This window comes from Pseudomonas sp. J380 (genome assembly GCF_009827115.1).
Lineage (GTDB): Bacteria > Pseudomonadota > Gammaproteobacteria > Pseudomonadales > Pseudomonadaceae > Aquipseudomonas > Aquipseudomonas paracarnis.
The window spans coordinates 4965651-5079246 of sequence record NZ_CP043060.1; the positions used below are offsets into that span (position 1 = coordinate 4965651).

Consider the following 113596-nt stretch of genomic DNA (forward strand, 5'->3'; position numbering starts at 1 on the left):
CGCATCGTCACCCTTGAAGTGCACGGCAAGCCCTGGAGCACCGAGCAACTGGCGGTGGAACTGGATCGCTGGCGCCTGGATTCGCGCACGGTCAATTTCATGGTCGGCGGCCCGGAAGGGCTGGCGCCGGAAGTCTGTGCGCGGGCCGATCAGCGTTGGTCGCTGTCGGCGCTGACATTGCCACACCCGTTGGTAAGGATTCTGATCGGTGAACAGCTGTATCGCGCCTGGACAGTCCTGTCCGGGCACCCTTACCACAAATAGTCTGCGCCGCCCCCGATGACCCAGCCGATCCGCATCAAGGACCACGAGAAAGACGCACGTCTGGTACGCGCGCGGGTGGTGTTCGGTGCTGTCTTGGTGGTGGTGCTGATGTGCGTGCTGATTGCGCGGCTGTATTTCCTCCAGGTGATCCAGTACGACTATCACTCCACGCTGTCGGAAAACAACCGGGTGCATGTGCAGCCGATTCCCCCGACCCGTGGGCTGATTTTCGACCGCAATGGCGTAGTGGTTGCCGATAACCGGCCCAGCTTCAGCCTGAGCATGACCCGTGAACGCTCCGGCGACTGGAAGCAGGTCCTGGATGTCATCGTCGAGGTGCTGCAACTGACGCCGGAAGACCGGGCCGTCTTCGAGAAGCGCATGCGGCAGGGGCGCCGGCCGTTCGAGCCGGTGCCGATCCTGTTCGAGCTGACCGAAGAGCAGATCGCCCGTATTGCGGTGAACCAGTTCCGCCTGCCGGGTGTGGAAGTGGTGGCGCAGTTGGTGCGGCATTACCCGCAAGGGCCGCACTTTGCCCACTCCGTTGGCTACATGGGGCGGATCAACGAGAAAGAGCTGAAAACCCTCGACCCGATCAACTACAGCGGCACCCATCACATCGGCAAAACCGGTATCGAGCGCTTCTACGAGGCCGAGTTGCATGGCCAGGTAGGTAACGAGGAAGTCGAGACCAATGCGCGTGGTCGCGTATTGCGCGTGCTCAAGCGCACCGATCCGGTGCCGGGCAAGGACATTGTCCTGAGCCTGGACATTAAGTTGCAGGAAGCTGCCGAGATGGCTCTGGGCGGTCGGCGGGGTGCCGTAGTGGCGCTGGACCCGAAGACTGGCGAAGTGCTGGCGATGGTCAGCCAGCCCAGCTTCGACCCCAACCCCTTTGTGACTGGCATCAGCTTCAAGGCCTACGCAGAGCTGCGTGATTCCATCGACCGGCCACTGTTCAACCGTGTGTTGCGCGGCCTGTACCCACCGGGCTCGACCATCAAGCCGGCGGTGGCGATTGCCGGCCTGGATGCTGGCGTGGTCACGGCCTCAAGCCGGGTGTACGACCCTGGCTACTACATGCTGCCCAACTACGATCACAAGTACCGTAACTGGAACCGCTCCGGTGACGGCTATGTCGACCTAGACACCGCGATCATGCGCTCCAACGACACCTATTTTTACGACCTGGCCCATAAACTGGGAATTGATCGGCTGTCTGCCTACATGGGCAAGTTCGGCCTCGGTCAGAAAGTCTCCCTGGACATGTTCGAAGAATCCCCCGGCCTGATGCCGTCGCGGGAGTGGAAGCGTGCGACCCGCCGCCAGGCGTGGTTCCCCGGCGAAACCCTGATCCTGGGTATCGGCCAGGGCTATATGCAGGCCACTCCGCTGCAACTGGCCCAGGCCACGGCGCTGGTGGCGAACAAAGGCGTGTGGAACCGACCGCATCTGGCCAGGACCATCGAAGGCGAAAAGCCGGTGGACGACAATCCGATTCCTGACATTGTCCTGCGTGACCCGTCCGATTGGGCCAAGGTCAACCACGGCATGCAGCAGGTGATGCACGGCGCTCGCGGCACTGCGCGCAAAGCGGCAATTGGCGCTCAATACCGCATTGCCGGCAAAAGTGGTACCGCCCAAGTGGTCGCGATCAAACAAGGCGAAAAGTATGACCGCTCCAAGGTCCAGGAACGCCACCGCGACCACGCCTTGTTTGTCGGCTTTGCCCCGGCGGAAGACCCAAAAATCGTGGTGGCAGTGATGGTCGAGAACGGCGAGTCCGGCTCCGGCGTCGCGGCCCCAGTGGTACGCCAGGTGATGGACGCCTGGCTGCTGGCCGACGATGGCCGGCTCAAGCCCGAGTATGGCGGCCCCCCTTCAAGTCCCGAGGTTACGGCCCGTGAAGAGTAATTTTGACCGCATCCTCTCCAGCGAAGATGTGATGCGTCGCCGTGCGACGTTGCTGCAACGCATGCACATTGATGGCCCCCTTCTGATCCTGCTGCTGACCCTGGCGGCCGGCAGCCTTTTTGTACTGTATTCGGCCAGCGGCAAGAACTGGGACCTGCTGATCAAGCAGGCGTCCTCGTTTGGCCTGGGCCTGCTGTCGATGGTGGTGATCGCCCAGTTGGAGCCGCGTTTCATGGCGCGCTGGGTGCCCTTGGGGTATGTCGCCGGCGTGTTGTTGCTGGTGGTGGTGGACGTCATGGGCCACAACGCCATGGGCGCCACACGCTGGATCAACATCCCCGGGGTGATTCGCTTCCAGCCGTCGGAATTCATGAAGATCCTGATGCCCGCCACCATTGCCTGGTACCTGTCCAAGCGCACCTTGCCGCCGCAGCTCAAGCACGTGGCGATCAGCCTGATCCTGATCGGTGTGCCCTTTGTGTTGATCGTGCGCCAGCCGGACCTTGGCACCTCGTTATTGATCCTCGCCGGTGGCGCGTTCGTATTGTTCATGGGCGGCCTGCGCTGGCGCTGGATCCTCAGCGTGCTGGCAGCCGCCGTGCCCGTGGCCGTGGCCATGTGGTTCTTCTTCATGCACGACTACCAGAAGCAACGGATCCTGACGTTCCTCGACCCGGAGAGCGACCCGCTGGGTACTGGCTGGAACATCATCCAATCCAAGGCGGCCATCGGTTCCGGCGGGGTATTTGGCAAGGGATGGTTGCTGGGCACCCAGTCTCACCTGGACTTCTTGCCCGAGAGCCACACCGACTTCATCATCGCGGTGATGGGCGAAGAGTTCGGCCTGGTGGGCATTTGCGCGTTGTTGCTGATTTATCTGCTGTTGATTGGTCGCGGCCTGGTGATCACTGCCCAGGCGCAGACGCTGTTCGGCAAATTGCTCGCCGGCAGCCTGACCATGACTTTTTTTGTTTATGTTTTCGTCAACATCGGTATGGTCAGTGGCCTGCTGCCGGTGGTTGGGGTGCCGTTGCCATTCATTAGCTACGGCGGAACTTCGCTGGTGACATTGCTGTCAGCGTTTGGGGTTTTGATGTCGATTCATACGCATCGCAAGTGGATCGCACAGGTTTGAATAAGGTGAAGATGTCAATGCAAGTAATGCGCGGCTGGGCGACTCGGCATGCGACCTGGATGGGCCTGATCGGGCTGCTGGGTGCAACGCAAGAGGCGCAGGCCGGTGACTACGATGGCTCTCCCCAGGTTGCCGAATTTGTCGGTGAGCTGACCCGCGACTACGGTTTTGCCGGTGAGCAACTGATGGGCGTGTTTCGCGAAGCCCAGAAAAAGCAGGCGATCCTCGACGCCATCTCCCGGCCCGCCGAACGCGTCAAGCAGTGGAAGGACTATCGCCCGATGTTCCTCACTGATGCGCGCATCGCCCGCGGCGTGGATTTCTGGCGCCAGCACGAGGCGGTACTGGCCCGCGCCGAGCAGGAGTACGGCGTGCCGGCGCAGGTGATCGTCTCGATCATCGGCATCGAAACCTTCTACGGGCGCAACACCGGCAGCTACCGGGTGATCGATGCCTTGTCGACACTGGGCTTCGATTACCCGCCCCGCGCCGAGTTCTTCCGCAAGGAACTGCGCGAATTCCTGTTGCTGGCCCGCGAAGAGCAGGTCGACCCGCTGAGCCTCAAGGGCTCCTACGCCGGGGCGATGGGCTTGCCGCAGTTCATGCCGAGCAGCTTTCGCGCCTATGCGGTGGATTTCGACGGTGACGGGCACATCAATATCTGGAGCAACCCCGACGATGCCATCGGCAGCGTGGCCAGCTACTTCAAGCGCCACGGCTGGGTCGCCGGCGAGCCGGTGGTTATCCGCGCCGATGTCACGGGCGAGCGCGCCGACGAGGGCCTGACCCAAGGTATCGAACCGGTCAAGACCGTCGGGGAGTTGCGAGCGCTGGGCTGGTCGAGTCAGAATGCGCCACGCGACGACATGCCGGTGACGGCATTCCGCCTGGAAGGCGCAAATGGCCCTGAATACTGGATGGGCCTGAAGAATTTCTACGCAATCACGCGTTATAACCGCAGTGTGATGTACGCCATGGCCGTGCATCAGCTGTCAGATGAGCTGGTTCAAGCACGGGGCAACAAGTAATGCGGGTATCGCCGTTCAAAAAACCGCTCAAGCTGGTGGCGTTCGCCGCGTTGTCCTTGTTGGTAGCCAGTTGCTCCACCACCCCTAACCGTGCGCCGGCCAAGAAGGCGGGCGGTGCGGTGGTACGTGCCCAGCCGGGCTTGGACATCAACCGCGCGCACAAAGACGGCGCGCCGTGGTGGGATGTGGATGTGTCGAAAATCCCGGACGCCACGCCGACCCTGCACACCGGCCCGTACAAGGCCAACCCCTATACCGTGCTGGGCAAGAATTACTTCCCGCTGCAGGAATCCAAGACTTACGTGCAGTCGGGCACCGCGTCCTGGTACGGCACCAAGTTCCATGGCCAGAACACCGCCAACGGCGAAGTGTATGACCTGTATGGCATGAGCGCGGCCCACAAGACCCTGCCGCTGCCTAGCTATGTGCGCGTGACCAACCTGGACAACAATCGCACCGTGATCCTGCGGGTCAATGATCGTGGGCCGTTCTATTCGGACCGGATCATCGACTTGTCCTACGCGGCCGCCAAGAAACTCGGTTATGCCGAAACCGGCACCGCACGGGTCAAGGTCGAAGGCATCGATCCGGCGCAGTATTGGGCCCAGCGTGGCAAACCCGCGCCATTGATGCTCAACGAACCGCCAACCCCGCAACCGCAAGTGACGGCCTCCACCGGCAAGATCGAGCAATGGACCCCGCCACCTGCGCAGCATGCGCCTGATACCGTGGTGGTACCTCACGCGGCAGCGGGCGCCTCCATGGCCGGTGGGCAATACCTGCAGGTCGGCGCTTTCGCCAACCCGGATGCGGCAGAACTGTTAAGGTCCAAGCTCAGCGGCATGGTCAGCGCGCCGGTCTTCATCAGTTCCATCGTGCGTAACCAGCAAACCTTGCACCGTGTACGCATGGGCCCTATCGGCTCGCCGAGCGAAGTGGCACAAGTGCAGAACAGCGTGCGTCTGGCCAATCTGGGGCAACCCAGCGTGGTCACCGCAGAATAAGCAGTAACGGATTGATGGCTCAGACGCGCATGCGCGCTTGAACCCTGGTTGTTGGCTCGTTGAACAATAAAAACCCAGGGGCAAGGGGTGAGCGGGCAACCGAACACGTGACAGTCTGGAAGCGGGCTGTCTGAATAGTTTTGCCCGCGAGGGCAAGTTTCCATAAGCAATTTCGAGAGACGGATGAACATCACCACCTTAGCCAAACGTACGTGCCTGCTTATCTCGCTGATCATCACCCCGGCCGCCTGGGCGGTTGAAATGGTGCCGGCCTCCCCGCAACTGGCCGCCAAGTCGTGGGTCCTCATGGACGCCGCCAGTGGCAACGTGCTGGTCGAAAACGGCGGTGATGTACGCCTGCCGCCTGCCAGCCTGACCAAGCTGATGACTGCCTACATCGCGACCCTGGAAATCCGTCGCGGCCAGATCGGCGAAAACGACCCGGTTACCGTCAGCGAAAACGCCTGGCGTACCGGTGGTTCGCGGATGTTCATCAAGGTGGGTTCGCAAGTCACCGTGAGCGACCTGCTGCACGGCATCATCATCCAGTCCGGTAACGACGCCAGCGTCGCCCTGGCCGAGCACATCGCCGGCAGCGAAGACGCCTTCGCCGACATGATGAACAAAACCGCCGGTGAGTTGGGCATGACCAACAGCCACTTCATGAACCCGACCGGCCTGCCGAACCCAGAGCACTATTCGTCGGCTCATGACATGGCGATCCTGGCGCGCGCCATCATCCGCGTTGACCCGGTGCACTATGCGATCTACTCCCAGAAGGAATTTTTCTGGAACAACATCAAGCAGCCTAACCGCAACCTGTTGCTGTGGCGCGACAAGACCGTCGATGGCCTGAAGACCGGCCACACCGACGAAGCCGGCTACTGCATGGTGTCGTCCGCCGTACGTGATGGCCAGCGCCTGATCGCCGTGGTATTCGGCACCAACAGCGAGCAGGCCCGTGCGGCCGAGACGCAAAAACTGCTGACTTACGGCTTCCGCTTCTTCGAAACCCAGACCTTCTACCAGAAGGGTGCTGAGCTGGCGACCGCGCCGGTGTGGAAGGGCGCGACGTCGCAAGTCAAGGCCGGCCTGGCCGACGACCTGACCCTGACCATGCCTAAAGGCCAGCTGAAAAAGCTCGCCGCCAGCATGACCCTGAACCCGCAATTGGTTGCGCCAATCGCCAAGGGTGATGTGATCGGCAAGGTCGAAGTGAAGCTGGACGACAAGGTGGTGCACAGCGCCGACCTGATCGCGCTGGACGCTGTCGAGGAAGGTGGTATCTTCCGCCGCGTATGGGATAGCATCCGTCTATTCTTCTACGGCTTGTTCAACTGATTGTGTGCACCTGCAAAGCCCCGCGTTGATCCAACGCGGGGCTTTGCCCGTCGCCACGGCTTAGCGCTTACGAGGCTGTTCTGCCATGACCGATAAAGACGTAGAAGTAAAGGCGCCAAAGATCGAATTTCCTGTGACGGATTATCCCGTCAAGGTGATCAGCGATACCGGTGTCGGCCGCAAGGACAAGATTCTCGAGATCGTCAGGAAGCACGCGACGATCAACGACAACCGCGTGGACGAGCGCCAAAGCTCCACCGGCAAGTACACCACGATCCAGTTGCACATCGTTGCGACCGATCAAGACCAGCTCTACAACATCAACAGCGAACTGCGAGCCACCGGCTTCGTGCATATGGTGCTGTGATGTCGCAAGTCCTGGGCTTTCGCGAGCTCGGCCGGATGGCATACGAGCCGGTCTGGCATGCCATGCAGCGCTTTACCAATGAGCGCGGCACTTCGGCCCCGGATGAAATCTGGCTGGTAGAACACCCGCCGGTATTCACCCAGGGCCAGGCCGGCAAGGCCGAACACTTGCTGCTGCCGGGTGATATTCCGGTGGTGCAGGTCGACCGAGGGGGTCAAGTGACTTACCATGGGCCCGGTCAACTGGTGGCTTACCTGCTGCTGGACGTGCGCAAGCTGGGGTTTGGCGTGCGCGACCTAGTCAGCCGCATGGAGACGTGCCTGATCGAGCTGTTGGCCAGTTACGGCGTGACCGCCGTGGCCAAGCCCGATGCACCGGGTGTATACGTGGATGGCGCGAAAATCGCCTCCCTGGGGCTGCGCATTCGCCACGGTTGTTCCTTTCATGGCCTGGCCTTGAATGTGGACATGGACCTGGCGCCGTTCCGACGGATCAACCCGTGCGGTTACGCCGGGCTTGCGATGACCCAGTTGAGTGACCATGCAACATCCATAGAATTTGCCGAGGTAAGTGCCCGGCTGCGCGCGCAGCTCGTCAAACACCTCGACTATGCAGAGCAGACGACCCTGACGGGCGGAATCGATTGATATGACTACTGATGTTGTGCAAACCATGATCCCGACGCTGGACATCACTGAGCGTCCAGCCCCGGCCCCGCGTGCCAAGGTGGAAGCCGGCGTCAAGCTGCGCGGCGCCGAGAAGGTTGCACGCATCCCGGTCAAGATCATCCCGACCACCGAACTGCCGAAGAAACCTGACTGGATTCGCGTGCGCATCCCGGTTTCGCCGGAAGTCGACCGTATCAAGTCGCTGCTGCGCAAACACAAGTTGCACAGCGTATGCGAAGAAGCCTCCTGCCCGAACCTGGGCGAGTGCTTCTCTGGCGGCACCGCCACGTTCATGATCATGGGTGACATCTGCACCCGTCGCTGCCCGTTCTGCGACGTCGGCCACGGCCGTCCGAAGCCGTTGGACGTCAACGAGCCAGAAAGCCTGGCCATCGCCATCGCCGACCTGAAGCTCAAGTATGTAGTGATCACCTCCGTGGACCGCGACGACCTGCGTGACGGTGGTGCCCAGCACTTTGCCGACTGCATCCGCGAGATCCGCAAGCTGTCGCCGAACGTGATGCTCGAAACCCTGGTGCCGGACTACCGGGGCCGTATGGACGTCGCCCTGGACATCACCGCTGCCGAGCCGCCGGATGTGTTCAACCACAACCTGGAAACCGTGCCGCGCCTGTACAAGGCGGCGCGCCCGGGTTCGGACTACCAGTGGTCGCTGACCCTGCTGCAGAAATTCAAGCAGATGATGCCGCACATCCCGACCAAGTCCGGCTTGATGCTGGGCCTGGGTGAAACCGACGAAGAAGTCATCGAAGTCATGAAGCGCATGCGCGAACACGACATCGACATGCTGACCCTGGGCCAGTACCTGCAACCGTCCCGCAGCCACTTGCCGGTGCAGCGCTTCGTGCACCCGGACACCTTCGCCTGGTTCGCCGAGGAAGGCTACAAGATGGGCTTCAAGAACGTGGCCTCGGGCCCGTTGGTGCGGTCTTCGTACCACGCCGATGAGCAGGCCAAGCTGGTCAAGGCGAGCCTGGTTTCGTAAGCCGCTCCAGGATCAATGTGAAATGCGGGCTTGTGTGGGAGCTGGCTTGCCTGCGATAGCATCACCTCGGTGTCACTGATACACCGAGGCGCTTGCATCGCAGGCAAGCCAGCTCCCACATTTCGTTCTGCGTCATATAGGGAGAACCATGGATGACCGCCGCCGTACCTGCACTGCGCCCCGAAGGCACCCTCGGCCTGATCGCCCCCGCCGGCCCCGCCGCGCTGGATGTTGAAAAAGCCCGGCAATGGATGCGTGCCCGTGGCTACGACCTGCACATTTTCCCTGGTGTGCACGAGCGCGACGGCTACCTGGCCGGTAGCGATGAAGTGCGCCTGCGCGATTTGCATGCCGCCTTCGCCAACCCCGACATCGATGCCATCCTCTGCCTGCGTGGCGGCTATGGCACGCCCCGTTTGCTCGATGCGCTGGACTTTGACCTGCTGCGCGCCAACCCCAAGCCGTTTGTGGGCTACAGCGATATCACCGCCTTGCACCTGGCCATCAACCGCTATGCGGGCTTTGTGACGTTCCATGGCCCGATGCTCAATGCCGACCTGCTCGGTGGCAAACAGCCGCCCACCGAATCCTCTTTGTTCAGCCTGCTGCGTGGCCAACGGGGCGCCGGCAGTGTGCTGCCGCACCCGATGGCCTACCCGTTGATCACAATCGAGCCCGGTGTGGCTTGTGGGCGCTTGCTGGGCGGTAACTTGTCGATGATCGCCGCAGTCATGGGCACGCCGTACGAAATAGACGCTGACGGCATCATCCTGTTTATCGAAGACGTCAACGAACCGCTCTATCGCATCGACCGATTGCTGACTCACCTGCGATTGGCTGGCAAGCTGGCCCAGGTCGCCGGTGTGCTGGTAGGGGATGTGGCCGGTGTGGATAGCGCGGCGTTGGCGCATCTGCTGAAGCAGACCTTTGAGCCGCTGTGCATTCCAGTGCTGGCAGGCTGGCGCAGTGGGCATTGCGACCCGAACCTGACATTGCCGATGGGCGCCTTGGTGCGCCTGGATGCGGGGGAGCAGCGGGTGGTGTTGGAGCAGGATGTAGTGTTCAAGGCCTGATCGTTCCCACGCTCTGCGTGGGAATTCCTCCAGTGACGCTCTGCGTCACCCTCTTCAGCCGCGGACGCGGAGCGTCCAAGGCAGCACTCCCACGCAGAGCGTGGGAGCGATCACTTCAGCGGTTCTGCAGCGATTCCAGCAATTTCACCGTCGGATACCCATCCGCCGGCCAGCCCAGCGCCTGCTGTGCAGCCCGAATCGCCTTGCGCGTGTTGGCGCCAATAATCCCGTCGGCATTACCCGCGTCATAGCCTTTGGCGCTGAGCGCCGTCTGCAGGTCAATGCGTTGCGAACGGCTCAGTGGCAGCTCATCTTTTGGCCAGCTGCCCCGAATCACACCGCCGCCGCCAAATCGCTCCGACAGCAAGCCAACCGCCAATGCATAGGACGACGAATTGTTGTACTTGAGGATCGCGCGGAAGTTATCCAGCACCAGGAACGCCGGGCCACGGTAGCCGGCCGGCAGCAGCAGGGCGGCGGACAGCTGGTCGACATTGGCCGGCAGGCTCACGCCAGGCGGCAATTGGATGCCCAGTTGCAGCCATTGCGCCACGGTCTTGCGCACGCCGCCATCGGCCAGGCTGTAGTCGAAGCCCGACGGCAGCGGCTGTACTTCAACGCCCCACGGCTGGCCTTTCTGCCACCCCGAGCTTTGCAGGTAATGCGCCGTGGAGGCGAGGGCGTCGGACGGGCTGTTCCAGATATCGCGGCGACCGTCACCGTCAAAGTCCACGGCATGGGTGTTGTAGGTGGTCGGGATGAACTGGGTCTGGCCCATCGCCCCGGCCCAGGAACCTTTCATCTGGTCGGCCTGAATATCGCCATGCTGGATGATCTGCAGCGCTGCCAGCAACTGCGCTTGCGCAAAGGCCGGCCGACGTCCTTCATAGGCCAGGGTGGCCAGGGAGCGGATCACCGAGTTATTGCCCTGGAAAGCGCCGAAGTTGCTCTCCATGCCCCACACCGAGACCAGCGCCTGGCGGTCGACGCCATAGCGTTGCTCGATGCTTTGCAGAATATCGGCGTACTTGACCAGCAGTGCCTGGCCATTGCGCACGCGCACCGGCGACAGTGCACCGTCGAGGTATTCCCACACCGGGCGAGAAAATTCCGGTTGGCTGCGGTCGGCGCGAATCACCGCCATATCAGGGGTGACGCCGGCAAAAGCGTTATCGAACACGGCCGCAGTGATCCCGGCTTGCAGCGCTTGAGCACGGAAGCCAGCTTGCCATTCGGCAAAGGTCTGGGTCGGCTGGATATCGAGATTGTCCACCGCCAACGGGGCCACCACGGCAGGCGCGATAGCCGGGGCCGTCTGGAGCTTGGGCAGGGGTTGAGCGTCCGCAGCGGTAGGTTTTTCGGCGCAGGCGACGAGCAGAATGAGGCTGGAGGCAGCGATCAATTGGCGTAGGTGCCAATGACGAGAAAGACGAGAGGGCATGCACAGGTCCAGGGGGTTACAAATCAGGTACAGACCTTATCATGCCAGAGGGGCGCTTGCCTTCAGGCAGCCAGAAAGTAAGAAGCCTCCCAGCTATTAGACTGGAAGGCTTCGCGGCGGTAGCTGCCTTTGCCCTTGCCGGCGCGTTCCTGACGGCTGCGGAACAGTGGCTGGGCGATGATGGATTTGGCTTTGTTGGGGCCATGCTTGGATGGCTTTTTGCTCATGATGGATTCTCTCGCTTGGGGGTGGAATGCAGCGGTGCAAATCATCTGCCGAAGTGGGCCGGCTGTAAAGCCCGTCGATAGGTGGGAAATGTTGCAAATAGGCAGTGGGCAGAGTCAATGTGGGAGCTGGCAAGCCAGCTCCCACAGGGTTTTGTGCCGTTGTACAGAGGGGGTTATTCGGCAGGCAACGCCAGGCGCTGGCCGGCCATCAACAGCGACAGACGGCTCAGGCTCATCCATGGCGAGCCGGCCGCCTGGCCCTTGATCTGTGCATCGATGCGCTGCGCTTCCAGCAACAGTTGCGCCCAGCGTTGCGCCGAGTGCCGTTGCAGGGCTTTGCTCATCAGGGGTTTGCGCTTGTCCCACACCGGTGGCCGGGCCTGGCTGAAGCATTTGTCCAGCGGTGTGCCCTGGCTGTATTGCAGCGCAATGTTCGCCAACACGCGCAGCTCACGGGCCAGGGCCCAGAGAATCACCGGGGGTTCCACCCCTTCGCCGCGCAGGCCTTCAAGCATGCGCAGGGCGTGGGCGGGCTCGCCGTTGAGGATGGCGTCCACCAGGCCGAACACATCAAAGCGCGCGCTATCGGCCACTGCGCCTTGCACGGTTTCGACGGTGATCTGCCCGTCTTCGGCCATCAGCTTGAGCTTTTCGATCTCCTGGGCGGCGGCAAGCAGGTTGCCCTCGACCCGAGCGGCGATCAGCTCCACGGCATCCTGTGTCGCAGCGAGACCTGATTGAGACAGGCGCTGACGAATCCACTGCGGCAACTGGTTGCTGTCCACCGGCCAGATCTGGATGAACTGAGTCTGTGGACCTTCAACCAGAGCCTTGCCCCACTTGGTTTTCTGCGCGCTGCCGTCGAGCTTGGGCAGGCTGACCAGCAACACGGTGTCTTCGGCGGGGCGCGAGCAGTATTCCATCAACGCCGCCGCGCCTTTATCGCCCGGCTTGCCCGAGGGCAGGCGCAGTTCCAGCAGGCGTTTCTCGGCAAACAGCGACATGCTCGCGCCAGCTTGCAGCAGGGTGCCCCAGTCGAAACTGGCGTCGGCGCTGAACACCTGGCGTTCATCGAAGCCTTGCTGGCGTGCGGCGGTGCGGATAGCGTCAGCTGCTTCCTGGCACAGCAGCGGGTCGTCGCCGCTGACGATGTACACAGGCGCAAGGCCACCTTGCAGGTGCTTGGCGAGTTGGGCGGGGGCAAGTTTCATAGGCGGGGCGAACGGGGCGCCAGGGGCGCCCCGTCTGGCTTACTCGACAGGGACTTCAACAGGCGACTGTTTCGGTGTGTTGTCTTCATATTCCTGCGCGGCTTTCAGGGCGTCGGCGTCAGCCTTGGCCTTGTTGTCGGCCACTTGCTGCAGCTCAGCCAGTTTTTCCGGGGTGAGCATTTGCAGGCGAGTCATCATGCGCTGGATCAGCTCACGACGCATTTCCTTGCGCACCTGGATGGTCTCGGAGTCCGAACCCACCAGGTTGTTGCCATCGTGGCTCACCACTTTCTGCACCTGGATCTTGTCACCCATCAACGGCAACTGATCACGGCCTTGTATTTCGAACATCAGCGCCGTGTTCAACTCGACGTCGGACGCACGGCCAGCACTGGCGTAGCTGATATTGCGCTGGGTTTCTCGCTCATCCGTCAGGATCAGTTTGTAGGTTGCGCCGTTGTACACGTGCACACCGCTGTTTTCCAGGGTCTGGCGCAGCTGGGTGACGGTTTCGCCGTAGGCGTTGCGGGCGCTGACGTCGAGTTCCTTGAGCGACAGCTCATTGGTGCCGGTGCCGCGCAGCTGGAAGCCGCAAGCGCTCAACAGCACGGCAAGGCCCATAACCAGCAGATTGCGTTTGATCATTTTGTTGCTCCCCTTGAAACCAGGTGGGCCTTATCGGGCCCTAAAGGTTTAGTTCGGCGCGGGGCCAAGCCCCGCGCCCGATCCGATTTAGCTGGCGACGATATTGACCAGTTTGCCGGGTACCACGATCACCTTGCGGATGGTCAGGCCTTCGGTAAAGCGCAGCACGTTCTCATTGATACGTGCAGCTGCTTCAACCTCTTCACGGCTGGCGCTGGCCGGCATGTCGATCTGGCCACGCAGTTTACCGTTAACCTGGATGACCAGTTGCAGCGTGTCCTGTACCAGGGCGCTGTCATCCTGCACCGGCCAGGCGGCATCGATGACGGCACCGCTGTGGCCCAGACGGCTCCACAGTTCATGGCTGATGTGCGGCGTGATCGGCGCGAGCAACAGGGTAACTGTTTCCAGGCCTTCCTGGATCAGCGCACGGTCTTGTTCGGTCGCCTGCGAGGCTTTTTCCAGCACGTTCATCAGCGTCATCACCTGGGCGATGGCGGTGTTGAATTTGTGGTTCTGGCCAACGTCCTGGCTGGCCTGGCGGATAGCCAGGTGGATGCTGCGGCGAACGGCTTTCTGCTCGTCGTTCAACGCGCCGATATCCAGCTTGCCCGGCAGGCCCTGGCTGACATGAGCGTGGGCCAGGCGCCAGACACGCTTGAGGAAACGGTGCGAGCCTTCGACGCCCGAGTCGGACCATTCGGCGCTCATGTCAGGCGGCGAGGCGAACATCATGAACAGGCGGCAGGTGTCGGCGCCGAACTGATCGATCATCGACTGTGGGTCGACGCCGTTGTTCTTGGACTTGGCCATCTTCTCGGTGCCACCGATTTCCACCGGCAGGCCGTCGGCTTTCAGCTTCGCGCTGATGACCTTGGCCTTGCTGTCACGCTCAAGCTCGACATCCGCCGGGTTGAACCAGGTGTAGGCGCCATTGGCTTCGCGGCGATAGTAAGTGTCGGCGATCACCATGCCCTGGGTCAGCAGGTTCTTGAATGGCTCATCGGAGCTCACCAGGCCTTCGTCACGCATCAGCTTGTGGAAGAAGCGCGCGTACAGCAGGTGGAGGATGGCGTGTTCGATGCCACCGATGTACTGATCCACTGGCAACCAATGGTCGGCTGCGGATTTCTCCACCAGGCCGCCTTCATAGTGCGGCGAGGCATAACGAGCGTAATACCACGAGGACTCGACGAAGGTGTCCATGGTGTCGGTTTCACGCTTGGCCGGCGCGCCGCATTTAGGGCAGCTGCACTCGTAGAACTCGGGCATGCGCGCCAACGGCGAGCCAGCACCATCCGGCACCACGTCTTCTGGCAGCACGACCGGCAGTTGGTCTTCCGGTACCGGCACGTCACCGCAGGCTTGGCAGTGGATGATCGGGATCGGGCAACCCCAGTAGCGCTGGCGGCTGATGCCCCAGTCACGCAGACGGAACTGGGTGCGCGAGGCACCGAGGTTTTTCTTGATCAGGGCTACTTCCATGGCGTCGAACGCGCCCTGGAAGTCCAGGCCGTCGAATTCGCCGGAGTTGATCAGCGTGCCGTGCTCGCCGTAGGCGTCTTGCCACGGAGCGGGGTTGGTATCACCCGAGCTAGTGCGCACGACCGGCTTGATAGGCAGGCTGTACTTGGTGGCGAATTCGAAATCGCGCTCGTCGTGGGCCGGCACGGCCATGACGGCGCCATCGCCGTAGTGCATCAATACGTAGTTGGCGACCCAAACCGGCAGTTTCTCGCCGGTCAACGGGTGCTCGACGAACAGGCCGGTCGGCAGGCCTTTTTTCTCCTGGGTGGCGACATCGGCTTCGGCCACGCTGCCGCCTTTGCATTCAGCGATGAACGCCTGCAGCTCAGGGTTGTTCTGTGCGGCCTGGGTGGCCAGCGGGTGTTCGGCGGCCACGGCGACGTAGGTCGCGCCCATCAGGGTGTCGGGGCGGGTGGTGAACACCTTGAGTGCGCCGGCTTCGCCGATGGAGTCGACGTTGTACGGGAACTGCACTTCCATGCCCTTGGATTTGCCGATCCAGTTGCGCTGCATGGTCTTGACCTGTTCAGGCCAGCCCGGCAGATCGTCAAGGCTCGACAACAGTTCATCCGCGTAGGCGGTGATCTTGAAGTAGTACATCGGGATTTCGCGCTTTTCGATCAGCGCGCCGGAACGCCAGCCGCGACCGTCGATGACCTGTTCGTTGGCCAGTACGGTCTGGTCGATCGGGTCCCAGTTCACGGTGCCGCTTTTTTTGTAGATCACACCTTTTTCGAACAGGCGCGTGAACAGCCATTGTTCCCAACGGTAGTAATCCGGCTTGCAGGTGGTGACCTCGCGGGACCAGTCCACCGCCAGGCCCAGGCTGCGCAGCTGGGTCTTCATGTAGGCGATGTTTTCGTAGGTCCACTTGGCGGGCGCCACGTTGTTTTTCATCGCGGCGTTTTCTGCCGGCATGCCGAAGGCGTCCCAACCCATGGGTTGCAGCACGTTCTTGCCGAGCATGCGCTGGTAGCGCGAAATCACGTCGCCGATGGTGTAGTTGCGCACGTGCCCCATGTGTAGCTTGCCGCTGGGGTAAGGGAACATCGATAGGCAGTAGTAAGTCTCCTTGCCTGGCTGTTCACTGACTTCAAAGGACTTTTGCTCGTCCCAGAAGGCTTGGGCGGCATTTTCTATTTCACGGGGCTGATATTGTTCGTGCATGGCTACTTTTGAACTGGATAGGGGTGGCCTAATCCTCTTCGGTGCACTGTCCGGGTTGTTCGACACCAAGAAGCGGCGCGTCCGTGCCCAAACCCTGCGGGAAGTGGAGTTACAGGAAGCGCCGTAGCATACATGACCCCACTCTATCGAGGGAAACCCTGATTGCGCGCCAAGGGCCGTCTGTCGCGGCACCGGGCAGGCGCAGCAACGGGGGCTACGCTGTTTAGTGGGGAGCAAGTATTTCTTCAATGAGGTGAGGGGATGGTTGAATCGCAGCGAACTTTAACGAAACCGCAGTTGTATGAAGGATTGATCGACCGTTTGGGTCGGGCATTGGACGCCGCAAGAACCGCAGGCCGATTGCGTGATGAACGGCCTCTGGAGCTGGAGTTGCGAGGCTTGAGCCTGGCGGAGCTTGAATTGATCAAGAACTATCTGGCGTTGAATCACGACCGCGCCTCCCATGGGCAGGCTTCCCCGCCTGCTCATTCGGCCAAGGTCATCTGGCTCAAAGACCTGGCGACCGGCCGCGGGCCAGAGAACTTCCGCTCCGTGCGGTGCAAGTGAGCCCCGCGTTATCCGTTAGCGTTATCAAAATGTTGTCGGTAAGGATTGTTGCAAAACCCCGATGCATCTAGGCTTCGGGCATCTTTGGAGATGCCCGATGCCTTTTCGTTATTTCATTAAACAACTGTTGTTGCCGCCCGGTATTTTTCTGCTGTTGTTGGCGTGTGCCTGGTGGTTTCGCCGCAGCCGTCCGCGCCTGGCGGGCTTGTGCTTTGCCCTGGGGCTGGGCGGAATGTGGTTGATCAGCCTGCCAGTGATGGTGCAATGGGGCGCCCGTGCCCTGGAGACAGAGCCGCCTTTGGCCCGGGAAGACTGGGCCACCCTGGCCCAGCGTGCCGATGCGATTGTGGTGCTGGGCTCGGGGCGCGAGCGTGGAGATATTGCGTGGGGCAGCGACCAACCCACCGGTATTGGCCTGGAACGTGAGCGTTTTGCCGCGCGGCTGGCGAAGGCATCCGGTTTGCCAGTGCTGACCAGCGGCGGCTTGCACTACGGCACGCCGCCCAGTGAGGCCGAGCTGATGGCCGTGTCGATGCAGGATGACTTCGGTGTCACCGTGCGCTGGAAAGAAGAGCGCAGCCGCACTACCTGGGAAAACGCCCAGATGAGCGCCGAGATTTTGTTGCCGCAAGGCATCAAGCGTGTAGTGGTAGTGACCCAGGCCTGGCACATGCCGCGTTCGGTGTGGAGTTTTGAAAAGGCCGGCTTCACCGTGGTGCCGGGGCCGGTGGGCTTTTTGGGTGTCGACCATGGCCGACCGCTGGGTGGCTGGATGCCGGAGGTCAAGGCGGTGTGGCAAAGCGGGCAGTTGATCAATGAAGCGGTGGGGCAGGTGGGGTATCGGTTGTTCTACCGATAGGTGCAACACAGGAGATCAAATGTAGGAGCTGGCTTGCCTGCGATGGCGGTGGGTCAGTGAGCACTCAGGGCACTGATACACCGCCATCGCAGGCAAGCCAGCTCCCACAGGTCAGACCGTTTTGGCCATCCGAGCCGCCAACAGCGCCCAGCCAAAGAGCAGCACACACACAATGATCAACGGCCACGAACGCCATTGCAGGTACGGCGTGAGGTTATGCATCGGCACCACCTCCCCATAGAGAATGCCACGCTCGAACTGCGGGATCTGCGCGGTGATCTGCCCAAACGGGTTGATCAGCCCGGTCACGCCGTTGTTGGTGGCGCGGATCATCCAGCGGCCAGCCTCCAGCGCACGCATTTGCGCCATTTGCAGGTGCTGTAGCGGGCCGATGGAGCGGCCGAACCAGGTGTCGTTGCTGATAGTCAGCAGCAGGTCGCTCTGGGCCGACAGGCCGGCGGCGAATTCGGGGTACACCACTTCATAGCAAATGAACGGCGCAATCTGATAACCCTTGGCCTGCAGCATGGCCTGGTCAGAAGGGCCGCGGGCGAAGTCCGACATGGGCAGGTCGAAGAAGGCAATCAGCCCGCGCAGCATGTCCTGCAGCGGAACGTACTCGCCAAACGGCACCAGTTTTTGCTTGAGGTAGGTGCCGTCGCCTTCGCCGACCACGGTGATGCCGTTGAAGTAGCGCTTCTGGTGGTGCACTTCCTGGCGAATCGGTACCCCAGTGATCAACGCGCTGTCCCGGTCGGCGGCAAACTTGCCCATCATGCCCAGGTAGCCCTCCACGGACTCCTTGAGCACCGGCACGGCAGTTTCCGGCCAGACCAGCAGGTCGACGCGCTTGGAACTCAGGCTCATGTCGCGGTACAGCGCCAACTGTGCATTGAGCTGGTCGGGGTCCCACTTCATGCTTTGCTCGACGTTGCCCTGAATCGCGGCCACGCTCAGGGGCGCGCCAGACGGCGACGTCCAGGCGTGATGCTTGAGCGCCAGGCCAATGGCCCAAGGTGCAACCAGCAATAACAGGCCCGCGCCGATGAAGGCATTGCGCTTGCTGGCCAGCAGGCGCGGCAGGTTGCACAGCAATGCGGCAGTGAGTGCGAGGGCGAAGGAAATCAGCCACATCCCACCCAATGGCGCGAGGCCGGTCAACGGCCCATCGAGTTGACTGTAACCGGAGTACAACCACGGGAAACCGGTAAGGAACCAGCCACGAAAGGCTTCCTGGCCGACCCACAACGCGGCGAACGTCAATGCATCCGCCAGTGGTGCTTCGTTACGGCGCAACCAGCGCGCCCATAGCCAGGCGGGCAGGGCAAAGAACCAGGCGATGGCGGCGGTGAACAGCAGCATCAGGAACCCCGCCAGCAGCACCGAAGCGCCGCCGAAGTGGTGGATGCTGTAGTAGATCCAACTGGTGCCGGCACCAAACAGGCCGAAGCCGAAACACCAGCCACGGCCCAGGGCCTGGCGGGGTGTCAGCTCCCGCAGGCCGATATAGAACAGGCCGACCGCTACCGGCGCCAACGGCCAGATATCGAACGGCGCCAGCGCCAGGGTTGTGATGGCGCCGGCCACCACGGCCAGCAAATTACCGGGCCAGCCGGGTGAGGTGAGACGGCGCATGTCAGTCCTTAGCGGGCGATGGGTGTCAGGCGGATCAGATGGATACGACGGCTATCAGCATTCAGGATGCGGAAGCGATAGGCGCCGATCTCGGTGGTTTCATTACGCTTGGGCAGGTGCCCGAACGCACTCATCACCAGGCCGCCGACGGTGTCGAACTCATCGTCCGAAAACTCGCTGTCGAAGAACTCGTTGAAGTTTTCGATGGGCGTCAGTGCCTTGATCAGGAAGTCACCGCTGGGCAGCGGCTTGATGTAGCTGTCTTCTTCGACGTCGTGCTCGTCTTCGATGTCACCGACGATCTGCTCCAGCACGTCCTCGATGGTGACCAGGCCGGCCACGCCGCCGTATTCGTCAATCACAATGGCCATGTGATTGTGGTTGGCGCGGAACTCGCGCAGCAGCACATTCAGGCGCTTGGACTCCGGCACGAAGGTGGCCGGGCGCAGCAGGTCCTTGATGTTGAAGCTGTCGCCATTTTCCTTGAGGATCAACGGCAGCAGGTCCTTGGCCAGCAGGACACCCATGACGTCGTCATGGCTTTCACCGATCACCGGGTAGCGCGAATGCGCCGAGTCGATCACGGCCGGGAGGAATTCCCGTGGGGTCTGGGTCGCCTTGATGCTGATCATCTGCGAGCGCGGGACCATGATGTCACGTACTTGCAGGTCAGCCACCTGAATGGCGCCCTCGACGATGGCCAGCGCTTCGCTGTCCAGCAACTTGTTCTGGTGTGCGTCGCGCAGCAGCTCCAAGAGCTCCTGGCGGTTTTTCGGCTCGTGGGCAAAAGCCTGGGTCAGTTTACCCAGCCATGACTTCTGCCCGTTGCTCGATCGGTCTTCGCTCATAGCGATTACTCTAAATCCTTTGATATGACAGTTGAGTGTTGATCAGCTTTCGTCGTCTGCATATGGGTCGCGGTGACCCAGTTCTGCAAGCAACGTTCGTTCCAGTGCTTCCATTTCCTCGGCTTCGTCATCGTCTATATGGTCGTAACCCAAGAGATGCAAGCAGCCGTGGATGACTAGATGGGCCCAATGGGCCTCAAGTTCCTTGCCTTGTTCCGCCGCTTCTCGCTCGACCACCGCGACGCAGATCACCAGGTCGCCCAACAGCGGGATATCCAGCAATTCGTCGGGCACGTCGGCGGGGAAGGACAGCACGTTGGTCGCGTAGTCTTTCTGGCGCCAGGTGTGGTTCAGCTCACGGCCTTCGGCCTCGTCCACCAGACGAATGGTCAGCTCCGAGTCAGCGGTGCGCTGGCGCAAAGCCAGTTCACACCATTGGCGGAACTGGGCTTCGCTGGGGGCGGGCGCGTCGGTGGCCAGTTGCAGATCTAGCTCAAGCATCGTGGCGAGCGTCCTTGGCGGGCGCGTCGTCGCGGTGTTCGAAACGCTCATAAGCTTCGACAATGCGCTGCACCAGCGGGTGGCGCACCACGTCCTTGGGCATGAAGTGCGTGAAGCTGATACCCGGCACGTCCTTGAGCACCTCGATCACCTGGCCCAGGCCCGACTTGGTGCCCTTGGGCAGGTCGACCTGGGTGATGTCGCCCGTGATCACGGCAGTGGAGCCGAAACCGATACGGGTGAGGAACATCTTCATCTGCTCGACGGTGGTGTTCTGGCTTTCGTCGAGAATGATGAAGCTGTTGTTGAGCGTACGGCCACGCATGTAGGCCAGCGGGGCGATCTCGATCACCTGGCGCTCGATCAGCTTGGCCACGTATTCAAAACCGAGCATCTCGTACAGCGCATCGTAGAGCGGGCGCAGGTACGGGTCGATCTTCTGGGCCAGGTCGCCGGGCAGGAAACCGAGCTTTTCGCCGGCCTCGACCGCTGGGCGCACCAGCAGGATGCGCCGCACTTGCTCGCGCTCCAGGGCGTCGACGGCGCAGGCCACCGCGAGGTAGGTCTTGCCGGTACCGGCCGGGCCGATGCCGAAGTTGATGTCGTTGCCCAGGATTTCCTTGACGTACTTCTGCTGATTCAAGCCGCGTGGGCGAATCATGCCTTTTTTGGTACGCAAGGCTACGCTGGCTTCGGCCACCGGGTTATTGGCCAGGTCTTCCACAGCCGACTCCTGCAGGTACAGGTGCACGGTCTCCGGCGACAGCTCGCTACCCTTGGTTTCGCGGTAGAGACGGCGCAGCAGGTTTTCTGCAGACGTGGTGTGTTGGGGTTCACCAATGAGCTCGAACTGATTGCCGCGGTTGCGGATCTCGATGCTCAGGCGTTGTTCGATCAGGCGCAGGTGCTCGTCGAACTGTCCGCACAGGTTGGCGAAACGGCGAGCCTCAAAAGGCTCGAGGATAAAACGATGGGGTTCTGCTATGGGTGCGTTCAAGGTTGCTTTTAGCCGCCCTTTGGCTGATGAGGTGAGAGAGAGAATAACGCCAGGCGCTGGTGTGCGAAAGCACTTAAATAGCCTGGCCCCACTCTCGATAACCCTGAAGAACCCCTGTGGGAGCTGGCTTGCCTGCGATAGCGGTGGGTCAGTTGGCACATTGGGCACTGATACATCGCTATCGCAGGCAAGCCAGCTCCCACATTTTGATCTTCATCCGGTCAGCGAGATCAGTTGATCAACGAGCCGCGCAACGAGTGTGGCTGCGCCGCATCAATGTGCACATCGGCAAACTGGCCGATCAGCGTGGGATTGTCGCAGCGGAAGTTGACGATTCGGTTGTTCTCGGTACGACCCTGCAATTCACCCGGGTCTTTCTTCGAATAATCGGTCACCAGAATGCGCTGGATCGAACCGACCATTTGTCGGCTGATTTCGAAGCCCTGCTGATTGAGGCGATGTTGCAGCGCGTTCAAACGCTCTTTTTTCAACGCCTCCGGGGTTTCATCCAGCAGGTCGGCAGCCGGGGTGCCAGGGCGCTGGCTGTAGACGAACGAGTAGGAGAAGTCGAAACCGACGTCTTCAATCAGCTTCATGGTCTGCTGGAAATCTTTCTCGGTTTCGCCCGGGAAGCCGACGATAAAGTCCGAGCTGATGCAAATGCCTGGCACGGCGGCGCGCAGCTTGCGCAGTTTGGATTTGTATTCCAGTGCGGTGTGGTTGCGCTTCATCGCCGAGAGAATGCGGTCCGAACCCGATTGCACCGGCAAGTGCAGGTGCTTGACTAGCTCTGGTACTTCGGCGTGGGCCTGGATCAGGCTGTCGGAGAACTCCAGCGGGTGCGAGGTGGTGTAGCGGATGCGCTCGATGCCATCGACGGCGGCGACCACGCGGATCAATTCCGCCAGGTCGGCCAGGCGGCCGTCATCGGTCTGGCCACGGTAGCCGTTGACGTTCTGGCCCAGCAGGGTGACTTCGCGCACGCCGTTTTCAGCCAGGTGGATGATTTCCGACAGCACATCGTCAAACGGCCGGCTGACTTCTTCGCCACGGGTGTAAGGCACTACGCAGAAGGTGCAGTACTTGCTGCAGCCCTCCATCACCGACACATAGGCGCTCGGCCCATCGATGCGCGGTTCGGGCAGATGGTCGAATTTTTCGATTTCGGGGAACGACACGTCGACTTGCGGCAGCTTGGTGATGCGTGCGGCGTCGATCATCTCTGGCAGACGGTGCAGGGTTTGCGGGCCGAATACCACATCGACATAGGGCGCACGGTCGCGGATCGCGGCGCCTTCCTGGCTGGCCACGCAACCGCCGACGGCGATCACCATGTCCGGGTTGGCCAGTTTCAATTCGCGCCAGCGGCCCAGCTGCGAATACACACGGTCCTGGGCCCGCTCGCGGATCGAGCAGGTATTGAGCAGGATCACGTCGGCATCTTCGGCGCGGGCAGTGACTTCCAGGGCCTGGTGTTCGCCCAGCAAGTCGACCATGCGCGAGCTGTCGTACTCGTTCATCTGGCAACCGTGGGTTTCGATGTAAAGCTTCTTGGCCATGGGAATCGTCAACTGGTGGTAAAGAACCGCGCATTATAGGGGGCATGCCCATTGGTTCCTAGCGCTGTGCATCGGGTGCCATGCTATAGTTCGCGCCCTCTTTTATATCCCCATGTGTTGTTCGCCCACCATGACCAAACGTGAAGCTCCAATCTATAAGGTGATTTTCCTCAACCAGGGCCAGGTGTTCGAAATGTACGCCAAGCAGATCTATCAAAGTGATCTGTGGGGCTTCCTGGAGGTGGAAGAGTTCGTCTTTGGCGAGCGCACCCAGTTGGTGGTCGATCCGGGCGAAGAAAAGCTCAAGGCCCAGTTCGAAGGTGTGGTGCGCAGCTTTGTGCCCATGCATTCGATTGTGCGCATCGATGAAGTCGAGCGCTTGGGGACGCCGAAGATCAGTGAAGCTCGGGGCATGAGCAATGTGATGCCGTTTCCGATGCCGATGCCTGAGAAGTAGGGCTTTAGACCGAGGGGGGGTCTATCGCAGGCAAGCCAGCTCCCACACTCGACCGCGTTTCAATGCTGGAATGCAGTCACTGTGGGAGCTGGCTTGCCTGCGATAGCGATGTAAGGTCTACAAAAAATCAGGGAAGGGGTGAGAACGGCGAACGCCCATCAGCACTCTGCAATTCCTGCAGGTAGTTGCGGAAAATCTGCCCTAGCACCTGGGTCGCCACTTCCAGTTCATCGCGCTGCATGTGCTCGGCGACTTCGTCGGCGGTGTCCAGTGCGTCTTCGGCGCCATTGACCGCGGCCATTTTCAGCACGATGTACGCCTGAACGTTGTTGGCCGGCACGCCTTCGCCTTTGAAGAACATGTTGCCCAACTGGTATTGCGCCTGGGCGTGGCCCTGCAACGAGGCTTTCTCGAAGTAGCTCAACGCTTTGTTGAGGTCAACGGCCGGGTTCTTGCTGTCGTGGTAGTACTCGCCCAACTCGTATTGTGCTTGCGCATCCCCTTCCTCGGCCTGTTTCTGGCACGCGCTCAGGGCTTCGGCCTGGCTCTCTGGCTGGGTATTGAGGGTGCAACGACCCATCGCTGGGATTAACAACGAGTTGCCGCCGGCCTGGGCATGTGCCAGTAGCGGTTGAAGGAGCAACAGGCAGCCCAGAACCAGGGTGCGGCCGGTGCGTTTCATGGGAATCGACTTACCTCTGACGGGGCGCGCGGACCCTCGAGGGAGTCCAATAAGAGCGCATTATGAAATAAGCAGGCCTCTGCTTACAAAGTCTTTACTCGTTTTTCTGCTGCTTGGGCAAGTTATCTGCCGGATTGCAGGGCAATTCTCGAAAAAACCAGGAATTCTCTGTAAGCAAAGTAGCAAATCTGACGCTGCCAGGGGCAACGTCAGAGGTTGCCGTCACTTATTTCAGGGCCGCGAACGCGCGCTCGGCAGCATCCAGCGTCAATTTCAGTTCGGCTTCGCCATGGGCGATCGAAGTGAAGCCGGCTTCAAAGGCGCTCGGTGCCAGGTATACGCCGCCTTCGAGCATCAGGTGGAAGAAGCGCTTGAACAGCTCGGCATCGCTGCCCATCACGTCATCGAAGGTGACGATATCGTCGGCGCCGCTGAAGTACAGGCCGAACATGCCACCGGCCTGGGTGGTCACAAACGGGATGCCGGCGGCGTCGGCGCGTTGTTGCAGACCGTCGAGCAGGCGCGTGGTGTAGTCGGTCAGCTCGGCGTGGAAGCCCGGGCGGCTGATCAGGCGCAGGGTGGTCAGGCCGGCGGCCATGGCCAGCGGGTTACCCGACAAGGTGCCTGCCTGGTATACCGGGCCGAGCGGGGCGATGTGTTGCATGATCTCGCGCTTGCCGCCGAAGCAGCCTACCGGCATGCCGCCGCCGATGATCTTGCCGAAGGTGCTCAGATCTGGCGTAACGCCGTAGTAAGCCTGGGCGCCACCGAGGGCGACCCGGAAACCGGTCATCACTTCGTCAAAAATCAGCACCACGCCATGCTTGTCGCACTGCTCGCGCAGGCCCTCAAGGAAACCCGGGGCCGGTGGAACGCAGTTCATGTTGCCGGCGACTGGCTCAACGATGATGCAGGCAACGTCCTGGCCGACTTCGCTGAGCATCTGCTCGACGGCCGCGATGTCGTTGAACGGCAAGGTCAGGGTGTGCTTGGCGAACGCCGCAGGTACGCCAGCGGAATTGGGTACGCCTTGGGTCAGCGCGCCGGAGCCGGCTTTTACCAGCAGGCTGTCGGAGTGCCCGTGGTAGCAACCTTCGAACTTGATGATGTTGTCGCGGCCGGTGAAACCACGGGCCAGGCGGATCGCGCTCATGGTGGCTTCGGTGCCGGAGCTGACCATGCGCACCATTTCCATCGACGGCACGATCGAGCAGACCAGGTCGGCCATCTCGGTTTCCATCGCGGTCGGGGCGCCGTAGGACAAGCCGTGCTGCAGTTGCTGGCGCACCGCGTCCAGCACGTCCGGATGGCTGTGGCCGAGGATCATCGGGCCCCAGGAGCCGACATAGTCGACATAGCGCTTGTCGTCTTCATCGGTGACGTAGGCGCCTTCGGCATGCTTGAAGAACAACGGCGTGCCGCCCACGCTCTTGAACGCACGCACGGGGGAGTTCACACCGCCGGGGATGTGTTTCTGGGCGTTGGCAAACAGGGTTTCGGAACGGGACATGATCGGGCTCTCTAAACTGAAGATTTAAGAAGGTCGTTGAATGCACGGGCGCGGCGGGTGACTTCCTGGGTGCTGTCGGCACCGAACAGGCCATGGACCACGGCGAGCAGGTCAGCCCCGTGGGCCACCAGCGGCTCGGCGTTTTCCAGGGTGACGCCGCCGATTACGCAGATCGGCAGGTGCAGGCGCTTGCGGGCCTGGGCCAGCATGTCAACGGTGGCGGCGGGTGCGCCGGGTTTGGTCGTGGAATTGAAGAAGCGGCCGAAGGCGACGTAGCTGGCGCCTTCTTTGGCGGCCTGTTCGGCCAGTTCGATCTGGCTGTGACAGGTGGCGCCGATGATCGCCTTGGCGCCGAGCAGTGCCCGGGCCGAGGTAAGCGGGCCGTCGGTCTGGCCCAGATGTACGCCGACGCCCAGGCGCGCGGCCAGTTCGGCATCGTCGTTGATGATCAATTGAGTCTTGTAGCGCGAGCACAGTTCATAGAGCTTTTCGGCTTCACGCAGGCGCCGTGCCTCGTCGCTGCTTTTGTCGCGGTACTGCAACAGGGTGACGCCACCGTCCAGCGCCGCCTCGACGTAGGCGAGGAATTTGCCGGCCAACAGTTGGCTGTCGGTAATGGCGTAAAGGCCGCGTAGTTTCATCGGGCAAACCCCTTGCTGACGAGCGATAAGTTACGAGCAGAAATCCAGCGGCAATCGACGCGGCACGAACTGGCCCTGGCCGAGTTGTTCGGCATCACGCAGGGTACGCCACGTGTAGTTGAGAGCCGTTTGCACGGCGCTGGCCAAACCTTCGCCTTGGGCAATGCGCCCGGCCAGCGCACTGGCCAAGGTGCAACCCGAGCCGTGATAACTGCCGGGCAAGCGCTGGCAGGTAAAGGTCTGGCGCGTGCCGTCGCGGCTGTACAGGCGGTTGTGCACTTCGTGCTCGTCGCCATGGCCGCCGGTGATCAGCAGGTGCTTGATGTACGGCAACAGCTTCTCGGCGCAGTCGTCGGCGCTGCCGTCGGGCAGTTCCGCGAGGATGCGCGCTTCGGGCAGGTTGGGGGTGGCGATCAATGACAAGGGCAGCAGCCGCTCGCGCATTGCATAACCGACCTCGTCCTTGCCCAGGCTACCGCCGCCGCCGGCGCGCAGCACCGGGTCGCAGACCACCGGCAAATGCGGGTGCGCCTGCAGCAGTTCGACCACGGTGTCGACCATCGCAGTGGAGCCGAGCATGCCCAGCTTGACCGACGCGACTTCAGAGTCGCCGAGCACGGCATTGGCCTGGGCCAGTACCCACTCACGGTCAAGCACGCGGAAGTCACTGACATTGACGGTGTTCTGCACGGTCAGCGCGGTGACGGCCGGGGCCGCGTGGCAACCCTGGGCGAGCAGGGCTTCGATATCTGCCTGCAGGCCGGCGCCACCACTGGGGTCGTGGCCGGAGAGACAGAGGACAACGGGGCGAGAACTGTAGATATTCATGGTGCGCGAGCTTACCACCAAACGCTTTTTGCGTGGCTGCCTGGCGATGGCAGAAGTTTGCTGTTGCAGCGTCGCTTTGCGTGGCCGAACGCTGCAACGCAGCGGTCTGAAAGCATTGCGCTAGAGCTGTTCTAAAAAAAGTTCCTGCAGTGGCTAATGGCTTTTACTGGCTATGCTAAAGTGCATCCCAATAACTTACTGTATCGCCGGTGTACGTCTTCTCAAAAGGAATGGGGGGCTTTTGACACAACCGGACCAGGCTACGCTGGGGCTCTATGCGCTATTTGCTGATGTTTATATTGTGCGGGCTACCGATGCTCGCCGGCGCTGTCGAGTTCAACCAGGACACGCGCAGCCTCCCGTTGGGCCGGGTCATGCAAGTGCTCGAAGACCCAACCGATGCCCTCACCATCGCCGATGTCAGTTCCCCCGCCTATGCCGCCCAATTCAAGACCCACGACAAAGACACGCTCAATGCCGGCTATTCACGCTCGGTGTTCTGGCTGAAGGTCAACCTGCACTACACCGCCAAAGATCCCCGCGCACCGCGCACCTGGTTTCTGGAGCTGGCCTACCCGCCGCTCAATCGCCTGGACCTCTACCAGAACGACGGCACCGGCCACTACCGCCTCACCGCCCGCACCGGCAGCGCATTGCCGTTTTCCAGCCGTGAGGTGAGCCAGAGCAACTACCTGTTCAAGCTCAGCTTCTTGCCCGACCAGCAACAAACCGTCTACCTGCGCTTGCAAAGCCAAGGCTCGATCCAGGCACCGCTGACGTTGTGGGCGGGCACCGCCTACATGGAAGAGCAACCGTTGCGTTTGTACGTGCTCGGCGCCATCTACGGTGTGTTGCTGGGCATGTTGATCTACAACCTGTTCATCTACCTGAGCGTGCGCGACACCAGCTACCTCTATTACATCTTCTATATCGCTTCGTTCGGCTTGTATCAGCTGTCGGTCAATGGCGTTGCGGTGGAGTACTTCTGGCCGAACAACCCCTGGTGGGCGAATGCGGCGGTTCCCTTCCTGATCGGCTCGGCGGCTTTGTTCGGCAGCCTGTTCGCGCGCAGTTTCCTGCACACCGCGCAGCACAGCCGCTGGCTCAACCGCATCCTGCTGGCGCTGGCGGCCTGTGGCGGGTTGGTGATGGCACTGGCGCTGTTGACCAGTTACGCCGTGGCCCTGCGCCTGGCCACTGCGCTGGCGCTGGTGTTTACCGTGACCATCTTCGTGGCGGCCATCAAGGCCTGGTATTGCGGGCAGCGCATGGCGCGTTATTTCATCATCGCCTGGTCGGCCTTCCTGCTCGGCGGGGTGATCAATACCCTGATGGTGCTGGGTTATCTGCCTAACGTGTTCCTGACCATGTATGCCAGCCAGCTCGGCTCAGCCATTGAAGTGGCGCTGTTGTCCCTGGCCCTGGCCGACCGCATCAACGGCATGCGCGAACAGCAGGCGCAGATTCTCCTCGATGCCAGCCAGAAGCTGGAAGCGCTCAACCAGCAACTGGCCCGCAGCAATCGCCTCAAAGACGAATTTCTCGCCACCCTGACCCACGAATTGCGCACGCCGATGAACGGTGTGATCGGCTCTTTGGAACTGATGCAAACCGTGCCTTTGGACGATGACCTGACGCAGTACCAGCAAACCGCCGCCGGCTCGGCGCGGGACATGATGCGCATGGTCAACGGCATCCTCACCCTCACCGAGTTGCAGGCCGGTCGCCTGGTGGCCCAGCCGCAAGTGTTCAGCCTGCGTGGCGAGCTCGATACCTTGCGCCAGCAGTTCACCGGCAGCGCCCAGGCCAAGGGCCTGGCGTTCTCCATTGACGTCGCGGATGAGCTGCCAGACCGGCTCATCGGCGATGCCCAAAAGTTGCGTCAGTGCCTGGATTGCCTGCTCGACAATGCGTTCAAATTCACCCACGTCGGCGCGGTTCGTTTGCGTGTGGTGGGGGTGCCGCAAGGGGATGGGGCCTTGCACTTGAGCTTTATCGTCACCGACACCGGTATCGGCTTTGCCTTTCTCGATGAGGCCACGTTGTATCAGCGTTTCTTTCAGTTGGACGGCTCGATGACGCGTGAATACGGCGGCCTGGGCATTGGCCTGGCGATTTGCCGGCAGTTGATCGAACTGCTGGGCGGGCGCCTGACCCATCATTCGGAGCCCCGTAAAGGCAGCCGCTTCCAGTTGGAAATGGACGTCAGCGCGGTGCCGCAGCAGGTGACGCCCGCCACGCAAACGCTGCCTGCACAGCGTGCGCCTCAGGAGTGCACGGTGCTGTTGGTGGACGACAACAGCGTGGGCCAACTGGCGGTGCGTGGCATGTTGCTCAAGCTCGGTTACCGGGTCAAAACCGTAGACAGCGGCCCGGCGGCGCTCGCTGCATTGCAGGGGCACAGCTTCGACGCCGTGCTGCTGGATGTGCCAGAGGGTGGCTTTTCGTTGTGCTGCCAGATTCGCGCATTGCCCGGCTGCGGTGAATTGCCGGTGATCGCCCTGAGCGCTTCGCCCAATGGGCCGGAGCGTGAGCGCTGCCATGGTATTGGCATGACGGACCGACTGGCCAAACCGGTGCGTTTCGACGCCTTGCAGGCGGCGCTTGAGCGCAGCGTGCTGTGTGCGGATGAGGGTGAAAGCGCCGAGCATTCGGCACGTATGCCACTTTTTTAAGCGCGGTGGCGATGCTTAACTGAGAAAACCGGCTTCAATCGATCCGTGTTTTTTGTAGAAGCGAGCTTGCTCGCGAAGAACGTCAACGATAACGCGCCCCGCCTGGGTTAGCGCGTTGCTCTCAGGTTCTTCGCGAGCAAGCTCGCTCCTACAGGCAGCCTTAGATCGATGCGGCCTTTTTCCAGGAGGCCCGTCATGAACCTGCATCAGTTTGCCGAAACCCACGACGTCATCAACCAGCCACCGTCCCTGGACGGCACTAACCTGTATCGCATCGACTTGCCTTTGCAGGAATGGTCACGCCGCTTCGGCGCCGGTTGGGCCCAAGCGCGCATTGATGCATACGGTGCGCTGGCCGGTGGGCCGTTGATGGCAGCCGGGTTCCTGGCCAACCAGAATAAACCGGTGTTCAGCAGCCATGACCGTTACGGCCATCGCATCGACTTGGTGGAGTTTCACCCGGCTTATCACGAGCTGATGCGCACCGCCGTCGAGCATGGCCTGCCGTCGCTGCCCTGGGCCCATCCGCAGCCTGGCGCCCATGTGGCGCGTGCGGCGATGACCTACCTGCACAGCCAGGCCGAAGCCGGCAGCGGCTGCCCGCTGACCATGACCTTCGCCTGCGTCCCGGCCCTGCGCCTGCAACCGGAGCTGGCGGACCTCTGGCTGCCTAAAGTACTCAATACCCACTACGACCCACGAAATGTCGGCATCGCCCACAAGGCCGGCGTTACTATCGGCATGGCCATGACCGAGAAGCAGGGCGGCACCGACGTACGCGCCAACACCACTCGCGCTTACCCCGTAGGCGCGGGTGGCCCCGGCCAAGCCTACGAACTGGTAGGGCATAAGTGGTTCTGCTCGGCACCGATGTGCGATGGCTTCCTGACCCTGGCCCAGACCGACAAGGGCCTGACCTGTTTTTTGCTGCCCCGGCACCGACCGGACGACACGCGCAACGAGTTCTATATCCAGCGCTTGAAGAACAAACTCGGCAACTGCTCCAACGCGTCCAGCGAAGTGGAGTTTCGCGGCGCCCTGGCCTGGATGGTCGGTGAAGAAGGCCGCGGCGTTCCAACCATTATCGAAATGGTTGCCATGACACGCTTCGATTGCATGGTCGGCTCCAGCGCCTTGATGCGCCAGGCGCTGACCCAGGCCAGCCATCACTGCGCCCATCGCCAGGTGGGTGGCCGCGTGCTCAGCGAGCAGCCGCTGATGCAGAACGTGCTGGCCGACCTGGCCCTGGAAAGCGAAGCGGCCCTGGCCTTGAGCCTGCGCATGGGGCGCGCCCTGGATCATCTTGATGATACACATGAAGCCAAGTTCGCCCGGCTGGTCACGGCGGTGGGCAAGTATTGGATCTGCAAGCGAGCGCCGGCGATGATCAACGAAGCCGCCGAATGCATGGGCGGCGCCGGGTACGTGGAAGACAGCATCCTGCCGCGTCTTTACCGTGAGGCACCGGTTAACTCCACGTGGGAAGGCTCTGGCAATGTGCAATGCCTGGACGTGCTGCGTACGTTGTCCAAAGAGCCGGGTGTGCTGGAGGTGCTGTTTGTGGAGCTGGGGGATGGCCATGGCGACAAACAGCTGGCGCGGCATATCGAGCAGTTGAAGGCGGCGTTCATGGACACCCAGGATATCCAGTATCGGGCACGGCAACTGACCGAGGACATTGCCCTGGCGTTGCAGGCCAAGTTGCTGTTGGAGGCGGGTAATGCGGCGGTCAGCGATGGGTTTATTGCCAGCCGGCTGGGTGAATCGTCGGGGCGGGTATATGGCACCTTGCCGCGTGGGGTGGATGTGCAAGCTATTGTCGCCCGCTCAACCCCACAATCCCTCTGAATAAACACAGTCAAATGTGGGAGCTGGCTTGCCTGCGATAGCGGTGGTCCAGCCAGCAATTATGTGGCTGATAGACCGCTATCGCAGGCAAGCCAGCTCCCACCTATCAAAGCATTCCACTTCCGGTGTTTCGGTGAGGCCTGGATACAGGCAAGATAAAGGCCTGCAAGTCAGAACACAGGATGCTTACCGTGACCGAAGCTTTTGTTGTCGTTAAAACCGCCGAAGAAGCCGTGGACCGGCTGGCGGCGCTGCATGAGCGTGCGACTGGCGCGCTCAACCAAGCGCTCAAGCAATACCTCAAGGACCGCGTCGAACCCGACGCCGCTCAACGCGCACTGTTTCGCTACCCGGAACTGCGCCTGACCTACCACTGCCACGGCGAAGTCCCACAGACCACTCGGGCGTATGCCAAGGTGCAACTGCCGGGTACCTACAGCGTCACCGTGACCCACCCGGCCGCGTTCCGTAAGTACCTGCTGGAGCAACTGGTGCCGCTGATGCACGACTTCACCGTGACCGTGGAAGTGGGCGTCAGCCAGCAGAACATCCCGTACCCCTATGTGGTGGAGCAGGGTGATGAACTGGCCGGCTCCGGCGTCACCGCCGCGACCCTGGCTCGTGTATTCCCCAGTACCGACCTGTCCGCCGCCACCGACGGCATTGCCGATGGCCTGTACGACTGGGAAAACACCGACCCGCTGCCCCTGGCCCTGTTTGATGCCGCCCGCGTGGACTTTTCCCTGCGTCGCCTTGTGCATTACACCGGCAGCGACTGGCGCCATGTGCAGCCGTGGATCTTGCTGACCAACTACCACCGCTACGTGGACCAGTTCATCCTGCATGGCCTGGAGCAACTGCGCAGCGACCCGCGGTTTATCCGTATGGTGCTGCCCGGCAACGTGGTGATCGACAAGAGCATGGACCACGGCGAAGCCTCGGCCATTGCCGCCGGCGTGGTCTGGCACCGCTACCAGATGCCGGCGTATCACCTGCAGGCCACTGACGGCCACGGCGTGACCTTGGTGAACATCGGCGTAGGCCCGTCCAACGCCAAGAACATCACCGACCACCTGGCCGTACTACGCCCGCATTGCTGGCTGATGATCGGCCACTGCGGCGGCCTGCGCCAATCCCAGACCATCGGCGACTACGTACTGGCCCACGCCTATATGCGCCGCGACGGGATTCTCGACCGCGTGGTACCGCCGAACATCCCCATCCCGGCCCTGGCCGAAGTGCAGCTGGCGCTTCAGCAAGCTGCGGCGAAAGTCACTGGCGAAAAAGGCGAAGAGCTGAAAAAACGCCTGCGCACCGGTACCGTGCTGACCTATGACGACCGGAACTGGGAACTGCGCTGGGCCCAGGAGCGGCCGCTGATCAACCTGTCCCGCGCCGTGGCGGTGGACATGGAAAGCGGCACCATCGCCGCCCAGGGTTACCGTTTGCGCGTGCCTTACGGCACCTTGTTGTGCGTATCGGACAAACCCTTGCACAGCGAGATCAAGCTGCCGGGTTCGGCCAACGCGTTCTATGAGCGTGCGGTCAGCCAGCACTTGAAGATCGGCATCGAGGCGGTCGACCTGTTGCGCACCGAACTCAACTCCCTGCACTCGCGCAAACTGCGCAGCTTCGACGAGCCGCCGTTCCGCTAAGCGGTTAGGATGGTCATTTAGCGGTCAGGCCACTAGCATTGTCGGTCCTGACCGTTAGATGTTCCTTTGCCATGTCCCGTCCCACTCGTCCCGATTCGCGCCGCCCTGGCGTGAAACCACCGTACTCTGCCGCTCGCCGCGTTGCCAAGGCGCCACCGGCCGAGCCCAAGTTGATCCTGTTCAATAAACCCTTCGATGTGCTGACCCAGTTCAGCGACGAAGGTGGGCGCGCGACCCTCAAGGATTTTATTGATATCCCCGGCATTTACCCGGCAGGGCGCCTGGACCGTGACAGCGAGGGCCTGCTGCTGTTGACCAACGACGGTCAGCTCCAGGCGCGCATCGCTGACCCCAAACACAAGCTGGCGAAAACTTATTGGGTGCAGGTGGAAGGCGAGCCGACTGAAGAGCAGCTGCAACGCCTGCGTGAAGGCGTGGAACTCAACGACGGCATGACCTTGCCGGCCGAGGCGCGGCAACTGGATGAGCCGGCATTATGGCCGCGCAACCCGCCGGTACGCTTTCGCAAAAGCGTGCCGACGTATTGGCTGGAGTTGGTGATTCGTGAAGGGCGCAACCGTCAGGTACGGCGCATGACCGCAGCAGTGGGCTTGCCGACGCTGCGCCTGGTGCGCGTGCGTATTGGTGAGTGGTCGATCGATGGCCTGGATCAAGGCCAGTGGAAGGCAGTGCCGGCGCGCTTATAAGGCGCCGGATTCAATCAGGCCGATCACCACGCTCTTGATGATGAACGCCGCCACGCCCAGGCCCAGCACGAAAAACAGGATGAACGAACCAAAGCGCCCGGCCTTGGATTTCTTCGCCAGGTCCCAGACGATGAAGCCCATGAAAATGATGAGGATAGTGACCAGGCCGGTCATCATCCATTCTTCAAACAGGGCGGGGTCGATGTTGTTCATGGGGCTCTTCCGACAAGACAAGCGAGCAGTATACGGCAGCGTCACAGACGCAACATTGACCTGAGTCCTGCACGGTCAAACTGTGGGGGGCCTGATGTCATTGTAGGAGCGAGCTTGCTCGCGAAAAACTCACAGACGCCGCGTTCATTCAGGAGGCACGGGTTATCGTTAACGTTTTTTGCGAGCAAGCTCGCTCCTACAGTTGAGCATCGTTGTTCTCAGGTGCGCAGGTGGGTCAGGGGCAGTTCGGTGCTGTTCAATACCTGGTTGAGCACAAAGCTGGACCGCACGCTGGTCACCCCTTCGATTCGGGTCAGATGCCCCAGAAGCAATTTCTGATAGTGATCCATGTCCGGCACTACCACCTTCAACTGGTAGTCCGCATCCATGCCGGTCACCAAACTGCACTCCAGCACTTGCGGCAGGGTGCGGATGGCGGCTTCGAAATTCTCGAAGCGTTCCGGCGTGTGACGGTCCATGCCGATCAGTACGTAGGCCGTAAGGCTCAGGCCCAGCATCTTGCGGTCGAGCAGGGCGACCTGGCGGGCGATGTAGCCGTCGTCCTCCAATTGCTTGACCCGGCGCGAGCAGGGCGAAGGCGACAGGCCGATGCGTTCGGCCAGCTCCTGGTTGGAGATCCTCGCGTCGCGCTGCAATTCCGCCAGAATACTCAGGTCGTATCGGTCAAGCTTGCTCATTGGGTTGGCCTTTGTCGTAACTATTGCGTTTAATTATCCATGAAGGGTTAAAAATTGCGCAAGCACTGTTTATTGACGCAATCTTCGCAATCCTCTGCCCGCCTGGCACGCCTATGATTACCAACAGAATCACCGCCTGGACAACAGTCCACAGCAGCGCGCCCAATCAGGCCCGTTGCGGCCGCCGCCCCAGCAGGGTTGAGCCGGCCTCCAGGCTGCACACTGTCCACAAGACGGCGTGAGGTGAGCCAACGTCAAAAGCGTTGAGCACGGACGAAATTCTCAAGGGGTGGCCGACGGGTCACCCCTTTTTCTTTGTGCGCGTTTTGCCTTCAGAAAATAGTTCTCGTGACTGATAACCTGTCTCAGAACCGGGCGAGGCTTTTCCAGTCTCATGATCAAGCCCCAATCCGCAGTGAGGAAAAGCATGAAGCGCATCTGGCGTATGGCAGGTGTTGGTTTGCTGGTGGTCAGCGTCGGCTCCCAGGCGATGGCCGACGAACGCGATAACTCACCGGGCCAGGGGCAACGGCCTGAGCACAATCAGCCACGCCCACAAAACCCGCAGGGTGATCGTGGCGGCGAGCACGAGGGTGGCCAATGGCAAGGTCGGCCTCAAGGTCATGAGCCGGGGCGACCAGCACCGCAACCGCAACCCTCCAATAACCTGCCGATCCAGGGCCGGCCCGATACCGTGCGCCAGACCCAGGAGCCGCGCCAGGGTTATTACCGTGATATTCCCAGACGCCCCGATGACAACCGGCATTGGGAGGCCGGCGGCCCCGGTTCGCGTCCGAGTAACGATCGCCCCGGTGATAACCGCTGGCCAGGCCGCCCCGACGGGCATGGCAATGGCTGGGGTCCAGGCCCGCAGCATCGCCCTGGATATGTCATCGACCGTTTCCCCGATCGCAATTACCGCGTGCCTTACCGTGGCCAGGACTACTTTTTCTCCGGCGGCTACTGGTATCGCCCCCAAGGCCCACGCTACGTAGTGGTGACGCCGCCCTATGGCATTCGCGTGCATTACCTGCCGGACTACGCACGTGAAGTGTGGGTAGGCGGCTCGCTGTTGTTCCTCGCCGCAGGCGCCTATTACGCCTACGAGCAAAGCACCCAGCAATACGTGGTGGTACAACCACCGACGCAGGTGCCATCACCTCCGCCGACGCCTCAAGGCAACGGCTATGACGTGGTGGCTTACCCGGCCAACGGCCAATCGCCAGCCCAGGTACAGCAGGACGGCTACGACTGTTATCGCTGGGCGGTGCAACAAAGTGGCTTCGACCCGCGCACCGTTACCTATGCCCCGGACCCTGCGGTGGTACAAACTTACCGCCAGGCCCAGGGCAACTGCCTGGGCAGTCGTGGATATCAGGTGCAGTACTAGGTTTTGTTGCCGGTGACCACTTCCCGCGGGTCGGCATGCACCAGCACTTCGGCCTTCGGATATTCCCGGTGGATGGCATCGGCGGCCTGGTCGCTGATGCCGTGGGCCACCGACAGCGTTAACTCGCCCGGCAACTCCAGGTGCAACTGCACAAACCAGTGGTTGCCGGAAACCCGCGTACGCAAGTCGTGGGCACCCAGCACGCCGGGTACGCCCCGGGCCAGTTCCAGCATGTGCTGGCTGACGTCTGGCGGTAACTCTTCATCCATCAGCACCGCAAAGCTTTCCCGGGCGATCTGGATCGCGCTCCACAGAATGTAGGCGGCGATCCCCAGGCCAAACCAGGCGTCGACCTGATGAAAGCCAAAACCTGCCAACACCAGCGCAATCAGGATGCTGCCATTGAGCAGCAAGTCCGAGCGGTAATGCAGCGAGTCGGCGCGCACCGCATTGGAGCCGGTCTCGCGCACCACGCGGTGTTGCAGCACCAGCAGGGCCACGGTCAGCGCCAGGGACAAGATAATCACGCCGATACTCAACCACGGTGCGCCAACCGGCTCTGGGTGCTTGAGCCGTTCATAGGCCTGGAGCGCAATCAGCACCGCACTGCCGGCGATAAACAAGGCCTGCGCCATCCCCGCCAGCGACTCCGCCTTGCCATGCCCATAACGGTGATCGTCATCGGCCGGGCGCAGGGCGTAATGCACTGCCAGCAAATTCAACAGCGAAGTGACGCCGTCGAGCAGTGAGTCGGTCAGCCCGGCGAGCATGCTCACCGAGCCGCTGAGCCACCAGGCGATGGCCTTGGTCACAATCAACACACAGGCCACGCCCACCGAGGCGCGGGTGGCCAGGCGCAAGAGCCTTGCGTGTTCGGGGCTGCTGGTCATGAGCTGTCCTTACGCGGCAGGCTGCAGGCCCAGGGCCGCCAGTTGCTGCACGCTGCCCTTGAACTGGATCAGGCGTGGGTCGTCCAGCGGCAAGGTGCGGCCGGTTTCTTTCTGGATGATGCTCTGCAGCTTGGCGTTATCGACCTTGCCGTCAGCGCCGATGGCTTCGTGCAGTTTCTCGGGGGCGACCTGGGCGGTCTTGCCCGGTTCGAAGTAAATGGCGCCCGTGGCGAAGTCGACACCGAAGGCGATCAGGCCGGGGATCACATAAAACAACAGGCCGAGGGCATCGAGTACCGCGATGGTCGGGTCGATCTTGCCATCGATCTGGCCACGACGGTCGGGGTAGAAAATCGACCCGCAGGCGGTAAGTTGGCTCAGCAGGGTAACGGCGAGGACACCGCCGATGACACGGGAAGCGATACGCATGAAAAAGTCTCCTGAACATATTTAAGGGTGACTATAAGCCAGATCGGCCAGGCGCCGATGAACCAATGTGGGAGCTGGCTTGCCTGCGATTGCGACGGTTCAGGAAATACAGCGGCAACTGTCACACCGCTATCGCAGGCAAGCCAGCTCCCACCTTCGACTGCATTCACAGCCCAAAGCGTGGGTGCTTTTAAGACCCGCATCGGCATCTGGCAGTTCGCCGTTATACTCGCCGCTCTGCTTTGGAGCCAGTATGAATTCGTTGCCGATCGATGATGTTTTACCCGCCCTGCGTGACGCCTTGGCGCATCGCCATGAAGCCGTGCTGGAAGCGCCCCCCGGCGCCGGTAAAACCACCCGCGTGCCCTTGGCCTTGTTGCATGAGCCGTGGCTCGCCGGGCAAACCATCCTGATGCTCGAACCCCGGCGCCTGGCTGCTCGTGCTGCTGCCGAGCGGTTGGCCAGTGAACTGGGTGAAAAGGTCGGTGAGACCGTGGGCTACCGCATTCGCCTGGACAGCAAAGTCGGCCCCAATACGCGTATCGAGGTGGTCACCGAAGGCATCCTCACCCGCCGCCTGCAGGACGACCCGGCGCTGGACGGCGTGGGCTTGTTGATCTTCGACGAATTCCACGAGCGCAGCCTCGACGCCGACCTGGCGCTGGCCTTGAGCCTCAACGGACGCGAGCTGTTTCGCGACGAGCAGCCGCTGAAGATCCTGCTGATGTCCGCCACCCTCGAAGGCGAGCGCCTGGCCGGTCTGCTGGATGGCGCGCCGATCCTGCGCAGTGAAGGGCGCATGTACCCGGTGCAGATGCGCTGGGGGCGCCCTTACCAGGCCGGGGAGTTTATCGAGCCGCGCGTGGTGCAAACCATCCTCGAAGCCCTGCATGACGAGCCCGGCAGTGTGCTGGTATTTCTGCCGGGGCAGGCGGAGATTCGCCGGGTCAACCAGCAACTGGCCGAGGCCCTGGGTGATCGCCCTGACGTGCTGTTATGCCCTCTACATGGCGAGCTGGACCTCAATGCACAGCGCGCCGCCATCGACCCGGCGCCGGCCGGCAAGCGCAAAGTGGTGTTGGCTACCAACATCGCCGAGACCAGCCTGACCATCAACGGCGTACGCGTGGTGATCGACGCCGGGTTGGCTCGGGTGCCGCGTTTCGACCCCGGCAGCGGCATGACCCGCCTCGACACCCAGCGCATCTCCCGCGCCAGCGCCACCCAGCGCGCCGGTCGGGCAGGTCGGTTGGAGCCGGGGGTGTGTTATCGGTTGTGGTCCGAAGACCAGCACGACGGTCTAGCCGCTTATGGCAGCGCGGAAATCCTCGCCGCCGACCTGGCGGGGCTGGCCTTGCAACTGGCCCGTTGGGGCGTGACGCCCAGCCAGTTGGTGTGGCTGGATGCGCCACCCACAGCCGCGTATGCCCAGGCCCAGGATCTGTTGCAACGCCTCGGTGCATTGAACGACGAAAACCTCACCGCCCATGGCCAGAAGATGGCCGAGTTGCCCGCCCACCCGCGTATTGCCCACCTGTTATTGCGTGGCCAAGACCTGGGGCTCGCCGCCACCGCCTGTGACGTGGCGGCGCTGTTGGGCGAGCGCGATATCCTGCGCGGCGGCGGTGCCGATTTGCACAGCCGCCTGGCGCTGATGTCCGGCGAGGAGCGTGCGCGAGGTACCCAGGGTGGCGTGCAGCGCGCCAAGCAACTGGCCCGGCAATACCGTGGCTACCTGCGCGGCAAGGCGACCCAGCCGGTGGACAACCCCGACCACCCGCGCTGGCTCGGCGCCTTGCTGGCACTGGCCTACCCGGACCGCGTCGCCCAGCAACGTCGCCCCGGTGGCGCTGAATACCGCCTGGCCAATGGCCGCGCAGCGCTGTTTGCCGAAGCCGACAGCCTGATGAAACAACCCTGGCTGGTGATCGCCGACCTGGGCAGCCGCCAGGGCCAGCGCGAAGAACGCATCTACCTGGCGGCGGATTTTGATCCGGCACTGTTCGACACGGTGCTGACCGAGCAAGTGCGCAACGTCGACCAACTCGACTGGGACGAGCGCGAAGGCGTCTTGCGTGCCGAGCGCCAACGCAAAGTCGGTGAACTGGTGCTCAGCCGCGAACCCCTGACCGGCCTCGACGAATCCGCCCGCAGCCAGGCGCTGGTCCACCTGGTGCGCCGCAAAGGCCTGGAACTGCTGCCCTGGACCCCGGAACTGCGTCAGTGGCAAGCCCGTGTGATGCTGCTGCGCCAACTGGATGCCGGCAACACCAGCGAGTGGCCCGACCTCAGCGACAAGGCCCTGCTCGCCAGCCTCGAACACTGGCTGATGCCTTACCTGGGCAAGGTCTCGCGCCTCAGCCATTTCGCCAACCTGGATATCTCCAGCTACCTGCACAACCTGCTGCCCTGGCCCTTGCCCCAACGCCTGGAAGAGCTGGCGCCGCAGCATGTGAAAGTGCCGTCGGGGTCATCGGTACGCCTGGACTACAGCGAGCAGCCGCCGATCCTGGCGGTGCGCTTGCAGGAATTGTTCGGGCTGGCAGACACCCCGCGCATTGCCGGCGGGCGCCTGGCCGTGAAGTTGCACTTGCTGTCCCCGGCGCGCCGGCCGGTGCAGGTCACGCAGGACCTGGCGAACTTCTGGCGCAGTACCTATGCCGAGGTGAAGAAGGATCTCAAGGGGCGATACCCCAAGCATTATTGGCCGGATGACCCGTTGGTGGCCGAAGCGACGGCCAGGATCAAGCCCAGAAAGCCCTGAGTGTTCAAGTCATTCCCAGTCTTTACGCAGGCTGGGCTCATTACCTGAAGGCTTGGAATCAGGGATTCGGCCGCCAACGACACCCAAGGCTGATGATTTCGTTTTTTCCCAGGATGGATATGTACCCAATGCTCAAGTTCAATGCTCACCTCGGTTTCCAATTCAACGAGTTGCCTTTTCTGCAACGCATCGAAGCCGCCGCCGCTGCCGGTTTCAGGGCAGTGGAGTTCCCGTCACCCTATGAATTCGACGCCAGCCTGCTCGCTGACCATCTGGCCCAATACAACCTGCCGTTGATTCAGTTCGCAGCGCCAGCGGGCGTGACCAAAGGCATCGCTGCCTTGCAGGGCAAGGAACAGGAATTTCGCGAGGGGCTGCGCGAGGCGGCCCGCTATGCGAAGGCGCTGAACTGCTCGGATGTGCACATCATGTCGGGCGTGACCACGCCTCAGGATGAGAGCGCGCTTGCCTACACCAATAACCTGGAATACGCGATCAAGTACCTTGAAGATCAGGGTTTGCGAACGTTGATAGAAGTCATCAGCCCGCAGGCGATGCCTGGCTATTACCTGTCTGACTTCAGCAAGGCCCAGCAGGTGCTGGAAACCTTTACGAGTGTCGGGCTGATTCTGGACCTTTACCATGCCCAGTTGTTGACCTGCGACCCAGCCGGGGTGCTGGCGCAGTTTTACGAGAGGACCGTCCATGTACAAATCGCCGACAACCCGGGGCGTCATGAGCCGGGCACCGGGACCATGGACTTCGCTGGCTTGTTCGCGGCGCTGGAGCAGCGTGGCTACCGAGGATGGATCGGCTGTGAATACCGCCCATCCGGCACCACGGTTGCCAGCCTTGAGTGGCTTAAGCCGCTCCTGAAACCCTAGGGGTTATTGCGCGGCAGGCAACAGGAATCGGGCGATCACCGGCAGGTGATTGGAAATACGCAACGTATCTTCCTGGCGCACCTTGGCTTCCACGCGTTTGACGCGCGAGCTGTAGAACAGGTAATCCAGCGTGCGATCCGGGCCATCAAGGCCTGGGTCGTTGGGGAAGTGCGTCAGCCATTTCTCGCGGTCGATGCCACTGGATTGGCTGTTGCTGGGGATCATCGGGTACTTGTCCCACAGCAGATGCAACTCACTGTCCGGCGAATACTGGCCACGCTTTTCTGCGTCCAGGCGCAGGAACTGGCCCAGTGGCAGCAGGTTGAAATCCCCGCCAATCAACCAGGGTGTGCCGCGACCTTCGAGTTTATCCAGCAGTCTTACCGTACTCGTCACTTGCTCCCGCAGGGCACTGCGCCCTGGCGCACCGGCGTCCAGGCGGGTGTTGAGCACCGCCAGTTGGCCTCCGTCGCTCAAGGGCAGATACGTCAGCAGCAGGGCCGGCTTGGGTTGGAACTGACGGCTGACGAAGTTGGCGTCGGCGGTTGGCAATTGCAGGCGTTCGGCGTGTTCGATCTGGTAGCGGCTGAGCGTAGCGAGCTTGCGCCCGACGCTGCCGAAGATATGCAGGCTGGGCACAAAGTCGGCTTTCCAGTCGAAGGCCTGGGCGCTGCACGGGTAGAGGTCGACCAGACGCTCCTGCAACAGCGCAAGCTGGTCCTGATAATGGGAAGGCTTGGCGCCTTCGTCGACTTCCTGCAACAGCAGGATGTCGGGCTGTTCGTCGCGAATCACCCGCGCCACTTCGTCGAGGCTAAAGGCCATGTCTTCGACGGTGGGGCGATCGTCCGGGCCGCTGCCGTCCGGGGTGTCGTACCAGAACACGTAGTTCTTGCCGGCCAGGTATTGCACATTCCAGGTCATGACCTTGAGCGCCTGCCCCGGCAGCAGTGTCGGGGCACGGGGTGCCACGCAGCTGACGGGCAGGGTCTCTTTGTCGGCAGGGCGCCAGGTCAGGCTGTAGATCAGCGCGGCCAGCAGGCCGGCGATGATCAACAGGCTCAACAGGGTTATGCGCAATAAACGGGTCATCGGCTCGGCTTATATGCGTGTCAGAAGAGCCACGGAGCATATCACCGCACGTCGGCGTCGCCACCGATCAGCATGAATAAACGGAACAGCACCACGCTGGTGAACAGTTGCAGGAAGCTGTGGGCGCTGTCCATCAGCAAACCCAGCAACGGCGCGGGTTCAGGGTACGCCGCCACGCTGGCGCCCTTGAGCAGCCACAACGGCGTCATCACGCACAGCAGGCACACCAGGATGCGCCAGAAATGCCCGCGGGTCAGGCGAAAGCTTTCCTTCATCGCCTCCAGGGCGGGCATGCCGCGCAGCACCAGCAGGTATTCGGCAAACGCCAGCACCACCATCAGCCACAAGCCCGGCAGGAAATACAGCGACAGCCCCAACAGAATCAGCAACGTGCTCATGGCTGTCAGCAGGGCAAAACGCGGCCACAGGCTCAAGGCCATGGCCCACACGTCCTTGGTGCGCGGCGACTCGCCTCGGGTGCGGGCGTCGAGAAACAGGATCAGGGCGCCGGTGTACAGCGGGTACACCAACAAACCTACGACCACGCTGTAGCCGGGAAACGCATCCGGGCCCAGCGTGTGGTCCAGCACCTGTTGCAGCAAGGCTTCGAGGATCACCAATGGCAGGCACAGCTGGACGATGGCGCCCAGGTTGCGCTGGGTAAAGCGGAAGGAGTCGCGCAAAACGTCTAACGGATTCATCAGGGTCATCACAGGCCTGGAAGCAGAGGGCCACACTTTAACCGATCAGGGTCCAAGGGGCGCAAACGTAAACCTTGAGTAAAGACCATTGAAACAACTCGTAACATCCCCATAACTGGAAAGCCCCCAGCCTGATCACAGGCGGGACCGGAATTTTTTATCGGCAATCTAACGAGGTCGCCATGAATAGCGAAGAGCAAACCCTGATCGATGGACTGTTTTCACGGTTGCAGCAAGCCGAAACGGACTCAGCCCCCCGCGACGCCCAGGCCGAAGCGCGGATCAAGGAGCATATGGCTCGCCAACCTGCAGTCGGCTACTACATGACCCAGTCGATTCTGGTACAGGAACATGCGCTGCAGAGTCTTGACGCGCAGAACAAGCAACAGGCCCAGCAGATTCAGCAATTGCAGGACGAGCTGCAACGGGCCAAGGCCACGCAACCTGCGCCGGCCAGCGGTGGTGGGTTCCTGTCGAGCATCTTTGGCGGCGGCTCCCGTGAGCCACAGCCTGCGCCGAGCAACTCAGGTGGCGGCTGGCGTGAACCGGCGCGGCCATCGTTCAACCAGCCAGCGCCCCAGCAGAACTATCAGCCGGCGCAAGCACCGGCAGCCGCGCCAGCCGGCAGTGGCTTCCTCGGTGGTGCCATGAAGACCGCCGCCGGCGTGGCCGGTGGGGTGTTGCTGGCCGAAGGGATCAGCAGCCTGTTCCATCACAACCAGCAACCGCAGGTGGTGGAGGAGATCATCGAACAACCGGCACCGGCCAGTGATTCAGGTAACTGGGGCAACGATGACCAGACGTTTGCCGGCAACGACAGCTGGGGCAGCAATAACGCCGATAGCTTCGCCGACAGCGATTATTCCGACGATTCCTCTTCCTTTGGCGACGACGATTCCTTCGTCTGACACACCAGGCCCGGGGCGCTGCTGCGCTCCGGTCTGATTTTTTCCCGGAAACGCTCCCTTGGCTGGCATACTGGCGCCCTTTCCGGGCGCTGGCGCCTGGCTGTCCATGAGGAAGTGCGGTGAAAAAAATTGCAGTGTTCGCCGATGTGCAAAACCTCTACTACACCGTGCGCCAGGCCTATGGTTGCCACTTCAACTACGCCGCCCTGTGGGCTGACATCAGCGCGCGCGGGCAGATTGTCGAGGCGTACGCCTATGCCATTGACCGCGGCGACAGCAAGCAGCAGCAGTTCCAGCAGATCCTGCGCAACCTGGGCTTCACGGTAAAACTCAAGCCGTATATCCAGCGCAGCGACGGCTCCGCCAAGGGCGACTGGGACGTGGGCATCACGCTGGACATCATGGACGCCGCCGACCATGTCGACGAAGTCGTATTGGCCTCTGGTGACGGTGATTTCGACATGTTGCTCGAACGCATCATCCACAAGCATGGCGTGCGGGCCGTGGCCTACGGCGTGCCGGGGCTGACGGCCAACTCATTGATACGCGCCGCCAGCCACTACGTGCCGATCGAAGGCGCGTTGTTGCTCAAATAGATCGTAGAACGGAGTTGGAACAGGTTTGGAACGTATAGCGGTCATCGACTTTGAAACCACTGGCATCACCCCCAGCAGCCACTGCCGGGCCACGGAGATTGGCGTGGTCATCCTCGAGCGTGGGCAGATCGTGGACCGCTACCAGAGCCTGATGAACGCCGGCGTGCGCGTACCGGCGTTTATCGAACAGCTCACCGGCATCAGCAACGCCATGCTGCGCAGCGCGCCACCGGCTGAACGGGTGATGAACGAAGTCAATGAGTTCGTCGGCACCACGCCCTTGATGGCGCACAACGCCGCGTTCGACCAGAAGTTCTGGGACTTTGAGCTGGGCCTGATCCGCCGCACCCGCCTGCAAAAGTTCGCCTGCTCCCTGCTGCTGGCCCGCCGCCTGATGCCGGCGGCGCCCAACCACAAGCTCGGCACCCTCAACGCCTACGCCAAACTGCCCCACACCGGCCAGGCTCACCGGGCGCTGGCGGATGCGGAAATGGCCGCCAACCTCACAGCGCACCTGGCCCAGGAACTGCGCCAGACTCATGGCTTGCGGGAGCTGTCCCATGACTTGCTGTGCACCTTGCAGAAAGTGCCGGCCGCGAAGATCAATGAGCACCTGAAGAAACATCGCGGGTTTTAAGGCCTGGCGCTGATCGTCCCCACGCTCCGCGTGGGCATGCATCTGGAGACGCTCCGCGTCACGACTTTAAGAGTGGACGCAGAGCGCCCAGGGCGGCATTCCCACGCAGAGCGTGGGAACGATCAGCAAACAGCGTGGGTTCTGATCCGGCTACTGCCTCAAGAACACTGGAGTTCCCATGTGGGCGCTGGCTTGCCTGCGATAGCGGCGTATCAGCCAGCCATTTATTGCTTGACCCTCCGCTATCGCGGGCAAGCCCGGCTCCCACAGGGGTTATGCGTCGTTTGATCGTCCCCACGCTCCGCGTGGGCATGCATCTGGTGACGCTCCGCGTCACGACTTTAAGAGCGGACGCAGAGCGCCCAGGGCGGCATTCCCACGCAGAGCGTGGGAACGATCAGCAAACAGCGCGGGTTCTGATCCGGCTACTGCCTCAAGAACACTGGAGTTCCCATGTGGGCGCTGGCTTGCCTGCGATAGCGGTGTATCAGCCAGCCATTTGTTGCCTGACCCTCCGCTATCGCGGGCAAGCCCGGCTCACACTTGGGTTATGCGTCGTTTATCGAGGCTGTGGGCACTCCAACGCCTGGCCCACCATCCCCTTCGCCATCTCCACCCAACGCATCTCATCACTCCGTCCGATGCGTGGGCCTGGGCGTCGGACTTGCACGTCCGGTCACCAAGCATTCGATGACAGGGCGAGACTGGCTACCGAATCCGACGCAAACAAGGCACCTGAGCGCTGAATGGTCGGTAGGTCAAATCCGGCTATGAGTTAGGACCTTTCTGGTTTTCTTCTTTACTCATCCATCACGTTTTACTGCGACCTACCATTCTGTGTGTCATTCACGCACAGGGACAAAGAACATGCAGGAAAGCGACCTTCATACAGCGATCATGCGAAGCAAGTTGGAACTTGAATCAAATGGCATTGATCTGGGTTCCAGTTCAAGCATGGCGTTTCATGTGGGCAACACGATGACAAGCTGCCCGGCAGTCATGGTGTTGCCGAGTTTGCCAGGTTGGAGTCATGGCCCTCATTACCAGTTACTCAAGCCGATTCACGCTGACCCCGTTGCGCCCGATACGACGTTTGATGAACTCTGGAAATGTACACAGCAACACTACGGCCTCACGGCAGCCACAGTGATCACTGACGCGGCGGGCATACCCATAAGCAAAATTGTGGTGGGTGCTTGGGTTCACGTCGGCTCCAGCAAAACCACGAACCTGGCTAGCCTGATCGGAATGCGCTTTTTCCCTCGTACGTTGATCAGGCAACCCACCATGGACAGAATGGCAAAGGCAACGTCTGGCACGGTGCGGGTATTTGGCATCATCGGGCGGGGCATGCCCTTCGTCGCTGCCGGGCTTGCAGTCTTTGACCTGGTCAGTATTGGTAAGTGTGCCTATGAGGCGAGAAATGGAAGGTAGCCTGGCCAGAGCCGACATCAGCGAAAAAGTGATCCAGCTGTTCGTGGATATCATCGGTTTTATCGACCGAAGCGAAGTGACGGAGCACACCGATTTCATCCATGACTTCGACATCATTGATGACGACGTGACCTGCTTTGTCATGCAGATCAAGTGGCAGTTCAAGCTGCAAGCGACGCAGGAGGATTGGGATCACATCACGACCCTCGAGCAGATAGTCGATTTGATCGTCCAGCATTCGACTCTTCGGTGAGGCCACTGACGCCATCGCAGGCAAGCCAGCTCCACAGTTGACCGCGTCGCTCGGGCAGTACGCGATCCCTGTGGGAACGATCGCTCAGCCAGCATTTTTCCCATTGGCTTCCAATTGCCCCAACGGCACCCGCCGCTCTATGGCGCTGGACAAAATAATAGAGGTCTTGCTGAAGCCGAACTTCGCTACCCGATTAATCAGGCTCTCCAACTCGGGCATCGAGCCCACCGCCGCTTGCATGATCACGCAGGGGTCGCCCGTGACCCGGTGGCATTCGGTGAGTTCGGGTATCTCCGCCAGGGCGTCGTACACCTTTTGGCTGCCATGGTTGGTCAGCCGCAACTCAATCACGCATTGAATCGGCAAGCCCACTTTGGATAAATCCACCTTGGCCTGGTAGCCGGTGATCACGCCGCTGGCCTCAAGCTTGGCCACGCGTTCGGCCACGGCGGGGGCGGAGAGGTTTACGGTGCGCGCCAGTTGCGCGTAGGAAGCACGGCCATCTTCAAGCAGGGCGCTAAGGAGCATGCGGTCGTATTTGTCCATGATAAGGCTCCGGTTGCGCGTGGCTTTCGAAAGCACGGTTTATAGCCTTGATAACCATGGTTTGAGAAGTGTATTGGCGTTTTAAACAGGTTTTGTAACTTAAGTTTATCCACCTTCGTTTCTAGAATAAGTCTCCCATTTCCTGCCATAGAGCCGCCCAATGCCTGGCCCACGTCGCTTTCCCTTACCGTTGATCGCCGCCTTTTTTGCGTTGTATGTGATCTGGGGTTCCACCTACCTGGTGATCCGTATCGGCGTGGAGTACTGGCCGCCGCTGTTGCTGGCGGGGATTCGGTTTTGCACGGCGGGGGTATTGATGTATGGCTTCCTCAGATGGCGCGGGGTGCCGGCGCCGACCTGGCCGCAGTGGAAGGCTGCCGGGATGATCGGCATTTTGTTGCTCACCGTGGGCAATGGTGGCGTCAGCGTGGCGGAACATATGGGCGTGTCGTCCGGCGTGGCGGCGCTGGCGGTGGCGACGGTGCCGCTGTTTACCTTGCTGTGTGGTTTTTTCTGGGGCGCGCGTAATACGCGGTTGGAATGGGCAGGCGTGCTGCTGGGGATCATCGGCATCGCCATGCTCAACATGGGCAGTACCTTGCAGTCGAGCCCACTGGGCGCGGTGTTGCTGTTGATGGCGGCGGCGTCCTGGGCCTTCGGCTCGGTGTGGAGCCGCCATTTGCCGCTGCCCCAAGGCGCCATGGCCAGCGCCGCGGAAATGCTCGTGGCTGGCGTGGCGCTGCTGATCGTCAGCGCATTGTCTGGCGAGCACCTGCAGGCCATGCCGCCGTTGGAGGGCTGGCTGGCCCTGGCGTACCTCACGGTGTTCGGCTCGATCATCGCCTTCAACGCTTATATGTACCTGCTCAAGCACGTACGCCCGGCGGCGGCGACCAGCTACGCCTATGTGAACCCGGCCGTCGCCGTGTTGCTGGGGATTGTGTTCGTGGGTGAGAGCATCGGCCTGGAAGAAGCCCTGGCAATGCTGGTGATCATCAGCGCGGTGTTGCTGATCAGCCTGCCCCAATGGCGCAAGCCCAAACCCGAAATAAGGTAAACTGCCGCGCATTACGCCCTTGCGCTGAATTTTTCCTACGGTAACTACATGACTTTCGCCACCCTTGGCCTGATCGAACCCTTGCTGCGCGCCCTTGAGACGCTTGGCTACCAGACCCCGACGCCGGTGCAGGCGCAAGCCATTCCGGCAGTGCTGGCCGGTCGCGACCTGATGGCCGCGGCCCAGACCGGCACCGGCAAGACCGCAGGTTTCGCCTTGCCGCTGCTGCAACTGCTGACCATGGAAGGGCCGAAAGTCGCCGCCAACTCGGCGCGTGCGCTGATCCTGTGCCCCACCCGTGAACTGGCCGAGCAGGTTCATGCCAGCGTTGCCGAGTACGCCCAACACCTGCCGCTGACCACTTACGCGGTGTACGGCGGCGTGAGCATCAACCCGCAGATGATGAAGCTGCGCAAAGGCGTCGACATTCTGGTCGCCACCCCTGGCCGCCTGATCGACCTGTTCCGCCAGAACGCGCTGAAGCTCAACCAGTTGCAAACCCTGGTGCTGGATGAAGCCGACCGCATGCTCGACCTGGGCTTCTCCGAAGAGCTTGCCAACATTTATCGCATGCTGCCGAAAAAGCGCCAGACCCTGCTCTTTTCCGCGACCTTCTCCGATGACATTCGCCTGCTCGCCGGGCAGATGCTCAACGACCCGCTGAGCATCGAAGTCAGCCCGCGCAACGTTGCCGCCAACACCGTCAAGCAGTGGGTGGTGCCGGTGGACAAGAAGCGCAAGCCGGAGCTGTTTGTGCACCTGATGCGCAAGGGCCGTTGGAAGCAAGTGCTGGTGTTCGCCAAGACCCGCAACGGCGTGGATGCGCTGGTGGACAAGTTGCAGGGCCTGGGGATCAACGCCGACGGCATCCATGGCGACAAACCCCAAGCCACCCGCCAACGCGCACTGGACCGCTTCAAGGCCAGCGACGTGCAGATCCTGGTGGCCACCGACGTAGCGGCCCGTGGCCTGGATATCGAAGACCTGCCGCTGGTGGTCAACTTCGACCTGCCGATCGTGGCCGAGGACTACATCCACCGTATCGGCCGTACCGGGCGTGCGGGCAACACCGGTGAGGCGATTTCCCTGGTGTGTGCCGATGAGGTGAACATGCTCTCGGCCATCGAGATGCTGACCCGCCAGACCCTCACCCGCAAAATGGAACCGGATTTCGAGCCGGAGCACCGCGTGCCGGACACCGATGCCAGCGGGCAGGTGGTGAAGAAACCGAAAAAGCCGAAGAAGCCGAAGGCGTCCGGCGGTGGCGGCAAGCGCAACCTGGGCAAGTGGGTGGACAGTGGGGAAGTAGCCCCGGCTGAGCCGTCGATCAAGCCGGTGCGCAAGGTGCCGGTGTTTAATACTGGGCCGCGTAAGAAGAAGTGATTGATCATTCCCACGCGCGTGGGAACGCATCCTGTGACGCTCTGCGTCACGAACCTAAAGTGGGACGCAGAGCGTCCCTGGCGGCATCCCCACGCAGAGCGTGGGAACGATCAGCGGTGGAGCCACTCCAACATCCCCAGCCCAGCCGCCCGGCCACTGGCAAAACACCCCAGGCAATGGCTTGAGCATCAACCGCTCATCCAGCGCTTCAAACGGGACACCACCCGCCGTGCTGATCGCCTCATCCATCGGCCGCATTTGATCGTTCCCACGCTCCGCGTGGGAACGCATCCTGTGACGCTCTGCGTCACGAACCTAAAGCGGGACGCAGAGCGTCCCTGGCGGCATCCCCACGCAGAGCGTGGGAACGATCAGCGTTGGAGCCATTCCAACATCCCCAGCCCAGCCGCCCGGCCACTGGCAAAACACCCGGTCAGCAAATACCCACCGGTCGGCGCTTCCCAATCGAGCATTTCCCCCGCACAAAACACCCCAGGCAATGGCTTGAGCATCAACCGCTCATCCAGCGCTTCAAACGGCACACCACCCGCCGTGCTGATCGCCTCATCCATCGGCCGCGTCCTCACCAGCGTCAGCGGCAACGCCTTGATATCCACCGCCAATTGCGCCGGGTCGGTGAAGTGTTCAGCAGGCGTCAGCTCGCGCAACAACGCCGCTTTCACGCCATCCAACCCCAGCTGACTGTGCAAATGCTTACTCATCGACCGCGAGCCACGGGGCTTGGCCAATGCGGCCTGCACCTTGTCCAGCGGCTTGCTGGGCAGCAAATCGATATGCACCGTGGCCGCACCGTCGCGGTTGATCGCTTCGCGAATCGGCGCCGATAAGGCGTAAATCAAGCTGCCTTCGATACCGGTGGCGGTGATCACGCATTCGCCCAGCCGAGGCTTGTCATCCCCCAGGCCAATGGCGACGTTTTTCAACGGCGCGCCAGCGAATTTGCTGACCATCAACTCGCTCCATGCCGACACTTCAAACCCGCAGTTGCTCGGTTGCAGCCTCACATAGGGCAGGCCTTTGCCTTCAAACAGGTTGAGCCATGCGCCGTCGGAGCCCAATCGCGACCAGCTGCCGCCGCCCAGGGCCAGCAGCACAGCGTCGCTGTGGACAACTTTTTCGCCGTCCGGGCTGTGGATAAGTAAATCGCCCTCGTCATTCCAACCCGTCCAACGATGACGGGTGTGGATAACCACACCTTGCTCCCGCAGACGCTTGAGCCAGGCGCGCAGCAGTGGCGCGGCTTTCATATCGGTAGGAAATACGCGGCCGGAGGTGCCGACAAAGGTCTGGATACCCAGGCCATGGATCCATTCGCACAACGCCTCGGCGCCAAAGCTGCGCAGCAGCGGCGCCATGTGCGGCGCGCGTTCGGCGTAGCGCGACAGGAACGCCGGGTACGCCTCGGAGTGGGTGATGTTCATGCCGCCCACGCCTGCCAGCAGGAACTTGCGCCCCACCGACGGCATGCCGTCGTACAGGTCCACGCGCACGCCACCCTGGCTCAAGACTTCGGCGGCCATCAGCCCGGCGGGGCCGCCGCCGATAATGGAGACGTGGTGGGCAGAAGTCTGAGGCATGGGCAGGGCTACGGTGATGTGAATAGGTCGAGCATTCTACCCGACCACGACGCCGCTGCCTGATCAAAAAACGTACACTTTCCTACAGGCCATGCGGTCAAACGCTTGTAGCCGCTTACGCTCAAGTTATCCACAGGCCGTTCCACAGGCATTGTGGGTAACGCTCACACTTCAATGACAGCCTGATGACGTCCATACCCGCTGCGCGCTGTGGTGCAGGATGCCGTGGCGGCGGGCGAGGGCAGGGCGGTCCTTGCTATAGCCGCCACCGATCACGCCCATCACCGGTATGTCGCGGCCCAGGCAGTGGCGCATCACGCTTTCATCACGGGCGGCGACGCCTTCGTCTGTCAGCTTGAGGTAACCAAGGGCGTCGTCCTTGTGCACATCCACGCCGGCGTCGTACAGCACCAGGTCCGGCTGGTAGAGCGGCAGCAGGTAGTTGAGCGCGTCATCCAGCACCTTGAGGTAGTCGGCATCGCCCATGCCCATGGGCAGCGGGATGTCCCAGTCGCTCTGGGCCTTGCGTGCCGGGAAGTTCTTTTCGCAGTGCAGCGACACGGTGATGGCGTCTGGCGTGTTGTGCAGGATGCGTGCGGTGCCGTCGCCCTGATGCACGTCGCAATCGAAGATCAGCACGCGATTGACCCGGCCGCTGGCCAGCAGGTAATGGCTGATCACCGCCAGGTCATTAAAAATACAAAAGCCCGCCGGATAGTCGTAGTGGGCGTGATGGGTGCCACCGGCCAAATGGCAGGCCAGGCCATGTTCAAGGGCCTGTTCGGCCGCCAGTATCGAGCCGCCCACCGCACGCACCGTGCGCCGGGCCAGGGCTTCGCTCCACGGCAGGCCGAGGCGGCGTTGGTCCTCGCGGGACAGTTCGCCGCTCATGTAGCGTTCGATATACCCCGGTTCATGGGCCAGAGCCAAAATGTCTGCCGGGCACAGCGGCGGGCGCAGCAATTGGCTGTCTTCGGTGAGGCCGCTGTCCACCAGGTGGTCACGCAACAGGCGAAACTTGTCCATGGGGAACCGGTGGTCCGCCGGGAACTCAGGGCTGTAGTCTTCGTGGTAGATCAATGGCAAGGGCATGGGATTTTCTGACGGGAACCTGCGAAGGATCTTAACAGCGCTGTACACTCACGCACATGGCAAGGCAGGGGGACCCATGGAGCCGATACTGGAATTGGAAAGTGCACGCTTGGTGCTGCGCCAATGGCGCGACAGCGACCTGCCGGACTTTGCGCGCATGTGCGCCGACCCGCAGGTGATGCGTTACTTCCCGGCTCAATTGAGCCACTTGGAGAGCGCAGCGTTGATCGGCCGGATTCGCGGGCATTTTGCTGAATATGGCTTTGGGTTCTGGGCTTTGCAGCGCAAGGACACCGGTGAATTTATCGGCCTGACGGGCCTCGCGAATGTCAGCTTCGAAGCCGGCTTTACCCCGGCGGTGGAAATCGGCTGGCGCCTGGCCCGCGAACATTGGGGCCTGGGTTATGCCAGTGAGGCGGCCTGGACGGCGTTGCGTTGTGGTTTTGACCGCTTGCAACTGGACGAAATCCTGGCCTTCACCACTGAAGCCAATCTGCCCTCACAAAAAGTCATGCAGGCCATCGGTATGCATTACGATCCGCAGGCAGATTTTGAACACCCGAAAGTCGCAGCCGGTGACCCGCTGCGCCCTCACGTTTTGTACCGCATCACCCGCGCCCAATGGTTGGACACGCTGCACGGATAAGCAGGCGGTCATGCTCAACAGAAACCCGTAGGAGCGAGCTTGCTCGCGAAGGTCGCAAGAGCGCTGCGGTAAACCAGAAGCGCTGCGTCATCGTTAACGACCTTCGCGAGCAAGCTCGCTCCTACAGGTGGATACCGTTTTGCTTTGAGGAGAGTTTCAATGAGCCAAGTATTGGAAGATCTGGTGGACTTGCTGACCCTGGAGCCGATCGAGGAAAACCTCTTTCGCGGTCGCAGCCAGGACCTGGGCTTTCGCCAACTGTTCGGCGGCCAAGTGCTCGGCCAGTCGCTGTCGGCGGCCAGCCAGACCGTAGAAGAAGCTCGGCATGTGCATTCCCTGCATGGTTATTTCCTGCGCCCTGGCGATGCCGCGTTGCCGGTGGTGTATTCGGTGGACCGCGTGCGCGACGGTGGCAGTTTCAGCACGCGTCGTGTCACCGCGATTCAAAAGGGCAATCCGATCTTCACCTGCACGACCTCGTTCCAGTACGACGAAGCAGGCTTCGAGCACCAGACCACCATGCCGGTGGTAGTGGGCCCGGAAAACCTGCCGTCGGAGCTGGAGCTGACCCAGCAACGTGCGCACCTGATCCCCGAGCACATGCGCGACAAGCTGCTGTGCCCCAAGCCCATCGAGGTGCGCCCGGTCACCGAAAAAGACCCCTTCAACCCGCAGCCGTCCGACCCAGTCAAGTACGTGTGGTTTCGTGCCGACGGTGCCTTGGCGGACACGCCGGCGTTGCATAAATACCTGTTGGCCTACGCCTCGGACTTCGGCCTGTTGACCACCTCGTTGCTGCCCCATGGCAAGACCGTGTGGCAGAAAGACATGCAGGTCGCCAGCCTCGATCACGCGCTGTGGTTCCACGCCGACCTGCGTGCCGATGACTGGTTGCTGTACGCCATGGACAGCCCGTGGGCTGGCAACTCCCGGGGTTTCTCCCGGGGCAGCGTGTACAACCGCGCCGGGCAACTGGTGGCGTCGGTGACCCAGGAAGGTTTGATCCGCCATCGCAAGGATTGGGCATGAGCCTCGGCGACGTGAAGCACTGGGTGTTCGACATGGACGGCACCCTCACGGTGGCGGTGCATGATTTTGCGGCGATCCGCGTGGCGCTGCAGATCCCGCCTGAAGACGACATTCTCACGCACCTCGCGACATTGCCGGCAGATGTCGCGCAGGCCAAACATGCCTGGTTGCTGGAGCATGAGCGCGAGCTGGCGCTGGGTTCCATTGCGGCCGAAGGTGCCGTTGAGCTGGTACGCGAATTGGCTGGGCGCGGTTATCGCTTGGGGATCCTGACCCGTAATGCGCGGGAGCTGGCCCATATCACCCTGGAGGCGATAGGCCTGGCGGACTGCTTTGCCATTGAGGACGTGCTGGGGCGCGATGATGCGCCGCACAAGCCGGATCCCGGTGGGTTGCTGAAACTGGCGGCGGCTTGGGACGTAGCACCGCGCGAAATGGTGATGGTGGGGGATTATCGCTTTGACCTGGATTGTGGCCGGGCAGCGGGCACCAAGACGGTGTTGGTGAACTTGCCGGAGAACCCTTGGCCGGAATTGGCGGATTGGCACGCCGAGGATTGTGCGGCGCTGCGCCGAATGATCTAAGCCGGGCGACAGAGAGCAAATGTGGGAGCTGGCTTGCCTGCGATAGCGTTGGGTCAGCTGACACTTTATCAACTGACAGTCCGTCATCGCAGGCAAGCCAGCTCCCACATTTTGATGGGGTTCCTTCAGGTGCTACTGGGCGAACAGTACCTTTTCCCCCTCTGGCGAGGTAAACATCTTATCCCCGTCATGCCCCACCCCCGGCACTTCTACCAGCCGGTGGCCCAACTGCGGATGCCGCTGCTTGAGGTAGTCAAAGTAGTTGTGGCCACGAAGCAGTCGATACGCACCCTGGGTTTCGGCTTCGCAGCTTTTATCCAATGCCGGGTGGTTGGGGTCGGTGTCCTGCTGGCCCAACAGGTAAGTGATGTCGCGTGAGACGTAGTCTTGTTCCAGTTGCTGGGCACCTCGGTCACCCACGTAATCCGGCAGGTTTTGCATGCCGTACTTCCAGTCGTTGAAGCCTGGGCAATTGGCGATGTCGAACTTCACCGGGCGTTGCGGACTGAAATACGCATAGGACGACGGGTTAGCCACCACATACCGCAGGCGGATGCCTTCGGTGTTCAGCAGCGGGTGGTCGTGGCCGGTGAGGGCGAAGCGCTGCACCACTTGGCCGCCACCGGAATGCCCGGCGACCACGATTTCTTTCAGTGCCGGGAACAGTGTGCGGTTGCCCAAGTGCTTGATGATCTGGTCCAGAGCGCCATAAGAGCTGATCTGCCTTGGGCCGGTGGACGCTTCGCCGGCCATCCAATCGTTGCCCTTCCAACGCAAAACCTGATCGTCCAGGTGGTTACGCTTCACGTCCGCCTGATTGAGAAACTGCGGCGCAATCACCAGCGTACTTCCACCCACTCCGGCATGCGCGGCGGCGTCGATGCCGCTTTGCAGGTAGGTTTGCGCATTGCGCAGGCGGCCATGCACGATGATCAATGCGCGCGTGACCTTGGGCAGCGGTTGGCGCCAATCCTGGCTCAGGCCCAGGCTGAGGTCACCGGCCTCCAGATGAAAGCGATCGGGGCTGACCACCTTGACGCAGTGTTCAGCCGCGAAGGTGCAACAGGACACAAGCACACCCAGCAGTAACCCCAATCGTTTGATCATTTACAGACTCTTGGCCGCGAAGGTATCGCATTGAGTGATCTGGCCCTGGGCGAAGCCGGTCTTGAACCAGCGTACGCGCTGGGCCGAGGTGCCGTGGGTGAAGGAGTCCGGTACCACGCGGCCCTGGCCCTGCTGCTGCAAGCGGTCATCGCCGATGGCATTGGCTGCGTTCAGGGCCTCTTCGATATCGCCGGGTTCCAGCCAGTTCAGGCGTTTCTGCGCATGGTTGGCCCATACGCCGGCAAAGCAGTCGGCTTGCAGTTCCTGGCGAACCAGCAGGCCACCGTCGCCTTCCATCTGCCGTCCCTGTTGGCGCGCCGCCTGGATCTTGGACGAGATGCCCAGCAACGTTTGTACGTGGTGCCCGATTTCGTGGGCGATCACGTAGGCCTGGGCGAAATCACCGGCGGCCTGGAAGCGTTGCGACATTTCCCGGAAGAAGTCCAGGTCCAGGTACACCTGCTGGTCAGCCGGGCAGTAGAACGGGCCGCTGGCTGAAGTGGCGCCTCCACAGGCTGAGTTCACCCGGCCACGGAACAGGATCAGTTTCGGGTTCTTATAGGCCAGCCCGTTTTCCTGGAACACTTGGCCCCAGGTGTCTTCCGTGTCGCCCAGTACCGCGCGCACGAAGTCGGCTTGCTCATCGTTGGCCGCCGGCGCTTGACGCGGCTGGGTGCTGACCGACGGCGCTTGTTCCATCTGGCCGGTCAATTGGCCGAGGATCTGCATCGGGTCCTGGCCGGTCAGCCAGCCAATGCCGACGATCAGCACGATGGCCGTGAGGCTCAGGCCCTTGCCGCCGCCGAAGCGCATACCGCCACCGCCGCCGCCACTGTCGTTACGGGCATCCACCACGTTGTCGCTGCGTCGGCCTTTTTTCCATAGCATGGGAGCAATCCTCTGTGTGCTAACCGTGATTGATTATGGTCGGTATTAACGGCAATAGCCTTCGCCCGTGGCAACGATCAGGCAGTCTTTTTTATCTGCCAGCCACTTCAAGCCGGTGGCGGCGCCATCGCCAGCGCGCAGCAGCTGCGGGCCGTCGGGGCGGGTGAAGGCGATGCCGTCTTCAGCGGCCTCACCTTTAAAGGTGCCAGCGTCATCGGCGTCGAGGCCGTATTGCATGGTGAGAAGGTAGTGGCCGCGGCCAATGCTGTCGTCCTTGGCGATGGTCAGGTGCAAGCCTTCGACGCCGACCCACTTGCCAACCCATTTATCGGTGGGCGGGGTCTCGGGCACCAGGGTCGCTTGCACGGAAGCGGGCGCGGGCTTGGGGGCTTCTTTCGGGGCGTTATCGCAGCCAGCGAGCAAGGCGAGGGCAGACAGGGCAAAGAGGAATTTTTTCATAGCGGCAAGGCCTTGGTTAAAAAGTGTGCAACGCCGGGGCGAGCGTGCAGCGTTGGACTCGGATCCATCGATTTAGTGCGCTGTTCGCCCAGTGTTTGGTTATGCTCTTGGGGCAGACTCCGGCCCGGCTGCTAGATTACCGGGTTGAGCGCGACTTGGTTCAGCGCTCAGCGTCCCGCTCGCCACACAAGAGAATTCAATGACTGTCAGTACCCCGCTCTCCGGCGTCAACCATCCGTTCAAAGGCATCCTGCTGATTGTGCTGGCGACGTTCCTGTTCTCCAGCCACGACGCCTTGTCCAAATACCTGGCCGGGTTTTACCCGATCGTGATGGTGGTGTGGGCGCGGTACATGGTGCACACCTTGCTGATGGCCGGGATCTTCCTGCCGCAATCGGGCTTGCGCGTGTTGCGCAGCAAGCGGCCGGGCATGCAGGTGGTGCGGGCGTTATGCCTGTTGGGCACCAGCCTGTTCTTCACCACAGCGCTGCATTACATCCCGTTGGCCGAAGCTACAGCGGTGAACTTCCTTGCGCCGATCCTGGTGACGGCGCTGTCGGTGCCGTTGCTCGGTGAGCACGTGACCCGTGGCCAGTGGCTGGCGGTGATCTGCGGGTTTATCGGCGTGGTGATCATTATCCACCCCGGCGGCGAGCTGTTTACCCCGGCGGTACTGCTGCCGCTGTGCTCGGCGCTGTTCTTCTGCTTCTACCAGTTGCTCACGCGCATCCTCAGCCAATACGACAGCCCGACTACCAGCAACTTCTTCGCCGGCCTGTGCAACACCTTGGTGATGAGTGCGATGGTGCCGTTCTTCTGGCAAGTGCCGACGTTGTGGCACGCGGTGATGATGCTGGCGCTGGGCACCTGCGGGATGACCGCGCACCTGATGCTCACCCAGGCGTTCCGCTTCGCGGCGCCGGCCTTGCTGGCGCCGTTTGGCTATTGCCAGATCGTGTTTGCGGGGTTGTTGGGCTGGCTGGTGTTCAGCCATACCCCCGATATGACCACGGTGGTGGGTATCGGGGTGATCTGCATGAGCGGGTTGGCCGCTGCCTGGCAGCAGCGGCGGCGTTAGTTAAACGTCTACCGTGGGGATCTTGCGCGGCGCCATGAAGTACATCCACACCAGTGCGATGAAATACATCGCCGGGATCAGGGTGAACAACACCGTGTAGTTGTTGTTGGTCACCGTGAGGATATGGCCGACGATCTGGGTCATGAACATGCCGCCGATGGCCGCGCACATGCCGCCGAAACCGAACACCGTGCTCATCATGTGCTTGGGCGTGTAGTCCATCACCAGGCTCCAGATGTTGGCGGTCCAGGCCTGATGCGCGCCGATGGCCAGGGAGATGGCAAACACCGCGACCCACAGCTGGCTGGAGCCGGCCGCCATGATCACGCCGACGATGCAGCAGGCGAACAGCAGCATCGACAACAACCGCGCCTTGATCGAGTTCATCCCTCGGCCGATCAGGAATGACGACAGGATCCCGCCGCCCACGCTGCCAAAGTCGGCGGTGAGGTAAATGATGATCAGCGGAATGCCCATCTGCGTCACGTTGATGCCCAGGTTGTATTGCTGGTTCAAGAACGGCGGCAGCCAATACAGGTAGAACCAGAACACCGGCGCAGTGAGCGAGTAGGCAAGGGCGAAGGCCCAGGTGCCGCGCATGCGCAGGATGCGGCTGAACGGCACGCGGGGTTGTTCCGGCTCGACTTCCTGTTGCACGTAGTCCAGTTCGGATTGTTTAACGGTGGGGTGGTCTTCCGGGTTGTAGTACTTCAAGCCCCAGAGCACCAGCCAGATACCGCCGAGTGCCGACATGCACAGGAACGCTGCCTGCCAGCCCCACACGTGCAGGATCAACGGCAGCAGCATGGGCGTCATCATCGCGCCGACGTTGGTGCCGGCGTTGAAGATGCCGGTGGCCACTGCCCGTTCACCCGCCGGGAACCACAAGCGTGTGGTCTTGACGCAGGCCGGGTAGTTGGCGGCTTCGGTCAGCCCGAGGACAAACCGGCAGACCATAAAGCCCACCGCCGAGGTGGCCAGGCCATGGGCGCCGGTGGCCAGGCTCCACAGCAGCACGGCGCAGAAGAACACACGTTTGACGCCAACCCGGTCGATCAGGCGGCCTTGCAGCACAAAGCCGATGGCGTAGCCGACCTGGAACCAGAAGTTGATGTTGGCGTAGTCCATCGCCGTCCAGCTCATTTCCTTGGCGAGGATCGGTTGCATCACGCCCAGGGCGGCGCGGTCGATGTAGTTCAAGGTGGTGGCAAAGAACACCAGGGCCAGCATGCCCCAGCGCGTTTTACCCACGGCCAGGGCACCGCGGATCTTGTCGCCGATGCCGGCGTGCGGGTTGCCCGGGCGCTCGGCCAGGGCTGAATTTTGCAGAGGCATGAGGTTTGTACCCGTTTTTTGAAATTCTTATGGTGTGTTCTGGGTCTTTGTTGCGTGAGCGAATTGCCCGGTCGATGGTGCGCAGTGGTTAAAAAGTCGTCAATTCGCCAAAGAGGCTTAGTGTTCGATAATCGCACCAAAAACTAACCGGTTCGTACATTTTAATTGCTGCCTGTAGGCTGGGGGCGAATAATTTGCCACAAACAACAATTGCCGGGAGTCTTCCATGCAACGTTCTATTGCCACTGTGTCCTTGAGCGGCACCCTGCCGGAAAAACTCGAAGCCATCGCCGCCGCCGGGTTTGATGGGGTGGAGATCTTTGAGAACGACTTGTTGTATTACGACGGCAGCCCCCGGGAAGTCAGGCAGATGTGCGCCGACCTCGGCATCGCCATCACCCTGTTCCAGCCGTTTCGCGACTTCGAAGGCTGCCGCCGTGATCGCCTGGCACGCAACCTGGAGCGTGCCGAACGCAAGTTTGACTTGATGCAGGAGCTGGGCACCGATCTGGTATTGGTGTGCAGCAACGCCTCGGCCGACAGCGTGGGCGACGAACGCATTCTGCTCGATGACCTGAGCCTGCTGGCCGAACATGCGGGCAAGCGCGGCCTGCGCATCGGCTATGAAGCGTTGGCCTGGGGCAAGCATGTGAACACCTGGCAACAGGTGTGGAACCTGGTGCGCCAGGTCGATCACCCAAGCCTGGGCGTGTTGCTCGACAGCTTTCACACCTTGTCGCTCAAGGGCGACCCGAGTGGCATTGCGCAGATCCCCGGCGACAAGATTTTCTTTGTGCAAATGGCCGACGCGCCGATCCTGGCCATGGATGTACTGGAGTGGAGCCGGCATTTCCGCTGCTTCCCAGGCCAGGGCGAATTTGACCTGGCGGGCTTTCTCGCGCCGATCATCCAGAGTGGTTACACCGGGCCGTTGTCCCTGGAAATTTTCAATGACGGTTTCCGCGCTGCGCCGACACGCGCGAATGCGGCGGATGGCTTGCGGTCACTGTTGTACCTGGAAGAAAAAACCCGCCAGCGCCTGGCTGAAGAAGCCCCCGCTGCGCCCGTGGATATCCTGTTTGAAACTCAGGCGGCCAGCGAATACGACGGTATCGAGTTTCTTGAATTTGCCGTGGACGAAAGCCTCGGCGCCAAACTGACCCACTGGTTGGAGCGCCTGGGTTTCGCCAGGGCCGGCCAGCATCGCTCCAAGAATGTGAGCCTGTTGCGCCAGGGGGACATCAACCTGATCCTCAACTGCGAACCCTATTCCTTCGCCCACAACTTTTTCGAGGCCCACGGCCCGTCGCTGTGCGCCACGGCAATTCGGGTCAAGGACAGTGCCAAGGCCCTGGAGCGGGCGGTGGCCTACAAGGGCCAGCCTTATCGCGGCCTGGTCGGCCCCAACGAGCTGGAATTGGCCGCCGTGCGTGCACCGGATGGCAGCCTGATTTACCTGGTCGACCCCAGCGAAGGCGGGCTGTACGACACCGATTTCAACCTGCAAACGGCTGCACCCGCCAGTGGCGGCTTGCTGCGCATCGACCATATGGCCATGGCGCTGCCGGCCGACAGCCTCGACAGTTGGGTGTTGTTCTACAAAAGCCTGCTGGATTTCGAAGCCGATGACGAAGTGGTCCTGCCCGACCCCTACGGCCTGGTGAAAAGCCGTGCGTTGCGCAGCCGTTGCAGTTCGATTCGCCTGCCGTTGAATATCTCCGAAAACCGCAACACGGCGATTTCCCACGCGCTCTCCAGCTATCGCGGTTCGGGCGTGCACCACATTGCCTTCGATTGCGCGGATATTTTCGCCGAGGTACGCCGGGCCAAAGAGGCCGGTGTGCCGTTGCTGGATATCCCGCTCAACTATTACGACGACCTGGCGGCACGCTTCGATTTCGACGATGAGTTCCTCAGTGAGTTGGCGTATTACAACGTGCTGTACGACCGCGACGCCCAGGGCGGTGAGTTGTTTCATGTGTACACCGAGGCGTTCGAGGGGCGGTTTTTCTTCGAGATCATCCAGCGCAAGAATGGCTATGCCGGCTACGGCGCTGCCAACGTGGCGGTGCGTCTGGCGGCGATGGCCAAGTCGCGCAGTGGGGCGGTACGCCAGGCTCGGCTATAACCGCAAGGCAGGTGCTTCCTTCGGGGAGCGCCGCGGCCCATAATCAGCGCCTGCACAACAATGGCCGTGAGCGCACCATGACCTCGAGTCCCGATCTCCCCGCGGTAGCTGACGCACCGCGCAAGAGTCGCAAGAACAATCCGGAAAAGACCCGGGAGAATATTCTCCAGGAAGCCATTGTCGAGTTTGTTCAACAGGGCCTGGCCGGCGCTCGCGTAGACGCCATCGCCGAGCGCATCCACACTTCCAAGCGCATGATCTATTACTACTTCGGCAGCAAGGAGCAGCTATACGTCGAGGTATTGGAGAAGCTCTACGGCGATATCCGCAACACCGAAACCCGCATGAACCTCACGGCCCTGGAGCCGCGTGAGGCGATTCGCCGGTTGGTGGAGTTCACCTTCGATCACCACGACCAGAACGTGGATTTCGTGCGCATCGTCAGCATCGAAAATATCCACAACGCCGAGTACGTCAAGCGCACCGACACCATCAAGGCGATGAACAGCAAAATCCTGGAAGGGTTGGGGGAGACCCTGCGCCGCGGGGCTGAGTTGGGGCTGTTTCGCGAAGGGCTGGAGCCGCTGGATGTGCACTTGCTGATCAACTCGTTCAGTTTCTACCGGGTGTCCAACCGGCACACGTTCAGCGAGATTTTCCAGATCGAACTGTCGGATGAGGCGATCAAGCAGCGCCATCGGGAAATGATTTGCGAGTCGGTGCTGCGCTACCTGCAAGCCTGAGAACTGATCGTTCCCACGCTCTGCGTGGGAATGCCGACATGGACGCTCTGCGTCTGCTGTCATGATGGGGTTGCATCCCTAGATATTCATGCTCTGGAAGTGCGCCAGCATTCTGTCTGCATCCGCCACTTCGCCGCTGAACAACTCAAACGCCTTCACCGCCTGAAACACCGCCATATTGCCGCCATCCAGGGTACGGCAACCCAAGGCGCGCGCGTCGCGCAGCAGTTGGGTTTCCAGCGGGAAGTACACAATTTCCGCCACCCACAATTCAGCCCGCAACAACGCCGCAGGCACAGGCGTGCCGGGCAGCTTGGCCATGCCCATCGGCGTGGTGTTCACCAGGCCATCGGCTTCGGCCATGGCGTTTTCCAAGTGGCTGCCGACTTGAGCGCGACCGATGCCGAACTGCTGGGCAAGGTTATCCACAAGGTCCTGGGCGCGAGTGCGGTCGACATCGAAGATGCTCAAGTACTCCACGCCTTCTGCCAACAGTGCATGGGCCACTGCCGCGCCCGCACCACCGGCGCCCATCTGCACCACGCGTTGGCGCGGTACGTTGTGCAAGTTGCGCCGAAAGCCTTCGGCGAACCCCAGGCAGTCGGTGTTATGACCGATGCGTTTGCCACCCTTGAACACTACGGTGTTGACCGCACCAATGCCCCTGGCTTCATCGGAGAGCTCATCGAGCAAAGGCAGGATCGCCTGCTTGCACGGGTAGGTAATGTTCAGCCCGGTGAAGTGCATCAGCTCGGCGGCCCGTAGTAATTCCGGCAGGGCGCTGAGGTCCAGGTGCAGCGGCTCCAGGTCGATCAGGCGATACAGGTAGCGCAAGCCCTGGGCGTCGCCTTCCTGCTCGTGCAGTGCCGGTGTGCGTGAGGCCTGGATGCCGGCGCCGATCAGGCCCGCGAGTATGCGTGGTTTCATCAGGTGCGTCCCTTCAGCGTCAGGCTGAAATGTTCCAGTGCCAGGTGGTAGCCATGGCTGCCAAACCCGGCCAGCACGGCCTGGGCGATCGGTGACACAAACGAGTGATGACGAAAGGCTTCACGGGCATGCACGTTGGATAAATGCACTTCGATCACCGGCACTTCACTGGCCACCAGGGCATCGCGGATCGCGACCGAAGTGTGAGTCCAGGCCGCCGGGTTGATCACAATACCCGCGCAGCGGTTGCGGGCGCCGTGGATCCAGTCGAGCAATTCGCCCTCGTGGTTGGTCTGGCGAAACTCGATCTTCAGCCCGAGCTTGTCGGCGCTGCGACCACACAAGGCGGCAATGTCGGCCAGGGTTTCATGGCCATAAGTGGCAGGCTCGCGAGTGCCGAGCAGGTTGAGATTGGGGCCGTTGAGCACCAGCACGATGGGCGGCATAGAGGCTTCTCCACAGTTCTTATTGGTTGTGGAGTCAAAATGTACTGGTTGGTTAATTTGGTCAATGGATGGCTGCGGATCTGTTCGGTGATCGAACGTTTAATCAATGCAATTGCTGGATCACTGGCTGATGTGCATTCGGTTGAAGTATTGCGCGAGGTTGCTGAACGAGGAGGACTTTCGAGCATTGGCCGGGTCGTTCCAGTCGTTGGCATCACTGGTTACAACCCGGCATTCGCCGGTTTTTTTGTGGTTACTAATCTGTGAAACAGCTTCGGGAATAGGAGCCGGTTGTCGGGTGGCAGAGGGAAATTGTTACCTGACGGAAAATAACCTAACGGATGGGTTACGATGAGAGTAGGTGCTTACAAAGGCTATGTCATTTCGGTGTTTATCAGGGATGAGCATTGCCCGCCCCATGTGCATGTCAGGGGCAAGGGATGGGATGCGCGGTTTCGTTTCAGTTTCCTGGATGGGGAAGTTGAGTTGTGGGATGTAGAGCCTGAACGGAGGCGGCCACCCACAGCACTTCTGAAGGAGATACGCGGGGCGATCATGCAGCGGCACTACTTGGCGCGGGCACGCAGGATTTGGTGGGAAAAACTGCAGACGGTTTGCCTGGAGAATCATTCCTGGAATTGGGACGCTGGTGAGTTGGTTCCAGGATTGGTCATTCGACACGGCGTCTATGTCATCGCCAGCGCCAGGCACGATGTCATAGCGCAACGGACTATTTTGAATCTGGTAAGAGCGCCAGATTGCGTGGGGATTAATTTATGAAAATCATAAAAGCCAAAGTCACACCTTATGTACCTCTCACTGAAGCCGACGTTGACAAGGCAATCGCCCGAGGACGCAGGTTCAAACGCCTGTACGCCAACGCCAGTAACGTACGTTATGAAAACGATTGCCTCTCCATTGGTTTCAGCGATGGCAGCCGCGTTGTGTTGCCGGTGGCTGGCCTGCCGGAGTTCGAAGAGTTTTCAGAGAAGGATTTCCAGCAACTGGAAGTGACGTTCGGTGGCAAGGCGATTAGCTGTGAAGCGCAGGACCTGGATGTTTCGATCACAGGGTTGATCGCTACAAGCCAGCCGCTGATGGACCTGGCAACCAGCCTGGTGGCATCGCGCAATGGTCGCAAAAGCAGCGCGGCCAAGACCGCAGCGGCCCGGGCCAATGGCAAGAAGGGTGGCCGGCCACGCAAGGAAGTACCGCAGCCCCCAGAGACAACAGACACTTGAATAAACAGTAGGAGCGAGCTTGCTCGCGAAAACCCCACAGGCACCGCGTTCATCCAGGAAGCACGCGTTATCGTTGACGTTTTTCGCGAGCAAGCTCGCTCCTGCAACCCGCAGATTTATCGGCGGGTCAGCAACACACCCGACTCCATATGGTGCGTCCACGGGAACTGGTCAAACATTGCACACTGGGTGATCCGGTGCGTGTCGTGCAGTTGCGCGATATTCGCCGCCAGCGTCTCCGGGTTGCAGGAGATGTACAGAATGTTGTCGAAGCGCCGGGTCAGCTCGCAGGTGTCCGGGTCCATGCCAGCGCGGGGCGGGTCGACGAAGACGCTACCGAACTCGTAGCTTTTCAGGTCGATGCCGTGCAGGCGGCGGAACGGGCGCACTTCGTTCAGGGCTTGGGTGAGTTCTTCGGCAGAGAGGCGCACCAGGTTGACGTTATCCACGCCATTTTCATCCAGGTTGCTCAGGGCCGCATTCACCGAGGTCTTGCTGATCTCGGTGGCCAGCACCTTGCGCACGCGGGTCGCCAGCGGCAGGGTGAAGTTGCCGTTGCCGCAGTACAGCTCCAGCAAATCGTCCGGGCGATCGCCCAGCGCTTCGTAGGCCCAGTTGAGCATCTTCTGGTTCACCGTGCCGTTGGGCTGGGTGAACGCGCCTTCGGGTTGGCGATAGCTGAAGGTGCGCCCACCGACGTCGAGTTTCTCCACCACGTAGTCGTGGCCGATCACATCGCGCTTGCCCTTGGAACGGCCGATGATGCTCACATTCAGCTCAGCGGCCAATTTGTTCGCGGCGGTGTGCCAATGTTCGTCCAGCGGGCGGTGATAGCACAGGGTGATCATCGCGTCGCCGGCCAGGGTGGTGAGGAACTCCACCTGGAACAGCTTGTGGCTAAGGGCAGCGCTGGCTTGCCAGGCGGCCTTGAGTTGCGGCATCAACTGGTTGATGCGCTGGCTGGCGATGGGGAATTCTTCGATGAGGATCGGCGTGCGCTTGTCCTCCTGGGAGAACATCGCGTAGTGGCGCTCGCCGCCTTCGCGCCACAGGCGGAACTCCGCACGCAGGCGGAAGTGCTGCAGCGGCGAGTCGAAGACCTGCGGCTCAGGCGCGTCGAACGGTGCCAGCAGGTCACGCAGGCGCGTGACCTTGTCTTGCAGTTGAACGGTGTAGCTTGCGGCGTCGAAAGTCATGCGTTGAACCAGCCCAGCTTGATCACAAACAGGATCGACAGGATCACCAGTGCCGGGTTCAGCTCACGGTAGCGGCCCGAAAGCAGCTTGATGGCGGTCCAGGCGATGAAACCGAAGGCGATGCCGTTGGCGATGGAGTAAGTGAAGGGCATCGCCAGGGCGGTGATCACCACCGGCGCTGCCACCGTAATGTCGTCCCAGTCGATTTCGGCCAGGCCTTGGCTCATCAGCACCGCCACAAACAGCAAGGCTGGCGCGGTGGCATAGGCCGGCACGCTGGCGGCCAATGGCGAGAAGAACAACGCCAGCAAAAACAGGATCGCGACCACGATGGCGGTCAAGCCGGTCCGGCCACCGGCGCTCACGCCTGCAGCCGATTCGATGTAGCTGGTGGTGGTCGAGGTGCCCAGCAGGGAGCCGGCCATGGCGGCGGTGCTGTCGGCAATCAGCGCACGGCCCATTTTCGGCATATGGCCGTCCTTGCCCATCAGGCCGGCGCGCTTGGCGACGCCGATCAGGGTGCCGGAGTTGTCGAACAGGTCAACGAACAGGAAGGCGAAGATCACGCTGACCAGGCCGATGTCCAGCGCGCCCTTGATATCCAGCTGCAGGAAGGTCGGCGCCAGGGACGGCGGTACCGAGGTCACACCGATAAAAGGTGTGAAGCCCAAGACGATGGAAGCGACGGTCACCGCCAGGATGCCGATCAGCACCGCGCCGCGTACGGCCAGGGCTTCCAGCGCGACGATCAGCACGAACCCCAAGGTGGCCAGGATCGGCGCCGGTTGTTTCAGGTCGCCCAGGCCAACCATGGTGGCCGGGTTGCTCACCACGATACCAGCGTTATGCAGGGCGATCAGCGCCAGGAACAGGCCGATACCGGCAGCAATCGCCGAGCGCAGCGGCAGCGGGATGGCATTGATGATCCACTCGCGGATGCGGAAGATCGACAGCAGGAAGAACAGCACCGCCGAAATGAACACCGCGCCCAGCGCCACTTGCCAGGTGTGGCCCATGTGCAGGACCACGGTGTAGGTGAAGAAGGCGTTGAGACCCATGCCCGGTGCCAGGGCAATCGGGTAGTTGGCGATCAGGCCCATCACGGTCGAACCGATGGCGGCCGCCAGGCAGGTGGCGACAAACACCGCGCCCTTGTCCATGCCGGTCTCGCCGAGGATGCTCGGGTTCACGAACAGGATGTAGGCCATGGCCAGGAAGGTGGTGATCCCCGCGAGAATCTCGGTGCGCACATTGGTGTTGTGGGCTTTGAGTTGAAACAGCTTTTCCAGCATGCCGGCTCCCTGTGACGCTATTGTGCGTCGTGATTTGTTGACCTCTAAGTCAAAGCACAAACTGCGCCAAACGCTTGTGGTTTCAGAGAGGATCGGAAAAAGCGGCGCATCATACCAGCAGCCGAGGCTGTGTGGCGCATGGGCTTGAGGCATACTGCGCCGACGTTCAATACCGGGTCATTGCCAGCATGAAAAAAGCCAACCCGTGGAGTCTAGCTCTGATCGCCAGTATCAGCCTGTGGCTGGGCGCGGCACCGGCATGGGGCGCGGCTGCACCGGCCTTGAGCGAGGTGCGGGTGTTCAAGGTGGAATCGGCCAACTGCAGCGAAGCGATCCCGGAGCGGGTCAACACCACCCAGATGTGCGAGCACCGCGGGCCCACCCAGGTCTCGGTGATGGAAGTGGGCCTGGGCAACAGCCCCATGGGCCGCTTCAACGGCGCAGAGTTGAATGGGCAACGCACAGCGGTGTGCCAGGTCGGCAACATCAGTGAGGCGTGCAACGGCGTGGGCACCTTGATGGGCTACATCTATGTGTTCGACCTGAACGTCCAGGCCCAGGGCTGGTTCGAATTCACCAATACCTCGATCAACCCGCCGCAAAACACCCTGAAAGCCCAGCTCAATATCCGCTGATCAATCATCTTGAACGCTCAAAACCCCGGGAAGTCGTACCCCTAAGACGGCGATTTTTATGAACGCCGCGGACGTACACCAACCCGTGAGGTGTTTATGAGCGCGACCCCCAATGGCGCGGCGGCCCAGCCGTTCGTCGCCCACCCGATACGCCTGACACTCAACGGCCAGGATCGCCAACTGAACGTGTTGCCCTGGACCACCTTGCTGGACTTGCTGCGTGAACAATTGGACCTGGTGGGCAGCAAAAAAGGCTGCGACCACGGCCAGTGCGGCGCCTGCACCGTGTTGCGTGACGGCAAACGCGTGAATGCCTGCCTGACCCTGGCCGTGATGTGCGACGGCGCCGAATTGACCACCGTCGAAGGCCTGGCCGACGGCGACCAACTGCACCCCATGCAACAGGCCTTTATTCAGCACGACGCTTTCCAGTGCGGCTATTGCACCCCCGGGCAGATCTGTTCTGCCGTGGGCCTGGCCAATGAAGGCCGCGCCCACGACCGTGCGCAGATCCAGGAATTGATGAGCGGCAACCTGTGCCGCTGCGGCGCCTACAACAACATCCGCGATGCCATCGAAGACGCGCTGCCGGCCTGCCGTCGCCAGGGAGGTGAGTCATGAATCCCTTCCACTACAGCAGGCCGACCGATGTGCAGCAGGCCGTTCAGATGAGCAGCGCCGCCTCGCGCTTTATCGCCGGTGGCACCAACCTGCTGGACCTGATGAAGGAAAACATCAGCCATCCCGAGCACCTGATCGACATCACCGGCTTGCCGCTGCACGACATTCAAGAGACCGCCGAGGGTGGCCTGCGTATCGGTGCGCTGGTGAGTAACGCCGACCTGGCCTGGCACCCACTCATTGAGCAGCGTTACCCGTTGCTGTCCCAGGCCATCCTCGCCGGGGCGTCCCCGCAGTTACGCAACATGGCCAGTACCGGCGGCAACCTGTTGCAGCGCACCCGTTGCTATTACTTCTACGACGCCGCGGTACCGTGCAACAAGCGCCAGCCCGGCAGCGGCTGCCCGGCGCGCAACGGTTTGAACCGTATCCATGCGATCCTCGGCGCCAGTGAACAGTGCGTGGCCACCCATCCATCGGACATGTGCGTGGCCCTGGCGGCGCTTGCGGCGCGGGTGCATGTAGAGGGACGTGGCGGTGCGCGGGTGATCGAGTTCGCCGACTTCCATCGCTTGCCAGGCGATGCGCCGCAACGTGACAACCAATTGGCCGACGATGAGCTGATCACGGCCATTGAGCTGCCCGCCGATCACCTGGCCCGCCACAGCCATTACCTGAAGATCCGTGACCGTGCCTCCTATGCCTTTGCCTTGGTTTCGGTGGCCGCCGCCTTGGAACTGGACGGCGATGAAATCATCGACGCCCGCCTGGCCTTGGGCGGTGTGGCGCATAAACCTTGGCGTGACCGCGCAGTGGAAGCCTTGCTGATTGGCCGCACGGTCAGCCGCGAAACCTTCAGCGCCGCCGCCGACGCCCTGCTGCAAGACGCCGAACCGTTGGAACACAACGGCTTCAAGGTCAAGCTGGCGCGGCGAGCAATCATTCGTGCCCTGAGCGACGCCGCCGTCGCAGGAGAACAGCCATGAGCGCCATCGGCAAACCCCTGGACCGCGTCGACGGTCTGCTCAAGGTCACCGGCCAAGCGCGCTATGCCGGTGAATTTCCCGAGGACGGCCTGCTGCATGGCAGCGTGGTGTCGAGCACTATCGCCAAAGGCCGGGTGGTGCGCATCGATGCGTCCAAGGCGTTGGCCTTGCCCGGTGTAGTGGACGTGATCCATCACCTCAACCGGCCGAAAATCGCCAGCTATGACGAGGCGTTCGCCGATGCCGATGCGGCCGATGGCTCGCCTTTTCGCCCGTTGTATAACGACCGCGTGCTCTACAGCGGCCAGCCCCTGGCCCTGGTGATTGCCGATAACCTCGAACTGGCGCGGCACGCTGGCTCGCTGGTGCAGATCGACTACGCGCCCGAAACCTTCGAAACCGACCTGCTCACCCAGCAAGCGGCGGCGCACCCGTCGCCCCAGACCCCGCCCGAACCGCGAGGCAACTTCGAAGCTGAATGGGCCGGTGCCGCAATCAGTCTGGACCTGCACTACAGCACGCCCATCGAGCATCACAACCCGATGGAACCCCACGCTAGCACCGTGCTGTATCAGTCCGATGGCACTCTGCATATCCACGACAAGACCCAGGGCCCGCAGAACTGCCAGGCCTATGTGCAAAAAGTCTTCGGCCTGGACAAGCGCCAGGTGCGCATCTTCGCCGCTTTCGTCGGCGGTGCCTTCGGTTCGGGCCTGCGCCCGCAATACCAATTGCCGCTCGCGGTGATGGCGGCCATGGCGCTCAAACGCTCGGTGCGCGTCACCCTGACGCGCCAACAGATGTTCACCTTCGGCTATCGCCCGCGCACCTTGCAGCGTTTGCAGATGGGCGCCGCCGCCAATGGGCGCTTGCTGGCGTTGGGGCATACCGCGATTGGCCAGACGTCGCGCTTTGAGGATTTCAGCGAGCACGTGGTGGAGTGGAGCGGCATGCTCTATCACTGCGACAACGTGCAACTGACCTACAAGTTGGCGCCGTTGGATGTGTTTACCCCGCTGGACATGCGTGCCCCCGGCGCCGCACTAGGCGTGCTCGGCCTGGAGTGCGCCATGGACGAACTGGCGTGTGCCCTGGCCATCGACCCGGTGCAATTGCGCCTGATCAACTACGCCGAACGTAACCAGAACGAAGACAAACCCTGGTCGAGCAAGGCCCTGCGCGAGTGCTACAGCGAAGGCGCCGAACGCTTCGGCTGGCACCAACGCAACCCGGAACCGCGCAGCATGCGTGACGGCCGCCAACTGATCGGCTGGGGCATGGCCGGCGGCGTGTGGGAGGCCATGCAGATGAAAGCCAGCGCCAAGGCGCGCCTCGACGCCGAGGGCAAGCTCACCGTCAGCAGCGCCACCACCGACATTGGCACTGGCACCTACACGGTGATGACCCAGATCGCCTCCCAGGCCAGCGGCGTGGCGATGGCCGACGTGCGTTTTGTGCTGGGCGATTCGTCGTTGCCCACGGCGCCGTTGCAGGGCGGCTCGTTTACCGTGTCCTCGGTGGGTACGGCGGTGCAGCAAGCCTGTGAAGCGCTGAATGCCAAGTTGTTGCAGGTCGCCCGGCAGACCTACCCGGTGTTCAAGGACGCCGAAGCCGTGCGGTTTGACGAGGGCCAACTGCATGCCGGTGATGTGAGTGTTTCGTTGGCGCAACTGGTCAAGGACAGCGGTGAGGAGGTGCTGCAAGCACAGGTTGACAGCGAGCCGGACAAGAAGCGCCAGGGCTATGCCTGCGCGACCCATTCGGCGGTGTTTGTCGAGGTGCGGGTTGATGAAGACCTGGGCACCATCAGGGTCAGCCGTGTGGTCAGCGCCATTGCCGCGGGGCGCGTGGTCAACCCCAAGATGGCCCGCAGCCAGATCCTTGGCGGCGTGGTGTGGGGCATTGGCATGGCCCTGCATGAAGAGACCCAGGTCGACCATGAGCTGGGGCGTTACATGAACCACAGCCTGGCCGAGTACCACATCCCGGTGAACGCCGATATTGGCGAGATTGACGTGCTGTTTGTCGAAGAGCACGACGAGATCGTCAATGCGCTCGGGTCCAAGGGCGTGGGGGAAATCGGCATTGTCGGGGTAGCGGCGGCGGTGGCGAATGCGGTTTACCATGCCACCGGCAAGCGGGTTCGGGAGTTTCCGATTACCTTGGATAAGGTGCTATAGCCCAAACCGTCAGACCAATGAAGTTCCAGTGTGGGAGCTGGCTTGCCTGCGATAGCGGTGTATCAGCCACCAGAAAGTTGCCTGATACACCGCTATCGCGGGCAAGCCCGGCTCCCACAGGGTATGGCGGTGAAGCCTATGGCTTGGTTTCTTCCACCGGCACATGCATGCGATCCCGGTTGGCCAGGGTCGGGAACAGCTTGATCCACACCCCGGTCACCACCAGGGTGCCAACCCCGCCCATCACCACCGCAGGCACGGTGCCAAACCAGTGGGCGGTAATCCCGGATTCGAATTCGCCCAATTGATTGGACGCACCGATAAACAGGCCATTGACCGCACTCACTCGCCCGCGCATTTCATCTGGCGTTTCCAACTGCACGAACGATGCACGGATCACCATGCTGATCATGTCTGCCGCGCCCAGTACCACCAGCACCGCCAGTGAAAACCAGAACGAAGTCGACAGGCCGAAGGCGATGGTTGCCACCCCGAACACGCCGACGGCGGTGAACATCACGCGGCCCACCTTGCGGTCTACTGAGAACCGCGCCAGCCACAGTGACATCAGCAATGCGCCCACGGCCGGGGCCGACCGCAGCAGGCCCAGGCCCCAGGCACCGGTCAGCAGGATGTCCTTGGCGAACACCGGTAACAGCGCGGTGGCGCCGCCCAGCAGCACGGCAAACAGGTCCAGGGAGATGGCGCCAAGAATGTCCGGGCGGCTGCGGATAAAGCGTATGCCGGCCAGCAGCGAGTCCAGGGTGGCCTTGGCTTTGTTCAGCGGAGTCTGGCGTGCGGGCAGGTTAAGTGTCAGCACGCAGGCGATCAGGTACAGCGCCACGGTGGGGCCGTACACCCACACGCTGCCAAACGCGTAAAGCAAACCGCCCACGGCCGGTGCGACGATGGTCGCCAGTTGCTGGGCCGATTGCGATGCCGCCACGGCCCGGGGGAACAGCGCGCTGGGCACGATGCTCGGCAACAGTGCCTGGGTGGTGGGCATTTCAAATGAGCGCGCAGCGCCGAGCAGGAAGGCGAGGATGAAGATCATCTCGCGAGTCACGTTGCCGGTCAGGCCGCCGATGGCCAGGGACAAGGCGATCAGCGCCTGCAAGGTCTGGCAGATGGCAGCGACCCGGCGGCGTTCATAGCGATCCGCCACGTGCCCGGTGTGCAGCATGAACAGCACGCGCGGCACGAATTCCACCAGGCCGACCAGGCCCAGGTCCAAGACGTTGCCGGTCAGCTGGTACAGGTTCCAGCCGATCGCCACGGTGAGCATCTGGAAGCCGCTGGCGGTAAAGATCCGCGCCAGCCAGAACGCGATGAAAGGGCGGTGGTGACGTAACAGCAACGCAGGTTCACTGGGCATCGGCAATCAGGTCGGCAACGGGAGAATGGCGAGATTAGCATCAAGCTGTAACAAATAGTTGCAAGAACAGGGCTGAGGCAAGCTGTCACGCGGCAAAAGACCACACAGTCCTACAGCAAAAATGGGACTACTCTTTCAACGATGCTTGATCCAGATCAAAACCTGCCCCGGGATTGTTCTGGCGGCCGCAAGGCCAGATTCCCCACGCGATGGGTAATAAAAGAAACGAATTGAAATTCGCCACACTCCATATCCGTGGGGGCAGTGGGTGCAGGCTCCCAGCCAGCAGCCGGTATTACCTGACAGAGGAAGACTTATGTTCGGTTTGGAGGCGCTAGATCTCGCCCGAATTCAATTCGCGTTCACCATCTCATTCCACATCCTGTTCCCGGCGATCACCATCGGCCTGGCCAGTTACCTTGCGGTGCTGGAGGGCTTGTGGCTCAAGACCCACAACGACACCTACCGTGACCTCTACCACTTCTGGTCGAAGATCTTTGCCGTCAACTTCGGCATGGGTGTGGTATCGGGCCTGGTCATGGCGTACCAGTTCGGTACCAACTGGAGCCGCTTCTCGGACTTCGCCGGTGCCGTCACCGGGCCGTTGCTGACGTACGAAGTGCTCACGGCCTTCTTCCTCGAGGCCGGTTTCCTGGGCGTGATGTTGTTCGGCTGGAACAAGGTGGGGCGCAAGCTGCACTTCTTCGCCACGGTGATGGTGGCCGTGGGTACGTTGATCTCCACGTTCTGGATTCTTGCCTCTAACAGCTGGATGCAGACGCCCCAGGGCTTTGAAATCATCGATGGCCGCGTAATACCGACCGACTGGCTGGCGGTGATCTTCAACCCGTCGTTCCCCTACCGCCTGATGCACATGGCCACGGCTGCTTTCGTTGCCACGGCGTTCTTCGTCGGCTCGTCGGCGGCCTGGCATTTGCTGCGCGGCAAGGACAACCCGGCGATCCGAAAAATGCTCTCGATGGCGATGTGGATGGCCTTGATTGTTGCGCCCATCCAGGCGGTGATCGGCGACTTCCACGGCCTCAATACCCTCAAGCATCAGCCGGCCAAGATCGCCGCGATTGAAGGCCACTGGGAAAATATCGGCAACGAGCCAACGCCGTTGATCCTGTTTGGCTGGCCGGACATGAAAGCCGAGAAAACCAAATACGCAGTCGAGATTCCGTATCTGGGCAGCCTGATCCTGACCCACTCCCTGGACAAGCAGGTGCCGGCGCTCAAGGAGTTCCCACCTGAAGACCGCCCCAACTCCACCGTTGTGTTCTGGTCGTTCCGGGTCATGGTCGGCCTGGGGTTCCTGATGATCTTCACCGGTCTGTTCAGCCTGTGGCTGCGCCGGGGCGACAAGATGTACACGTCCAAACCGTTCCTGTACCTGGCGCTGTGGATGGGCCCGTCTGGGCTGATTGCGATTCTTGCCGGTTGGTTCACCACCGAAATCGGTCGCCAGCCCTGGGTGGTCTACGGGTTGATGCGCACGGCGGATGCCTCCTCCGGGCATAGCCTGACGCAGATGACCATTACCCTGGTGTTGTTCGTGGTGGTGTACTTCGCGCTGTTCGGCGCGGGCCTGGGCTACATGATGCGCCTGGTGCGCAAAGGCCCCGTGACCCACGACAGTACCGAGCCCGCCCATGGTGGCCCCGGCCAGAAACGCACCCCCGCGCGTCCGTTGTCTGCTGCCGACGATGGCAGTGATAACGACCACGACCACATCCAGCACAAGGGGAATTGAGATGGGTATTGATCTTCCGCTGATCTGGGCCGTGATCATCATCTTCGGCATCATGATGTACGTGGTCATGGACGGCTTCGACCTGGGGATTGGCATTCTTTTCCCGTTTGTTCCGGGCAAAGTCGACCGTGACGTGATGATGAACACCGTGGCGCCCGTATGGGACGGCAACGAAACCTGGCTGGTACTCGGGGGCGCGGCATTGTTCGGCGCGTTCCCGCTGGCCTATTCGGTGGTGTTGTCGGCGCTGTACCTGCCGCTGATCCTGATGCTGATCGGCCTGATCTTCCGCGGCGTGGCCTTTGAGTTCCGCTTCAAGGCCAAGGACCACAAGCGTCACCTGTGGGACAAGGCGTTTATTGGCGGCTCGCTGGCGGCGACCTTCTTCCAGGGGGTGGCGTTGGGCGCCTTTATCGACGGTATTCCGGTGGTGGATCGCCAGTTCGCCGGCGGCTCACTGGACTGGCTCACACCCTTCACGATGTTCTGCGGCGTGGCGCTGATCGTGGCGTATGCCTTGCTCGGCTGCACCTGGCTGATCATGAAGACCGAAGGCAAGTTGCAGGAGCAGATGCACAACTTGGCGCGGCCTTTGGCGTTTGTGGTGTTGGCGGTGATCGGCATCGTCAGCATCTGGACGCCGCTGACCCACCCGGAAATCGCCTCGCGCTGGTTCACCTTGCCGAACCTGTTCTGGTTCCTGCCGGTGCCGATCCTGGTGCTGGTCACCATGTACGGGCTGATCCGCGCCGTGGCACGTAATGCGCACTACACGCCGTTCCTGTTGACGCTGGTGCTGATTTTCCTCGGCTACAGCGGGCTGGGGATCAGCCTGTGGCCGAACATCATCCCGCCGTCCGTGTCGATCTGGGATGCCGCCGCGCCGCCGCAAAGCCAGGGCTTCATGCTGGTGGGTACGCTGTTCATCATCCCGTTTATCCTGGGCTACACCTTCTGGAGCTACTACGTGTTCCGCGGCAAGGTCACCCACGAAGACGGCTATCACTAGGAGGGTTGAACCATGTCAAAACCTTCGTTGCATGAGATTGAACAGGCCGAGAAGCAGCCGTTGTGGCGGCGCCTGGGGTGGCTGGCGATGATCTGGACCGGCAGCGTGCTGGCCCTGTTCGTGGTGGCCAGCCTGATGCGCATGTTCATGAATGCGGCAGGCCTGAGCACGCATTGACACTGTAGGAGCGAGCTTGCTCGCGAAAAACGTCAACGATAACGCGGGGTGCCTGACGCCCCGCGGTGTTCTCAGGTTTTTCGCGAGCAAGCTCGCTCCTACAATAAGCAGGGCTTTTTTATTTACGCGCCTTGAGGATGACGAACTTGGGCGTGGCCGCTACTTGCTCGACACCACGGAACAACCGCGCCAGCTTGCTGTGGTAGCCCAGGTGACGATTCCCGACGATGTACAAGGCGCCACCGACCACCAGCGCTTCGCGTGCCTGCTGGAACATGCGCCAGGCGAGGAAGTCGCCCACCACTTGTTGTTGGTGGAACGGTGGGTTGCACAGCACCACTTCCAGCGATTGCGCCTCCTGGCCGGCCAGGCCATCGTCGGCACGTACGCTGACGTCCCGCTCTCCCAAGGCGGCTTGCCAGTTTTCGGCGGCCGATTGCACTGCCATATACGACTCATCCACCAAGGTGTAGTGCGCGTCGGGGTTCTGCAGGGCGCTGGCAATCGCCAGTACGCCGTTGCCGCAGCCCAGGTCCGCCACGCGTGCACTGCCCAGGTTTTTTGGCAGGTGCGGCAGGAAGGCACGGGTGCCGATGTCCAGGCCTTCGCGGCAAAAGACGTTGGCGTGGTTACACAACTCGATGACCGGCGCATCCAGGGTATAGCGGGTCGGGTAGGGCGAGACCGCGGCAGGGCGCGGCTCGACGCTGGCAATCAGCAACCGCGCCTTTTTGACCGCCAATGAGGCGTGCATGGGCCCGATGTAACGCTCCAGCAATTCGCCCGCAGCCCGTGGCAAATGCTTGATCATTGCACCTGCGATCACCTCGGCGCCGGGCGCCAGTTGCCCTTGCAGGCGGATCAGTTGTTCTTCCAGCAACGCCAGGGTTTTCGGCACGCGGATCAACACGCGATCGAACGGCCCGGTCGCGAGCTGGCTGGCCGGTATGAAGGGCACGGCATCAAAGGGCTTGCCGTTGCGCACCAGGTTTTTCTCCAGGCCCTGAGCGGCGAGGAACGAGTCACCGCTGGAGGTCACTTGCACCTGGCCTTGAAGGCTGGCTGCCAGGGCGCCGAAGCTGTCATTGAGCACCAGCACGCGGGTGGCGGCAGTGGGCTGTTGCGCGGCGAGGTGGCTGAGCAGGTATTCGTCGGCGGCATCGAAGGCTTGCAGCGGATCATTGTGTTGCTCTGGCTGACGAATCAGGTCGAGCTGGGCGAAAGGGCTGTCAAGCAGGGGCATGGCGGGGCGAGGCTCTGGGTAATCGACGGACCGTCTGAGTGAACGGCGGGGCAACCGTGGAAAGCGCACCCTCAACACTCAGAATTGGCCGTAAATGTTACGTTTTTTTCAACGCGATGACATGCGGTGTTTTACGTGGGCTAAAACAGCCCGGCTTTAGCGGCGCGCAGCACCGCCTGGATCTTGTTATGCACGCCCAGTTTCTTGAAGGTACTGCTGATATGAAAGCCCACGGTGCGCTCGGACAGGCAAAGAATCGCGGCAATCTCGGAGGCGGTCTTGCCCATCGCGGACCACTTGAGGATTTCTGTTTCCCGGGCAGTCAATTTGCTGGGCGCTTTAATGTCGGGGGCGTCGGCGTACTTCTGCGCGACGACCGCATGCATCGCATGGCAAAGCCACAACACCTGGCCGGCTTTTTCGTAAAGCTCTTCAGGGCTGACCTCGCCCTTGCTGCGAACCAGGGTCAGCATGCTGAATACACCCTGGAAGTCATGCACGGCTTGGGTCCAGCCTAAATGCACCCCGCATGACTGGGCCAACTCCCAAAGCTTGGGGGTGTTGGCAAAGGTTTTTTGTTCCCAGAGAATGGGCAGTACCGAGGTCTTACAGTGGGTTACAACGGGGTCTACATCGAAGAAGTGCGCTTGTTTATAAATGCTAAGCCATTCATTTGGATAGTTATTAAACAAAATTGGTTTTGTTTGTGTGCTTTGTGATTGGGAACTCATGGTAAAGGAGCAATATTCGAAACCTAGTTCATAAGTGTGGTTTATCACCATCTCAAACACACTGGTGATTTCACTCTCGCCGTCCAGCTTGGGCAGCCGGGCATTATGCCAATTGACCATCGGTGACTCTCCATGCGTGTATATGTGACCTGGGTACGTCCTGATCCCCCATTGCAGCTCGAAAACAAGTGTAGGGTAAGTCCTACAACTGAGCTTGAAAAATATTTTACTTGCAGGGTTTGTCTAGTTGGCCGGTTTTGTACAAGACTTGGAGCTTTGTATAAGAGCGCTAGGCAGGTATCTTTTTTCAATACTTTTAATGTCTTGAAGGTAGTGTCAAAGTGATGTCGCTTTAAGTACCGCTTCATCTAGTGAGGTATTCAGGGCGCGTTAATAGCCAAATAATTAGTGCCAGCGTGGAGCCATGGCTGACCTGTTGGACTGGTTAAAAAACGCGCAGGCCACCCGCGTGAACCTTGAGTGACGGCAAAGCCAGTACCAATCATCAGTGTTTGCGCGGTCTGTTTTGAGGGACACTAACGGCCTGTGCAAAACGGAGCCCCCCATGACGGCCAGTGCTGAGAAATTTACCCGCCAGACCCTGCTCGATGTGCAATCGCTGACCCCCAGCCTGTTCACCCTGCGCACCACCCGCGATGCCGGTTTTCGTTTTACCGCCGGCCAGTTCGTGCGCCTGGGCGTTACCAAGGCGGATGGCAGCACCGTCTGGCGTGCCTATTCCATCGTGTCTTCGCCGTTTGACGAGCATCTGGATTTCTTTTCCATCGTGGTCCCCGGTGGTGAGTTCACCAGTGAACTGAGCCGCCTGAAGGTGGGCGATACCTTGCTGGTCGAGCGCCAGGCCACCGGGTTTCTGACCCTCAACCGCTTTGTCGACGGGCGTGACTTGTGGTTGCTGGGAACCGGAACGGGCGTCGCGCCGTTCCTGTCGATCCTGCAGGACTTCGAAGTGTGGGAAAAATTCGAGCGCATCATCCTGGTGTACAGCGCCCGGGAAGCCAAGGAACTGGCCTACCAGTCTCTGATCGACACGCTGGGTGAGCGCGAGTACCTGGCCGAGTACGCCCACAAGCTCACCTACATTCCCATCGTCACCCGCGAGCAGCATCCGGGCGCGTTGAATGGGCGTATTACGGCCTTGATCGAAAATGGCGAATTGGAGCGGGCTGCCGGCGTGGAGCTGACGGCACAGGATTCGCGTGTACTGATTTGCGGCAACCCGCAGATGGTCGATGACACGCGCCAGTTGCTCAAGCAGCGGGACATGCAACTGAGCCTGAGCCGACGACCTGGCCAGGTGGCGGTAGAAAATTATTGGTAGAAAAAAGGCGCCTTGCGAGGCGCCTTTTTTGCATCCGCAGGTTAAAGCGGCTTGTTGTTCTGTGCCTTGAGCAGATCGCGGATCTCGCCCAGCAGCACTTCTTCCTTGCTTGGCGTCGGCGGCAAGCTTGGGGCCACGGCTTCTTCGCGCTTCAGACGGTTGATCGCCTTCACACCCATGAAGATTGCAAACGCGACGATTATAAAGTCGATGATGCTCTGGATGAACTTGCCGTAGGCCAGCACAACAGCGGGTACATCACCCTGTGCTGCCTTGAGCGTGACGGCCAGATCGGCAAAGTCCACGCCACCGATCAGCAGGCCGATGGGAGGCATTATCACGTCGCCTACAAATGAGGAAACAATCTTGCCGAAGGCAGCACCGATGATGATACCGACGGCCATGTCGACCACATTACCTTTGACCGCGAAGGCCTTGAACTCACTGATCACGCCCATAGGTTATTCCTTGTTACAGTTGAGGAGGGTGGAGGTCAGTGTAATTCAGTCGAACAGCGCTTGCTCGAAACAACTGTTAACACTGTCGGTTTTTATCGACACATCAAATCGCAAATAGTTTGCAAAGTGCCACTAGTCGCGCGCGAATTAGCCGCTATTTCAGCGGGTTACCAGATTTTTTTCTTAATCGGGCCTGTGGTGTTTTTCTATTTATCTTCTGACTCGCAGGTCACTAGCCTCTGGCAAGCACAACTGAATGTGCATTAAAAAAACCAGAGGAAACCTCGATGAATACTCCAATCAGCCGCAGGCCCGTGTCGGCGCGCCACGCGCTGGCACTGGTGACCGCCAGCCTGCTTTCCCTCTCCGTACAAGCCGCCAACCTGACCCGCGATAACGGGGCCAACGTCGGTGATAACCAGAACTCCCAAACCGCCGGTGCCAATGGCCCGGTGCTGCTGCAAGATGTGCAACTGATCCAGAAACTGCAACGCTTCGACCGCGAACGCATCCCAGAGCGCGTAGTGCACGCACGCGGCACGGGCGCCCATGGCACCTTCACAGTGACCGACAACCTCAGCGACCTGACCAAGGCCAAAGTGTTCGCCGCCGGTGAAACCACACCAGTGTTCGTACGCTTCTCGGCCGTGGTGCATGGCAACCACTCCCCGGAAACCCTGCGTGACCCACGGGGCTTCGCCACCAAGTTCTATACCGCCGAAGGTAACTGGGACCTGGTCGGTAACAACTTCCCCACGTTCTTTATTCGGGATGCCATCAAGTTCCCGGACATGGTCCATGCCTTTAAACCGGACCCACGCACTAACCTGGACGATGACTCGCGCCGTTTCGACTTCTTCTCCCATGTTCCAGAGTCCACTCGTACACTGACCGAGTTGTACTCGGACTCCGGCACCCCTGCCAGTTACCGCGAAATGGACGGCAACGGCGTACATGCCTACAAGTTGATTAACGCCAAAGGCGAAGTGCACTACGTCAAGTTCCACTGGAAGAGCCAGCAGGGCATCAAGAACCTTGATCCCAAGCAAGTTACCGAGGTGCAGGGGCGTGACTACAGCCATATGACCAATGATCTGGTCACGCACATCAACAAAGGCGACTTCCCTAAGTGGGACCTGTATGTGCAGGTGCTCAAGCCTGAAGACCTGGCCAAGTTTGATTTCGACCCACTGGATGCCACCAAGATCTGGCCGAATGTGCCCGAGCGCAAAGTCGGGCAAATGGTGCTGAACCGCAACCCGGCCAATGTGTTCCAGGAAACCGAGCAAGTCGCGATGGCCCCGGCCAACCTGGTACCGGGTATCGAGCCGTCGGAAGACCGCTTGCTGCAGGGGCGCGTGTTCTCCTACGCCGATACGCAAATGTACCGCCTGGGCGCGAACGCCCTGCAGTTGCCGATCAACGCTCCACGGGTCACCGTCAACAACGGCAACCAGGACGGCGCGATGAACGTCGGCAAGACCACCACCGGCGTCAACTACCAGCCAAGTCGCCTGTTGCCGCGGGAAGAGCCGCAAACCGCACGCTACAGCCAGTCGCCGCTGTCGGGCAGCACCCAGCAGGCCAAGATTCAACGTGAGCAGAACTTCAAGCAGGCCGGTGACCTGTACCGCTCCTACACCAAGAAAGAGCGCGAAGACCTCATCAACAACTTTGGCGGCTCATTGGCCACCACCGATGACGAGAGCAAGCACATCATCCTGTCGTTCCTCTACAAGGCGGATCCGGAATACGGCACCGGCGTGGCCAAGGTCGCCAAGGGCGATCTGGCTCGCGTAAAGGCGCTGGCGGAAAAACTGACTGACTGATTCGTTGGTTGCGGTCGGCGCCTTCACGGGCGTCGACCTTTGGCAGGAGAACACCCTATGCGTATCTCTATCGGCTTACTGATGGCCATGCTGGCCTTTACCGCTCATGCCGAGTCCCCCGACCCGGTGGCGCTCAAGGCGCAGTTGCAGGATTACTATTTCGACGCCGCCCGTCGTGGCGACCTCGACATGCTCAACACCTTCATAGAGTCCGGCTACGGCCTCAATGCCCAGGATGACAAGGGCTACACCGCGTTGATCCTGGCTGCTTATCACGGCCAGGGCCCGTATGTGGAGCGTCTGCTCGATGCCGGCGCCGACGCCTGCGTCCAGGATAAACGCGGTAACACGGCGTTGATGGGCGCCATCTTCAAAGGCGAGCTGAAAATCGCCCAGCGCCTGTTGGCCACCGACTGCAACCCCGACCAGCGCAACGGCGCAGGGCAGACCGCCGCCATGTACGCCGGGTTGTTCAAGCGCGTCGAATTGTTGGGGGCGCTGCAAGCCAAAGGCGCAGACCTGAACGCCGAGGACCCCGTGGGTAACAGTGCTTCACGTTTAGCAAAGGGCGAAATCCGGACCCCAGCGTCGCGCTGAGCTATCATCGCGGTTTTTCGGTTGGAGGTTCTCACATGGCAAAGGCCAAGCGCATGTACGGCTGCACAGAGTGCGGCGCGACCTTTCCCAAATGGGCGGGCCAGTGCTCCGAATGCGGCGCGTGGAACACCCTGACTGAAACCATGATCGAGAGTGGCGGTGCCGCGGCCCCCACCGGCCGTGCCGGCTGGACCGGGCAACAGGCGCAGATCAAGACCCTGGCCGAAGTCAGCGTCGAAGAGATCCCGCGCTTTTCCACCGCCTCCGGCGAATTGGACCGGGTATTGGGCGGTGGCCTGGTGGACGGCTCGGTGGTGCTGATCGGCGGCGACCCTGGCATCGGCAAGTCCACTATCCTGCTGCAAACCCTGTGCAGCATCGCCAGCCGCATGCCTGCGCTGTATGTCACCGGCGAAGAGTCCCAGCAGCAAGTGGCCATGCGCGCCCGGCGCCTGGGCTTGCCCCAGGACCAACTGCGGGTCATGACCGAAACCTGCATCGAAAGCATCATCGCCACGGCGCGCATCGAAAAGCCTAAAGTCATGGTCATTGACTCGATCCAGACGATTTTCACCGAACAACTGCAATCGGCACCCGGCGGCGTGTCTCAGGTGCGCGAAAGCGCGGCGCTGTTGGTGCGTTACGCCAAGCAGAGCGGCACGGCGATCTTCCTGGTCGGCCACGTGACCAAAGAAGGCGCACTGGCCGGGCCACGGGTGTTGGAACATATGGTCGACACCGTGTTGTATTTCGAAGGGGAATCCGACGGTCGCCTGCGCCTGCTGCGGGCGGTGAAGAACCGTTTTGGCGCCGTCAACGAACTGGGTGTGTTCGCTATGACCGATCGGGGGCTGAAAGAAGTCTCGAACCCCTCGGCGATTTTTCTCACCCGCGCTCAGGAAGAAGTCCCAGGCAGTGTGGTGATGGCCACGTGGGAAGGCACCCGGCCGATGCTGGTGGAAGTCCAGGCGCTGGTGGATGACAGCCATTTGGCAAACCCACGGCGGGTCACACTGGGCCTGGACCAGAACCGCCTGGCGATGTTGCTGGCGGTGCTGCACCGGCATGGTGGCATTCCGACTCACGATCAGGATGTGTTCCTTAACGTGGTGGGCGGGGTCAAGGTGCTGGAGACTGCGTCCGACCTGGCGTTGATGGCGGCGGTGATGTCCAGCCTGCGTAATCGGCCGTTGCCCCATGACTTGTTGGTGTTTGGCGAGGTGGGTCTGTCGGGCGAAGTGCGCCCGGTGCCGAGTGGGCAGGAGCGCTTGAAGGAAGCGGCCAAGCATGGCTTCAAACGGGCGATTGTGCCCAAGGGCAATGCGCCGAAGGAGGCGCCGCCGGGGTTGCAGATTATTGCTGTGACGCGGCTGGAGCAGGCGTTGGATGCCCTGTTCGAATAATCCGCAGCACCGCTGAACCCCTGTGGGAGCTGGCTTGCCTGCGATGGCGGTGTATCAGGCAAGAATGGGTAAGCTGACCCGCCGCTATCGCAGGCAAGCCAGCTCCCACATTTTGATTGATGTGCGTTTTCAGATCTCCAGCAGGGCGCCCAGCTCGCGCTCCAGTTCTTGCTCATCACCCAGGTTCAACTCAACGAACCTACGCAAATGGCTGATCGAATCCAGATCAATGTGTTTGCACACTAAGCCCAATTGACCCTGCTCTTCATGGGTCAGCCGCGCTTGCATCTTTATATGCGTCTTCTGGTCCAGGCGTATGTCGACGTCAAAGGGCAGCGCTTTATTTCCCTTCCAGTTGTCAGGCCGTTCCACCAGCAATCCCTTGAGTGATAAATCCACCAGTTTTACCGGCCATTCGCTGCCGCTTTGCCGAAGTTCGGCCGTGGCATCAAAGGCGATCCGGCGAAAACGGCGACGTTCGGACGCATGCTCGGTCATGGTAATGCCCTCTGTGAATGGGAGGAGTGTAGCCCGGGGCCATCAAGGGGCGTTTATTTCGGCTTTTTTTAGCGGTTGAAGGCTCTAGACCAACGTAGGGGGCTGGTCTTTGAGGCCAGTAGCGCTAAACTCGGGCTGGCTGTCCTTTCTGTCCACCCTGGCTGGAATATAAAAATGAAAAATAATAATAGCCTGCTACGCCACTTACCCTGGCTGGTGCTGGCAATTGTAGGAGCGTGCGCCCTGGGCGTAGTGGCCTTGCGCCGCGGCGAGGCGATCAACGCCTTGTGGATTGTGGTCGCTGCTGTGGCCATCTACCTGGTTGCGTACCGTTACTACAGTCTGTTCATCGCCAACAACGTGATGCAACTCGATCCACGGCGGGCAACCCCTGCGGTGGTCAACAACGATGGTCTGGACTACGTACCAACCAACAAACACATTCTTTTCGGTCACCACTTTGCGGCGATTGCCGGTGCAGGCCCGTTGGTCGGCCCGGTGCTGGCGGCGCAAATGGGCTATCTGCCCGGCACCCTCTGGCTGATTGCCGGGGTGGTGCTGGCCGGTGCGGTGCAAGACTTCATGGTCCTGTTCCTGTCCACTCGTCGCAACGGCCGTTCCCTGGGGGACATGGTTCGCGAAGAGATGGGCCGCATTCCGGGGACCATCGCGCTGTTCGGCTGCTTCCTGATCATGATCATCATCCTCGCGGTGCTGGCGCTGATCGTGGTCAAGGCCCTGGCCGAGAGCCCATGGGGCATCTTCACGGTGATGGCGACCATCCCGATCGCGATGTTCATGGGCATCTATATGCGCTACATCCGCCCGGGCCGCATCGGGGAAATCTCGATCATCGGCGTGCTGTTGCTGCTGGGTTCGATCTGGCTGGGCGGGCAGATTGCCGCTGATCCAGAGTGGGCCAAGGCGTTCACCTTCACCGGTATCCAGATCACCTGGATGCTGATCGGCTACGGCTTCGTGGCTGCTGTGCTGCCGGTGTGGCTGATCCTGGCGCCCCGCGACTACCTGTCGACGTTCCTGAAAATCGGCACCATCATCGCCCTGGCGATTGGCATCCTGGTCACCATGCCTGACCTGAAAATGCCGGCACTCACCCAGTTCATCGACGGCACCGGCCCGGTGTGGAAGGGCGGCCTGTTCCCGTTCCTGTTCATCACCATTGCCTGTGGCGCGGTCTCGGGCTTCCATGCGCTGATCTCCTCGGGCACCACGCCCAAGCTGCTGGCCAGTGAAAGCCACGCCCGTTACATCGGTTACGGCGGCATGCTGATGGAGTCGTTCGTGGCCATCATGGCGATGGTTGCCGCTTCGGTGATCGAGCCTGGCGTGTACTTCGCCATGAACAGCCCGGCTGCCATTGTCGGTACCGACGTGGTCACCGTGGCGCAAACCGTCAGCAGCTGGGGCTTTGCAATTACCCCTGAGGCGTTGTCGGCCGTTGCCCACGATATCGGCGAAACCACCATCCTGGCCCGTGCCGGCGGTGCGCCGACCCTGGCGGTAGGTATCGCGCAGATCCTGCACAGTGTGCTGCCAGGTGAAAACACCATGGCGTTCTGGTACCACTTTGCGATCCTGTTCGAAGCGCTGTTCATCCTTACGGCAGTGGATGCCGGTACCCGCGCCGGTCGTTTCATGCTGCAAGACCTGCTCGGTTCCTTCGTGCCTGCGCTCAAACGCACCGAGTCGTGGACTGCCAACCTGATTGCTACCGCAGGCTGCGTGGCGATGTGGGGTTACTTGCTGTACCAGGGCGTGATCGACCCGCTGGGTGGCATCAATACCTTGTGGCCGCTGTTCGGTATCTCCAACCAGATGCTGGCCGGTATCGCGCTGATGCTGGCGACCGTTGTGCTGATCAAAATGAAGCGTCAGCGCTACATCTGGGTGACCATGTTGCCGGCTGTCTGGCTGCTGATCTGCACCACCACCGCTGGCTTCATCAAGCTGTTCGACGCCAACCCGGCGATCGGCTTCCTGTCGCTGGCCAAGAAATACAGCGATGCCCTGGCTAACGGCCAGATCCTGGCGCCGGCCAAGAGCATCGACCAGATGCAGCACGTGATCTGGAACGCCTACACCAACGCAACGCTGACGGCGCTGTTCCTGTTCGTGGTGTTCAGCATCCTGTTCTATGCGCTCAAAGTCGGCGTCGCCGCCTGGGGCAACAAAGAGCGTACGGATAAAGAAGCCCCGTTCCAGGCTGTACCGGACGCATAACGAGGATTGCAGACATGTTCAATGACCTCAGTCGCCTCGGTAAATACCTCGGTCAGGCCGCCCGCCTGATGGTCGGCATGCCCGACTACGACACCTACGTCGAGCATATGCAAACCAAACACCCGGACAAGCCGGTGATGGACTACAAGGCGTTCTTCCGGGAGCGCCAGGAAGCCCGTTACGGCGGCAAGGGTGGGCCCAAGTGCTGCTAACCCGGTAACGCGGGCCAATGCGATACCCCTGTGGGAGCAGGGTTTTCTGTGGGAGCTGGCTTGCCTGCGATAGCATCACCTCGGTCTGACGCAAGCACCGAGTTGTCTGCATCGCAGGCAAGCCAGCTCCCACAGAGGCCTTTGCTCCCACATTTGTTTCTGTGTTTCTTCAAGGAGAATCTCTTTGTCCTCTCCCATCCCCGTCACCATCCTCAGCGGCTTCCTCGGTGCCGGCAAGACCACCTTGCTGCGCCACCTGCTCAAAGCCGAGCACGGCTTGAAAATCGCTGTGATCGAAAACGAATTCAGTGACGCCGGTATCGACACCCAATTGCTGGGCGACGAGCCAGTGCAAGTGATGACCCTGTCCAACGGCTGCGTGTGCTGCACCATCCACACCGACCTGACCAAAGCCCTGTACCTGTTGCTGGAACGCCTGGACAGCGGCGAGATCGCCTTCGACAGGCTGGTGATCGAATGCACCGGCCTGGCCGACCCTGCGCCGGTGGCCCAGACCTTCTTCATCGACGAAGAGCTGCGCGAACGCTATATCCTCGACGGCATCATCACCCTGGTGGATGCGGCCCACGCCGAGCATCATCTGACCCAGACCATCGCCCAGGCCCAGATCGGCTTTGCCGACCGCCTGTTGGTGAGCAAGCGCGACCTGGTAGACGACGCCAGCTTCGACGCCCTCAGCCAGCGCCTCACCCGCATCAACCGTCGTGCGCCAATTCGTGTGGTGGATCACGGCAAGATTGACCTGGCCGAATTGCTGGATGTGCGCGGCTTCAACCTCAATGCCGGCATGAGCCTGCGCCCGGTGAGTGCAGCGCCTTCGGTCGACCGTATTTCCAGCCTGGTGCTGCGCACCGACCAGCCGCTGGATATCGACCGTCTCAGCGAGTTCATGAACGAACTGCTGGAGGACCATGGCAAGCAACTGCTGCGTTACAAGGGCGTATTGAACATTGCCGGAGAAGACCGACGCATGGTGTTCCAGGGCGTGCTGAAGCTGTATGGCTTCGACTGGGATACCGAATGGGCCGAGGGCGAGGCGCGGGAGAGTGTGATCGTGTTTATTGCCGATGAGCTGCCCGAAGACAAGATCCGCCAAGGCTTTGAGCGGGTCTACCAATAAACCCGACTTGAAATGCACTCCAATGTGGGAGCTGGCTTGCCTGCGATAGCGGCGGGTCAATCACTGATGGGCTGACTGCAAAACCGCCATCGCAGGCAAGCCAGCTCCCACAGTTGACCCTGTTTCAAATTGAAATCGGCATAAAAAAGCCCGGCTCATGAGCCGGGCTTCTTATTCACGCAACTGCCATCAAGCGCCGTATACCGGCAGCTTCTTGCAGATGGCCTTGACCTTCTCACGTACCGCGTCGATCACGGCTTCGTTGTTCAGGTCTGCCAGGATGTCGCAGATCCAGCCCGCCAGTTCCTTGCACTCGGCTTCCTTGAAGCCACGGGTGGTCACAGCCGGGGTGCCGAAGCGCAGGCCGGAGGTGACGAACGGCGAACGTGGGTCGTTCGGCACGGAGTTCTTGTTCACGGTGATGAAGGCTTTGCCCAGGGCAGCGTCAGCATCTTTACCGGAAATGTCCTGCTTGATCAGCGACAGCAGGAACAGGTGGTTTTCAGTACCGCCGGACACCACGTCAAAACCGCGCTCGATGAACACGCTGGCCATGGTCTTGGCGTTCTTGACCACTTGTTGCTGGTAGGTCTTGAACTCAGGCTGCAGTGCTTCCTTGAAGCAGATCGCCTTGGCCGCGATCACGTGCTCCAGCGGGCCGCCTTGGGCGCCCGGGAAAACGGCGGAGTTGAGCTTCTTCTCGATCTCGGCGTTGGCGCGTGCCAGGATCAGGCCGCCACGTGGACCGCGCAGGGTCTTGTGGGTAGTGGTGGTGACCACGTCAGCGTAAGGCACTGGGTTGGGGTAAACGCCCGCAGCTACCAGACCGGCCACGTGGGCCATGTCGACGAACAGATAGGCACCGACCTTGTCGGCGATTTCACGGAAGCGTGGGAAGTCCAGGATCTGCGAGTAGGCAGAGAAACCGGCCACGATCATTTTTGGCTTGTGCTCGACGGCCAGGCGCTCGACTTCATCGTAGTCGATCAGGCCGTTGGCATCGATACCGTACTGAACGGCGTTGTACAGCTTGCCGGAGGACGAAACCGTGGCGCCGTGGGTCAGGTGACCGCCGTGGGCCAGGCTCATGCCCAGGATGGTGTCGCCGCCTTGCAGCAGGGCCAGGTACACGGCGCTGTTGGCTTGGGAACCGGCGTGTGGCTGGACGTTGGCGTAATCGGCGCCGAACAGCTCTTTTGCACGATCGATGGCCAACTGCTCAACCACGTCGACGTACTCGCAACCACCGTAGTAGCGCTTGCCTGGGTAGCCTTCGGCGTACTTGTTGGTCAGAACCGAACCTTGAGCCTCCATCACCGCAGGGCTGGTGTAGTTTTCCGAAGCGATCAGCTCAATGTGCTCTTCCTGGCGCACGGCTTCTTGCTCCATGGCGGCGAAGAGATCGGCGTCGTACTTGGCAATAGTCAAATCACGGCTGAACATGGCGGTCCTCAAGGATCGGGGGCAGAAAAGGAGGGCATTCTAACTCAATGGGTTTTAGATGGCATATGAAAGGACATCATGTCGCGGACAAGTGGGGTTCATCTGGGGATGATCGTTCCCACGCTCTGCGTGGGAATGCATCCCGTGACGCTCTGCGTCACATTTAAAAGCGGACGCAGAGCGTCCAGAATTGCGTTCCCACGCGGAGCGTGGGAACGATCAGGGAAGCCCCGGCACAGCTTTTAGTCAAACATGAACAGCGCATCATTACTGAACTGCACCTCAAACCGATTCGCCGGCATCGGCCGCCCGAACAGGTAACCCTGCACCTCATCACAGCCATGCTCACGCAGGAAGTCCAACTGCTCATGGGTTTCCACGCCTTCGGCGATCACTGCCAGGTTCAGGCTGTGGGCCATGGCAATAATCGCCCGGGCAATCTGTGCGTCCTGCTCACCCGAGGGCAGGCCGTCGACGAAGGTGCGGTCGATCTTCAGCACATCGATAGGGAATTGCTTGAGGTAGTTGAGCGACGAATAGCCGGTGCCAAAGTCATCCACCGCGATGCTCAGGCCCAGGTTTTTCAGGCTGGCGAGGATCTGCAGGGCTTCGTTGACTTCACGCATGAGGATACTTTCGGTCAGTTCCAGCTCCAGGCACGCCGGCGGCAGGCCGGTGTCCTTGAGGATGGTGGCGATGCGCGTGCCCAACTGGCCGTCGGAGAACTGCCGCGCCGAGATGTTCACTGATACTTTCGGCACGCGCACTTTGTTCTGGTGCCAGGTCTTGAGCTGGCGGCAGGCTTCGCCGATCACCCAGTCGCCCACATCCACCACCAGCCCGAGCTCTTCCAGTACCGGGATAAAGTCCCCGGGCGGTACCAGTCCACGGCGCGGGTGGCGCCAGCGCAGCAGGGCTTCGGCGCCGGTCAGGCGTTTGCCGTCGCCGCTGAATTGCGGCTGGTAATAGAGCACGAATTCGTTCTGGTCCAAGGCGTGGCGCAGGTCGCTTTCCAGTTCCAGGCGCTCCAGGGCGCTGGCGTTCATGTCGGCCTGGTAGAACTGGAAGTTGTTCTTGCCGCGCTCTTTAGCGTGATACATCGCCGTGTCGGCGTTTTTCATCAATTGGCTCAGCTCGTTGCCGTCTTGCGGGCTGAGGGCGATGCCGATACTGGCGGTCACGAAGAATTCGCGGCCCTCCAGCACAAAAGGTTTGACCAGGCTGGCGAGGATCTGCTCGGCCACATGGATCGCACGGTTCAGCGCCATATCGCGGCTGACCCGTGGTTGCAGGAGCAAGGTGAATTCGTCGCCGCCCATGCGCGCCACGGTGTCGTCCTCGGCCACACAACCGAGCAGGCGCGTGGCCATTTCCTTGAGCATCCGGTCGCCGGCCGCGTGGCCGAGGGAGTCGTTGATCGGCTTGAAGCGGTCCAGGTCGAGGAACATCAGCACCACCCACGACTTCTGCCGTTCGGCGGACTGCAACGCGGTGTGCAGGCGGTCCTGGAACAGGGTGCGGTTGGGCAGGTGGGTCAGGGCGTCGTAGTAGGCCAGGCGGTGGATGCGCTGCTCACTGGCCTTGCGCTCGCTGATATCGCTGAAGAAACACACGTAGCTGGCCAGGTCGCCTTCGTCGTCGAACACCGCGGTAATGCCGACCCAGGCCGGGTAATGCTCGCCATTGAGACGCTTGAGCCACACCTCGCCTTCCCAGGTGCTGTGCTGGTGCAATTGCTTGAGCACATAACGCAGATGGGCTTCCTGCTGCTCATCGACGGTGAGCATATTGGGCAACTGGTCGAGCACATCGCTCACCGCATAGCCGCTGACCCGGCTGAACGCCTCGTTGGCCTGCACGATATAACCGGCTGGGTCGGTGATCAGGATCGCCGAAGTGGAATGTTCGAACACCGTGGCTGCCATGCGCAGGTCTTTTTCGGCGCGTCGTTGCTGGCTGATATCGCGGCCCACGCCGAGGATGCCTTCAAACGCGCCATGTTCATCCCACACCAGCACCAGGCGCAGTTCGATCGGCACTTTGCGCCCGTCGGCGCGCAGGCAGTCGAACAGAAACAGTTGGGTCTGGACTTCATCGCGCAAGGTCTTCAAGGCGTCGGGGTTGCCGAGGGCGCGGCTGACCTGTTCCATCAGGCTGTAAATGCCGGTCAACTGCTGAGGGTTGGCAACGATCGACTGCCAGCCGTTCTTGAACACCCAGTCCACGTCATAGCCCAGGACGGTGTTGACCGAGGGGCTGATGTAGTTGAGGGCCAGTTGGCTGTCGGTGGAGCAGATCACGTCGCTGATGCTTTCGGCCAGCATCCGGTAGCGCTGTTCACTGTCGCGTAGTGATTCACTGGCCTCGATCTGGTCGGTAATGTCCTTGGCCACGCCGATGATCCGGGTGACCACCGTAGAGGTATCGCGGGCCAGCGCCTGTTCGCGGATATCGAAGCGGCGCCACTGGTTATTGCGGTGGCGAAAGCGCAGTTGGCAGTGCAGTTGGGTCGTATAGCCGACCTGGCGTTGCTGTTCGCGCGCGTCATGGTAGTGCTCGGCGTCTTCGGGGTGTAGCAGGATTTCCCAGAAGTACTCACCCATTTGCTGCAGTTCGGCTTTGTTGTAGCCCAGGGTGTGACCCAGGTGATGGTTGCTGAAAATCATGCGCTGGCTGATCACGTCCTGCACATACAGGTGATCGGGCACGGTGCGCACCACATCCGACCAGAAGCTTTCACGCTCCACCAGCGACAACTCGATCAGCTTGCGGCTGGTGATGTCGCTGATGCTGAGAATCACGGCCTTGACGTCATCCTGCTGCTCCGGCAAACGCATCACCAGCCACAGGTACTGTTCGTTGCCGGCCACGTCGTTGAGCTGGATTTCCAGCTCCAGCTGTTTTTGCCGGGTCAGTACGGCTTCCAGCACCTGATAGCCGATGGACGTGGCATTGCTCGGGCAATCATCGATCAGGCGCTCCCACGCCTGCTCGCAAGACGCGACGTTGAGCAGGCGCACGGCCATCTGGTTGACCTCGGTGACGCGCAACTCCTTGAGCAGTTGCTTGCGCTCGGCGGGGTTGGCCTGCAACCAGGCGTGCAACTGCTCACGGCTTTGCACCTGGGTCTTGTTGCAAAACGCCTTGAGCCCCGACAGGTCCAACACGCACAACGCGACGCCGGTGCCTTCGAAGATGTCCTGGTAGCGTCGCCGGCCTTCGTTCACCTGGCGTTGGCGACGGCGCATGTTGAGCAGCACGATCACCGGGATCAGCGAAAACGCCAGGCCGAGCAGGCACTTGCCGATAAAGGCCGGCAGCAGTTGTTCCAGCACCGCACTGCGGTCAAACATGCCGCGCAGTTGCCAATCGCTTTTGCTCAACGGCGTGACCAGCACGCTGCGGTTCAATTCTTCCGGGGTCAGGGCGCCGGACCACTGCGCCGGCATGCCGCTGTCACGGCTGACCACACGATGGTTCAGGCTGTTCTCGATCGCCCACATCGGGCGCTGGCCCTGGACATCCTGGCGCGTGAGGTTGGCCAGATAATTGGGCGCCAGGCGCAAGGCCCAGTACACCTTGGAGCCACCGCTGGGTTGGTGCAGCAACAGATAGATGACCGTGCCGTCATTGTCGTTGCTCAGGTAGTAGGACTGGGCGTGACTGCGCTTGACCAGGTCTTCGAGCAGGGCACTGTCTTGGCTGCCTTCGGCAGTGTCGCTGATCAGTGCGCCGCTGGGGGCGAGCAGGGCGAAGCTGCGCAGGTCCGGCAGTGAGCGCTGCAACGTGCGCATCAGGGCCTGCTGCTGTTCGGGGTTGCGCGGCGGCTCGACAATCGGCAACAGGTTCAGGGCGATCTGCGCGCTCAGGGCCATGCTCTGGCTGATCTGCTCGGCCAGGTCGGCGCTGTAGTCGATGGTGTATTGCTGTTGGTTTTTCTGGTTCTGCTGCAATTGGTCCAACAGTTGCCAGAACAACAAGGCGAGCAACAGCAGGACAAGCGTCGCCAACGCGCCTTTCAAGGTGCCGTGCAGGGGCGCTCCCGGCGCAATATGAGCGGCGCGCAAGGGCGTGGGCGGCGTGACGTTGGACAAACTGTGATCCTGCGGTTTGGCTGGACTGGCGCGCGACGTGCACTATAAGCCGGACGCCCGAAGGGCGGCTAGCATGCCTTGAGTTGTGGCAAAGTGCCAGTCCTGCCTGGCTGGACTGCCCCAGCGCATTCAGGTAGCTTTGCCGGTTACGCGGGGGCGTTCCAGCCCCAGACATTCAGGCTTTTTTTGCTCGCTGGCATTGATGATAGTCAAAGGCCCGCGCGGCGCATGGCCTGGCACGGGCTTCGTCCGCTTAATTCATCAGTCACTGACGCTAGGTTCACCATGGCTCAATACGTCTTCACCATGCATCGGCTGGGAAAAGTTGTTCCGCCGAAGCGGGAAATCCTGAAAAACATTTCACTGTCCTTCTTTCCAGGCGCCAAGATCGGCGTGCTCGGCCTCAACGGTTCGGGTAAGTCCACCCTGCTGAAAATCATGGCGGGCGTTGATACCGAGTTCGAAGGCGAAGCCCGTCCGATGCCGGACCTGAACATCGGCTACCTGCCGCAAGAGCCGATCCTGGACCCGACCAAGACCGTGCGTGAAGTGGTCGAAGAAGCCGTCAGCGTGATCAAGGACGCCCAGGCCCGCCTGGACGAGGTCTACGCCGCCTACGCCGAACCGGATGCCGACTTCGACAAGCTGGCCGCCGAACAGGCCAAGCTCGAAGCGATCCTGCAGGCGGGTGATGGCCACAACCTGGAGCGCCAACTGGAAGTCGCCGCCGATGCGCTGCGCCTGCCAGCCTGGGACGCCAAGGTCGAACACCTGTCCGGTGGTGAGAAGCGTCGTGTGGCCCTGTGCCGCCTGCTGCTGTCGGCCCCTGACATGCTGCTGCTCGACGAACCGACCAACCACCTGGACGCCGATTCCGTCGCCTGGCTGGAGCACTTCCTGCACGATTTCCCGGGCACCGTGGTTGCGATCACGCACGACCGTTACTTCCTGGACAACGTTGCCGGCTGGATCCTCGAACTCGACCGCGGCGCCGGTATCCCTTACGAGGGCAACTACTCCGGTTGGCTGGAAGCCAAGTCCGACCGTTTGGCCGCCGAATCCAAGCAGCAATCGGCCCACGAAAAAGCCATGAAGGAAGAACTGGAGTGGGTGCGCAAAGGCGCCAAGGCCCGCCAGTCCAAATCCAAGGCTCGTCTGCAACGCTTTGAAGAAATGCAGTCGCAGGAATTCCAGAAGCGCAGCGAAACCAACGAGATCTACATCCCGGCTGGTCCGCGCCTGGGTGACAAGGTCATCGAGTTCAAGAACGTGACCAAAGGCTATGGCGACCGCGTGCTGATCGACAACCTGTCGTTCGCCATGCCGAAAGGCGCGATCGTCGGTGTTATCGGCGGTAACGGTGCGGGTAAATCCACACTGTTCCGCATGCTGATGGGCAAGGAAACCCCGGACTCCGGCAGCATCGAGATCGGTGACACCGTGCAGTTGGCCTGTGTGGACCAGAGCCGCGACGACCTCGACGGCAGCAAGACTGTGTTCCAGCAGATCTCCGACGGTTCCGACCAGATCCGCATCGGCAACTATGAAATCCCGTCGCGCACCTATGTCGGCCGTTTCAACTTCAAGGGCGGCGACCAGCAGAAGTTCGTCAAGGACCTGTCCGGTGGTGAGCGCGGTCGCTTGCACCTGGCCCTGACCCTGAAAGAGGGCGGCAACGTCCTGCTGCTCGACGAACCGTCCAACGACCTCGACGTTGAAACCCTGCGTTCCCTGGAAGAAGCCCTGCTGGACTTCCCGGGCGCCGCCATTGTGATCTCTCACGATCGGTGGTTCCTTGACCGCGTCGCGACCCACATCCTGGCGTACGAAGATGACTCCCAGGCGGTGTTCTTCGAAGGTAACTACACCGAGTACGAAGCCGACCGTAAAAAGCGCTTGGGTGAGGCCGCTGCCCAGCCGCACCGTGTGCGTCACAAAAAGCTGGCCTGATGCTGCAATAGCCGCAACAGCCTGTTGAAAAAATACCCCTCACGCAGGGGTATTTTTTTGCCTGCGTTATGCCGGAAGCGTCGTGGGCGCCAGGGCCGGGCGGCTGCGCAGCAATTCTTCGACCACCCCCATGAACGCCTCGACTAACAATGAGCGTGACGGTGAGCGCGTGAGTATCAGCAGGTGTACCCAGGCTTCGGGGTCTGCCAAGGGGCGGTAGACCACGCCTTTCCTGGCCAGGGTGCGGGTGCACTGGGGCACGAGCGAGACACCTTGGCCTGCCGCCACCAGGGCGATGATCGAGGTGATCTGGCGCCCCGCAGGGCCCGGGCGCAGCGCCAGGCCACGGCGTTGATACAGGTGCTCGATGGAGCCGTTGAGGCCCGAACCGTAATCGCTGGGGAACAGAATCAACGGGTACTCACTGAGCTGGGCGAGGGTGACTTCGCTTTGCTCCGCCAGCGGGTTGTCGCTGCAAAGAGCCGCCACCAGCGGTTCTTGCCCCAAGGACAAAGCCTCGACGCCGGTTTGCCCGGCCTCCGGCAGCAGGCGGCTCATGCCGACGTCGATGCGCCCGTCCAGCACGTGCGTGTGCAGGCTGCCGGAAGCGCTCTCCATCAGGGTCAGTTGCACATCGGGAAAACGCTGGGCGAAGGCTTGCAGGGTTTGGCTGAAGAGTTCCGACAACGCGATCGAGCTGGCATAGCCTACGACCAGTTGGCCGGTCGAGCCGGCAGCCAGTTTGGCGGCGATGTCTTGTGCAAGCCTGGCGTGTTCCAGTGCTGCGCGGGCATACGGCAAAAAGTGCTGGCCTTGGGCGGTCAGTGTGACCGTACGACTGGTGCGGTCGAACAGGCGAAAGCCAAGCTCGGTTTCCAGGGCCGAAATCTGCCGCGTCAGAGGCGGCTGGGCAAGGTGCAGGCGCTGGGCCGCACGGCCGAAGTGCAGCTCTTCGGCGACCGTCAGGAAGTAACGTAACTTGCGTAGATCAAGCATTCTGTTTCCTGGGTATTGATCGGTCCGAATTCGGTATTGGTGTTCGCTGCGCTGGGTATTCTATAAACATCCTCGACTATAAGACGAGAGGCCACATGAACCCGCGCATGCATCACGCCCGCTTCGCCGTGTTCCTGTGTGGCTGTGCGGCGTTTCTGAATCTTTATGCGACACAGAGCATCCTGCCTGCGTTTGCCGAAAGCTTCCAGGTGAGTGCCCGGCAGGCAGGGTGGAGCATTACGGTGACCACGCTGGCGGTGGCGGTGACCGCGCCGTTTGTCGGGCGCCTGACCGGCCGTTTCGAGCAGCGCACGGTGATTGCCGTGGCCGCATTGCTGCTGGCGCTACCGACGCTGCTGACGGCCTATGTGGACAGTTTTGCCGAGCTGCTGGTGTGGCGTTTTGTCGAAGGGATGTTGATCCCAGTGGTGTTCGCCACCAGCGTGGCTTATATCGGTGATCGCTGGCGTGCGGCCACGGTCACCGAGATCACCAGTTTGTACGTCGCGGGGACGGTGCTCGGTGGGTTTGCCGGGCGCTTTGTCTCGGGGGTCATGACCCAATATGTGGGCTGGCGCGAAGCCTTCGAACTGTTGGCGGTGATCAGCCTGCTGGTCGGCCTGCTGATTGTGTGGCTGTTGCCGGCCAATCCGGTGGCGCGGCCCGGCGTTGCGGCCGTGGGCATGCACGGGGTGCGCCGGCTCCTGCGCAAACCCTTGCTGGCGGCCTATGGCGTCGGTTTCTGCGTGCTGTTCTCCCAAGTCGCAACCTTTACCTATGCCGGGCTGTATCTCAGCCAGGCCCCGTTCAACCTGGGCGCCGCAGCCTTGGGCACTTTGTATGCGGTGTTCCTGCTGGCGCTGGTGGTCATTCCTGTTGCGGGGCGCTTGAGCAAATCGCGACCACAATCGCAGTTACTGACCGGCGCTGTGGCGCTCGGCATCTGTGGCTCGGCGCTGACATTGTTGCCGTCCCTGTGGCTGATCGTGTTGGGGCTGGCCCTGAGTTCGACCGGCGTATTCCTGGCACAGGCATCCGCCAATGCGTATATCGCCACCACGGCAGGCCCGGACAAGTCCGGCGCCGTGGGGCTGTACCTGACCGGTTATTACCTGGGCGGCAGCGCCGGCGCCGTGGCCCCGGCCATGCTCTGGAATCAATGGGGCTGGCCGGGCTGCGTGGCGTTGGTCGCAGGTTTTCAGCTGTTGTCGCTGGCGATTGCCCTGCTGGGCTGGAAACCGGTAAAGCCCCAGGCCCAGGTCGTCGAACAACGCGGCAAACCAGCCTGATTTTTTCATCCAATAAAGGACTATGAGAGGTGAACATGACTAACACCGTGATCAAGCGCAGCCAGTTGTTGAAGCTCATCGAACCGGTATTGAACGACATGCCGGCCGGTGCCTTGCGCCACGCGCTGTTCGAAGCCTTCTGGGCTCAGGAAGACGCACTGGTGGATATCGAAGACGCTTTTGCGCGACTCACCTCGCGTCGGCATTCGCCGGCGGTACTGCGCAAGTTCTTCGCCAGTTGGTCCAAGACCAATAATTCGGCGGCCAGTGTGTCCGGCCTGGCCAACCGCATTACCTTGCTGGCGCGCTCCGATGAAGGCTCCGCGGCCGCCGCGCAGTTGTACCGCGCCTGCGGCAGCCTGCAACGCATCACCGATGAAGATCTGGGCGCGTTGGGTAATACCTTGCACGCGGACCTGTTCTACACCATGGCCACCGCGCTGTGCGGTGATGACCAATGGATATTGAAGGACAATTGCCTGCCCTCGGCACAGGCGTTCAAAGACTGGACCGACACCCGCCGCCTGCGTGATCGCGACCTGTTGCAGGGGTTGCTGACCACGTTGATCCACGAGGTGTACACCCACGGCGAAGTGGAATTCATCCACCCGCTGTACTCGCAGTGGTTCGTGCGGGACATGGGCGTGCCGCCGGAGAAATCCCGGGCGACGGTGGCCTGGGTCACGGTGCACACCGGCGGTACCGAGAGCAACCATTTCGCCCATGCGGTGGCGGCGGTGAATGAGTTCACCACTGCCATGCAGATTGAAGTGGACCCCGCCACGGCGCGCGACATTTTTGCTCAATACCTGCAGCGTAAAGCCAGTGTGATGAGCGACTGTGCGCAGTTGCTGGGTTAACCCGGCCTTTTTGCCTGAGAGCCTCTGACCCAGATGAACACCCTGAAGCAGACCGCAACGCCATCGTTGTCGCCGCCTGACCCGGTCAGCGTGCGTCGCCGCGCTCTGGTGGCAGGCTGCGGCGCGCATGCCGTGCACGATGGGCTGACCGATGTGATTTATGTGCTGTTGCCGATCTGGCAAGCGCAGTTCGGCCTCAGCTACGCCCAGATCGGCCTGTTGCGCGGTGCTTACGCGGGCATGATGGCCGGTTTTCAGTTACTGGCCAGCCGTGCTGCCGCACGCTGGGGGCGTGAACGCTTGCTGGTAGGTGGCACTGCGTTGGCGGGCCTGGCCTACCTCCTGGCCGGCCAGGCTGGCGGGCTGGGCGTGTTGCTGTTGGCGCTGCTGCTGGGCGGGCTCGGCGCGAGTACGCAGCACCCGCTGGCCTCGTCGTTGATCACCGATACGCACGAGGCCGGAGGGGGCGTCAAACAAGCGCTGTCGCAGTACAACTTCAGCGGCGATATCGGCAAGACTCTGATCCCGGGGTTGATCGGGCTGTTGCTGGCGGTCATCAGTTGGCGCGCCAGTGTCACCCTGCTGGGTGTACTCGGGCTGCTGGCGGCAGGCCTGTTGTGGTGGCTGATCCCGGCACGCGCCGAGGCTTCGGCGGCGCCGGTGAAAGCCGCCCGTACGAGCGCCGGCGCCGGCTCTGCGAGCGGCCTGCGTGCGCTGATCGTGACCGGCACGCTGGACAGCGCCGTGCGCATGGGGTTTCTCACGTTCCTGCCGTTCTTGCTCAAGGCCAAGGGCGCCGGGCCTGCGGGCATCGGTCTGGCGCTGACGATGCTGTTCGTCGGCGGCGCCTTCGGCAAATTGCTGTGCGGTTACCTCGGTGCGCGCATCGGCATGATGAAAACGGTATGGGCCACGGAGTTCACCACGGCCGTGCTGATCGTCATGGCGGTGTACTTGCCCTACGCCGGCTTGATGGTGATGTTGCCGCTGCTGGGGCTGGCGCTGAACGGCACGTCGTCGGTGCTGTACGGCGCAGTCCCGGACTTGGCAGGGCCGGGCAGGCGCGACCAGGCGTTCGCCGTGTTCTACACCGGCACCATCGGTGGCGGCGCCTTGGCGCCGGTGCTGTTCGGCAGCCTTGGGGATGCCACCGGTGTGCCCATGGCCGTCCTGTTGCTGGCCGCCACCCTGTTGCTGACCTTGCCGCTGTCCTGGCGGGTTCAGCAAGGGCTGGAGGCCCAAGCCCGGTAGGGCGAACGAATTTTTCAGCGTGTTCTGGCAGGTATAACAATGAATAACAGTGAACCGTCTGCCGTGTCATTGCCGTTGTCCCAGCGTGCGCAACGTCTCAGCGCCCCCGGCACGTCCAGCATGCGCAGTAAAGCCAATGCCTTGAAAGAAGCCGGCATCAACGTGGTCAACTTTGCCGCTGGCGAATTGTCCTTCGATGCCTGCCCGGTGATGAAAGCCGCCGCGACCGATGCGCTCGCCACTGCCCGCAACCGGTATACGCCGCCCATCGGCCTGCCCCAGCTTCGCCACGCGCTGGCGCAGCAGGTCACTCAGCGCTGCGGGGTGAATTACGCCGCCGATGAAATAGCGGTGACCGCGGGTGCCAAGCAGGCGCTGTATAACGCCGCGATGGTGCTGCTCAATCCGGGGGATGAAGTCATCGTCGCGGTGCCGTACTGGGAAACCTTCCCTACCCAGATCCAACTGGCCGGTGGCGTTCCCGTCTATGTCGACACGGCTGCGGATGACTATCGCCTCACCTGCGCAGCGGTCCAGAAGGCCCTGACCCCGCGCACCCGGATGATTGTGATCAACACCCCGAACAATCCGACGGGCACGGTTTATCAGCGCGAAGAACTGCTGGGTATTGCCCGGCTCGCCTTCGCACACAGGCTTTGGGTGGTGTTCGACGAGTGTTACCGCAAACTGGTGCGCGCGCCCCATGAGCATCACAACATCGTGTCGCTGTTTGCGCCGCTCAAACATCAGACGGTACTGGTCGATTCGTTTTCCAAGAGCCACGCGGTCACCGGCTGGCGGGTAGGGTATGCGTGTGCGCCCGCCCCAGTCATCGCCGCCATGCACAACCTGCAAGGGCATACGACGTCCAACCCCAGCAGCCTGTCCCAATATGCCGCGCTCGGCAGCCTGATGGCGGACGCGCCGCACTTTACCCGCCAGGTCAATGCCTTCCTCGACCAGCAATTGCTTGCGGCCTGCACCTGCCTGGGGCATGTCGACGGCATTCGGTGCGCCCCGCCGGAAGGGGCGTTCTATCTGTTTATCGATGTGTCCCGCAAGTTGGGGGGGCGCTACCTGGGCACCGTTATTCGTGACGTCGACCACTTGGCCGATCTGTTATTGACCGAGGCCCATATCGCGGTAGTGCCAGGCTCTGGCTGTGGTGACGGCAACAGCATCCGTATCTCCTACGCCGTTGAGCGTGAAGCGCTGATTGAGGGCCTCACACGCTTCGCTCGTTTCATGTCAGAAATCGTTGCGCATTAACCCCACCTTAAAAGGATATGAGCCGTGGAAAATCTGAGCCGCCAATTTATCGGATACGTGAACCAGGCGCTGGTGGATGTCGAGGACGGACATCTGGCCCAGGCCCTGCTCAGCGGTTTCAACAGTCAAACCGCCGCGCTGGACACGTACTGCGAGACCTATGTCGACATGACCTCCAGTAATTGGAGCGAGTCGTCACTGTGTACGTTCTTCTGTGGCTGGCGTAGCCCGGACGGCGCCGCCCATGCCGTCTCGAGCATCATCGTGCGCATCCTCCAGGAGTCGGCATCGTTGGCGGACGACGCCCGATTGAAAATGCTCGAAGCGGCGGCCCATTGTGGGGAGATCATTGTCGAGGACATCGGGCTGGGTGAAATGCATGGGCATCCGCACCACTCCAAGCTGTATTACCGCATGGCTTCGGCCATCTGCGGCTCCGATGAATGGCGCCTGCAAGACAAATTCCTCAACCCGATTACCAAGGAATTCTCCGGTTGGGTGGGGGAAAAGCGCCCGTTGGCGCCGCTGCTCATCGAAGCGCTGGAAATGATGGCCATGACGGAGTTGTTCAATACCGGCGAATACAACCTGATGACCCCGCTATGGAAACAGTGGTTGCGCGATGTGCGGGGCTATAGCGCCGGTGAGGCCAGCCGCGTCGCGAGTTTTCTCAGCGTGCATTGCGGCAGCGTGGAAGCACGCCACTTCAAGCATGCCGCTGAGGCGTTGCGGCTGTATGCCAGCGCCACCGGGCAGGCCGTGGATTACGCGCGTATCGCACGGCTCTCCAGGGAGTACGTGGCCAGGGCCTGCGAACATCTGCAAAAGATGGCGTCGGTGCTCAAGTGCGAACAGCCTGCCTGGGATTGAGGCTGTTCGATAACCCTTGTTGTGCCGCTGATAAGGAGCCTGAACCCTATGATGGATACCGAAGCGCGCCGACGCCCTCTGTCGGCGCTATTGGATAGCAACCGTTGCCTGCGTGTACTCGAAGCCCATAGCCCGATATCGGCGTTGCTCGCGCAGCGCGCCAGGCTGGAAATCAGCCCAGGGCATACGGTGGGGTACGACGCCATCTGGTCGAGTTCGCTGACCGACTCGACCCAGCGCGGGTTACCCGACATCGAAATTCTTTCGCCCAGTAACCGATTGCCGGGGATTCGCGAAATATTCGATGTGTGCTCGCTGCCGCTGATATTCGATGCCGATACCGGCGGCAAGGCCGAACATTTCGCGATTCATATCAAGATGCTGGAGCGCGCGGGCGTCTCGGCGGTGGTGATCGAAGACAAATGCGGCCTGAAGAAGAATTCACTCTTGGGTATCGAGGTCGACCAGGCGCAGGAGTCCATCGAGGCCTTTTGCGCCAAGCTCCAGGCCGGCTGTGCGAGTCGCACCGGCTCAGGGCTGATGATGATTGCCCGGTGTGAAAGCTTGATCCTGGATCGCGGCATGGAAGAGGCGATGGCGCGGTGCCTGGCGTATGTCGAGGCGGGGGCGGATGGCATCATGATCCACAGCCGCAAGCAGGATGGCCTGGAAATCCTGGAATTCGCCCGGCAGTTTCGCCTGCAGCGGCCCAGAGTACCGCTGATTTGCGTGCCGACCAGCTATGTTCACCTGAAGTTCGAGGTGCTGGAGCGAGCAGGTTTCAACGCGGTGATTTATGCCAATCACATGTTGCGCAGTGCCTACCTGGCCATGCGCGATACCGCCGTCGGAATCCTCGCCAATGGCAGGACGCTGGAGCTGGAGCCACGTTGCCTGGGCATCGACGAGATACTCGACCTGGTGCCCGGCACGCGCTAGTGCCCTGCGCGAGTCTGTGGGCAAATGCTGTGGGAGCGGGCTTGCTCGCGAAAGCGTTGGGTCAGTCGCTGCATCTGTAACTGCACCGCCGCCATCGCAGGCAAGCCAGCTCCCACATGACCGGTGTACTCGATCAAATGTGGGAGCTGGCTTGCCTGCGATGGCGGCCTACCTGTTGGTGCAAAACTCAGAGTGAAATCCCCATTTAAGGGCAAAAGAAGGCAGTTATTTATACTTATTGCACCATTTGATTTCACAAAAGCGACATTTTGCCCTGTCACGGTGCGAAACGAATTGATAAAGTCCGGCTCAATCTCCGTTTAACAACAATCAATTTGCCGAGACTGTTCATGACCGAATCCGTCGATTCCTTCCTTGCCCGCCTCAAGAAACGCGACCCGGACCAACCGGAATTCCACCAGGCTGTAGAAGAAGTCCTACGCAGCCTGTGGCCCTTTCTTGAAGCCAATCCGCACTATCTGACCTCGGGCATCCTAGAGCGCATCTGCGAGCCGGAGCGCGCGATCACGTTCCGGGTGTCGTGGGTGGATGACCACGGCAAGGTCCAGGTCAATCGCGGTTTCCGTATCCAGATGAACAGCGCCATTGGGCCCTACAAAGGTGGCTTGCGCTTCCACCCTTCGGTCAACCTGGGTGTGCTGAAATTCCTCGCCTTCGAACAGACCTTCAAGAACTCCCTGACATCGCTGCCCATGGGCGGCGGCAAAGGCGGCTCGGACTTCGACCCCAAGGGCAAGAGCGACGCCGAAGTGATGCGCTTCTGCCAGGCATTCATGAGCGAGCTGTACCGCCATATCGGTGCGGACGTGGACGTACCGGCCGGTGATATCGGTGTGGGCGCACGGGAAATCGGCTTCCTGTTCGGCCAGTACAAACGCCTGAATAACCAATTCACCTCAGTGCTGACCGGTAAGGGCATGACCTACGGCGGCAGCTTGATCCGCCCGGAAGCCACCGGTTTCGGCTGTGTGTATTTCGCCGAGGAAATGCTCAAACGCCAAGGTCAGCGCGTTGAAGGCAAGCGTGTGGCGGTGTCCGGCTCCGGTAACGTGGCGCAATACGCGGCGCGCAAGGTCATGGACCTGGGCGGCAAGGTGATTTCCCTGTCGGACTCCGAAGGCACCCTGTACGCCGAAAGCGGCTTGACCGAAGAACAATGGTCGGCCCTGCTGGAGCTGAAAAACGTACAGCGCGGGCGTATCAGTGAACTGGCCACACGTTTCGGCCTGGAGTTCCGCAAAGGCCAGGCGCCTTGGGAACTGGCCTGCGATATCGCGCTGCCCTGCGCCACCCAGAACGAACTCGACGCCGACGCTGCGCGCACCTTGCTGCGCAACGGCTGCCTCTGCGTGGCCGAAGGCGCGAACATGCCGACCACGTTGGAGGCTGTGGATATCTTCATCGACGCGGGCATCCTGTTTGCGCCGGGCAAGGCGTCCAACGCGGGGGGCGTGGCGGTGAGCGGCCTGGAAATGTCGCAAAACGCCATGCGCCTGCTGTGGACCGCCGGGGAAGTGGACAGCAAGCTGCACAACATCATGCAGTCGATCCACCATGCCTGCGTGCATTACGGTGAAGAAAACGGCCGCATCAACTACGTCAAGGGCGCGAACATCGCGGGCTTCGTGAAAGTGGCTGACGCGATGCTGGCCCAGGGTATCGTCTAGGCCTCGGGTTCGATGCGCAGCACTTCGATCAACTGATCGCCGACGGGGCGCTGCCACAGCACCTCGTCGCCCACCTGGGCGCCCAACAAGGCACGGCCCAGGGGTGAGCCCCAGTTGATCAAGCCTGCGGTGGCATCGGCCTGGTCTTCACCGACCAACTGGATGCGCTGCTGTTCGTCCTGCTCGTTGGCGAACGTGACCCAACTGCCGATCTGCACCTTGTCGGTGGACGTGGCCGGCGCGACTACCTGAGCGCTTTGCACCCGCTGGTTGAAGTAACGCAGGTCCCGCTCAAGGTCAGCCTGACGCTGTTTATCAGCCTGTTCGCCCTTGGCGGCTTCGTCGCTGTGCTCCCCTTGCAACTGTGCCACCTTGGTCTGCAATTGCGCCAACCCTTGCGCGGTCAGGCGGTTAGGTTGCGCGCTGACCTGACGCTCCACCGGCTGATCAGCCTGGGCCGCCGCGTTATCTTCATTTACAAAAGCTCGGCTCATGGCGTTCTCCTTCCTATGAAGGTTGGGCCACGTTCGCTGCCTGTTCGTTCCCACCGGCGCTGATCGTTCCCACGCTCCGCGTGGGAATGCATCCTGTGACGTTCCGCGTCACGACCTCGCGAGCGGACGCGGAGCGTCCAGGGCGGCATTCCCACGCGGAGCGTGGGAACGATCAGCGTGAGCGATAGGCTTTGGCGGCGTCACGATCTTTTTCCTGCTGCCAATCGCGTTCGCGGTCGTCCCTGCGGTTTTCCTCGTAATCGCGCAGTTCCTGGCTCTCGCGCATGGCCTTGCACTGGCGAAACCCATCTTCCCAACCTTCGGCGTATGGCCGGTCTTTGAGGTAGCGCGGCACATTCTTGCGAAACGCCCCGGTAATCACCCCAGCGGCCTGGCGACCGCTGCTGCAACCGTCGTCGAAGCCATCGGCGAAGGCGGGTGGGTAACCTTTGGCCAGCAATTCCTGATGGGTTGACTGGCAACCCGACAACCCCACCACCGCGCACAGCATGACCGCATACCGCCACATGGCGTACTCCCTGGCCGGTTAACGGCTGATAAGGAGAGTCTAGAAGGGGATTTGTCAGCTGTATGTGAAAGGGGTGTCAGAGGGATGTGCCGGACTTAACTGTAGGAGCGAGCTTGCTCGCGAAAAACGTCAACGATAACGCGTGTTTCCTGAATAACCGCGGCGTTTGTGAGTTTTTCGCGAGCAAGCTCGCTCCTACAGAGAGCGAGCGCTTGAGTCAGTAGTGGTACCACTTCAGCTCAAGCATCACTTCATTTACCGGTGTGGACAGGTGGCTGTACTCACGCTGGGCACTCAGGCGCAGGCCCAGGTTGCGCGACAGTTCCCATTGCTGGTTGAGGCTGATGCTGCGCCGCACTTCGCCGTTGGTGAAGAAATCACCCTTGGCTTCCAGGCTCAGGTTGCCCAACGGGTTTTTCCACAGCACGCCGGTGTTGAACCCGGCGGCCGGGGAGATGGCTTCGCTGAAGTCGTTGTTGTGCTCCACGCGCACGGTGCCGAGGGCGAAGCCGAGCATGTCGTCGGAGAGTTGCCAGGTGCCACCGGCGCCGCCGTTGACGTGGGCCACCAGGGTTTCGTCGTCGTGTTTGCCCGGTACGCGTTCCAGGCCGCCGGTGACTTGCCACGACCAGGGTTGCAGCAGCGCATTGCGCGGCGTCAGCGAGCGGATGGTGGCAAGGTCCAGTTGCTGGAGCTGCCAGTGATTGCCCTCGTACTGGCGCAGTTTCATTTGCAGGATTTCGATCTGCGCGCCCAAGGGGAAGCCTTCGGCGTTGTCGTTGAGGTCGTGATAGGCCATGCGCAGGCCATATTCACCGAAGGCTTTGTCGCCGCGGGTGCCGATGCCGGCTTGCCAGGTGCGCGACTCATGGCCATTTTCCGGCAGGCCAGGCGGGGTGATCTTCAGGTCTGGCGCCGGGTTCTGGTTGATCGCACGCAGCAGTTCGAAGCTGCGCTGGGAGCGTGTCGCATCGCGCTCCAGGCCATTGGCGCGGTAGCGGCCCAGGCGGTAAGCAGCATCCACGATCAGTGCCTGGCGCTCGCGGGGCAGTGCTTTGAATGCAGGCTCTTGCAGTTGCTTCTGGTCATCGCTGACTTTCAACACCCACTGCTGCTCATCGCCGTCCAGCGGCTTGGCGCGTTCGAGCAGTTCGCGTTCACGCGAGGGGCGATAGTCGATCTTTTCGACCAGACCTGCGTCCTTTACCGCCTTGACGGTATCGGTAGGGATCGCGGTGAGTGGGAATTGCTCAGTCAAACGCAGGCCAGGGCGGGCCACTTGCAGCAGTTCGAGCAGGCGATAGGAGCAGTTTTCGTCGAAGAAGAAGTAATCGAACTGGATCTGCTTGAGCTCCCACACGTGCTCGACCATACGCTTGGTCTCGACCTCGGTGAGGTTCAGGCGGTATTCCCACAAATCGCGGTTTTCGAGGCTGCGGTATTCCGAGAGTTTCTCCTGATAGGGCACCAGGGCGAACAGGCCGGGATAGCCGCCCATCAGGCCCTTCCAGGCATAGAGGATGCTGTTGTCGGAGCCTTCGATATAGGCGCCGAAGTTGATCGCATAGCTGAGCAGGGCGGTGTTGTTGCTTTGCACGTCGGCCTGGTCGATGCGCAGCAGGGTGTGGCCGAACATCGACGACGGGCTGTTGAGGTAGGCCGCCGGGAAGATCATCACTGCGCTATGGGGCGCGACGTCCTTGAACCACTGGGTGAACTCTTTGCACTCCAGGGCGGGCAGGTCGTTCAGTTGCAACTGCGCCTTGAGCCAGCGGGTACGTGCGGGGTACACACATTGGGCGTGCTTTTCACCCAGGCTGGCCGGTGCATACAGCGCATCAACGGTGGCCTTGAGTTCGGCGTCCGGATGGTGCGCGCCATCGGGAGCGATGAAGAATTTCTTGTCGCTGACATAGCTGCGCCAGCCACTGATCTTGCCGGCTTCGTAGTGCCCCAGCGACAGCCAGAATGGATCATTGGCCAGTTGCTGCAAACGTTGATCGTCGAGGTGCGGTGCCGCATGCAGCGGGGCGCAGGCGAAGAGAGCCAGGCAAGCGAGGCGTTTGAGCATGGAGGCTACTTAAGTCGGACGGAAAAAAAGACCCAAGGTGGGCGGGTCGAAAAAATAAAACCCGCGCCTCGAAAGGCGCGGGCAGGTCGAGCTTAAGCCTGGGTTGCGTATTTCGCCAGACGGGCATCGCTTTTCAGTACAGCAATGGTGTTGTTGTGCACGTCGTCAGCGGTCACGTCAGCCTTGCTGAAGATCTGCTGGAAGTGCTCGTGGGTCACGGCCGCGAAGTGATCGCGATCTTCCGGCGCAACACCCAGTACCACCGCGTAGGTGGTCAGCGCTTCGCCGTTGCCTTTGGCCATGTCTTCGGACAGCTCGTTCATCATGCCATTCATGGCAATCCAGGACTTGCCGCCGTAGGTCAGGGCGCTGTTGGTGCTGCAACCGTTGGTGCCCGAGGTCATGCCGAAGGTGGCGTTACCCGAAGTACCGTTGGTGGTGGAGGCGAGGAAGTGGGCCGGAGTACCGCGCTGGCCTTCGAACAACATGTTGCCCCAACCGCAGTTCGGGCCACCTGGTGCTTCTGCCATTGCATTGAGGGAGACGACGGTGAAGAGAGTACCAAGAAGGATCCGTTTCATAGCTTTGTTCTCTTTGTGTGCAAACCAATGGACAAGGGTTCAGGTGCTCAACGCACCCTAGGGGCCAGTTATTAGTCCAACCCGCGCAGTTTGGAGTTTAGGCACGTTCCCAGGGTTCCGTGTTTTTTTATAAACATTCAGTGGCGGGCGATTTTTTTGCAGGACGCATGCGATGGCTATGCTTTCCCGAAAGCGCGCCTTGCCAGAGCGCTCAACCGGGAGCCAGAATGCCCCATCTGCCCCGCCTGATGTAAGGAAGCCCGATGCCTGATCCTGTTGCTGCCAGCTTGCGTCTAGCGCCCGAAGCGCTGACTCGCCCTTTCTCCGCTGAACAGTTCAGCTTCTCGACCACCAATGATTTGGAGCCCTTTCGCGGTGTGCTTGGCCAGGAACGTGCGGTTGAAGCCTTGCAGTTCGGCGTGGCCATGCCACGCCCCGGTTACAACGTGTTTGTCATGGGCGAGCCGGGCACCGGCCGCTTTTCGTTCGTCAAACGCTACCTGAAAGCCGAAGGCAAGCGCCTGCAAACCCCGGCGGACTGGGTTTATGTGAATAATTTCGATGAGCCCCGCGAGCCTCGCGCCCTGGAATTGCCGGGTGGCGCCGCCGCGGCGTTTATCGCCGATATCAACGGCCTGGTCGACAACCTGGTCGCCACCTTCCCGGCAGTGTTCGAACACCCGACTTATCAACAGCGTAAAAGCGCCATCGACCGGGCGTTCAACCAGCGCTACGACAAGGCGCTGGACGTGATCGAGCGCCTGGCCCTGGAAAAAGACGTGGCGCTGTACCGCGACAGCTCCAACATCGCCTTTACGCCGATGCTCGACGGCAAGGCGCTGGACGAAGCCGAGTTTTCGCAACTGCCGGAAGCCGATCGCGAGCGCTTCCACACCGATATCTCCGAGCTGGAAGAACGCCTCAACGAAGAGCTGGCCAGCCTGCCGCAGTGGAAGCGCGAGTCCAACAACCAGCTGCGCCAGTTCAACGAAGAAACCATCACCCTGGCGCTGCAGCCTTTGCTGGCGCCATTGTCGGAAAAATACGCAGAAAATGCGGGCGTCTGTGGCTACCTGCAGGCCATGCAGGTGTACCTGCTCAAAACCGTGGTCGAGCAATTGGTGGACGACGCCAAGACCGACGCCCAGGCGCGCAAGCTGCTCGAAGAGCAGTACTGCCCGAGCCTGGTGGTGGGCCACTCGGTCAACGGTGGCGCGCCGGTGGTGTTTGAACCGCACCCGACCTACGACAACCTGTTCGGCCGCATCGAATACAGCACCGACCAGGGCGCGCTCTACACCACCTATCGCCAGTTGCGTCCCGGCGCGTTGCACCGCGCCAACGGCGGTTTCCTGATCCTGGAAGCCGAAAAAATGCTCAGCGAGCCCTTCGTGTGGGATGCGCTCAAACGCTCCCTGCAATCGCGCAAGCTGAAGATGGAATCGCCCCTGGGCGAACTGGGCCGCCTGGCCACCGTGACCCTCAACCCGCAGATGATTCCCTTGCAGGTCAAGGTGATCATCATCGGCTCGCGCCAGTTGTATTACGCCTTGCAGGACGCCGACCCGGACTTCCAGGAGATGTTCCGCGTACTGGTGGACTTCGACGAAGACATCCCCATGGTCGACGAAAGCCTGGAGCAGTTCGCCCAGTTGCTCAAAACCCGTACTTCGGAAGAGGGCATGGCGCCGCTGACTTCGGACGCGGTGGCGCGCCTGGCGACCTACAGCGCACGCCTGGCCGAACATCAGGGGCGCTTGTCGGCGCGTATTGGTGATTTGTTCCAGCTGGTGAGCGAGGCGGACTTTATTCGCCACCTGGCCGGCGACGAAATGACCGACGCCGGGCATATCGAGCGCGCCCTCAAGGCCAAGGCCACGCGCACCGGCCGCGTGTCGGCGCGGATTCTCGACGACATGCTCGCTGGCGTCATCCTGATCGACACTGCCGGCGCCGCTGTGGGCAAGTGCAACGGCTTGACGGTGCTGGAGGTCGGCGACTCGGCATTCGGCGTGCCGGCGAGGATTTCCGCCACGGTGTACCCAGGTGGTAGCGGTATTGTCGACATCGAGCGCGAAGTTAACCTCGGCCAGCCGATTCACTCCAAGGGCGTGATGATCCTCACCGGTTACCTGGGCAGCCGCTATGCCCAGGAATTCCCGTTGGCCATCTCCGCCAGTATTGCCCTGGAGCAGTCCTACGGGTATGTGGACGGCGACAGTGCGTCCTTGGGCGAGGCATGCACCTTGATCTCGGCTCTGTCGAAGACGCCGCTCAAGCAATGTTTTGCCATCACCGGCTCGATCAACCAGTTTGGTGAAGTGCAGGCGGTGGGCGGGGTCAACGAGAAGATCGAAGGCTTCTTCCGCCTCTGCGAAGCCCGTGGGTTGACTGGTGAGCAGGGTGCGATCATCCCTCAGGCCAACGTGGCCACGCTGATGCTCGACGAGAAGGTGTTGCAGGCCGTGCGTGCCGGGCAATTCCACATCTATGCGGTGCGCCAGGCGGATGAGGCCTTGAGCCTGCTGGTGGGCGAGGATGCCGGCGAGCCGGACGCCGAGGGGCAATTCCCGGAAGGCACCGTGAATGCGCGGGTGGTGGAGCGCTTGCGGGCGATTGCCGAGATGATCAGTGAGGAAGATTTGAAGGAGGCGGAAAAAGAGCTGGCGCAGCAGGCGTTGGCTGAAGCGAAGCCAACCTGATTGCTGTCATCACTCGGTCAAGGTGGGAGCTGGCTTGCCTTAAGGCCAGTCAGTTAAGACTTTTTTGTAGGAGCGAGCTTGCTCGCGAAAAACTTTCAGGCGCCGCGTTCATTCAGCAAACACGCGTTATCGTTGCCGTTTTTCGCGAGCAAGCTCGCTCCTACAGAAGGCGATGACCGCTTAAGCCAGCTCCCACACTGGTCCGTGGTGTTTTTGGGAACGGTTAGCGTGCCACAAAATTGACTCCACCCTCAGGGACCAACGTCCGTTGGTCCCTACAACCTTGGTTTGTCGCGTTTTTATTCTATTCTCAGAGTCAAGGATATCCACAGGAGTCGCAGGATAGAAACAGCCTCGCCGTGCGCTGGGGCTGAACACCGATCTACCGAGGGGCGCCGCCATGTCGCGCAACCTTTGCCTTACTCGCCAGTGCCTGGGCCTGGTCACCCGTATCGAATGCTCCATTCGCCCTCTCGCCGGGGATAACGGGATGTGGACGCTGTTGTTTGCCGCCGGCATGTCGGGCGAGCAGCCTTCCACCGTCAAATCCCAGGGCCCGTTCCATGGGCCCTTCGTGGCAGAACGCATGCTGGGCACCATCGTTGATAGCCTGACCTTGCACGGCTACGAGCAAATGGACGAGCCGCAGATCTGGTGCCTGCACCTGCAGGCTCATCTGCGCCAGCTCAATGGCGGCCAGGAGCGGCTGGCCCTCTGAGGATCGTTCCCACGCTCTGCGTGGTAACGCCGCCCCGGACGCACCGCGTCCACCCAGGGCTATTTGCTCTCAGGCTTGTCCAGCTTCACCTCAAAGCCGTACTGCACGGTGCTGAGGTCGGTGCGCTGGTAACTTTCCAGCGTGGTCGGCTGGCCGTAGAAGTAATGCACGTCAAACATCGCCGTGCCGTATTCCTCGGCGCGGTGGCTGACACCGAGAATCTCCTTGAGGTAATTGCCGCTGGCATCCTTGGCATAGAAGCGCCAACTGTCGGCGGGGAAGTCCTTCTGGTCGACGATCAGCGCGTTGTCCTTGAGCGACAGGCCCTTGGGCAGCTTGGCGGCGTCAATCGTGGCTTTCTCGATGGTGGCCAAAAACAACGGTACCGAGCCCACCACAAACGCCGGGGTTTCCGGGAACAGGTTGAGGTCGTAGGTGAGCGTGCCGCTTACTGCGTTCAGCTCGAAAGCCTCGGTCGGCAGCTCGATAGGCTCGCCGCGCTCGCCCTTGTCGTCGGCGGTGAAGAAGGTGATAGGCGCGTCACTGTTGTTGCGTTCGGCACCGACTAGGTCGTCATTGAAGGTGAACGGGTGGTCGAACACGATTTTTGCGGCACTGGCGTCTTCGGTCGATTGGCTGATGGTGACGCTGTTTTTCAGTTGGTCCTCCGTCATCGAGGCATCTTTGAGCCAACTGGCGGCGCCGTCGTCATACACCGTGACCGGCATTGGCAGGGGCTGCACGGTGTTTTGCAGGCTGTTCCTGTCAAAGCGCATCACCGGCAGGTCCAGGTCTTTACGGGTGACCGTGGCCTTGGAGAAATCCAGCACATTCACCTGCAGGTTATCGATCAGCCCGTTGAAATACACCTTGGCGTAATGGCTGGTCTGCTGGCGCTCGAAGGCTTTTTGCGCGTCGGTGAGCTGTTTATCGAAGGCATCGGACCACGCGGTTTGTTTTTGCATCTCGGCCAGTTGTTTCTCATAGAACGCCACCTGCGCGGCACTCTCGTTGATCGAGCCTGAGCGGGTCAGAAACTGCCCGGTGCTGTCCCGTGCCTGCACCAGCAGCGGGTTGGGTGACGCATCGCCCACTTCGGCGGCCAGGGGCTGGCTGTTGGTCAGTTCGATCTCGGCGTAGTTCTTTTCCAGCGTCAGCAGGTTGAGGGTGATGTTGCCGTCGGTGCGTTTATGGCCCACGTCTTGTTTGGTCAGGTCGAACGTCAGCACCTTGCCCGGGGTGATCACTTCCACCGCGCCCTTGAGGCTGATGGGTTGTGGCTGGCTCTTGTTTTCCGTCTCGATCCCTTCGATAAACGGGTAGGTCACCGTCAGGTCGTCGGGGTTGGTCAGGTTGGAACTGCTGGGGCTCAGTTGGATGCCCGGGTCGGTTTCCGACCATTCCGGCTGGAAGGGAATGACTTTATTGTTGCTCAGGGTGACCGACTGCCATTCCAGGCCATGGGGGAAGGGGAACTGGTCCGGCGCGTTGAAGTTGAACGGGAAGACCGGCTGCAAATCCGTCAGGTAGTCGGAGTGCGAGGTTTTGCGCAGCACGAACAGGCCATTGATGTAGGTGTTCACCAGCGCTTGGGGCGTAGGGTAATGCTTGAGCAGGGCCAGGCTATCTTCGCCGTATTCGGCTTCGATGGGCTTGCTGGCGAGCTTGACGCGCGCACGCTCCAGCAACAGCAGCGAGCCGCCCAGGTCCGCAATGGCATCGCGCAGCTTGGGGTCCTGGATGGTGTCCAGGGACTGTTCGAACTTC

The 113596-nt window shown here is 61.3% G+C and carries 104 protein-coding genes and 1 pseudogene (2 of these 105 only partly in view); 61 read left to right on the forward strand and 44 right to left on the reverse strand.

Going from position 1 to position 113596, the window contains the following annotated elements:
- The 10 genes from rlmH to FXO12_RS22750 all read left to right on the forward strand — a co-directional run.
- Positions 1 to 264: the 3' portion of a 23S rRNA (pseudouridine(1915)-N(3))-methyltransferase RlmH gene (gene rlmH / locus FXO12_RS22705; RefSeq protein WP_003176297.1), read on the forward strand. 204 nt of this gene lie to the left of the window's left edge; the window shows 264 of its 468 coding nt (coding positions 205–468); the start codon falls outside the window, past its left edge; its stop codon occupies positions 262 to 264.
- A gap of 15 nt (positions 265 to 279) precedes the next feature.
- Positions 280 to 2178 (forward strand): penicillin-binding protein 2, encoded by a 1899-nt coding sequence (gene mrdA / locus FXO12_RS22710; RefSeq protein WP_034126905.1) that lies wholly within the window; start codon positions 280 to 282, stop codon positions 2176 to 2178.
- Between the two features lie 31 nt (positions 2179 to 2209).
- Positions 2210 to 3313 (forward strand): rod shape-determining protein RodA, encoded by a 1104-nt coding sequence (gene rodA / locus FXO12_RS22715; RefSeq protein WP_044268991.1) that lies wholly within the window; start codon positions 2210 to 2212, stop codon positions 3311 to 3313.
- 17 nt (positions 3314 to 3330) lie between these two features.
- A complete protein-coding gene (gene mltB, locus FXO12_RS22720; protein WP_054896188.1) occupies positions 3331 to 4341 on the forward strand; it encodes a lytic murein transglycosylase B in 1011 nt (336 codons plus the stop codon).
- Positions 4341 to 5345 carry a septal ring lytic transglycosylase RlpA family protein gene (locus tag FXO12_RS22725; RefSeq protein ID WP_032895156.1) on the forward strand — a complete coding sequence of 335 codons (1005 nt, stop codon included), beginning with the start codon at positions 4341 to 4343 and terminating at the stop codon, positions 5343 to 5345. Before mltB ends, FXO12_RS22725 begins: the two co-directional genes overlap by 1 nt.
- 183 nt (positions 5346 to 5528) lie before the next feature.
- Complete coding sequence (locus FXO12_RS22730) at positions 5529 to 6686, forward strand: D-alanyl-D-alanine carboxypeptidase family protein (protein WP_003194468.1); 1158 nt, start codon at positions 5529 to 5531, stop codon at positions 6684 to 6686.
- Positions 6687 to 6771: 85 nt separating this feature from the next.
- The gene (locus FXO12_RS22735) at positions 6772 to 7053 is read left to right on the forward strand and encodes a DUF493 domain-containing protein (protein WP_005791752.1); all 282 of its coding nucleotides are present in this window, start codon (positions 6772 to 6774) and stop codon (positions 7051 to 7053) included.
- Complete coding sequence (gene lipB, locus FXO12_RS22740; protein ID WP_034126907.1) at positions 7053 to 7700, forward strand: lipoyl(octanoyl) transferase LipB; 648 nt, start codon at positions 7053 to 7055, stop codon at positions 7698 to 7700. The genes FXO12_RS22735 and lipB overlap by 1 nt, the downstream gene beginning before the upstream one ends.
- Before the next feature lie 25 nt (positions 7701 to 7725).
- The gene (gene lipA, locus FXO12_RS22745) at positions 7726 to 8727 is read left to right on the forward strand and encodes a lipoyl synthase (RefSeq protein WP_161793230.1); all 1002 of its coding nucleotides are present in this window, start codon (positions 7726 to 7728) and stop codon (positions 8725 to 8727) included.
- Positions 8728 to 8879: 152 nt separating this feature from the next.
- Positions 8880 to 9800: an LD-carboxypeptidase gene (locus FXO12_RS22750; protein ID WP_057975549.1), complete on the forward strand. Its 921-nt coding sequence runs from the start codon at positions 8880 to 8882 to the stop codon at positions 9798 to 9800.
- 115 nt (positions 9801 to 9915) lie between these two features.
- On the opposite strand, the gene FXO12_RS22755 is transcribed toward FXO12_RS22750, so the two are convergent.
- From FXO12_RS22755 to leuS, 5 genes are all read right to left on the reverse strand, one after another.
- Positions 9916 to 11241: a lytic murein transglycosylase gene (locus FXO12_RS22755; RefSeq protein WP_003194458.1), complete on the reverse strand. Its 1326-nt coding sequence runs from the start codon at positions 11239 to 11241 to the stop codon at positions 9916 to 9918.
- 62 nt (positions 11242 to 11303) lie between these two features.
- Positions 11304 to 11468, reverse strand: a complete 165-nt coding sequence (arfA, locus tag FXO12_RS22760) for an alternative ribosome rescue factor ArfA (protein ID WP_003176285.1) — start codon at positions 11466 to 11468, stop codon at positions 11304 to 11306.
- Between the two features lie 173 nt (positions 11469 to 11641).
- Entirely contained in the window at positions 11642 to 12679 is a 1038-nt protein-coding gene (gene holA / locus FXO12_RS22765; RefSeq protein WP_003194456.1) for a DNA polymerase III subunit delta, read from the reverse strand.
- A gap of 39 nt (positions 12680 to 12718) precedes the next feature.
- Positions 12719 to 13324 (reverse strand): LPS assembly lipoprotein LptE, encoded by a 606-nt coding sequence (gene lptE / locus FXO12_RS22770; protein ID WP_014720078.1) that lies wholly within the window; start codon positions 13322 to 13324, stop codon positions 12719 to 12721.
- A gap of 87 nt (positions 13325 to 13411) precedes the next feature.
- Positions 13412 to 16018: a leucine--tRNA ligase gene (gene leuS / locus FXO12_RS22775; protein ID WP_160049760.1), complete on the reverse strand. Its 2607-nt coding sequence runs from the start codon at positions 16016 to 16018 to the stop codon at positions 13412 to 13414.
- A 261-nt stretch (positions 16019 to 16279) separates the two neighbouring features.
- Between leuS and FXO12_RS22780 the strand changes: the two genes are divergently transcribed.
- Both FXO12_RS22780 and FXO12_RS22785 read left to right on the forward strand, forming a co-directional pair.
- Positions 16280 to 16585, forward strand: a complete 306-nt coding sequence (locus FXO12_RS22780; protein ID WP_034126911.1) for a hypothetical protein — start codon at positions 16280 to 16282, stop codon at positions 16583 to 16585.
- A gap of 97 nt (positions 16586 to 16682) precedes the next feature.
- Positions 16683 to 17444 carry a YdcF family protein gene (locus FXO12_RS22785; protein ID WP_034126912.1) on the forward strand — a complete coding sequence of 254 codons (762 nt, stop codon included), beginning with the start codon at positions 16683 to 16685 and terminating at the stop codon, positions 17442 to 17444.
- Between the two features lie 111 nt (positions 17445 to 17555).
- Here FXO12_RS22785 and lnt read toward each other — a convergent pair whose 3' ends face one another.
- The 5 genes from lnt to miaB all read right to left on the reverse strand — a co-directional run bounded on the left by lnt (position 17556) and on the right by miaB (position 22984).
- The gene (gene lnt, locus FXO12_RS22790; RefSeq protein WP_057975546.1) at positions 17556 to 19079 is read right to left on the reverse strand and encodes an apolipoprotein N-acyltransferase; all 1524 of its coding nucleotides are present in this window, start codon (positions 19077 to 19079) and stop codon (positions 17556 to 17558) included.
- An 8-nt stretch (positions 19080 to 19087) separates the two neighbouring features.
- The gene (locus FXO12_RS22795) at positions 19088 to 19927 is read right to left on the reverse strand and encodes an HlyC/CorC family transporter (RefSeq protein ID WP_003194444.1); all 840 of its coding nucleotides are present in this window, start codon (positions 19925 to 19927) and stop codon (positions 19088 to 19090) included.
- A gap of 42 nt (positions 19928 to 19969) precedes the next feature.
- Positions 19970 to 20428, reverse strand: a complete 459-nt coding sequence (ybeY, locus tag FXO12_RS22800; RefSeq protein ID WP_003194442.1) for an rRNA maturation RNase YbeY — start codon at positions 20426 to 20428, stop codon at positions 19970 to 19972.
- Positions 20421 to 21425, reverse strand: coding sequence for a PhoH family protein (locus tag FXO12_RS22805; protein ID WP_019818064.1), 1005 nt, complete (start codon positions 21423 to 21425; stop codon positions 20421 to 20423). Before FXO12_RS22805 ends, ybeY begins: the two co-directional genes overlap by 8 nt.
- A gap of 230 nt (positions 21426 to 21655) precedes the next feature.
- Positions 21656 to 22984: a tRNA (N6-isopentenyl adenosine(37)-C2)-methylthiotransferase MiaB gene (gene miaB, locus FXO12_RS22810; protein ID WP_014720071.1), complete on the reverse strand. Its 1329-nt coding sequence runs from the start codon at positions 22982 to 22984 to the stop codon at positions 21656 to 21658.
- A gap of 130 nt (positions 22985 to 23114) precedes the next feature.
- Here miaB and FXO12_RS22815 point away from each other — a divergent pair, with 130 nt between their 5' ends.
- Positions 23115 to 23441 carry a DUF1820 family protein gene (locus tag FXO12_RS22815; RefSeq protein WP_003215457.1) on the forward strand — a complete coding sequence of 109 codons (327 nt, stop codon included), beginning with the start codon at positions 23115 to 23117 and terminating at the stop codon, positions 23439 to 23441.
- 127 nt (positions 23442 to 23568) lie between these two features.
- Here FXO12_RS22815 and FXO12_RS22820 read toward each other — a convergent pair whose 3' ends face one another.
- The 4 genes from FXO12_RS22820 to FXO12_RS22835 form a co-directional block, all read right to left on the reverse strand.
- Positions 23569 to 24123, reverse strand: a complete 555-nt coding sequence (locus FXO12_RS22820) for a tetratricopeptide repeat protein (protein WP_034126914.1) — start codon at positions 24121 to 24123, stop codon at positions 23569 to 23571.
- A gap of 226 nt (positions 24124 to 24349) precedes the next feature.
- A complete protein-coding gene (hemL, locus tag FXO12_RS22825) occupies positions 24350 to 25633 on the reverse strand; it encodes a glutamate-1-semialdehyde 2,1-aminomutase (protein ID WP_032895176.1) in 1284 nt (427 codons plus the stop codon).
- A gap of 11 nt (positions 25634 to 25644) precedes the next feature.
- Positions 25645 to 26274 carry a thiamine phosphate synthase gene (gene thiE, locus FXO12_RS22830; RefSeq protein ID WP_014720063.1) on the reverse strand — a complete coding sequence of 210 codons (630 nt, stop codon included), beginning with the start codon at positions 26272 to 26274 and terminating at the stop codon, positions 25645 to 25647.
- 30 nt (positions 26275 to 26304) lie between these two features.
- Positions 26305 to 27102, reverse strand: coding sequence for a hydroxymethylpyrimidine/phosphomethylpyrimidine kinase (locus FXO12_RS22835; RefSeq protein ID WP_054896183.1), 798 nt, complete (start codon positions 27100 to 27102; stop codon positions 26305 to 26307).
- 275 nt (positions 27103 to 27377) lie between these two features.
- On the opposite strand from FXO12_RS22835, the gene FXO12_RS22840 reads away from it, so the two are divergent.
- The 4 genes from FXO12_RS22840 to FXO12_RS22855 all read left to right on the forward strand — a co-directional run bounded on the left by FXO12_RS22840 (position 27378) and on the right by FXO12_RS22855 (position 33987).
- A complete protein-coding gene (locus tag FXO12_RS22840; protein ID WP_057975545.1) occupies positions 27378 to 29777 on the forward strand; it encodes a hybrid sensor histidine kinase/response regulator in 2400 nt (799 codons plus the stop codon).
- A gap of 195 nt (positions 29778 to 29972) precedes the next feature.
- Positions 29973 to 31625, forward strand: coding sequence for an acyl-CoA dehydrogenase family protein (locus tag FXO12_RS22845; RefSeq protein WP_057975544.1), 1653 nt, complete (start codon positions 29973 to 29975; stop codon positions 31623 to 31625).
- A gap of 182 nt (positions 31626 to 31807) precedes the next feature.
- Complete coding sequence (gene amn, locus FXO12_RS22850; RefSeq protein WP_153475217.1) at positions 31808 to 33280, forward strand: AMP nucleosidase; 1473 nt, start codon at positions 31808 to 31810, stop codon at positions 33278 to 33280.
- A 71-nt stretch (positions 33281 to 33351) separates the two neighbouring features.
- Entirely contained in the window at positions 33352 to 33987 is a 636-nt protein-coding gene (locus FXO12_RS22855) for a pseudouridine synthase (RefSeq protein WP_057975543.1), read from the forward strand.
- Here the strand turns inward: FXO12_RS22855 and FXO12_RS22860 are convergent.
- Both FXO12_RS22860 and FXO12_RS22865 read right to left on the reverse strand, forming a co-directional pair.
- Positions 33982 to 34191, reverse strand: a complete 210-nt coding sequence (locus tag FXO12_RS22860; RefSeq protein ID WP_025999909.1) for a DUF2788 domain-containing protein — start codon at positions 34189 to 34191, stop codon at positions 33982 to 33984. The two genes, FXO12_RS22855 and FXO12_RS22860, sit on opposite strands and share 6 nt — an antisense overlap.
- 227 nt (positions 34192 to 34418) lie before the next feature.
- The gene (locus tag FXO12_RS22865; protein ID WP_003194418.1) at positions 34419 to 34898 is read right to left on the reverse strand and encodes an Lrp/AsnC family transcriptional regulator; all 480 of its coding nucleotides are present in this window, start codon (positions 34896 to 34898) and stop codon (positions 34419 to 34421) included.
- A 427-nt stretch (positions 34899 to 35325) separates the two neighbouring features.
- Here FXO12_RS22865 and FXO12_RS22870 point away from each other — a divergent pair, with 427 nt between their 5' ends.
- Positions 35326 to 36288, forward strand: a complete 963-nt coding sequence (locus tag FXO12_RS22870) for a DUF6515 family protein (RefSeq protein ID WP_054896181.1) — start codon at positions 35326 to 35328, stop codon at positions 36286 to 36288.
- Here the strand turns inward: FXO12_RS22870 and FXO12_RS22875 are convergent.
- Positions 36285 to 37178, reverse strand: a complete 894-nt coding sequence (locus FXO12_RS22875) for a cation diffusion facilitator family transporter (RefSeq protein WP_054896180.1) — start codon at positions 37176 to 37178, stop codon at positions 36285 to 36287. The two genes, FXO12_RS22870 and FXO12_RS22875, sit on opposite strands and share 4 nt — an antisense overlap.
- A 9-nt stretch (positions 37179 to 37187) precedes the next feature.
- On the reverse strand, positions 37188 to 37607 hold the full coding sequence (locus tag FXO12_RS22880) for a hypothetical protein (RefSeq protein WP_014720057.1): 420 nt from the start codon (positions 37605 to 37607) through the stop codon (positions 37188 to 37190).
- 253 nt (positions 37608 to 37860) lie between these two features.
- On the opposite strand from FXO12_RS22880, the gene hrpB reads away from it, so the two are divergent.
- Positions 37861 to 40371: an ATP-dependent helicase HrpB gene (hrpB, locus tag FXO12_RS22885; protein WP_057975542.1), complete on the forward strand. Its 2511-nt coding sequence runs from the start codon at positions 37861 to 37863 to the stop codon at positions 40369 to 40371.
- Between the two features lie 128 nt (positions 40372 to 40499).
- Positions 40500 to 41255, forward strand: coding sequence for a hydroxypyruvate isomerase family protein (locus tag FXO12_RS22890; RefSeq protein WP_057975541.1), 756 nt, complete (start codon positions 40500 to 40502; stop codon positions 41253 to 41255).
- Between the two features lie 3 nt (positions 41256 to 41258).
- Here FXO12_RS22890 and FXO12_RS22895 read toward each other — a convergent pair whose 3' ends face one another.
- Both FXO12_RS22895 and FXO12_RS22900 read right to left on the reverse strand, forming a co-directional pair.
- A complete protein-coding gene (locus FXO12_RS22895) occupies positions 41259 to 42347 on the reverse strand; it encodes an endonuclease/exonuclease/phosphatase family protein (RefSeq protein ID WP_054896177.1) in 1089 nt (362 codons plus the stop codon).
- A gap of 41 nt (positions 42348 to 42388) precedes the next feature.
- On the reverse strand, positions 42389 to 43048 hold the full coding sequence (locus FXO12_RS22900; protein WP_032873246.1) for a YciC family protein: 660 nt from the start codon (positions 43046 to 43048) through the stop codon (positions 42389 to 42391).
- Positions 43049 to 43230: 182 nt separating this feature from the next.
- Here FXO12_RS22900 and FXO12_RS22905 point away from each other — a divergent pair, with 182 nt between their 5' ends.
- From FXO12_RS22905 to FXO12_RS22925, 5 genes are all read left to right on the forward strand, one after another.
- A complete protein-coding gene (locus FXO12_RS22905) occupies positions 43231 to 43956 on the forward strand; it encodes a DUF2076 domain-containing protein (RefSeq protein ID WP_054896176.1) in 726 nt (241 codons plus the stop codon).
- A gap of 119 nt (positions 43957 to 44075) precedes the next feature.
- Positions 44076 to 44552 carry an NYN domain-containing protein gene (locus FXO12_RS22910; protein ID WP_003194396.1) on the forward strand — a complete coding sequence of 159 codons (477 nt, stop codon included), beginning with the start codon at positions 44076 to 44078 and terminating at the stop codon, positions 44550 to 44552.
- A 25-nt stretch (positions 44553 to 44577) separates the two neighbouring features.
- On the forward strand, positions 44578 to 45189 hold the full coding sequence (locus tag FXO12_RS22915; RefSeq protein ID WP_054896175.1) for a PolC-type DNA polymerase III: 612 nt from the start codon (positions 44578 to 44580) through the stop codon (positions 45187 to 45189).
- A gap of 867 nt (positions 45190 to 46056) precedes the next feature.
- Positions 46057 to 46623 (forward strand): hypothetical protein, encoded by a 567-nt coding sequence (locus tag FXO12_RS22920; RefSeq protein ID WP_057975539.1) that lies wholly within the window; start codon positions 46057 to 46059, stop codon positions 46621 to 46623.
- Positions 46613 to 46876 carry a hypothetical protein gene (locus tag FXO12_RS22925; protein WP_057975538.1) on the forward strand — a complete coding sequence of 88 codons (264 nt, stop codon included), beginning with the start codon at positions 46613 to 46615 and terminating at the stop codon, positions 46874 to 46876. Before FXO12_RS22920 ends, FXO12_RS22925 begins: the two co-directional genes overlap by 11 nt.
- Positions 46877 to 46960: 84 nt before the next feature.
- Here FXO12_RS22925 and FXO12_RS22930 read toward each other — a convergent pair whose 3' ends face one another.
- Positions 46961 to 47422 carry an Lrp/AsnC family transcriptional regulator gene (locus FXO12_RS22930; protein ID WP_054918076.1) on the reverse strand — a complete coding sequence of 154 codons (462 nt, stop codon included), beginning with the start codon at positions 47420 to 47422 and terminating at the stop codon, positions 46961 to 46963.
- Between the two features lie 160 nt (positions 47423 to 47582).
- Between FXO12_RS22930 and yedA the strand changes: the two genes are divergently transcribed.
- Positions 47583 to 48479: a drug/metabolite exporter YedA gene (gene yedA, locus FXO12_RS22935; RefSeq protein ID WP_034126930.1), complete on the forward strand. Its 897-nt coding sequence runs from the start codon at positions 47583 to 47585 to the stop codon at positions 48477 to 48479.
- 48 nt (positions 48480 to 48527) lie between these two features.
- Positions 48528 to 49862 carry a DEAD/DEAH box helicase gene (locus FXO12_RS22940; protein ID WP_019818046.1) on the forward strand — a complete coding sequence of 445 codons (1335 nt, stop codon included), beginning with the start codon at positions 48528 to 48530 and terminating at the stop codon, positions 49860 to 49862.
- Positions 49863 to 50233: 371 nt separating this feature from the next.
- Here FXO12_RS22940 and FXO12_RS22950 read toward each other — a convergent pair whose 3' ends face one another.
- A complete protein-coding gene (locus FXO12_RS22950) occupies positions 50234 to 51460 on the reverse strand; it encodes a TIGR03862 family flavoprotein (RefSeq protein WP_057975536.1) in 1227 nt (408 codons plus the stop codon).
- A 171-nt stretch (positions 51461 to 51631) separates the two neighbouring features.
- The gene (locus tag FXO12_RS22955) at positions 51632 to 52552 is read right to left on the reverse strand and encodes a histone deacetylase (protein WP_057975535.1); all 921 of its coding nucleotides are present in this window, start codon (positions 52550 to 52552) and stop codon (positions 51632 to 51634) included.
- 76 nt (positions 52553 to 52628) lie between these two features.
- Here FXO12_RS22955 and FXO12_RS22960 point away from each other — a divergent pair, with 76 nt between their 5' ends.
- From FXO12_RS22960 to FXO12_RS22970, 3 genes are all read left to right on the forward strand, one after another.
- The gene (locus tag FXO12_RS22960) at positions 52629 to 53198 is read left to right on the forward strand and encodes a GNAT family N-acetyltransferase (protein ID WP_054896171.1); all 570 of its coding nucleotides are present in this window, start codon (positions 52629 to 52631) and stop codon (positions 53196 to 53198) included.
- 159 nt (positions 53199 to 53357) lie between these two features.
- Positions 53358 to 54227: an acyl-CoA thioesterase II gene (tesB, locus tag FXO12_RS22965; protein WP_054896170.1), complete on the forward strand. Its 870-nt coding sequence runs from the start codon at positions 53358 to 53360 to the stop codon at positions 54225 to 54227.
- Positions 54224 to 54811 (forward strand): HAD family hydrolase, encoded by a 588-nt coding sequence (locus FXO12_RS22970; protein ID WP_057975534.1) that lies wholly within the window; start codon positions 54224 to 54226, stop codon positions 54809 to 54811. Before tesB ends, FXO12_RS22970 begins: the two co-directional genes overlap by 4 nt.
- A 132-nt stretch (positions 54812 to 54943) precedes the next feature.
- Here FXO12_RS22970 and FXO12_RS22975 read toward each other — a convergent pair whose 3' ends face one another.
- From FXO12_RS22975 to FXO12_RS22985, 3 genes are read right to left on the reverse strand one after another with little or no spacing between them, the layout of a single operon-like run.
- Positions 54944 to 55918: an alpha/beta hydrolase gene (locus FXO12_RS22975; protein WP_060772735.1), complete on the reverse strand. Its 975-nt coding sequence runs from the start codon at positions 55916 to 55918 to the stop codon at positions 54944 to 54946.
- Positions 55919 to 56806, reverse strand: coding sequence for a neutral zinc metallopeptidase (locus FXO12_RS22980; protein ID WP_057975532.1), 888 nt, complete (start codon positions 56804 to 56806; stop codon positions 55919 to 55921).
- A gap of 45 nt (positions 56807 to 56851) precedes the next feature.
- A complete protein-coding gene (locus tag FXO12_RS22985; RefSeq protein WP_057975531.1) occupies positions 56852 to 57265 on the reverse strand; it encodes a lipoprotein in 414 nt (137 codons plus the stop codon).
- Positions 57266 to 57464: 199 nt separating this feature from the next.
- Here FXO12_RS22985 and FXO12_RS22990 point away from each other — a divergent pair, with 199 nt between their 5' ends.
- Positions 57465 to 58343 carry a DMT family transporter gene (locus FXO12_RS22990; RefSeq protein ID WP_003194370.1) on the forward strand — a complete coding sequence of 293 codons (879 nt, stop codon included), beginning with the start codon at positions 57465 to 57467 and terminating at the stop codon, positions 58341 to 58343.
- On the opposite strand, the gene FXO12_RS22995 is transcribed toward FXO12_RS22990, so the two are convergent.
- Positions 58344 to 59678: an MFS transporter gene (locus tag FXO12_RS22995; protein WP_057975530.1), complete on the reverse strand. Its 1335-nt coding sequence runs from the start codon at positions 59676 to 59678 to the stop codon at positions 58344 to 58346.
- Positions 59679 to 59904: 226 nt separating this feature from the next.
- Here FXO12_RS22995 and quiC point away from each other — a divergent pair, with 226 nt between their 5' ends.
- Entirely contained in the window at positions 59905 to 61806 is a 1902-nt protein-coding gene (gene quiC, locus FXO12_RS23000) for a 3-dehydroshikimate dehydratase QuiC (protein ID WP_057975529.1), read from the forward strand.
- 77 nt (positions 61807 to 61883) lie between these two features.
- Positions 61884 to 62549 carry a TetR/AcrR family transcriptional regulator gene (locus FXO12_RS23005; protein WP_054896166.1) on the forward strand — a complete coding sequence of 222 codons (666 nt, stop codon included), beginning with the start codon at positions 61884 to 61886 and terminating at the stop codon, positions 62547 to 62549.
- A gap of 78 nt (positions 62550 to 62627) precedes the next feature.
- Here FXO12_RS23005 and FXO12_RS23010 read toward each other — a convergent pair whose 3' ends face one another.
- Entirely contained in the window at positions 62628 to 63476 is an 849-nt protein-coding gene (locus tag FXO12_RS23010; protein ID WP_057975528.1) for a shikimate dehydrogenase, read from the reverse strand.
- Entirely contained in the window at positions 63476 to 63922 is a 447-nt protein-coding gene (aroQ, locus tag FXO12_RS23015) for a type II 3-dehydroquinate dehydratase (protein WP_019818037.1), read from the reverse strand. Before aroQ ends, FXO12_RS23010 begins: the two co-directional genes overlap by 1 nt.
- Positions 63923 to 63961: 39 nt before the next feature.
- Between aroQ and FXO12_RS23020 the strand changes: the two genes are divergently transcribed.
- The 3 genes from FXO12_RS23020 to FXO12_RS23030 all read left to right on the forward strand — a co-directional run bounded on the left by FXO12_RS23020 (position 63962) and on the right by FXO12_RS23030 (position 65163).
- Complete coding sequence (locus FXO12_RS23020) at positions 63962 to 64189, forward strand: hypothetical protein (RefSeq protein WP_125919839.1); 228 nt, start codon at positions 63962 to 63964, stop codon at positions 64187 to 64189.
- 84 nt (positions 64190 to 64273) lie between these two features.
- On the forward strand, positions 64274 to 64702 hold the full coding sequence (locus FXO12_RS23025; RefSeq protein ID WP_057975527.1) for a DUF4160 domain-containing protein: 429 nt from the start codon (positions 64274 to 64276) through the stop codon (positions 64700 to 64702).
- Complete coding sequence (locus tag FXO12_RS23030) at positions 64699 to 65163, forward strand: DUF2442 domain-containing protein (RefSeq protein ID WP_057975526.1); 465 nt, start codon at positions 64699 to 64701, stop codon at positions 65161 to 65163. The genes FXO12_RS23025 and FXO12_RS23030 overlap by 4 nt, the downstream gene beginning before the upstream one ends.
- 116 nt (positions 65164 to 65279) lie before the next feature.
- On the opposite strand, the gene trmA is transcribed toward FXO12_RS23030, so the two are convergent.
- On the reverse strand, positions 65280 to 66359 hold the full coding sequence (gene trmA / locus FXO12_RS23035) for a tRNA (uridine(54)-C5)-methyltransferase TrmA (RefSeq protein ID WP_057975525.1): 1080 nt from the start codon (positions 66357 to 66359) through the stop codon (positions 65280 to 65282).
- Entirely contained in the window at positions 66356 to 67651 is a 1296-nt protein-coding gene (locus tag FXO12_RS23040) for an NCS2 family permease (RefSeq protein WP_003194342.1), read from the reverse strand. Before FXO12_RS23040 ends, trmA begins: the two co-directional genes overlap by 4 nt.
- A 188-nt stretch (positions 67652 to 67839) precedes the next feature.
- Between FXO12_RS23040 and FXO12_RS23045 the strand changes: the two genes are divergently transcribed.
- From FXO12_RS23045 to FXO12_RS23060, 4 genes are all read left to right on the forward strand, one after another.
- Positions 67840 to 68286 carry a DUF4879 domain-containing protein gene (locus tag FXO12_RS23045; RefSeq protein WP_034127050.1) on the forward strand — a complete coding sequence of 149 codons (447 nt, stop codon included), beginning with the start codon at positions 67840 to 67842 and terminating at the stop codon, positions 68284 to 68286.
- A gap of 96 nt (positions 68287 to 68382) precedes the next feature.
- A complete protein-coding gene (locus FXO12_RS23050) occupies positions 68383 to 68907 on the forward strand; it encodes a (2Fe-2S)-binding protein (protein ID WP_054896161.1) in 525 nt (174 codons plus the stop codon).
- Entirely contained in the window at positions 68904 to 69893 is a 990-nt protein-coding gene (locus FXO12_RS23055; protein ID WP_020301733.1) for a xanthine dehydrogenase family protein subunit M, read from the forward strand. The genes FXO12_RS23050 and FXO12_RS23055 overlap by 4 nt, the downstream gene beginning before the upstream one ends.
- Entirely contained in the window at positions 69890 to 72073 is a 2184-nt protein-coding gene (locus FXO12_RS23060; RefSeq protein ID WP_057975524.1) for a xanthine dehydrogenase family protein molybdopterin-binding subunit, read from the forward strand. The genes FXO12_RS23055 and FXO12_RS23060 overlap by 4 nt, the downstream gene beginning before the upstream one ends.
- Before the next feature lie 136 nt (positions 72074 to 72209).
- On the opposite strand, the gene FXO12_RS23065 is transcribed toward FXO12_RS23060, so the two are convergent.
- Positions 72210 to 73448 (reverse strand): MFS transporter, encoded by a 1239-nt coding sequence (locus FXO12_RS23065; RefSeq protein WP_057975523.1) that lies wholly within the window; start codon positions 73446 to 73448, stop codon positions 72210 to 72212.
- A 316-nt stretch (positions 73449 to 73764) separates the two neighbouring features.
- Here FXO12_RS23065 and FXO12_RS23070 point away from each other — a divergent pair, with 316 nt between their 5' ends.
- From FXO12_RS23070 to FXO12_RS29150, 4 genes and pseudogenes are all read left to right on the forward strand, one after another.
- Entirely contained in the window at positions 73765 to 75204 is a 1440-nt protein-coding gene (locus FXO12_RS23070; protein WP_014720025.1) for a cytochrome ubiquinol oxidase subunit I, read from the forward strand.
- 1 nt (position 75205) lies between these two features.
- Positions 75206 to 76213 carry a cytochrome d ubiquinol oxidase subunit II gene (gene cydB / locus FXO12_RS23075; protein ID WP_034126946.1) on the forward strand — a complete coding sequence of 336 codons (1008 nt, stop codon included), beginning with the start codon at positions 75206 to 75208 and terminating at the stop codon, positions 76211 to 76213.
- A 12-nt stretch (positions 76214 to 76225) separates the two neighbouring features.
- The gene (locus tag FXO12_RS23080; protein ID WP_003194328.1) at positions 76226 to 76390 is read left to right on the forward strand and encodes a DUF2474 domain-containing protein; all 165 of its coding nucleotides are present in this window, start codon (positions 76226 to 76228) and stop codon (positions 76388 to 76390) included.
- Between the two features lie 16 nt (positions 76391 to 76406).
- A pseudogene (locus FXO12_RS29150) lies at positions 76407 to 76496 on the forward strand (outer membrane lipoprotein carrier protein LolA); the annotation flags it as partial.
- Positions 76497 to 76508: 12 nt separating this feature from the next.
- On the opposite strand, the gene FXO12_RS23085 reads toward FXO12_RS29150, so the two are convergent.
- Complete coding sequence (locus tag FXO12_RS23085) at positions 76509 to 77633, reverse strand: class I SAM-dependent methyltransferase (protein WP_057975522.1); 1125 nt, start codon at positions 77631 to 77633, stop codon at positions 76509 to 76511.
- A 140-nt stretch (positions 77634 to 77773) separates the two neighbouring features.
- The gene (locus FXO12_RS23090; RefSeq protein WP_034126948.1) at positions 77774 to 78484 is read right to left on the reverse strand and encodes a LuxR family transcriptional regulator; all 711 of its coding nucleotides are present in this window, start codon (positions 78482 to 78484) and stop codon (positions 77774 to 77776) included.
- Positions 78485 to 78929: 445 nt separating this feature from the next.
- Here FXO12_RS23090 and FXO12_RS23095 point away from each other — a divergent pair, with 445 nt between their 5' ends.
- A complete protein-coding gene (locus FXO12_RS23095) occupies positions 78930 to 79706 on the forward strand; it encodes a ferredoxin--NADP reductase (protein ID WP_019818025.1) in 777 nt (258 codons plus the stop codon).
- 41 nt (positions 79707 to 79747) lie between these two features.
- On the opposite strand, the gene mscL is transcribed toward FXO12_RS23095, so the two are convergent.
- Positions 79748 to 80164, reverse strand: a complete 417-nt coding sequence (gene mscL, locus FXO12_RS23100; RefSeq protein ID WP_014720019.1) for a large-conductance mechanosensitive channel protein MscL — start codon at positions 80162 to 80164, stop codon at positions 79748 to 79750.
- Between the two features lie 287 nt (positions 80165 to 80451).
- Between mscL and katB the strand changes: the two genes are divergently transcribed.
- The 3 genes from katB to radA are packed head-to-tail and all read left to right on the forward strand — an operon-like array spanning position 80452 to position 83993.
- Positions 80452 to 81993: a catalase KatB gene (gene katB, locus FXO12_RS23105; RefSeq protein ID WP_057975521.1), complete on the forward strand. Its 1542-nt coding sequence runs from the start codon at positions 80452 to 80454 to the stop codon at positions 81991 to 81993.
- A gap of 57 nt (positions 81994 to 82050) precedes the next feature.
- A complete protein-coding gene (locus FXO12_RS23110; RefSeq protein ID WP_054896156.1) occupies positions 82051 to 82590 on the forward strand; it encodes an ankyrin repeat domain-containing protein in 540 nt (179 codons plus the stop codon).
- A gap of 35 nt (positions 82591 to 82625) precedes the next feature.
- Positions 82626 to 83993 (forward strand): DNA repair protein RadA, encoded by a 1368-nt coding sequence (gene radA / locus FXO12_RS23115; RefSeq protein ID WP_003194313.1) that lies wholly within the window; start codon positions 82626 to 82628, stop codon positions 83991 to 83993.
- A 129-nt stretch (positions 83994 to 84122) separates the two neighbouring features.
- On the opposite strand, the gene FXO12_RS23120 is transcribed toward radA, so the two are convergent.
- Positions 84123 to 84491 (reverse strand): PilZ domain-containing protein, encoded by a 369-nt coding sequence (locus tag FXO12_RS23120; RefSeq protein ID WP_054896155.1) that lies wholly within the window; start codon positions 84489 to 84491, stop codon positions 84123 to 84125.
- A 174-nt stretch (positions 84492 to 84665) separates the two neighbouring features.
- Here FXO12_RS23120 and FXO12_RS23125 point away from each other — a divergent pair, with 174 nt between their 5' ends.
- From FXO12_RS23125 to yjiA, 3 genes are all read left to right on the forward strand, one after another.
- Complete coding sequence (locus FXO12_RS23125) at positions 84666 to 86732, forward strand: carbon starvation CstA family protein (RefSeq protein ID WP_054896154.1); 2067 nt, start codon at positions 84666 to 84668, stop codon at positions 86730 to 86732.
- 14 nt (positions 86733 to 86746) lie between these two features.
- The gene (locus tag FXO12_RS23130; protein ID WP_054918032.1) at positions 86747 to 86944 is read left to right on the forward strand and encodes a YbdD/YjiX family protein; all 198 of its coding nucleotides are present in this window, start codon (positions 86747 to 86749) and stop codon (positions 86942 to 86944) included.
- Positions 86945 to 87128: 184 nt separating this feature from the next.
- Positions 87129 to 88085, forward strand: coding sequence for a GTPase (gene yjiA / locus FXO12_RS23135; RefSeq protein WP_014720013.1), 957 nt, complete (start codon positions 87129 to 87131; stop codon positions 88083 to 88085).
- A 189-nt stretch (positions 88086 to 88274) separates the two neighbouring features.
- Here yjiA and glyA read toward each other — a convergent pair whose 3' ends face one another.
- Positions 88275 to 89528 carry a serine hydroxymethyltransferase gene (glyA, locus tag FXO12_RS23140; protein ID WP_003194304.1) on the reverse strand — a complete coding sequence of 418 codons (1254 nt, stop codon included), beginning with the start codon at positions 89526 to 89528 and terminating at the stop codon, positions 88275 to 88277.
- A gap of 242 nt (positions 89529 to 89770) precedes the next feature.
- Entirely contained in the window at positions 89771 to 93622 is a 3852-nt protein-coding gene (locus FXO12_RS23145) for a bifunctional diguanylate cyclase/phosphodiesterase (protein ID WP_057975519.1), read from the reverse strand.
- Positions 93623 to 93907: 285 nt separating this feature from the next.
- On the opposite strand from FXO12_RS23145, the gene ettA reads away from it, so the two are divergent.
- Positions 93908 to 95572 (forward strand): energy-dependent translational throttle protein EttA, encoded by a 1665-nt coding sequence (gene ettA, locus FXO12_RS23150; protein WP_014720011.1) that lies wholly within the window; start codon positions 93908 to 93910, stop codon positions 95570 to 95572.
- A 66-nt stretch (positions 95573 to 95638) separates the two neighbouring features.
- Here the strand turns inward: ettA and FXO12_RS23155 are convergent, their stop codons facing one another.
- A complete protein-coding gene (locus FXO12_RS23155; protein WP_057975518.1) occupies positions 95639 to 96568 on the reverse strand; it encodes a LysR family transcriptional regulator in 930 nt (309 codons plus the stop codon).
- 95 nt (positions 96569 to 96663) lie between these two features.
- Here FXO12_RS23155 and FXO12_RS23160 point away from each other — a divergent pair, with 95 nt between their 5' ends.
- From FXO12_RS23160 to gdhA, 7 genes are all read left to right on the forward strand, one after another.
- Complete coding sequence (locus tag FXO12_RS23160) at positions 96664 to 97857, forward strand: MFS transporter (protein ID WP_034126956.1); 1194 nt, start codon at positions 96664 to 96666, stop codon at positions 97855 to 97857.
- A 35-nt stretch (positions 97858 to 97892) separates the two neighbouring features.
- The gene (locus FXO12_RS23165; RefSeq protein ID WP_019818016.1) at positions 97893 to 98717 is read left to right on the forward strand and encodes a hypothetical protein; all 825 of its coding nucleotides are present in this window, start codon (positions 97893 to 97895) and stop codon (positions 98715 to 98717) included.
- A gap of 33 nt (positions 98718 to 98750) precedes the next feature.
- Positions 98751 to 99968: an MFS transporter gene (locus FXO12_RS23170; protein ID WP_057975517.1), complete on the forward strand. Its 1218-nt coding sequence runs from the start codon at positions 98751 to 98753 to the stop codon at positions 99966 to 99968.
- Positions 99969 to 100007: 39 nt separating this feature from the next.
- Positions 100008 to 101237, forward strand: coding sequence for a pyridoxal phosphate-dependent aminotransferase (locus FXO12_RS23175; protein WP_057975516.1), 1230 nt, complete (start codon positions 100008 to 100010; stop codon positions 101235 to 101237).
- Between the two features lie 24 nt (positions 101238 to 101261).
- Complete coding sequence (locus FXO12_RS23180) at positions 101262 to 102107, forward strand: hypothetical protein (protein ID WP_057975515.1); 846 nt, start codon at positions 101262 to 101264, stop codon at positions 102105 to 102107.
- A 48-nt stretch (positions 102108 to 102155) separates the two neighbouring features.
- Positions 102156 to 103046 carry a phosphoenolpyruvate mutase gene (aepX, locus tag FXO12_RS23185; RefSeq protein ID WP_032904173.1) on the forward strand — a complete coding sequence of 297 codons (891 nt, stop codon included), beginning with the start codon at positions 102156 to 102158 and terminating at the stop codon, positions 103044 to 103046.
- Between the two features lie 350 nt (positions 103047 to 103396).
- Positions 103397 to 104734 (forward strand): NADP-specific glutamate dehydrogenase, encoded by a 1338-nt coding sequence (gdhA, locus tag FXO12_RS23190; protein ID WP_057975514.1) that lies wholly within the window; start codon positions 103397 to 103399, stop codon positions 104732 to 104734.
- On the opposite strand, the gene FXO12_RS23195 is transcribed toward gdhA, so the two are convergent.
- The 4 genes from FXO12_RS23195 to FXO12_RS23210 form a co-directional block, all read right to left on the reverse strand.
- Positions 104731 to 105228, reverse strand: a complete 498-nt coding sequence (locus tag FXO12_RS23195; protein ID WP_057975513.1) for a GreA/GreB family elongation factor — start codon at positions 105226 to 105228, stop codon at positions 104731 to 104733. The genes gdhA and FXO12_RS23195 overlap by 4 nt on opposite strands.
- Positions 105229 to 105400: 172 nt before the next feature.
- Entirely contained in the window at positions 105401 to 105757 is a 357-nt protein-coding gene (locus FXO12_RS23200) for a hypothetical protein (RefSeq protein ID WP_019818009.1), read from the reverse strand.
- A 217-nt stretch (positions 105758 to 105974) separates the two neighbouring features.
- Positions 105975 to 107828 (reverse strand): DUF4105 domain-containing protein, encoded by a 1854-nt coding sequence (locus FXO12_RS23205; RefSeq protein ID WP_057975512.1) that lies wholly within the window; start codon positions 107826 to 107828, stop codon positions 105975 to 105977.
- A gap of 92 nt (positions 107829 to 107920) precedes the next feature.
- The gene (locus tag FXO12_RS23210) at positions 107921 to 108409 is read right to left on the reverse strand and encodes a DUF3015 domain-containing protein (protein WP_003194274.1); all 489 of its coding nucleotides are present in this window, start codon (positions 108407 to 108409) and stop codon (positions 107921 to 107923) included.
- Positions 108410 to 108672: 263 nt separating this feature from the next.
- On the opposite strand from FXO12_RS23210, the gene FXO12_RS23215 reads away from it, so the two are divergent.
- Together FXO12_RS23215 and FXO12_RS23220 are read left to right on the forward strand one after the other, a co-directional pair.
- The gene (locus FXO12_RS23215; RefSeq protein WP_014719999.1) at positions 108673 to 111111 is read left to right on the forward strand and encodes a Lon protease family protein; all 2439 of its coding nucleotides are present in this window, start codon (positions 108673 to 108675) and stop codon (positions 111109 to 111111) included.
- Positions 111112 to 111511: 400 nt separating this feature from the next.
- Complete coding sequence (locus FXO12_RS23220; protein WP_003194269.1) at positions 111512 to 111829, forward strand: hypothetical protein; 318 nt, start codon at positions 111512 to 111514, stop codon at positions 111827 to 111829.
- Positions 111830 to 111888: 59 nt separating this feature from the next.
- Here the strand turns inward: FXO12_RS23220 and FXO12_RS23225 are convergent, their stop codons facing one another.
- A protein-coding gene (locus FXO12_RS23225; RefSeq protein ID WP_082631507.1) for a hypothetical protein crosses the window boundary here: on the reverse strand, positions 111889 to 113596 show its 3' portion. The gene runs 116 nt beyond the window's last position; 1708 of the gene's 1824 nt are visible here — the last part of the coding sequence; the start codon falls outside the window, past its right edge; its stop codon occupies positions 111889 to 111891.

Excerpts from the sequence above, each read along its gene's own strand:
- mrdA (WP_034126905.1), top strand. The coding sequence starts at position 280 with ATGACCCAGCCGATCCGCATCAAGGACCACGAGAAAGACGCACGTCTG.
- rodA (WP_044268991.1), top strand. The coding sequence starts at position 2,210 with ATGCGTCGCCGTGCGACGTTGCTGCAACGCATGCACATTGATGGCCCC.
- mltB (WP_054896188.1), top strand. The coding sequence starts at position 3,331 with ATGCAAGTAATGCGCGGCTGGGCGACTCGGCATGCGACCTGGATGGGC.
- FXO12_RS22725 (WP_032895156.1), top strand. The coding sequence starts at position 4,341 with ATGCGGGTATCGCCGTTCAAAAAACCGCTCAAGCTGGTGGCGTTCGCC.
- FXO12_RS22730 (WP_003194468.1), top strand. The coding sequence starts at position 5,529 with ATGAACATCACCACCTTAGCCAAACGTACGTGCCTGCTTATCTCGCTG.
- FXO12_RS22735 (WP_005791752.1), top strand. The coding sequence starts at position 6,772 with ATGACCGATAAAGACGTAGAAGTAAAGGCGCCAAAGATCGAATTTCCT.
- lipB (WP_034126907.1), top strand. The coding sequence starts at position 7,053 with ATGTCGCAAGTCCTGGGCTTTCGCGAGCTCGGCCGGATGGCATACGAG.
- lipA (WP_161793230.1), top strand. The coding sequence starts at position 7,726 with ATGATCCCGACGCTGGACATCACTGAGCGTCCAGCCCCGGCCCCGCGT.
- FXO12_RS22750 (WP_057975549.1), top strand. The coding sequence starts at position 8,880 with ATGACCGCCGCCGTACCTGCACTGCGCCCCGAAGGCACCCTCGGCCTG.
- FXO12_RS22755 (WP_003194458.1), bottom strand. The coding sequence starts at position 11,241 with ATGCCCTCTCGTCTTTCTCGTCATTGGCACCTACGCCAATTGATCGCT.
- arfA (WP_003176285.1), bottom strand. The coding sequence starts at position 11,468 with ATGAGCAAAAAGCCATCCAAGCATGGCCCCAACAAAGCCAAATCCATC.
- holA (WP_003194456.1), bottom strand. The coding sequence starts at position 12,679 with ATGAAACTTGCCCCCGCCCAACTCGCCAAGCACCTGCAAGGTGGCCTT.
- lptE (WP_014720078.1), bottom strand. The coding sequence starts at position 13,324 with ATGATCAAACGCAATCTGCTGGTTATGGGCCTTGCCGTGCTGTTGAGC.
- leuS (WP_160049760.1), bottom strand. The coding sequence starts at position 16,018 with ATGCACGAACAATATCAGCCCCGTGAAATAGAAAATGCCGCCCAAGCC.
- FXO12_RS22780 (WP_034126911.1), top strand. The coding sequence starts at position 16,280 with ATGGTTGAATCGCAGCGAACTTTAACGAAACCGCAGTTGTATGAAGGA.
- FXO12_RS22785 (WP_034126912.1), top strand. The coding sequence starts at position 16,683 with ATGCCTTTTCGTTATTTCATTAAACAACTGTTGTTGCCGCCCGGTATT.
- lnt (WP_057975546.1), bottom strand. The coding sequence starts at position 19,079 with ATGCGCCGTCTCACCTCACCCGGCTGGCCCGGTAATTTGCTGGCCGTG.
- FXO12_RS22795 (WP_003194444.1), bottom strand. The coding sequence starts at position 19,927 with ATGAGCGAAGACCGATCGAGCAACGGGCAGAAGTCATGGCTGGGTAAA.
- ybeY (WP_003194442.1), bottom strand. The coding sequence starts at position 20,428 with ATGCTTGAGCTAGATCTGCAACTGGCCACCGACGCGCCCGCCCCCAGC.
- miaB (WP_014720071.1), bottom strand. The coding sequence starts at position 22,984 with ATGGCCAAGAAGCTTTACATCGAAACCCACGGTTGCCAGATGAACGAG.
- FXO12_RS22815 (WP_003215457.1), top strand. The coding sequence starts at position 23,115 with ATGACCAAACGTGAAGCTCCAATCTATAAGGTGATTTTCCTCAACCAG.
- FXO12_RS22820 (WP_034126914.1), bottom strand. The coding sequence starts at position 24,123 with ATGAAACGCACCGGCCGCACCCTGGTTCTGGGCTGCCTGTTGCTCCTT.
- hemL (WP_032895176.1), bottom strand. The coding sequence starts at position 25,633 with ATGTCCCGTTCCGAAACCCTGTTTGCCAACGCCCAGAAACACATCCCC.
- thiE (WP_014720063.1), bottom strand. The coding sequence starts at position 26,274 with ATGAAACTACGCGGCCTTTACGCCATTACCGACAGCCAACTGTTGGCC.
- FXO12_RS22835 (WP_054896183.1), bottom strand. The coding sequence starts at position 27,102 with ATGAATATCTACAGTTCTCGCCCCGTTGTCCTCTGTCTCTCCGGCCAC.
- FXO12_RS22840 (WP_057975545.1), top strand. The coding sequence starts at position 27,378 with ATGCGCTATTTGCTGATGTTTATATTGTGCGGGCTACCGATGCTCGCC.
- FXO12_RS22845 (WP_057975544.1), top strand. The coding sequence starts at position 29,973 with ATGAACCTGCATCAGTTTGCCGAAACCCACGACGTCATCAACCAGCCA.
- amn (WP_153475217.1), top strand. The coding sequence starts at position 31,808 with ATGCTTACCGTGACCGAAGCTTTTGTTGTCGTTAAAACCGCCGAAGAA.
- FXO12_RS22855 (WP_057975543.1), top strand. The coding sequence starts at position 33,352 with ATGTCCCGTCCCACTCGTCCCGATTCGCGCCGCCCTGGCGTGAAACCA.
- FXO12_RS22865 (WP_003194418.1), bottom strand. The coding sequence starts at position 34,898 with ATGAGCAAGCTTGACCGATACGACCTGAGTATTCTGGCGGAATTGCAG.
- FXO12_RS22870 (WP_054896181.1), top strand. The coding sequence starts at position 35,326 with ATGAAGCGCATCTGGCGTATGGCAGGTGTTGGTTTGCTGGTGGTCAGC.
- FXO12_RS22875 (WP_054896180.1), bottom strand. The coding sequence starts at position 37,178 with ATGACCAGCAGCCCCGAACACGCAAGGCTCTTGCGCCTGGCCACCCGC.
- FXO12_RS22880 (WP_014720057.1), bottom strand. The coding sequence starts at position 37,607 with ATGCGTATCGCTTCCCGTGTCATCGGCGGTGTCCTCGCCGTTACCCTG.
- hrpB (WP_057975542.1), top strand. The coding sequence starts at position 37,861 with ATGAATTCGTTGCCGATCGATGATGTTTTACCCGCCCTGCGTGACGCC.
- FXO12_RS22890 (WP_057975541.1), top strand. The coding sequence starts at position 40,500 with ATGCTCAAGTTCAATGCTCACCTCGGTTTCCAATTCAACGAGTTGCCT.
- FXO12_RS22895 (WP_054896177.1), bottom strand. The coding sequence starts at position 42,347 with ATGACCCGTTTATTGCGCATAACCCTGTTGAGCCTGTTGATCATCGCC.
- FXO12_RS22900 (WP_032873246.1), bottom strand. The coding sequence starts at position 43,048 with ATGAATCCGTTAGACGTTTTGCGCGACTCCTTCCGCTTTACCCAGCGC.
- FXO12_RS22905 (WP_054896176.1), top strand. The coding sequence starts at position 43,231 with ATGAATAGCGAAGAGCAAACCCTGATCGATGGACTGTTTTCACGGTTG.
- FXO12_RS22920 (WP_057975539.1), top strand. The coding sequence starts at position 46,057 with ATGCAGGAAAGCGACCTTCATACAGCGATCATGCGAAGCAAGTTGGAA.
- FXO12_RS22925 (WP_057975538.1), top strand. The coding sequence starts at position 46,613 with ATGGAAGGTAGCCTGGCCAGAGCCGACATCAGCGAAAAAGTGATCCAG.
- FXO12_RS22930 (WP_054918076.1), bottom strand. The coding sequence starts at position 47,422 with ATGGACAAATACGACCGCATGCTCCTTAGCGCCCTGCTTGAAGATGGC.
- yedA (WP_034126930.1), top strand. The coding sequence starts at position 47,583 with ATGCCTGGCCCACGTCGCTTTCCCTTACCGTTGATCGCCGCCTTTTTT.
- FXO12_RS22940 (WP_019818046.1), top strand. The coding sequence starts at position 48,528 with ATGACTTTCGCCACCCTTGGCCTGATCGAACCCTTGCTGCGCGCCCTT.
- FXO12_RS22950 (WP_057975536.1), bottom strand. The coding sequence starts at position 51,460 with ATGCCTCAGACTTCTGCCCACCACGTCTCCATTATCGGCGGCGGCCCC.
- FXO12_RS22955 (WP_057975535.1), bottom strand. The coding sequence starts at position 52,552 with ATGCCCTTGCCATTGATCTACCACGAAGACTACAGCCCTGAGTTCCCG.
- FXO12_RS22960 (WP_054896171.1), top strand. The coding sequence starts at position 52,629 with ATGGAGCCGATACTGGAATTGGAAAGTGCACGCTTGGTGCTGCGCCAA.
- tesB (WP_054896170.1), top strand. The coding sequence starts at position 53,358 with ATGAGCCAAGTATTGGAAGATCTGGTGGACTTGCTGACCCTGGAGCCG.
- FXO12_RS22970 (WP_057975534.1), top strand. The coding sequence starts at position 54,224 with ATGAGCCTCGGCGACGTGAAGCACTGGGTGTTCGACATGGACGGCACC.
- FXO12_RS22975 (WP_060772735.1), bottom strand. The coding sequence starts at position 55,918 with ATGATCAAACGATTGGGGTTACTGCTGGGTGTGCTTGTGTCCTGTTGC.
- FXO12_RS22980 (WP_057975532.1), bottom strand. The coding sequence starts at position 56,806 with ATGCTATGGAAAAAAGGCCGACGCAGCGACAACGTGGTGGATGCCCGT.
- FXO12_RS22985 (WP_057975531.1), bottom strand. The coding sequence starts at position 57,265 with ATGAAAAAATTCCTCTTTGCCCTGTCTGCCCTCGCCTTGCTCGCTGGC.
- FXO12_RS22990 (WP_003194370.1), top strand. The coding sequence starts at position 57,465 with ATGACTGTCAGTACCCCGCTCTCCGGCGTCAACCATCCGTTCAAAGGC.
- FXO12_RS22995 (WP_057975530.1), bottom strand. The coding sequence starts at position 59,678 with ATGCCTCTGCAAAATTCAGCCCTGGCCGAGCGCCCGGGCAACCCGCAC.
- quiC (WP_057975529.1), top strand. The coding sequence starts at position 59,905 with ATGCAACGTTCTATTGCCACTGTGTCCTTGAGCGGCACCCTGCCGGAA.
- FXO12_RS23005 (WP_054896166.1), top strand. The coding sequence starts at position 61,884 with ATGACCTCGAGTCCCGATCTCCCCGCGGTAGCTGACGCACCGCGCAAG.
- FXO12_RS23010 (WP_057975528.1), bottom strand. The coding sequence starts at position 63,476 with ATGAAACCACGCATACTCGCGGGCCTGATCGGCGCCGGCATCCAGGCC.
- aroQ (WP_019818037.1), bottom strand. The coding sequence starts at position 63,922 with ATGCCGCCCATCGTGCTGGTGCTCAACGGCCCCAATCTCAACCTGCTC.
- FXO12_RS23020 (WP_125919839.1), top strand. The coding sequence starts at position 63,962 with ATGTACTGGTTGGTTAATTTGGTCAATGGATGGCTGCGGATCTGTTCG.
- FXO12_RS23025 (WP_057975527.1), top strand. The coding sequence starts at position 64,274 with ATGAGAGTAGGTGCTTACAAAGGCTATGTCATTTCGGTGTTTATCAGG.
- FXO12_RS23030 (WP_057975526.1), top strand. The coding sequence starts at position 64,699 with ATGAAAATCATAAAAGCCAAAGTCACACCTTATGTACCTCTCACTGAA.
- trmA (WP_057975525.1), bottom strand. The coding sequence starts at position 66,359 with ATGACTTTCGACGCCGCAAGCTACACCGTTCAACTGCAAGACAAGGTC.
- FXO12_RS23040 (WP_003194342.1), bottom strand. The coding sequence starts at position 67,651 with ATGCTGGAAAAGCTGTTTCAACTCAAAGCCCACAACACCAATGTGCGC.
- FXO12_RS23045 (WP_034127050.1), top strand. The coding sequence starts at position 67,840 with ATGAAAAAAGCCAACCCGTGGAGTCTAGCTCTGATCGCCAGTATCAGC.
- FXO12_RS23050 (WP_054896161.1), top strand. The coding sequence starts at position 68,383 with ATGAGCGCGACCCCCAATGGCGCGGCGGCCCAGCCGTTCGTCGCCCAC.
- FXO12_RS23055 (WP_020301733.1), top strand. The coding sequence starts at position 68,904 with ATGAATCCCTTCCACTACAGCAGGCCGACCGATGTGCAGCAGGCCGTT.
- FXO12_RS23060 (WP_057975524.1), top strand. The coding sequence starts at position 69,890 with ATGAGCGCCATCGGCAAACCCCTGGACCGCGTCGACGGTCTGCTCAAG.
- FXO12_RS23065 (WP_057975523.1), bottom strand. The coding sequence starts at position 73,448 with ATGCCCAGTGAACCTGCGTTGCTGTTACGTCACCACCGCCCTTTCATC.
- FXO12_RS23070 (WP_014720025.1), top strand. The coding sequence starts at position 73,765 with ATGTTCGGTTTGGAGGCGCTAGATCTCGCCCGAATTCAATTCGCGTTC.
- cydB (WP_034126946.1), top strand. The coding sequence starts at position 75,206 with ATGGGTATTGATCTTCCGCTGATCTGGGCCGTGATCATCATCTTCGGC.
- FXO12_RS23080 (WP_003194328.1), top strand. The coding sequence starts at position 76,226 with ATGTCAAAACCTTCGTTGCATGAGATTGAACAGGCCGAGAAGCAGCCG.
- FXO12_RS23085 (WP_057975522.1), bottom strand. The coding sequence starts at position 77,633 with ATGCCCCTGCTTGACAGCCCTTTCGCCCAGCTCGACCTGATTCGTCAG.
- FXO12_RS23090 (WP_034126948.1), bottom strand. The coding sequence starts at position 78,484 with ATGGTCAATTGGCATAATGCCCGGCTGCCCAAGCTGGACGGCGAGAGT.
- FXO12_RS23095 (WP_019818025.1), top strand. The coding sequence starts at position 78,930 with ATGACGGCCAGTGCTGAGAAATTTACCCGCCAGACCCTGCTCGATGTG.
- mscL (WP_014720019.1), bottom strand. The coding sequence starts at position 80,164 with ATGGGCGTGATCAGTGAGTTCAAGGCCTTCGCGGTCAAAGGTAATGTG.
- katB (WP_057975521.1), top strand. The coding sequence starts at position 80,452 with ATGAATACTCCAATCAGCCGCAGGCCCGTGTCGGCGCGCCACGCGCTG.
- FXO12_RS23110 (WP_054896156.1), top strand. The coding sequence starts at position 82,051 with ATGCGTATCTCTATCGGCTTACTGATGGCCATGCTGGCCTTTACCGCT.
- radA (WP_003194313.1), top strand. The coding sequence starts at position 82,626 with ATGGCAAAGGCCAAGCGCATGTACGGCTGCACAGAGTGCGGCGCGACC.
- FXO12_RS23120 (WP_054896155.1), bottom strand. The coding sequence starts at position 84,491 with ATGACCGAGCATGCGTCCGAACGTCGCCGTTTTCGCCGGATCGCCTTT.
- FXO12_RS23125 (WP_054896154.1), top strand. The coding sequence starts at position 84,666 with ATGAAAAATAATAATAGCCTGCTACGCCACTTACCCTGGCTGGTGCTG.
- FXO12_RS23130 (WP_054918032.1), top strand. The coding sequence starts at position 86,747 with ATGTTCAATGACCTCAGTCGCCTCGGTAAATACCTCGGTCAGGCCGCC.
- glyA (WP_003194304.1), bottom strand. The coding sequence starts at position 89,528 with ATGTTCAGCCGTGATTTGACTATTGCCAAGTACGACGCCGATCTCTTC.
- ettA (WP_014720011.1), top strand. The coding sequence starts at position 93,908 with ATGGCTCAATACGTCTTCACCATGCATCGGCTGGGAAAAGTTGTTCCG.
- FXO12_RS23155 (WP_057975518.1), bottom strand. The coding sequence starts at position 96,568 with ATGCTTGATCTACGCAAGTTACGTTACTTCCTGACGGTCGCCGAAGAG.
- FXO12_RS23160 (WP_034126956.1), top strand. The coding sequence starts at position 96,664 with ATGAACCCGCGCATGCATCACGCCCGCTTCGCCGTGTTCCTGTGTGGC.
- FXO12_RS23165 (WP_019818016.1), top strand. The coding sequence starts at position 97,893 with ATGACTAACACCGTGATCAAGCGCAGCCAGTTGTTGAAGCTCATCGAA.
- FXO12_RS23170 (WP_057975517.1), top strand. The coding sequence starts at position 98,751 with ATGAACACCCTGAAGCAGACCGCAACGCCATCGTTGTCGCCGCCTGAC.
- FXO12_RS23175 (WP_057975516.1), top strand. The coding sequence starts at position 100,008 with ATGAATAACAGTGAACCGTCTGCCGTGTCATTGCCGTTGTCCCAGCGT.
- aepX (WP_032904173.1), top strand. The coding sequence starts at position 102,156 with ATGATGGATACCGAAGCGCGCCGACGCCCTCTGTCGGCGCTATTGGAT.
- gdhA (WP_057975514.1), top strand. The coding sequence starts at position 103,397 with ATGACCGAATCCGTCGATTCCTTCCTTGCCCGCCTCAAGAAACGCGAC.
- FXO12_RS23195 (WP_057975513.1), bottom strand. The coding sequence starts at position 105,228 with ATGAGCCGAGCTTTTGTAAATGAAGATAACGCGGCGGCCCAGGCTGAT.
- FXO12_RS23200 (WP_019818009.1), bottom strand. The coding sequence starts at position 105,757 with ATGTGGCGGTATGCGGTCATGCTGTGCGCGGTGGTGGGGTTGTCGGGT.
- FXO12_RS23205 (WP_057975512.1), bottom strand. The coding sequence starts at position 107,828 with ATGCTCAAACGCCTCGCTTGCCTGGCTCTCTTCGCCTGCGCCCCGCTG.
- FXO12_RS23210 (WP_003194274.1), bottom strand. The coding sequence starts at position 108,409 with ATGAAACGGATCCTTCTTGGTACTCTCTTCACCGTCGTCTCCCTCAAT.
- FXO12_RS23215 (WP_014719999.1), top strand. The coding sequence starts at position 108,673 with ATGCCTGATCCTGTTGCTGCCAGCTTGCGTCTAGCGCCCGAAGCGCTG.
- FXO12_RS23220 (WP_003194269.1), top strand. The coding sequence starts at position 111,512 with ATGTCGCGCAACCTTTGCCTTACTCGCCAGTGCCTGGGCCTGGTCACC.